Raw genomic sequence first — 111,017 nt, forward strand, 5'->3', positions numbered from 1 at the left:
TGGTCTCGTCGGGCTCATCCTAGCGGCCAACCTGGTGCTGGGCGTGGTCACCGGCCTGGGTCTCTACTCCGGAAACATGCTGGTCAACCTCAACCCGCCCAACCTCTGCCTGCTGCTCCTGGGCGTGTCCCAGGCTGCCGCGCTCCAGCTTTTCCGGCCGGGGCTCGGCTGGGTTTCCGGCGTCCGCTGGGTCCGCGCGGTGGTCATGGTTGCCGGCCGCCGCTCCATGACCGTGTACCTGTGGCACCTGCCGTTGCTCGCGGCGATGTCCGGGCTCCTGCTCCTCACCGACTTCCCCAAACCCGCGGCAGGCACCGCGGAATGGTGGTGGGCCCGCCCGCTCGTCCTCCTGGGAATTGTCACCCTCCTGCTCCCAGTGCTGGCCGTGTTCGGTCACCTTGAGGAACGTCCGACGGCGTCTGTCCACACCCGCGGCCGGCCCGCCGCCGCGGTGGTGACGGCCGCCGTCGTCGTCTTCATTCCGGTGGCGGACGCTGCCCTCAACGGACTGACGCTGGGCCTGCTCGGAGGCGGCGCAGCATGCTTTGTGTTGGGCGTCTTGCTGCTGGGCAGGATGCCGGAACGTGTCCCCGGCGATGTTTCCCGGGAAATTCGGGGCCAGCCTGGCGGGCCATTGCCAGCGGGGCCAAGTAGTGCCAATGTCGAACCATGACTGAGAACATGATTTCCACAGAGGACAAGTTCAGCCCCGACGTCTCGCTGTCCAGGGATGACGAGCATCACCGCTACGAGCTGCGGGTGGGCGGGAAGATCGCCGTCCAGTCCTTCTTCCGGGACCTGCCCGGACACGTGGATTTCCTCCACACCGACACCGCCGAGGACTTCAAGGGCCAGGGCCTGGGCAAGGTATTGGCGCACTTCGCGCTGGACGACGTGGTGGCTTCGGGTAAACGGATCATCCCGCATTGCCCGTTCATTGCCGGTTACCTCCGCGCCCACGAGGGCTACGAACAGCACATCGACTGGCCGGACAACTAGCGCGAACGGTCACTTAAGCCCCTCGCACTGGCGCGAGCGGTCACTTAAGCCCTTCCCGCCAGGCGCGAGCGGTCACTTAGGCCCCCTCGCACTGGCGCGAGCGGTCACTTAAGCCCTTCCCGCCAGGCGCGAGCGGTCACTTAAGCCCCCGGAAACTCTCTCCGGAGGGCCTCAAGTGTCCGTTCGCGCGGAGTATCTTCCACCCGATTTGCGATCGGGGCCAGTCAATGACGCACTCGCGACCTGAAGAACGCCCGTATTCCCGCGGCTTAAGATAAATAAGTCACTAAAGTTTGACGAAAAGGTTCACCTAAGTAAGGCTTACCTTGCTAAAGACACCCCCCGCCGTCGAACTAAGGATGACCACTGTGCCGCTGCTGCCCCGTGTTGATGAGATGTACGTGGATGAAAATCGGGTGAGCGAAACCCTGCCCGGGCAGGATTTCGGCTCCCGCGTGGAGCTGGCCCTCGCTGCCACCAACCATCTGTTCAACACCAGGAACTCCACCCGGTATGTGGCGCAGGTGCTGCAGGGCGTCAATGCGGTGGCCACCAAACTCGACCGGACCACCCGGCCGTTCACCGGCGTCGGGCCTGCCGAAATGAAGGCGCGCATCGGCGCCGTTGACCTGGGCCGGCCGCTCCCGGACACCGCCGCGGCGCTGGAAGAGCTTGAGACCGTCTACCTCCGGGACGCCATCTACTTCCACGATGCCAAGTACGCGGCCCACCTGAACTGCCCGGTGGTGATCCCTGCGCTGGTGGGGGAGGCCATCCTGTCCGCGGTGAACTCCTCGATGGATACCTGGGACCAGAGCGCGGGGGCCACCATGATCGAGCGCCGGCTCATCGACTGGACCGCCGAACGGCTGCAGCTGGGGGCTGCAGCCGACGGCGTGTTCACCTCCGGCGGCAGCCAGTCCAACCTGCAGGCACTGCTGATCGCACGCAACCACGCCGTCGCCGGGCTGCGGCAGGAGCCAGCCAATGCCAGACTCCGGCTGCCCGCGCTGCTGGAAAAACTGCGGATTTTCACGTCGGCAGACAGCCATTTCAGCATCCAGAAGTCCGCGTCCATGCTGGGCATGGGCTTCGACGCCGTCATCTCCGTCCCGTGCGCCGCGGACCACAAGATGGACCCGGCCGCGCTTGCCGAGTCCATGGCGGAAACGCACGACGCCGGGCTGGTGCCGATGGCGGTTGTGGCCACCGCCGGGACCACTGACTTCGGTGCGGTGGACCCGCTCGCGGACCTCGCCGCCCTGGCCCGCGCCTACGGTGCCTGGTTCCATGTTGATGCGGCTTTCGGCGGCGGGCTGATGGTGTCCGGCCGGTACCGCCACCTGCTGGACGGGACCCGCCTCGCGGACTCCGTCACCGTGGACTTCCACAAAACGTTCTTCCAGCCCGTCAGCTCCAGCGCCCTGCTGGTCCGGGACCGCGCCATGCTGCAGCACGTCACCTACTACGCGGACTACCTGAACCCGGAAAGCGCCGCCCTGGCCGAGATCCCCAACCAGGTGGACAAGAGCATCCAGACCACCCGGCGCTTTGATGCGCTCAAGCTGTGGCTGACGCTGCGCATCATGGGCGCGGATGCGATCGGCGCCCTGTTTGACGAAGCGATCGATCTCGCCGCCCGCGTGGGATCCGTGCTGGCCGCCGACGACGACTTTGAGCTCGCCGCCGACCCGCAGCTCAGCACGCTGGTCTTCCGGTACCGGCCGCGGGTGTCGGGCGGCCGGCTTTCGGAGGACGCGGCCGACACCCTCAACCCGGCCATCCGCGCGGCCGTTTTCGCGTCCGGGCAGGCCGTGGTGGCCGGCACCAAGGTGGCCGGCAGGCACTACCTGAAGTTCACCCTCCTCAACGCCGAAGCAACCCTGGAGGACATCAGCGAGATCATCGAGCTGCTGCGCCGCACCGGCGCGCAGCTGCTGGCCAGCGCCAGCACCAGCGAGGTGTCCGCATGAGCACCTCTGGCTTGAGCACCTCCACCGAACCGCGCATTTTCGACTTCGCCGGCATCGGCGTCGGGCCCTTCAACCTGGGCCTCGCCGCCCTCAGCGAGCCGGTGGGCGGGCTCGACGGCGTCTTTCTGGAACAACGGGAATCCTTCGACTGGCACCCCGGCATGATGCTGGAGCCGGCCCACCTCCAGGTGCCGTTCATGGCGGACCTGGTGACACTCGCCGACCCCACCTCGCCCTATTCGTTCCTGAATTTCCTCAAGCAGACCGGCCGCCTCTATCGGTTTTATATCCGCGAAAACTTCTATCCGCTGCGCGCCGAGTACAACCAGTACTGCCAGTGGGTGGCCGGCCAGCTGCGGTCCGTCCGTTTTAGCACAGCTGTGCTGGATGTAACGTACGACGCCGGCGTGCACCGCCTTTCGGTGGTAGGTCCGGACGGGCCTGAGGTGCTGCTGGCGCGGCGTCTGGTGCTGGGTACGGGCACAACGCCGTATGTGCCGGCGTCCTGTGACGGAATAGTCGAGTCGGCCGCGAACGGCGGCGGGGGACTTGTCCTCCACAATGCCGATTACCTGTCGAGGAAGAGTGAGCTGCAGGCCAAGCGCACCATCACCATCGTGGGCAGCGGCCAGAGCGCCGCGGAAATCTACTACGAGCTCCTGCAGGACATCGACACCTACGGTTACCAGCTGAACTGGGTCACCCGGTCCGGGCGATTCTTCCCGCTGGAGTACACCAAGCTCACGCTGGAAATGACCTCGCCGGAGTACGTGGATTACTTCCACGGGCTGCCCCAGGACCAGCGCGACGGCCTCATCAGGAGCCAGAAGAACCTGTACAAGGGCATCAACTCCGAGCTGATCGACGCCATCTACGACCTCTTGTACACCAAGAGCCTGTCCGGCATGGTGGACACCCAGCTCCTCACCCATTCGTCGCTCACCGGCGCCGCGTGGGATCAGGCCGCCGGTTCCCACACGCTGCAGCTCCGGCACGAGGAGCAGGGCTCGGATTATGTGCTGGACAGCGAGGCCGTGGTCCTGGCCACGGGCTACACCTACCGGGAGCCGGGCTTCCTGGCCGGCATCCAGGACCGGATCGCCCGTGACTCCGCTGGCCGGTTCGCCGTGGCGCGCAACTACAGCACCGGCGTCGAACCCGGCGAAATTTTCGTCCAGAACGCCGAGCTGCACACGCACGGCTTTGTCACCCCGGACCTCGGCATGGCTGCCTACCGCAACTCGTGCATCCTGCGTGAGATCACCGGCCGCGAAGTCTACGCCGTGGAGCGGAGCATCGCGTTCCAGCAGTTCGGCGCGCCGGCAGGCCTGCCCGAATCTGCCGAAGTGCTCTCAACTCGAAAAGCGGAGGTGCCCGCGTGAGCTTCACGTTCCGCTGTGTTGACGCCGCTGCCGATGCACCCCTCCTCCACAGCTGGGTTACCCAGCCCTACGCGTCGTTCTGGGGGATGCTGTCCTCAACAGTTGACGGGGTTGTGGAGGAATACTCGAAAATCCAGGCAACGGGGCATCACCATGCCCTGCTGGGGATTAACGACGACGGCGTCCCCGCCTTCTTGATGGAGGAATACCTGCCGTCAGCCTCGCCACTGGCCACGGCCTATGCCGTGCAGGAGGGCGACATCGGCATGCACCTGCTGGTGGCGCCGCCGTCGGGAGATCCCCAGCCGGGGTACACGGCCGCGGTGATGGACGCCGTGCTGGGGCGGTTGTTCGAGAAACCAGGCGTGGAACGCGTGGTGGTGGAACCGGACGCCAGGAACGCCAAGATCCACGTGCTCAACGAGCGGCTGGGCTTCCAGCCGGCGGGCGTTGTCATCCTGCCGGACAAGGAAGCGCTGCTCAGCTTCTGCACACGCCAGGACTACCTCGCCGCCCGCGCAGCCCTGCGCCACCCCCAAGACCATTCCGATGACCTTTCCACTCCGATCCACCAGGGAGCATCACTGTGACCATCATCGAGCTGGACGCCGCCATCGAGCTGGACGCCGCCATCGAGCTGGACGCCGCCGTCGTGCGGGAATCCGCCCCCGTCAGTGCCGCCGCCGCTGCTACTAAGAGCGCCGCCGACAATCCTGACAGCACCGCCAGCACCGCCAGCACCGCCAGCACCGACAGCACCGCCAGCACCGCCAGCACCGCCAGCACCGCCAGCACCGCCAGCACCGCCAACACCGTTCCGCACCTGGCGCCCGAACGCTGGGCTGCGGCCAACCGACACCTGGTCCGCAAGGCGCTCGCCGAATTCCTGCACGAACGCATCCTGGAGCCGCAGCGGCTGGGCTCCGGCGGGGGTGCCACGGGTCCGGAGGAGCCCGCTGTGTACGTCGTCCGCAGCGACGACGGCCGCACGGCATACTCGTTCACGGCCCGCGTGCTGGAGCTGGAGCACTGGTCGGTGGACGCCGCTTCGATCCGCTGCACGCGCAGCGGCGAGGATGCCGCCCCGGATGCCCTGCGCTTCATCACCGAGTTGAGGGACACCCTGGGGATCCGCCAGGAGATGCTCCCGGTATACCTCGAGGAGATCAGCAGCACGCTGGCCGGCCACTCCTACAAGCACTGGCTGGGACAGCCGTCCGCCGACGAACTCGTGGCAGGAGTCACCGGCGGCACCGACCCCGCATCCGACTTCCAGGCCATCGAACACAGCATGACCGAGGGCCACCCGTGTTTTGTGGCCAACAACGGCCGGCTGGGCTTCGGCATCAGCGACTACCGTGCGTTCGCTCCGGAGACCGGGGCTCCTGTCCGCGTGGAGTGGATCGGGGTCCACCGCAGCAAGGCTGTCTTCACTGCCAGCGCCGGGCTGGACTACCGCGGCCACCTGGAGGCGGAGCTCGGCGCCGCAGCACTGCTGTCCTTCGATGCCGAATTCACGGCCCAGGGTGTGGACCCCGCCGAGTACTTCCTGATGCCGGTGCACCCCTGGCAGTGGGAGAACAAGCTCACGGTGACGTTCGCTGCCGAAATCGGCCAGCAGCACATCATCCACCTGGGCACGGGCGAGGACACGTACCAGGCCCAGCAGTCCATCCGCACGTTCTTCAACACGAGCGCGCCCGCCAAGAGTTACGTCAAGACGGCCATGTCCGTCCTGAACATGGGCTTTATGCGGGGACTCTCGCCGCAGTACATGAAGGCAACCCCCGCCATCAATGACTGGCTGCAGGACCTGATCCGGTCAGACGAAACCCTGCAGAAGCGCGGCCTGGCCATGATCAGCGAGATCGCGGCCATCGGGTACCACAACGGCTACTACGAGGCCGGGTCCGCCAAGGGCTCGCCGTACCGGAAGATGCTCTCCGCGCTGTGGAGGGAAAGTCCGCTCCCGCTGCTCGAGGACGGCCAGCAGCTTGCCACCATGGCGTCCCTGCTGCACGTCGATTCGGCCGGCAAGCCGATGGTGTCTGCCCTGATCGAGCGCTCCGGACTGGCACCCGCCGACTGGCTGCGCCGTTACTTCGAGGCGTACCTCGTCCCGCTGGTCCACTGCCTCTACCAGTACGAACTCGCTTTTATGCCGCACGGCGAGAACGTGATCCTGGTGCTGGACAACGGTGTGCCCGTCCGCGCGGTCATGAAGGACATCGCCGAGGAAATCGTGGTGATGGGGAACCGGCTGGACCTGCCCGAGGACGTATCGCGCATCAAGGCGGACATTCCCGACGGCGAAAAGGTGCTGGCCATCTTCACGGATGTGTTCGACTGCATCTTCCGCTTCCTCGGGGCCCTGCTGGTGGAGGACGGGAAACTCAGCGAGGAGGAGTTCTGGGGCACGGCCGCGAGGGCCATCCAGGACTACCAGGCTGAGCACCCGGAGCTGGCGGACCAGTTCGCCCGCCACGACCTGTTCGCCGCGGACTTTGAACTGTCGTGCCTGAACCGGCTGCAGCTGCGGAACAACCAGCAGATGCTTGACCTCACGGACCCGTCCGGCGGGCTGCAGATGGCCGGCCGGCTCGCCAACCCGCTCGCCAGGTTCGCCGCCGGCAGTTGATCCGGCGCCCCTGACACAGCGCGAACGGACACTTGAGGCCCTTCAGGACGGGGCCCCAAGTGTCCTTTCGCGCTGTGCGGCGAGTTCAGCGGCGGGGCCGGTCAGCTGAGCTCGTCGACCTTGCGCTGGAGCACCGCGCGCTCGGCGGCGTTCCCGCACAGCGCCACGGCCTGCTGGAGCGCGTGCTGGGCGTCGTCACGCCTGCCGAGCCGGGTGAGCAGCTCGCCACGGACCGCGGGGAGCAGGTGCGAGCCCGCCAGCTCACCGCGCGAGGCGAGAGCCTCCACCAACTCCAGTCCGTGCGCCGGGCCGGAAGCCATCGCGACGGCGACAGCACGGTTGAGTTCGATGACGGGGGACGGGGTCAGCCGTCCGAGGGCTTCGTAGAGGATGACGATCCGCTGCCAGTCCGTCTCGGCAACCGAATGAGCCACAGCATGGCACTCGGCGATGGACGCCTGAAGACCATAGGCGCCCAACCCGCGTCCGGATCCCGCGGCCCGGGCCAGCGCCGCACGTCCGCGCCGGATCGCGGACTGGTCCCACCGCCGTCGGTCCTGGTCCTCCAGAAGCACCGGGTGGCCCGACGCATCGAGCCGGGCCGGGAACCGCGCAGCGGTAAGTTCCATCAGCGCAATCAGCCCGAACACCTCGGGCTCCGGCGCGATCCGCACCAGCACCCGGGCCAGGCGGCGGGCTTCACCGGCAAGGTCCGTGCGGATCCACTCCGCGCCGCCCGAGGCGAACGAGCCCTCTGTGAAGATCAGGTAGATGACGTTGAGCACCGAGCCGAGACGTTCCGCCCGCTCGTGCGGTTCGGGCACCGCGAAAGGCACCTGGGCGGCGGCCAGCGTCTTCTTGGCGCGGGTGATGCGTGCCTGGATTGTCGCCACCGGCACCAGGAACGCCTTGGCAATCTCGTCGCTGCCCAAACCGCCCACCACTCGTAGCGTCAACGCGATCCGGGCCTCCTTGGCCAGCACCGGATGGCAGGAGATGAACATCAGGGCGAGCACGTCGTCGTCGATCGCATCGGGGTCGAACAACGCGTCCGCCCCGGGCTCCTCCTCCGAGAGCCCGCGGGCCAGCAGCGCGTACTTGTCGTCCCGCGCCGCCCGCCGGCGGAAGGTATCAATCGCACGACGGCGGCCGGTGGTCAGCAGCCAGCCGGCGGGTTCGGCGGGCACGCCGTTGACGGACCAGGAGACGAGTGCCTCGGCGAGGGCCTCCTGGGCGAGATCCTCGGCCAGCGGGAAGTCGCCGGTGTAGCGGGCCAGGGCGCCGACGATGCGGGCGGATTCCATCCGCCACACTGCCTCGACGGCGCCCCGCGCCTCAACTGCGCTCACTGCCGTATCAGAGCTGCCGCATCAGAGCTGTCAGAGCCGCCAGCTCAGAGCTGCCCGGTCAGCTCGCGCCAGGCGCGTTCCTTCTGGATCCATTCGTTGTCCTGCGGGAACTCGTCGATGCCGGTCACACGCCGGATCTCGGTCTTGGTTCCCGCCGTCATGGGGGCCCGCTTGGCCCACTCGACGGCTTCCTGGATTGATGCCACATCCAGGATGTAGTAGCCGCCGAACAGTTCCTTGGTTTCGCCGTAGGGGCCGTCGGTGACAACCGGCGTTTCACCGGTGAAATCGACCACCACCCCGGCCTTCGGGTCGTCGAGGCCTTCGGCCGCCAGCAGGACCCCGGCGCGGATGAGCTCGTCATTGAACTTGCCCATGGCTTCGAGGATTTCGTTGAAATCGATGTCCTCGAACTTCGCGAACGCCTCGTCGTCTGCCCGCATAATCAACATGTACTTAGCCATCACGTACTCCTTGGTTTGTGGAAGGTCGCCCTTCGACCTTCTCATCCATAGGTCGAACGGCGCGAGACCGGATCGACACAAACAGGAGACTTTTTTCTGAACCGCTGAGCGGGCACGCTGACTCTGGACCGGGGTGCCGGGCAGGTCTAGGGTGGGTGTCGACCGAGGGACCCCACGCGACCCACCTCACCCCCACCAGACAAGGAGAAGCCATGGCCGGCGAACCAGCGTTCTTTGAGATCGGCGTAGAAGATCCCGAACGGGGCAGGGCGTTCTACGGCGCTCTCTTCGGCTGGGACTTCAGCCCCGGACCGTCCGATGAGGGTGGGTCAATCATCGGCACCCCCGGCATCCCCGGCGGGCTGCACGGCGGCGACAAGGGCGCGGTGCCCTACCTGTTCTTCCGGGTGGACGACATGGACGCCGCCCTGGCCCGGGTGCGTGAACTTGGCGGCTCGACGGACAGTGCGGAACTGGGCGACGAGGACCCCGCAGAATACGGAAGATTCCAGCTCTGCAAGGACGATCAGGGCTCAACCTTCGGCCTGCACCAGCCGCCGGCGCCGTAACACCGCTAGTCTGGGCGCATGGAGACACCCACCACCGCGCTCGTAACCGGGGCAACCGCAGGGCTGGGAGCGGAGTTCGCCCGCCAGTTGGCGCAGGAAGGCCACCACATGGTGCTGGTGGCCCGCGACGCCGCCCGGCTCCGGCAGATGGCTAACGAACTGGAGCGTGATTACAGCGTTTCCACCGAGGTGCTGCCCGCTGACCTGACGGACGACGCCGGCGTGGCAGCCGTCGTCGGGCGCCTTACGGACGCTGCGCGGCCGGTTGAGGTCCTGGTGAACAATGCGGGGATGGGGCTGCTCCATTCGTTCGAAAAGAATTCCTTAGAGGACGAGAAAAGGCACCTTCGCCTGCACGTGCAGACCCCCTTGGAGCTCTGCCATGCCGCCCTGCAGGGGATGCTGGAACGGCATTCGGGCCGGATCATCAACGTGGCCAGCGTGGCGGCGTTCGCCAACCGCGGCAGCTACTCGGCCGCGAAAGCGTGGCAGGTCAGCTTCAGCCGCTGGGCCAACCTGTCCTATGGGCCGAAAGGCGTGCACGTCACGGCACTGTGCCCCGGATTCACGCACACCGAATTCCATGACCGCATGGGCATGGACAAGTCGGTGGCCCCGCGCTGGCTGTGGCTGCGGGCCGACCAGGTGGTCCGGGAGGGCCTCGCCGACAACGCCCGCGGGAAGGGCGTTTCGATCCCCACCAAACGCTACAAACTGGTCGCCGCCGTCTCGCGCGTCCTGCCGGCGCGTCTTACGTCCGGGCCGCCGCGACGCCCGAAACAGTAGCCTTCCGCGGTGCGCGGACGGCCACCACCACGGCGATACCGATCACGGCGCCCACAAACGTCTCCACCGCGCGTTCGGTGACCAGCAGGCCCGGGTCCATGGGGGCGGCAAGCTGCGTCATAAGCAGGATCACCGGCGTGAAGAAGACCATGGCCCAGCCGTAGTGCCGCGCCATGAACAGCTCGGTGGGGAACTGGAACACGATCACCAGCAGCGCCAGCACGGCGGCGGTGTGGCCGGGGAAATACTGCAGCGGAGACAGAGGCCCCGGGAAAAGTACGACGGCGACCAGCGCCAAACCGACAAACGTCCCCACGATGCGGTGGATCCCGCGGTGGACGCGGCTGGGCAGGTCGGCTCCGGCGAGCGGGACGGCGGCCGCGGCCATGGCCCAGTGCGGGTGGCCGCTGCCGCTCAGGACCCCGCAGGCCCCGGCGGCACCGACGGCCAGGACATAGCGGGCGGCGTGCACCAGCGCGGCCTGCCGGAGTTCACCGCTGGGACGCGGAACGTCACGCAGGGCGCCCGCCTGCCAGGCCCGGACCCGCAGCCAGCCGGCGAAGCCCACCAGGATCGAGAACGCGGCGGAGGCCGCACCGATCAGCACGGCAGTCAGGAACGGCACGTTCGTCGGGACGGAGGCGCAGGCACCCAGTGCCAGGATGCCGAAGAACGGTCCGTTGGGCTTGAGCCGCACCTTGTCGGAGAAGAGGGAACCGGCACCGGCCAGCACGGCCTCCACCAGCACCAGCCACCAGGAGTGGATGTGGTTGACGGACAGGAACACGCCCACCGTGATGCCGCTGACCAGGACCACTGCCGCCTGCGCCTGGTGCTTGAGGCGAAGCTGGTGGGATTCCGAGCGTCCGTACATGCCGGTCAGGGCACCGAATACTGCGTACATGGTGAGCTCGGGGCGGCCGATGGCCAGGAGGACCAGGGAGGGCACGGCCACGCTGAGGGCAACCCGTACGGCCGAGAGCCGGTCGTTGTTCGCCGGGCCAAGCGCATGCAGCGTGCGGGCATGGGCCATGACTCTGCGCACAGCCAACACCACCAATCGATCAGACCCTTGTTCGAAAATTAGCAGAAGCCCGGAATGCTCACCATTAGCTGGGTCACAGGGCGTCGCTTGGGGCCGGCCCGGCGTCGGGCTAGGGCGGGCACGGCTAAGGCCCGCCCTGCGTGCTTCCCCCAAGGAAAGCGCGCGGGACGGGCCTTTGAGCGCGGGCTACAAGACGGCCCGGTCAGGCCGGTTTGTTGTTCCGATGTTTTGCTTAGACTCCGACCGGAACTTTTGTGGCCGCGGCATCGGTGACGTCCTGGGATTCGAACGGCATGTCGTCCAGGTCGATCAGCGGGTTCTCGTCCTGAGTCGCAACCAGTTCCTTGGCCTCCGCCTGGGTGTCCACGCTGGGCATGGAGCCGGGCAGCGGACGCTGGGCTGATTCCTTCAGGAAGTAGATGGCCACGGCTCCGATGGCTGAGGTCGCCATGAGGTAGTAGGCCGGCATCATGTCATCGCCGGTGGCCGTGATCAGCGCGGCGACGATGAACGGCGTGGTGCCGCCGAAGATGGCAACGGCGAAGTTGTAGGCGATACCCATGGCGCTGTACCTGTTGGCTGTCGGGAACTGCGCGGGCAATGCCGAGGCGAGGTTCGCAACATAGAACGTCACAGGGAAGGCGATCAGGGCAAGTCCTGCCAGCGTGGACCAGACCTCACCAATATCGATGAGGAGGAAAGCCGGCGTAGCCAGCACCACGGTGCTGATGGCGCCGATCCACAGGACCGGCCGGCGGCCGATGCGGTCGGACAGCTTGCCCGTCAGGGGGATGCACAACGCCATGATGACCAGCACTGGGATGGTCAGGAGCGTGCCGTGGACCTCGTCGTAGCCCTTGGACTCCGTGAGGTACGTGGGCATGTAGGACGTCAACGCGTAGCCGGCGGTGTTGGCCGCGGCCACAAGGATCATCGCCACGATGAGCGAGCGCCAGTAGGCCTTGACGATTCCGACCGGAGTCTTGGCGGCGTCCACGTCAGCAGCTGCGGCAGCCTGCCCGATGGATTCCTGGGCATCCAGGGTGGCCTGGAACTGAGGGGATTCCTCGATCTTGTTCCGGAAGTAGATGGCGATCAGGCCCAGCGGACCTGCGATCAGGAACGGAATGCGCCAGCCCCACTCCTCCATGGCTGTCTGGCCAAGGGTCAGCTGCAGGACAGAAACCAGCGCCGCACCCAGGGCAAAGCCCAGGTAGCTGCCCATGTCCAGGAAGCTTGCAAAGAATCCACGGCGCTTATCCGGGGCGTATTCGCTCACGAAGGTGGTGGCGCCGGCGTATTCACCGCCGGTGGAGAAGCCCTGTACAAGCTTCAGGATTACCAGCAGCGCAGCGGCCCAGATGCCGATCTGGGCGTATCCGGGCAACAGCCCGACGGCGAACGTGCTCGCAGCCATAATCATCAGTGTTGCTGCGAGTACCTTCTGCCGCCCGATCTTGTCGCCGAGCCAGCCGAACACAACGCCGCCGAGGGGACGGGCAATGAAAGTCGCAGCGAACGTTCCAAGCAGGAACAGCGTCTGGACGGACTTGTCGGCCTCGGGAAGGAAGACAGGTCCCATGGTGGTGATCAGGTAGCCGAATACGCCGACGTCGAACCACTCCATGGTGTTACCCACGATGGTTCCGCCGAGCGCTTTTTTCAGCATGGGCTGGTTTACTACATTCACGTCGGACTCTTTGAGTCGGCGACGCGCAAGGATCTTCGGTTTACGCGCACTTGGTAATGCACTGTTTGGTACTGCAAAGTTAGTTCGGCTGGCGTTGTTCACGCCTGCTGAAGAGTCGGTCGTGCTTCGGTCTGTGGGCATTTGGGCAACTCCTATGGAGGTCATTTGCTTGCGACTTGTAGCTGCCCCGCTCTGGGCAGGCCTTCAATTTTACGCGGTTTCCATGGCAAATAAGAGTTCTGTACCGTAAGATCACGTGTTTCAGGGCGTTTTGAGCCGCTGTCATCAGATTTCTTTTCGCCGGTTTCGCCGCGCCATCACTGGGATGCGGGCGGTGCCGGCCCATCGTTACCGAATCTTTTTGCTTACGACGCGATTTTGGAGCCATTTTTCCCCTGGTTCGCGCGGAAAAGTGACAGCCGCCACAGTATTCCCGGCCGCTGGCCAGACCGCATCACACCCTCCGATCTGGCCAGAAACCGGGGGTTCACAACCGAGCCTGAAACTGCCTATTGTTGAGCCATGGGAACACTGATCTTTGAGTAGGCGGACGCCTGCGGCCTGGTACCACCGGCCCCCGTCCATGCTGATCTCGTCAGACACACTGATTCTCCTCAGAAAGGTTCCACCAAATGACTGAAAAGAACACACCAAGCCAGCCCGCAGCCGCGCAGGACGACGCCGAAGCCAAGGGCATCCGGTCCGGGCTGACCGAGGCGCAGCGGGCCATGCTCGCCAGCAAGTCCCGGGGCGGCGACAACGGCCTGCAGAGCGTCGGCAAGAACCACAAGCCCACGCACGCCAGCGGCAAGCAGGGCCCTGCCGAGAAGAAGGTCCGCTGGTAGCTTCCAGCGCCCGGACAGCACGCCAGACTACCTATTGGTAACCACTTCATTTCATTGCGGAAGGAAGAAAAAATGGCTGAAAAACATGCTGAAAAAAACATCGAACCGGAGGTCGCGGACCATCTCGCGGCAGCCATGGACACCCCGTCCATGCCTGACCCGGCCACCATTGCGGTCACTGCCGCGATGGCCGGCGAAAGCCAGTGGCCGGACGGCAACGGCAAGCGCAGGCACCCCAAAGAACGGGGTACAGCCCACGGCCGCATGGGCCAGGAGGCTGCCGTCACGGCCGTGCACCGCACCGGCCGCCCGCAGATGCCGCACTCGTCCTAAGGGCACTCCCGCTGACGACGCGCATCTGACCTGACGACACACAAAAGGCCTGGCGACACCCGAATTCGGGTGTCGCCAGGCCGTCTCCGTGTCCAAGGAAAATTTGCGCGTCGCTAAGACTCCGGCACCACTTCGTCAGCGTTCTTGTCCAGCCGCCAGCCCCGCCACACCGGATGCCTGAGCTTCCCGGTGCCGGTCCATTGCCCGAACGTCACCTCTCCGACCAACCTTGGCGTCACCCAATGGGCGTCCGAGGCATCCTCGCGGGGAACGTCGTCGAACGGTGACGTCTTCCGGGCCAGATCGTCCACTTTCTGCCGGAGTTCCTCCAGTTCGCGCATGCTGAACCCGCTGCCCACCCGGCCCACGTAACGCAGTTTGTCGCCGTCGGGGATGCCCACCAGCAGCGAACCCACCGAACTCAGCCGCCCGCCCTTGCCGGGCCGCCAGCCACCCACCACCACTTCCTGGGTCTGTTCCAGTTTGATCTTGATCCACGTCCGGGTCCGTTGCCCGCTGACGTAGCGGCTGTCGGTCCGCTTGGCCATCACGCCCTCAAGCCCCAGCTCCTGCGCGCTCTCCAGGATGTGCTCGATCCTCTCGTCCAGCACGGCGGACAGCTCCACGGGACACGCCGACGGGTGATGGAACTCCTCCAGCCGCTGCCGCCGCTTGGCGAAAGGCAACCGGCGAAGGTCCCCGCCGCCGTCGGACAGCAGGTCAAAAAGCATCAGCCGGACAGGGATTGCTGCGCGGGCCTTTGCGACGTCGGCGGGCCGGGTCAGTTTCATCCGCCCCTGGAGCAGCCCGAAATCGGGTCTGCCGGAAGGCCCGACGGCGATAATCTCACCGTCGGCGACGAACGGTCCCGCCGGCCAGCAGGCCCGGTCCGTCAGCTCCGGGTAGGTTGCGGTGACGTCGATGCCGTTGCGGCTGAAGATCCGGACCTTGTTTTCGTCCGCGACCAGTAGCGCACGCACGCCGTCCCACTTCAGCTCAAACTCCCAGTCGCTGCCGTGAAGGTCTGCGGCGGTGCCGGACGTTGCCATCATGGGACCGAAATCTTCGGCACGGATCGCTGGTGCAGCCTCCTCGGCTTCGCGCACTTCGGTTCTCGAGTCGGGTTCGTCATCACCCACCGGAGCCCGCCGCGGATGAAAAGTGTGGTGGTCCTTGTCCATCAGGTGGATGAGCCACTGGCCTTCGACATCCTGGCCGTGCCCCCGGCCCGTGTGGATGAGGGCGAACTTCTTGGTGCCGCACAGGCCACCGCCCTCGGCACCGGTCAGCGTGGCGATGACCTCCCGGCCGTTGATCCATTTCTCCAGTTCATACGTCCCGTGATCCCAGATGGTGACCTCGCCGGCGCCGTACTGGCCTTTGGGAATGGTGCCTTCAAACGTGGCGTAGTCCAGGGGGTGGTCCTCGGTCTGGACGGCCAGGTGGTTGTTCCCGCCGGCTTGCGGAACGCCCTTCGGCAGGGCCCACGACACCAGCACGCCCTCGTGCTCCAGCCGGAAGTCGAAGTGCAGCCTGCTCGCGTGGTGCTCCTGGATCACAAAGGTGTCTCCGGCCCCCGAGACGCCAGAGAACGGTTCCGGCGTCGCATTGGGGTCCCGCATCGAACGGTACCGCTCCAGGCGGGCGTGCGCGCCGCCGTCGTCCGTCTCCCCGTCCAGGGAACCAGCGTGGCCGGCACCGCGGCCGACGGCGGCGAACGGGTCTTTGCCCGCCTTGACCCGGCGCAGCATGGCTTTGTAGTCGAGGTGCTGGAGCTTGGGGGAGCCGATCTCCTGCCAGGTCCGCGGGGCGGCCACGGTGGGGGTGAGGCGGCCGCGCAGGGAGTACGGCACGATGGTGGTTTTGGCGGCGCTGTTCTGGCTCCAGTCCACCAGCACCTTGCCTTTGCGCAGCGTCTTTTTCATGTCGCTTACGGCGAGATCCGGGTGGTCGGCTTCCAGCGCGCGGGCCAGTTCGTGGGCAAAGTCCGAGATCTGATCAGAGGTCTGCGTGCCGTCCAGGCCCGCGTAGAGGTGGATGCCCTTGCTGCCGCTGGTCACCGGCACAGGTTCCAGGCCCACGTCCTGCAGAATGGCGCGTGCCAGCCTGGCAACCTCGGCGCACTCCTCCAGCCCGGCGCCATCGCCGGGATCGAGGTCCAGCACCAGGCGATCCGGGTTCAGCTGTTTGCCGTGGGAGTCCACCTGCCACTGGGGGACATGGATTTCCAGCGAATTGATCTGGCCGAACCAGGTGAGTGTGGCGGGATCGTTCACCATCGGGTAGTAGAGGGTCCGGTCCTTGTGCCTGATGGCGGCGCGGGGGAGCCAGCCGGGCGCTGAATCCTCCAGGTTCTTCTGGAAGAACACCTCGCCGGGCTGCCCTGCGGTGCCCACCCCATTGACCCAGCGCTTTCTCGTGGCGGGCCGGTTGGCTGCCGCGGGGATCAGGACATGGGCCACGGCGGCGTAGTAGGCCAGGACGTCGGCCTTGGTGGTGCCGGTATCCGGGTAGATGACTTTGTCGAGGTTGGTGAGGGTCAGTTCCCGCCCCGCCACCCTGACGCGCTCTTTAGGGCCGGCCATGGGTCTTCACCTCCGGCCCCGCGTGATGTTCACTTGAGGGATGAGAGCCATCTGGAAAGGTGCCATCGCGTTCGGTCTGGTCAACGTGCCCGTGAAGGTCTACAGCGCCACCGAGGACCACGACATCAGCCTCCACCAGGTCCACAACGCCGACGGCGGCCGGATCCGGTACCAGCGCCGATGCGAGGTCTGCAGCAAGATCATCGACTATTCGGACATCGACAAGGCGTTTGAGGACGAGGGCCGGACGGTGGTCCTGTCCAAGGATGAGCTCAAATCCATCCCGGCGGAGAACAGCCACGAGATCGAGGTGGTCCAGTTTGTCCCGTCGGAGCAGCTGGAACCCATGATGTTCGAGAAGAGCTATTACCTGGAGCCGGATTCCAAGTCGCCCAAGGCCTACGTCCTGCTGCGCCGGGCGCTCGAGGATACGGACCGCGTGGCCATCGTCCAGTTCGCCCTGCGCGAGAAGACCCGGCTGGGGGCGCTGCGCATCAAGGAGGAGGTGCTGGTGCTGCAGTCCCTGCTGTGGCCCGACGAGGTCCGGGAGGCCAGCTTCCCCGCCCTGGACACGTCCATCCGGATCTCCGCGCAGGAGCGCGAGATGTCCGCTGCCCTGGTGGAGTCCATGGCCGCCGATTTTGAACCCGAGCACTTCACCGATGACTACCAGGTGCAGCTCCGGAAGCTTATCGAGGCCAAGCTGGAGAAGGGCGATTCGCTCGATACCGACGAAACGTTCGGCGCCGTAGCCAGCGAGGGCGGCAACGGCGAGGTCATCGACCTGATGGAGGCGCTCAAGCGCAGCCTGGAGCGGAAGCGCGGCGGCGGGAAGCCTGCCGCCTCCGAGGATGCGGGCTCTGAGGACGCGGCCTCCGAGGACGCGGACGACGCCGGCACTGACGAAAGTGCCGAGGGTTCCGGCGGGAAGGCTCCCGCCAAAGCCCCTAAGGCGACGGCGACCAAGTCCACTGCTGCGAAGCCTGCGGCGAAGGCCACCCCCACGCGGGCGCGAAAGGGTGCTTGAGTCCGTCTGCGAACAACCTGCGTTGGTGGAGATGGCCGCCGCCTAGGAGTTCCGCAGGGCGGAGATCAGCTCACTCTTCTTTTTGGCTGAGTAGCCGGTGAGACCTATTTCCTTGGCTTTGGCCTTGAGCTGCGGGACGGTCCAGTCGTCGTAGTCGCCGGATTTCCCGCCCTTGCGGCCCACCGCGGAGCGGCCCTTGTTGGCGGCCGCGTTGGAGATGCGGGCGGCCTTCTGCTTGGACGCGCCGTCCTCGCGAAGTTCCTCGTAAAGTTCAGGATCTTTCAGGCTCGGGTTCTTCTTGCCGGGCATGTCGTCCTCCTTCAACCGGGATCCTGGACGCCGCCGCGCCGCATTGGCTGGTCAGGCTTCCACGCTAATTCCGGGGTTGTGGAAACACAAGGAATCCCTAAGTTTGCTTGCTTTCGCGTCGAGCCCCGAGCTCCAGACGCTTTACAGCCAGCCCCGCTGCGGCCACAATGGGTCGCATTACAGCCAGCCTGTCAAAGGAAATGCCTGTCAACGGAGAGGGTCGCCGAAATGAATGACAAAGCCGACGTGGACGAGGCAGACCGGGCGCTGAAGCAAAAGCACCGTGCTATGTGGGCGTCGGGGGATTACCCCGCGCTGGCCAGCGAACTGGTGCAGGATCTCGGGGCCATTCTGGTTGATGCCTGCGGAATCAAGCCGAAGCAGCACATTCTGGACGTGGCTGCCGGCGCCGGTAACGCGGCCATCCCTGCGGCCATGATGGGTGCCCATGTGGTGGCCAGCGACCTCACCCCGGAGTTGTTCGACGCCGGGCGCCGGCAGGCTGCCGATCGCGGCGTCGGGCTTGAATGGGTGGAAGCAGACGCCGAGGCGCTGCCGTTCGAGGACGACGCATTTGACGTGGTGACCTCCTGCCTCGGTGTGATGTTCGCGCCGCACCACCAGGCGGGGGCGGACGAAATTGTCCGGGTGTGCAAACCCGGCGGCACTATCGGCCTGCTCAGTTGGACGCCCGAGGGGTTCATCGGTCAAATGTTTGCCGCGATGAAGCCGTTCTCGCCGCCAGCGCCGCCCGGAGCCCAGCCGCCGCCGCTGTGGGGCAGCGAAGACCACGTGCGGGAACTCTTCGGCGGCAGGATCGCCGATATCCAGGCGAAAAAACGCACGGTGGCCATCCGCAGTTTCCATCAGCCGGAGGACTTCCTGCGGTACTTCAAGTCCCATTACGGTCCCACGATCGCCGTATACAAGTTCATTGGGGACGACCGGGACAAGGCTCAGGCCTTGGACAAAACACTCATCGAACTGGCCGATTCCTTTGGCGAGGCCCACGGTGATGCCGTGTGGCAAATGGAATGGGAATACCTGCTGTTGACTGCCAAAGAGGTCCGTTAATGTCCGGGAACTTCGTGGCAACGTCCACCATCACCATCGACGCCCCACCGGACCGGGTCTGGACCGTTATCACCGAACGCGGCTAACCACCCCGGGGCCGGGTGACTTAAAAGCGAGAGGCCGCCGTCGTGCCTTCCCCAACTCGGGAGAAAGTACGACGGCGGCCGCTGCTGTTAAGCGCGGGGCGCTACTCGGCGTCGTGATCCGTTTCCAGGATCTGGACCAGGCGCTCCAGAGCGTCATCCGCGCCGGTACCGTCGGCGCGGAGGACCACAACGTCGCCGTGGGCGGCACCCAGGCTCATGAGGGACAGGATGCTGGCGGCGTCCATTGCCTCATCGACCGGCTCGCCTTGGCGGGCGATGGTGATGTCCAGGTCGAACTCGCCGGCGGCCTCTGCAAAGATGGCGGCGGGGCGGGCGTGCAGGCCTACGCGGCTGGCGACGGTTGCGGTGCGTTCTGGCATTTTTGCTCCTTTTGTCTTTCGGCTGCCTCTTGGTTCGGCGCCGTTGTTAGGTAGTGGGTGAAGCCGGGTCAGACCGTTGCGGGAACGGACTCCACGCTAGCAGCGGGTTCGCGGACAGCCCAGCGCTTGAGGGCGATGACCGCCAGGGCGGTGACGACGGTACCGACGAGGATCGAGACAACGAACATGACGAAGTTGTCGATGGCGAAGAATACGAACACACCGCCGTGCGGGGCCTTGGATCCAACGCCCGATGCCATCGAGATGGCGCCGGTCACTGCGCCGCCGAGCATGCTGGCCGGGATCACACGGAGCGGGTCGGCCGCGGCGAACGGGATGGCGCCTTCGGAGATGAAGGATGCACCCAGAAGCCAGGCAGCCTTGCCGTTTTCGCGTTCCGCCAAGCTAAAGCGCTTCTTGTCCAGGACGGTGGAGGCGAGTGCCATGGCCAGCGGCGGCACCATGCCCGAAGCCATGACGGCCGCCATGATCTGCCACGGAGCCTGGTTGTCGATGCTTGCCGCGCCGAGGCCGGCGACGGCGAAGGCGTAGGCAACCTTGTTGACGGGGCCGCCGAGGTCGAAGCACATCATCAGGCCCAGAATGATGCCCAGTGCGATGGCGCTGGCGCCGGTGAGCCCGGAGAGGAAGGTGTTCAGGCCATTGGTGATGCCGACGATCGGTGCGCCCAGCACGAGGAACATCAGCCCCGACGCCACGATGGAGGCGAGAAGCGGGATGATCACCACGGGCATCAGGCCGCGCAACCAGCGGGCCACCTGCCAGGTGCCGATCACGTGCGCAATGTAGCCGGCCAGCAGGCCGCCCACGATGCCGCCGAGGAAGCCGGCTCCCATGAACCCCGCAACGGCGCCGGCGACGAAGCCTGGCGCGATGCCCGGCCGGTCGGCGATCGCGTACGCGATGTAACCGGCAAGGGCGGGTACCAGGAAGCCGAGCGACAGGGCACCGATCTTGAACATCACGGCGCCGAGGTAGGCCCCGAAAGGTCCCCAGGCCAGTTCCGGGTACTCGGTGGGCAGGTTACCTAGGTTGTTTTCGGCGAGGATCTTGTCCGCGAAGCCTGTGATGTCGTAACCGCCCAGCAGGAAGCCCAACGCAATCAGCAGGCCACCACCGGCCACAAACGGGATCATGTAGCTGACACCGGTGAGCAGTGCGCGCTTCAGCTTCTGGCCGATGTGCTCGCCCTTTTCGGAGGCTTCCCTTTCGGCCTGCTCCTCGGCACCGAAGTGAGGTACCTTGCGAGCGTGCGGATCCGTCGCTGCGGCGAGTGCTTCCTGGACCATCTTGGCCGGCTCGTCAATGCCGCGCTTGACGGGGGCGTTGATAACGGGCTTGCCGGCGAAACGCTCCTTGCCGCGGACGTCCACGTCAACCGCGAAGATCACGGCTTCGGCGGCGGCAATGACGGCCGGGTCCAGCGGCTTCGCGCCGGAGGAACCCTGGGTCTCCACCTGCAGGTCCACCCCCATTTCCTGGGCCGCGGCCACCAGCGAATCGGCGGCCATGTACGTGTGCGCGATGCCGGTGGGGCAGGCCGTGACGGCGACGAGGCGCCTGGTGGCTGGAGTGGCTGGGGCGGCGTCACCGGCAATGGGGGCCCCGCCCGCTTCGCGGACGCCCGAAGCCGCTCCCGGGCCCCCATTCCCGGCGACGCCGGTCGCGGGTCGGTCACCGATCGCCGCGGTCACCAGCTCGACTATTTCTTGGGAGGAAGACGCCGCACGCAACGCCGCAGTGAAGTCCTTTTTGATCAGGGACCGGGCCAGCTTGGACAGCAGCTTCAGGTGTTCCTGGTCCGCGCCTTCGGGGGCGGCGATGAAGAAGATCAGGTCCGCCGGGCCGTCCTTGGCGCCAAAGTCCACCTTGGGGTTGAGCCGGGCCATGGCCAGCGTGGGTTCGATCACGGCAGCTGAACGGCAGTGCGGGATGGCAATGCCGCCGGGGATGCCCGTGGCGGTCTTCTGCTCGCGGGCGAAGGCATCGGCGAAGAGACCCTCGACTTCTGACGCGCGGCCGGTGGCAGCTACTTTGCTGGCCAAGTGCCGGATCACGTCCTCGGGCGAGGTGCCCAGGTTCTGGTCGAGCTCGACCAGTTCGGTGGTGATGAGCTGAGTCACTGTCAATCCTTTCGAAGGGCCGTGATGGTTACGGCATCCGGGGTGGTTTGGTGGACTGCCGGGACGGTGGAACCCGGCAGCGAGGCGGCGGCGGCACCGTGTGCCACTGCCTGACGGAGGCAATCGGCCGGGGCGGCGCCCTGGCCGTGGGCGAGCAGATAGCCAGCCAGCGATGAATCGCCCGCGCCGACAGTACTGACCGCGGCGACCGGCGGATGCGTGGCCAGCCACGCGCCGTCGGCCGTTACCAGGACAGCTCCCTTGGATCCGAGAGTTGCCAGCACAGCACCCACACCGGAACGCACGACGGCGGCGGCGGCCGCTGCGGCAGCCTCCGGATCCGCTTCAAGTTCGTCTGCGGTGTACGCCGTGGCGAATCCGGCTGCGGCAGCCAGTTCCGCCAGTTCCTCGGCGTTGGGTTTGAGGAGGTCCGGTTTGCCTGGTGCCCCGCCGGAGACGGCGGCGACGAGCGGGCTACCGGAGGAGTCGACGGCGATCAGCGGGGCGCCGCCGTCGGCCCCGATACCAGTCCCCGAACCGGCGCCGTTGCGCAGCCGGCGGGTGACGGTGGCGTAGAAGTCGGCCGGGAAGCCGGGGGGCAGGGAACCTGCCAGGACCACCCAGCTGGCGCCGCGGGCGCGTTCCAGCAGCAGGCCGATCAGGGCTTCCTGCTGGTCTTCGCTCAGCAGCGGGCCGGGCTCGTTGATCTTGGTGGTTACGCCGCCCGGCTCGGTGAGCGCCACGTTGGTACGCAGCGGCTCGTCGATGGGGAGGGCCGCGAACGGCACGCCGTCGTGGAGCAGCCCGGCGAGGACGGGATCGCCATCGGCGCCCGGGAGCACCGCGATGGTCGCCAGGCCGGAGGCGACCAGGGCGCGGGAGACGTTGACGCCCTTGCCGCCGGATTCCTGGCTGACCGAGAGGGCACGCTGGACCTCGCCGCGTTCCAGGGGACCGGGCAGGGCCACCGTGCGGTCCAGGCTGGGGTTGGCCGTGAAGGTGACGATCACGCGATCACCACGTCGACGCCGGCCTCGGTCAGGGCTGCCGCGAGTTCGGGGCTGGGCTCGCTGTCTGTAATCAAGGTGTCCAGATCTTTCAGGGAAGCGAACTGGACCAGGGTTTCTGCGTCCAGCTTGGAGGAATCGGCCAGCACCACGATGCGGCGCGCCGACTGGACGAAGGCTGCCTTGACGGCGGCTTCTTCAGGATCGGGGGTGCTGAGGCCAAAGGTGGGGTGGATGCCGTTGGTGCCGATGAAGGCGATGTCCGGGCGCATCCGGTGCGCAGCCTCCACGGTTGACTGCCCCACGGCGGCCTGGGTGAGGCCGCGCACCCGGCCGCCCAGGATCTGGAGGGCGATTCCGGGAGAGCTGGACAGCTTCGCTGCGATGGGAACGGCGTGGGTGATGACCACCAGTTCGGCGCCGGTTCCGCCGGCGGAAGGTTCGACGGCGGCGCGCCGGGAGAGGAGGTCGGCCAACGCTTCGGTGGTGGAACCGGCGTCGAGCAGGATGCTGCCGGACTTGGCCTGGGGGATCAGGGCCAGGGCCGCCTGCGCGATGCGCATCTTCTGGTCCGGGCGCTGGATGGTCCGTTCGTTGATGCTTTCCTCGGTGGTGCTGAAGCGGTCGGCCGCAACTGCTCCGCCGTGGACCCGGCGCACGGTGCCGGTGGTTTCGAGGGTAGCGAGGTCGCGGCGGACGGTTTCGGTGGTGATGCGGAAGCGCTCCGCCAGCATGGTCACGCTGACCCGGCCGGTGCCGGCAACAAGCTCGGCGATCTTCTGCTGGCGCTCCTCGGCGAACACGTACCCTCCATTGCGTAAAGTGCTGGATCTCAGCGGCTGTGACATTCAGTGACTGGTATCACATGATGTTGAATTACTTGACTTTATCTGTGTCTATGTTGGTTTGTCAACGAAAGCCACAAAAACACAGAAAGCCGGGCCGGGACTCCGCCGGAAATGGAAAAGCCGGGCCGGACCATTGTGGTCCGGCCCGGCTTCCGGGTGGATTGGAGCTTAAATGTTGCCGTCGCGGCTTTCGTTGCGGGTGATGCGCTCGCCGGTGTTGGGATCAACCACCGAACGGGTTTCGCTGACCCGGCGGCCGCGGCCCGGCGAGGCCAGGACCAGTGAAGCGATCAGTCCGATCACGCCCACGGCCATCAGGATGTAGCCCACCATGACCTGGTCTACGAAGGGGATCAGTCCCGGGGCGATGGCCCAGGCCAGGATGGCGCCGAGCGCAATAAGGAAGATGGAGGAACCGATTCTCATGACTTGCTCCTTGTTGTCCGCTAACTGGTGGGCGTGACTTGGTAAGCATGCTGTCCAGTGTCACGCTACAGTCCGGACGCTGCGGATTCAATCAACACACATTGCTTGATCCCTCAGTCTTGGTTTCTATTCGGACGATTTAGGGACCGGTGATAGAGCAACGGGAGTGTCCCATTCGATGTGATGTCCGTAGACCCAGTCGAAGGTTTCGCCCTTCTTGGCCAGCGAGCGGAAGACGGCTTTCAGGACCAGATCGTTAATCACCAGATCGTTAATCACGCGCCTGAGCTGGCCTCTGGCCATGGGCGCTGAGTTGCGGTGGCCCCACTCCACTACTGCCTCAGTGCGTCCGCGGCGCTCGCTTTCATAATCGGCGAACGCCGCTGCAATGCTCGCTGCGTCACCGCCGCCGACGGCGCCTGGGGCGGTGGCACGCAATGCGCGTCCCAGGCTGATGGCGTCTTCGATGGCCATGGATGCGCCCTGCCCCGACGACGGTGAAGCCGCGTGGGCGGCGTCGCCCACCAGTACCAGCCGGTCCCGGTGCCAGCGCGGAATAGAGGGAATGTCGAAAGTGGCGTACGGCCGGCTAATGTCTTCGGTGGCGCCAACGATGGCCGCCATGGGGGTGCGGTCGCCGGCCACCAGGCCGGTCAGCCAAGCCTTGAGGCCGGCCGCATCCAGAAGGGACGGATCCTCGGACTCCCGCTGCGGCAGGTTGGCGAACCACCAGACGCGCCCTTCCGGGTCCTGCATGTAGCAGTAAGAACAGCGTTTGCCGAAGGTCATTTTCATCTGGCCAGGTTCGGCGTCCACCGTGCCTGCCGGCACAATCCCCGCCGGTACCATTCCTTCCGTGTTCAGCAGCGGGATACTCCGTGGTGCCGGAGAATCGGGCTCGATGAGATTCCGGACCGCGGAACGGAGCCCGTCTGCGCCCACCAGCAGATGACCGGAAGCGGCAGTGCCGTCGTCGAACAAGGCGGTAACGCCGTCGGGCGCTTCCTCCACGGCGCTCAGGCGCTTGCCGTATTCAACGCGGATGCCGCGCCGCGCAACTTCGGAGCGGAGAAATCCGTATAGCTCGGAGCGGGTCATCGTGCGGGTGGTGCCGTCCGTCAGAGAACCTCTGTACTCGAAATCGATGAGGTGCCGGCCCGTGCTGCCCAGGTGCATTGACATCCGCGGGGTACTAAAGCCCAGTCCGGAGGCAGCCGTCTTCAGGCCCAGCGTGTCCAGGGCATCAAAGCCGTTGGCGGCGACGGTGAGGAAGCCGCCGATGCCGTCTGATGGTTCTCCATGCGCTTCGAAGACGACGGCGGTGTGGCCCGCCTTATGCAGTGAGAGGGCCGTGGCGAGCCCGCCGATTCCGGATCCGATAACCAAGCAGTTCAACACGGTGCGCTCCTCGGGAAGTGTTTAGGTCGGTCAGGAGAAATATCATTCTGAAAGGGAGTGCAGTCAACCCCTATTCGGTCTGGCGAAAGAGTTTGGGTATGGCGGAGCCGGCCGCGGACCTGGTGCTTGACTGGCTAGGCTGATCCGATGGAGACAGTTGTTTGGTCCAAGCCGGAGGCTGAACGGGACGGCACCCCGCTGCTTGTCATGATGCATGGCTATGGCACCGATGAGTCGCGGATGGTGCGGCTGTTCGAATACCTGCCGGCCGAGTTCACGTGTGTTGCGCTGCGGGCCCCCATGGTGGTCGGCGACCACTATGGCTGGTTCCTCCTGGACTATTTCCTGGCCAATGATTTCGCGGATGTCATCACCGCCAGCAACACTGTCCAGGCGTGGATCAACTCCGTCAGGGGCCAGCACAGCAGCGTGAGCCTGTTGGGTTACTCGCAGGGGATGGCCATGGCCAGCACGCTGCTCCGGCTCCATCCCGCGGATTACAAGGCCACGGTGGGGCTCTCCGGTTTTGTGCTGGAAAACGAACTGCTGTCGCTGACCGAATCCTTCACGGCCCCGCCGCCCTTCTTCTGGGGGCGGGACAAGGCGGACGTGGTGATCAATGAGGACGCCACGGCCTACACCGGAGAATGGCTGAACGAAAACACCCGGCTGACCGCCAGGACGTATCCCGGCATGGGCCACGCCATGAGCAAGACGGAGATGGTGGACGTCAGCGCCTTCCTGCGCCACTACGTGCTCGGCTGACTGGCGCTTTTCCGACGAGAATTCCGTCACAATCCCGGCCGAAGAGTGGGCGGAGCGAAGGCCGGAGAAAAAACAGTTGCGCGCCAAATTTGTAAGCGCTTACACTCAGCGTTGGCCCGAGTTTTACGGCCATCGAAACAGTAGGGAAGGGATGCCGGATGGATGCACGAGTGACAGGCCCCTGCCCGCGGTGTGCCGCCGGTTCAGTTCCGCCGGGTTGTCAGTCCGCGTCAAGGTGCCCATGATGGAAGAAGACGTTTAACAGCAGCCCACCGCACCGCCGTGGTTTCCGCCCACGCCCTGCCGCCGCGCCGCTGATCCGGCGGACACCGTGGACCCACCTCCCAGCTTCCGCTTTTGGCCCCTCTCTGCTCACTGCCCTCGCGATCCCGCCCCTAACGCTGCCCGCCGTCTGAAAGGACACCGCGCATGACTGACGTTCTGAATACCCAAAACTCCGGCTGGACCACCGCTTCCGCCATTCTGTTCGACCTCGACGGCGTGCTGACCCCCACGGCCACTGTCCACGAACAGGCGTGGAAGGAGCTTTTCGAGGGCTTCCTGGCGTCCATTCCGGATGTGCCCGGCTACCGCGAGGGCGACTACTTCGATCACATCGACGGCAAGCCCAGGTTCGACGGCGTCCGGGACTTCCTGGCGTCCCGTGGCATCGTGCTGCCCGAAGGCGCGCCAAGTGACGGCACTGCCGGTCAAGGTTCCACCGGGGACGCCGGGCAGGACGCAGCCAACGCCACCGTCCAGGGGCTGGGCAACCGGAAGAACACGGTCTTCAACGACATCGTGAGCGCCGGCGTCGAACCGTTTGAAGGCTCGGTGCGTTTCCTGGAAGCCGCGCTGGACCGGGGACTCAAGGTCGCCGTCGTCTCTTCATCCCGGAACGCACCGGCTGTCCTGAAGGCCGCTGGCCTGAACGGGCACTTCGAAATAGTGGTCGATGGTGTGGTTGCTGCGGCCGAAGGCCTGCCCGGCAAGCCGAGCCCGGCAACCTACCAGTACGCCGCGGAACTCCTGGGCCTGCCCAGCGAAGAATGCGTGGTGGTTGAGGACGCCGTTTCGGGCGTCCAGGCCGGACACGCGGGACAGTTCCACTCGGTGATCGGCGTGGACCGCGGCGCCGGCCGGCAGACCCTGCTCGACGCCGGAGCCACGAGCGTGGTCAACGACCTCGACGAACTGCTCTAACACCCATCGCCGCCTGAAGCTCCCCGGCCTCAGGCACGAAGCACCTCCCCGCACAACGCCAAAAGGATCCCAACACCATGGCTCTTATCACCGCGGACCGTGAACGGTTCCCCAACACCCCCTGGCAGCTAGTGGAAACACACCACCAGCCGGGCAGCGCAGGCACGCTGGAGACGCTCTTTGCCCTTGGCAACGGGCACCTGGGCATCCGCGGTGCGCACTGGGCGCCCTCGGACGCGGACCTTCCGGGTAGCTTCATCAACGGCCTGCACGAGATCTGGGACATCAAGCATGCGGAGAACGCGTTCGGTTTCGCCCGGACCGGACAGCGGATCATCTACATCCCGGATGCGAACAACTTCACGGTGATCATCGACGGCGAGAGCCTCACCCTCGCCGAATCGGCCGTCCTGGACTACCGCCGCTCCATTGACTTCGCCACCGGTATCTACGAGTGCCGCATCACCTGGCTGTGCCGGTCCGGCGCCACGGTGACCACCACCGAACGCCGCGCCCTGGGCTTCACCTCGCGCGGCATCCTGGGCATCTCGCTCGAAGTAGCTTCGGACCGCGAGGTTTCCGCCGACGTGACGTCGTCTGTCATCAACCGCCAGGACCAGCCTGTGGAGGACCACTCGGCGCATGACCCGCGCCGGGCAGGCCGGCACGCAGGCCGGGTCCTCCTGCCGGTAAGGACCGACGGCGGCGACGGCTCGCTCCGGCTCTCCTGGGAAGCCGCGGTATCCGGGCAGCGCGTGGGAATCGCCGTGGACCACTGGACCTCGGCCGGCCACCAGCCCTTCGAGACCGTGGCAGGCGAGGACGACAGCAGCGTCCGGTACGTCCTTGCCGTCCGCGCCGACGAGCCGTTCCGGCTGGAAAAGAGCGTCAGCTATGCCGCCGGCCGCGGCGTCCAGGATTCGGAACGAGACGCGGCCGAGGCCGCCGAAGCCGGGCTCCGGTCTGTGGAGGACATCTTCACCGAGAGCCGCGAGCACTACCGCGCGTACTGGGCCACCGCGGACATCGTGGTGGGCGGCCAGCCCGAGCTCCAGCAGGCCATCCGTTGGAACCTGTTCCAGCTGGCCCAGGCCACTGCGCGGGCCGACATCGCCGGCATCCCCGCGAAGGGTGTCACGGGATCGGGCTATGAGGGGCACTACTTCTGGGACCAGGAGGTCTACCTCCTGCCCTACCTCACCTACACGAACCCAGACGGCGCCCGCCAGGTCCTGGAGTTCCGGCACGACATGTTGCCGGCCGCCAAGATCCGGGCCAAGGAACTCAGTGTGGAGGGCGCACTGTTCCCGTGGCGCACCATCAACGGCCTCGAAGCCAGCGCCTATTACGCTGCCGGCACGGCGCAGTTCCACATCGCCGCGGCCATCGCCTTCGCCACCAACCGCTACCTGTGGGCCAGCGGCGACGAAACCTTCCGGGAGGGAATGGGTGCCGAACTCCTGATCGAAACCGCCCGCATGTGGGCCGCCTTGGGCTTCTTCGGCAAGGACGGCGCCTTCCACATCCACGGCGTCACCGGCCCTGACGAGTACACGGCCGTTGTGAATGACAACCTCTATACCAACGTGATGGCCCGCTTTAACCTGCGTGCCGCCGCGGCACTGGACCACCCGGCAATCGAGGACGCCGAACGCGAGCTGTGGGAGCAGGCCGCGGCCCGCATCCACCTGCCCTTCGACGAAGACCTGCAGGTCTACTCGCAGGACAACGACTTCATGACCCTGGAGCCGTGGGACTGGACCACCCCCCGGTCCAAGTACCCGCTGCTGCTGAACTTCCACCCGCTGGTGATCTACCGGCACCAGGTGCTGAAGCAGGCCGACACGGTGCTGGCCATGTTCCTGCAGTGGCAGGATTTCTCTGCCGAGGAGAAGCGCCGCGCGTTCGATTTCTACGACCCCATCACCACCGGCGATTCCACCCTGTCCGCCTGCGTGCAGGGGATCATGGCCGCCGAAGTGGGGCACCCCGAAGCTGCCCTGAAGCACTTCACGAACGCCGTTTTCATAGACCTCGACGACACCCACGGGAACACCATCGACGGCGTGCACATCGCCTCGGCCGGGGGAGTCTGGAGCTCGCTGGTCTCCGGCTTTGCCGGGCTCAGGGACCAGGGCCACGTGCCGTTTTTCGATCCGAGGCTTCCGGCGGAGTGGGAGGCACTGTCCTTCCACCTGACGATCCGGGGCAGGCTGCTGCTGGTGGAGCTCGACGCCGGTGCACTCACGCTCAGCGTCCGCGGCGGCGGACCGCTGGACGTGGATGTCCGCGGCCAGGTCCACAGCATCGGTGAAGAAGCGGTCCGGGTTGCCCTGGATCCCTTTGCGGTTCCGGAACGCACTGTCTTCCCCAGCGGGCCCCCGACGGCGAGCCTCCCCATTGTGAGGTGACCCGCTTCAGGCGAGGGGGCGCGTCAGTCTCCTGCCGCCGTCGTGCGTTCCACCACAACTGGCCTGTCCAGCGGGTGCGCCAGTTCGTCGGCGGGCATCCGGGCGGCGATCATGGCGATCACCGCCAGGACTGGGCAGACAACTCCGGCGGCCAGGAAAATTGCCCAGATGGGAAAGACCTGGGCTGCCGGTCCGGCCAGTGCCATGGAGATGGGCATCAGCGCGAGGGACACAAAGAAGTCCAGGCTGGAGACGCGTCCCAGCAGGTGGCTGGGTACGCGTCGCTGCAGCAGCGTGCCCCAGATGACCATGCCCACGCTGCCGGTGGCGCCCCAGATGAACATTGCGGCGGCCACGGTCCAGAAGCTATCCAGAATGCCGACGGCGGCGAGCGGCAGGCTGCCCGCACCCCAGGACACCATCATGACTGTGAGGTAGCGGCGCGGCAGCTTCAGGGACGCGGTCACCAGCGAGCCGACGGCCCCGCCCACGCCCATCACGGCCAACAGGAAGCCGAACATGCTGGAGTCGCCGCCGAGCTGGTCGCGGACCACGAACGGCATCAGCACTTCGATGGGGCCGATCAGGAACAGCACCGAAACGCAGGCCCACAGCAAAGTCCAGAGCAGCCACGGCGTGCGGATGGTGTAGCTGATGCCCTCGCGGAGGTCGTGGAAGAAGGACGATTTTGCGGGGCGCACGGCGTCGTGAGACCCGCCGTGAGACCCGCCGTCGGCCCCGTTCGCGGGCGCCTCCAGGGCATGGCGCCCCAGGAAGTTCAGGACGATGAACGCCAGCAGATGGCAGGTGGCCACTCCGGTCACGGCGTGCGACGGCGAGAGCGCCGCCACCACCACGCCCGCGACGGCGGGTCCGGCCGCCTGCTGGAGGATGGGCCGCATGGTCCCTTCCATGCCGTTCGCGGCCAGCAGGTCTTCGGGCGGCAGGATCCGCGGCAGGATCGCGGAGTAGGCCGGGAAGAAGAACGCGGCGCCCACGCCCAGGACAAAGCTGCCCACAGCGAGGTGCCACAGCTGCAGCCAGCCGGCCATGGCCAGCCCGCTGATCGCCGCGATAACGGCGAGGTTGGCACCTTCGACGGCAATGATGAGGAGCCGCTGCGGCACGCGGTCAGCGGCGATCCCGCCCGCGAGGACAAAGGCCACCAAGCCGGTGCTGCCGGCAGTGGCCACCAGGGACAGCTCCAGCGGGCCGCCGCCGAGGTGGATCACCTGGTAGACCATAGCGACAGCCCACATTCCCGATCCGAAAATGGAGATGGCCAGCGCTGAAATGAGGACCCGGTACTCGCGGTGCGCAAAGGGCCGCAGGGCTTGGAGTGTGGGCATAGGGCAAGTCTAGGCAGTGGCCTAGTGTTAAGCACCCAGAACAGATGCAGAGGTGACCATGGCCAAGCGCAGCAATCCCGCAGTACGAATCGCTCAGGAGACCGCCCACAACGCGGTGTTCGACGCCGACGGCAAACCGAAACCCGGGGTCCACAACATGCTCCTCAGGGCAGTCGAAATCCAGCGGCCCCTGGTGCTCGCCTACGTCCGGCGGCTGCAACGCAAACACCCGCGCGCCAGCGCCGCCAGGCTCGCGGAGATCCTCGAACGTGACTACCTGCGGGCGGTGACCGGCGGCGGTGCGATCGTCGGGGCAACTGCCGTTGTGCCCGGCGTCGGAACCGTGGCCTCCTTGGGACTCTCCGCCGTGGCGACCGTAGGTTTCCTCGAAGCCACGGCACTTTATGCCACTTCGCTGGCGGAACTCCACGGCATCCGGCTGACCAACCCGGAAAAGGCCAGCACCATGGTCATGGCCATCATGCTGGGCGAAGAGGGCACTGCTCTGCTTGGGACCTTGAGCGGCCAGGCCATGGGCAAGGGAGCCAGCGCCACCCAGGCGTGGGGCAACGTGCTGACCAAGTCCATGCCATCGGGGTTCGGTGCCATTCGGAACAAGATCCAGAAGGCCTTCCTCAAGAACCTGCTCAAACGCCAGGGCACTGCGCTGCTTGGCCGGGCGCTTCCGTTCGGCATCGGCGCGGTGGTGGGCGGTGCCGGTAACCTCATAATGGGCCGCGCCGTGGTGGCTAACGCCAAGGAAGCCTTTGGACCCATGCCGGACACCATCCCGGGGGAGCTCAAGGCCTCGGCGGCGGAACCGGACAAACCTACTTTGGGAGGCAACAACCTTGGATCTTAACGCTGACCTCGGCGAATCGTTCGGCTCGTGGAGCATGGGGGACGACGCCGCGATGTTCCGGCTGGTGACCAGCGCGAACGTGGCCTGCGGCTTCCACGCAGGGGACCCCATCACCATGCTGGACAGCTGCCGCGCCGCCTTTGAGCTCGATGTCACCGTCGGTGCGCACGTGGGATACCGGGACCTGGCCGGCTTCGGCCGCCGGTCCCTGGACATGTCCTTCGACGAGCTGTTCGGCGATGTGCTCTACCAGCTGGGGGCGCTCGACGGCGTGGCGCACGCCGTCGGTGCCTCCGTTGACTACGTCAAGCCGCACGGCGCCCTTTACAACCGCCTCGTTCACGATGCCGAACAAGCCTCCGCCGTGGTTGCCGCCATCCAGGCCTACGACCCCGGCCTGCCGATCCTCGGACTGCCGGGCTCGCAGCTGTTGATCCAGGCCAAGGAAGCCGGGCACCCGGTTTTTGTGGAGGCCTTTGTGGACCGCGCCTACCAGGCGGACGGGACCCTGGTGCCGCGCTCCCAGCCGGGTGCTGTCCTGCACGACGTCGGCTCGATCGTTGAGCGCGCCGTGCGCCTCGCGACGAAGGGCGAAGTTGTGGCCGTGGACGGAACGGTGGTTCAGGTCAGGCCCGACTCCCTGTGCATCCATGGCGACACCCCCGGGGCCGTGGAAATGGCCGCCGGTGTTCGTGCCGGGCTCGAAGCGGCCGGCGTACAGCTGGAGTCCTTCGCGTAACCGCAAGCGCGTAGCGGCGCGAGAGGACACTTGGGGCCCTCAGAGCCGAGGGCCCCAAGTGTCCGTTCGCGCCGACGAGTGGGCCCCAAGTGTCCGTTCGCGCCGAGGAGTGGGCCTCAAGTGTCCGTTCGCGGCGAGGGAAGGCGCGGCTAACCGAAGGCCAGGTGCGCCGCGGTGAAGATGGCCAACCCGGCCAGTGAGCCCACCACGGTGCCGTTGATCCGGATGAACTGCAGGTCCTTGCCCACCTGGAGTTCGATTTTCTGCGACGTTTCTTCGGCATCCCAGCGGGCCACGGTATCCGTGATCACCCCGGCGATGTCGGAGCGGTAGGTCCGCACCAGGTAGCCGGCGGCGTCGCCGATCCAGGCGTTGACCTTGCCGGCCAGCTCGGCGTCGTTCACCAGGCGTGAGCCGAAATCGCGCACCGCCGACTTGAACCGGACCGTCAGTTCACTGTCCGGATCGTCCACCGCAGACAGCAGGGCGCTCTTCACGGTTCCCCATGTGCGGGAGGCCAGCTCGCGGACCTCGGGGTCTCCCAGAACCTGTGCTTTGATGTCCTCGGCCCGGGCGATCATCGCGGGATCGTGCTGAAGGTCCTGCGCGAGGTCGTTCAGGTATTTGTCGATCTGCTGCCTGACCTGGTGGTTCGGATCGGACTGCACGGCGCGTGTGAACTTGAGGATCTCCAAGTACACCTTGTCGCCCACGAGCCCGTCCACGAACTGCGGGACCCAGATGGGGGAGCGGTCCGAGACCAGCCGGCTGACGGTTTCGTGATTGTCGTCCACCCAGTCCGCGGCGCGGTCAACCAGCAGGTCCACCAGCTTGTGGTGGTGCCCGTCGGCAAAAATCCGTTCCGCCATCCTGCCCACCGGAGGTCCCCACGGCGGAGCCAGCAGGTGCTTACGCACCATTCCCTCGATGACCGCCTGGACGTCGTCGTCGTTCAACACCTTGAACGCACCGCGGATGACGGCGGCACCCTCCTTCGCCACGCGCTCGGCGCCACCCGGCCCGGCGAGCCATTGGCCGGCCTTCCCGGCGACGTTCACGCTGGCCAGCTTGTCCTGGACCACCTGCTCGGACAGGAAGTTGGTCTCCACAAACTCACCCAGCGACGCCCCGATCTGGTCCTTCCGGCGCGGGATAATGGCGGTGTGCGGGATCTTGATGCCCATGGGGTACTTGAACAGTGCGGTGACGGCGAACCAGTCGGCCAGCGCGCCCACCATGCCGCCTTCGGCCGCCGCGCGGACGTACTGCAGCCACGGATACTCCTTCTGCAGCGCGAACGCGAACACAAAAATGACGCCCATGGCAATGAGGAGTCCCAGCGCCACAAGCTTCATTTTCCGCAGCGCTGCCGCCTTTTCGGCGTCCCCGGCGCTGAGTTGATGACCGACGACGGCGGCCCTCGCCTTGGGCGCCCCCGGCGCGGGTCCTGCGGGCCGGGGCGGGTCCTGCCGGGTAGTTGGCTCAGAGTTCACCTGCATGTGCCCAGCCTAGCCCCGCTCCGCCGGGCCGCGTCCGCTAACGTATCCTCATGACATTCGAGGAGCCTGAGCCGGAACGGCCACTGGTGTTTGCCCACAGGGGCGCCAGCGCGGCATTTGCCGAGCACACGCGCGCCGCCTACCTCCAAGCCATTGCCGACGGCGCGGACGGGGTGGAATGCGACGTCCACCTCACCCGGGACCAGCACGCGGTGCTGCTGCATGACGCCAACCTGGACCGGACCTCGGACGGAACCGGACCCGTTGCGGACCGAACGCTGGCAGAGTTGCGCCTGCTGGACTTTTCGTCCTGGAAAGGCGCCCGGATCCCGGAGAACTTCGGCGCCCGGTCTGAGCAGTTCCTCACGCTGCCGGAACTCCTGGACATACTGCGCGGCGCTGGCCGGCCGATCGGACTGGCCATCGAGCTCAAGCACCCCAGTCCTTACCAGCTGAAACTGGAAGACCGTGTGCTGGACGTGCTCCGGGGCGAAGGCTGGGACGCCGGAACTTCCACGGTGGACAACATCCAAGTGACGTTCATGAGCTTCAGCCCGGATTCGGTGAAGCACCTGCTCCGGAGTGTGCCGGCCGAATTCATCTGCCAGCTGGTGGACGACATCGACGTCGACGAACTCCGCGACGAACTGGGCCTCGGCCCCTTCGCCGGCAGCGCAATCGCCAACGTGATGAAGGCGGCGCAGCTGGAAGGCGAACGAATCCTGGACGAGTGCCAGGTGGGACTCGCAGGGCCCGGAATCATGTACGTCCGCGGACACGCCCGGACCGTGCAGCGCTGGCTGGAGTCCGGCCGCCGCTTCCGCGTGTGGACAGTCGATTCGGAGCGGGATGTGGCGCTCTGCCAGGGGCTGGGGATCCACGAGATCACCACGAACAAACCGGCCAGGGTGCTGGCGCAGCTCCAATCGAGCGGGCAACAGGTCCAGCTGCCGTCCTGAGCCGGTGCTGTTAGTCGCCGGGGCGGCGCTGTGATTGAGTGGACCCATGCCTTTTCGCTGGTCCGCCCGGGCCACCCAAACAGTCTCCGCGGCGGCCATGAGCGCGCTGCTGATGACCAGCGCCATGAAGCACTTCCGCGAACCACGGTTCTTCGAACAGGTGGTTCCTGACTATCTGTGCCGCGAAATACCAACGCCCGACGGCGGCAGGCGGCCCCTGGCCGTGATGTCACGGGAGGAATGGATTGCGGTGAGCGGACTGCTGGAGGCGGGTGCCGCCGTCGGCCTCCTGATCCCGGTGACGCGCCGCGCGACTGCCACCGCGGTGACAGCCATGTTCGCCGTATTCGTGGCCGGCCACGTGGACGCCCTTCGCCGCGCCTACGGCCCCGCCGGATCGCTGGCGCAGCGCAAGGTGCACACCGTCCGGCTGCCGCTTCAGCTGCCGCTGATCCTGTGGGCCTGGAGCCTGCGGAAACCGGGACGACGGCGGTGAAGCTGCTCGCCTCGCCCGCCGTGCGCGTGGGAATCTCGATCAGCATTGCAACAGGGCTTTACGGGATTTCGTTCGGCGCGCTGTCCGTCACCTCAGGACTTGATTTCTGGCAGACCATGGCGCTCAGCCTGCTGCTCTTCAGCGGCGGATCCCAGTTCGCGTTCATCGGTGTGGTGGCGGGCGGCGGCTCCGGTATTGCGGCCATGAGCGCGGCCACATTGCTGGGCATGCGGAACGGCATCTACGGCATGCAACTGAACGCCCTCCTGCATCCGACAGGCTGGCGGCGGTATGTCGCCGCGCAGGTCACTATTGACGAGTCCACCGCCACCAGCAGCGGGCAGACCGATCCCGATGAACAGCGCCGCGGTTTCTGGACGGCCGGCATTGGCATCTACGTACTCTGGAACCTTTTCACCGCCGTGGGTGCCCTCGCGGGGAGCGGATTGGGTGATCCGAAACAGTGGGGCCTGGACGGTGCCGCCGTGGCCGCGTTCCTGGCCCTGCTGTGGCCGCGGCTCAAGGGCCGGGAACCGGCGGCGATTGCCGTGGTGTGCGCCCTGGCCACGGTGGTTGCCGTGCCGTTTGTGCCCGCGGGCGTCCCCATCCTGATTGCCGCCGTGGTGGCTGCGCTGATCGGCTGGTTCAGCCACGGACGCAGTGACGAGGGCCTGGAACCGGACGTGGATCCGTACGACGAGCACCACCGGCGCCGGGACAAACACCGGGACAAACACCGGGACACGCACGGGGACAGCCATGGGGACGGCCACGGGCAGACGGGGCAGGCGGGCACATGAATCTCTGGATCTGGTTGTTGCTGGCGTGCGTCCTTGCCTACGCGTGGAAGCTGGTGGGCTATTTCGTCCCGGCAAAGCTGCTGAAGGACCCCCGGATGTCGCGTATTGCCGGCACCATGACCATCGGCCTGCTGGCGTCCCTGACCATAGTCAACACTGTGGCGACCGGCCAGGCGCTGGCCGCCGACGCGCGGCTGGGAGCCCTGGCCGCCGCCGCCGTCGCACTGGCTTTTCGGGCGCCGTTCCTGCTGGTCGTCGTGGTGGGCGCCGGTGCCGCAGCCCTGCTGCGGCTCATCGGATGGAACTGACCGCTGATCTGGTGAAACCGACGCCGGACCACTGGTGGTGCGGCTCAAATGCGTTATAGCATGGGCCTGGCTATGCAGTTGGCCGTGGACTCTCGCGAGAGCGCTGACCATGGAATTAAGACTGCACCCAGCCGGTGCAAGACCCGGCAAAAGCCGCCGTCCAGGACGTGATGGTTGGCGCGCCGGGCTGCCCGTCAAGCGCTTCTTTAGGCGGTTCCGGTCCCTGGCAGACGTGCCCCCAGAGGACCTGGATGTACTCTCCGAGCGGATAAGGTTGGCTCTGGACGTCACCCAGGAAGCAAACATCACCGCCCTGCATGCGGCGGTACGGGCCGAACTCCAAAACCGGGAACCGGAACCGGACGATTGATGGCCGGCCGGAATATCGGCGCGAGGCGGTCGCTACGGCCTAAAGGAGTCACTTAGATGAACGAACAGCCACAGCCCAACACACCGGATCCGGGTAGCGGAACCGACAACCCCCAAGGCTCGGACCCGAAGCCGCGGCCGGTGCATGACACCACTGTCTCAGAATCGACCCGGGAACTACGGGACACTGCCCGGCGCCGCCGCGACGCGGAGGAGAAGCTGCAGCAGCACTTGTTGGAGGCCAAGGAGCACGTGCCCCATCACTACGATCATGAGCTTCACAAGCACGGCCAGGCGCAAGAATCCCAGCCTCAAGAATCCCGGCCCCAGGAAAAAGTCCCCGAGGGCAACGGCGGCTGACGGGGGTTCATCGACGGGCGTTCGTCACCGTCGGCTCAGTGCCAACCGTCGGCTCAGTGCCACCTCATGCCCGGGGCGTCGGCGCGCAGCCCGGATTCTGGCGTAGGCTGGTCAGGCCGTTTGCTCATCCTCTGGCGACCCGGTCCGGCGGGCGCTTTCTTCGACGGCCAGCTCGTACCACGCCTGCGCACCAAACACCGGGGTGGGAGTGTCGAGGTTTTGGTAGAGGGCGTCCAGCAGATTGGCCAGGTCCTCCGCTGCGAGGGAAGGAAGGATCTCCTCCGGGCCGCGGGCGTCGTGGATGAGCCGGGTCAGGTGCGCTTGGTTCATCGGCGGACGATGGCGTTGGGATGGCTGCGCTGGAGGTGTTTCACTGGTGCTCCTCTGAAGATTCAGAGGCTGGCTGCGTAACCCTACTTGAGTGTAATCCAACGTCTGGACACCAACAATGGGCACCCGTGGCGGTGATCCGGCGGGACCCTGCGCGCTGCCAGGCGCGGTGTCAGGTGAACTGTGGACCCTGCAGCTGCGGGGCGGGAAGCGGCACATGCGCCGGCAACGGGCGGTGGGGCCGTTCGGTGCGGATGGCGTCCTCGATCAGTGCCAGCGGGCGGCGCCAGGCATCGGAACCGGGCTCCATGGTATCCACGACGCCGATCAGCATGGCGAGCAGGCGGAACATGTCGGTCATGGAAATATCGGAACGCAGGGTGCCTTGACCTTGGCCGCGGCCAAGCAGGACGCTCATGGAATCCATCAGTGAGCCGGTGATGCCGGTGAGGAGTTCGCGGCGGCCCGCAACGGCGCCAAGCAGGTTGGCATCATCGCTGGCCGCGGCCATGATGGCCTCGAGGACGCGCAGCAGTCCCGCAGTTGCGTCGATATCCGCCAGCGCGTCCGCCATGACGGGGTCCACGGTCTCGCGGAGCTGCCGGTTGAGGGCGGCCAGGACCAACTCCTCCTTGTCGGCGAAGTTCCGGAACAGGGTGGCCGGGCCAACACCTGCCGTCAGTGCGATGGTCTGGAGGGGAACCTCGGGCCCATGCTCGCGGAAGCATTGGCGCGCGGCCAGGATGATCTTGTCCACGTTCCGGGCAGCGTCTGCGCGTAGTGGCTTGCGGACGACAGCAATGCTCATTCGTTCAGGTTAGCAATGCCGCAGGCAGCCTTCATGGTTACCGCAGGGTAGCTGGCTATGTGACGCTTCGCCGGCCTCGCCAGGCCAGTTTCCTGCGCGCCTGCATGACAGACTTGCCCTATGTTGCTTGCATTTTCTGTCGCCCCGTCCGGTACGCCCGCAGGGGGATCGCGTCCCACCGACGCATCAGTGCACGACGCCGTTGCGGCTGCCGTGCGGATCGTCCGGGAGTCGGGCCTGCCCAACCAGACGGACTCAATGTTCACCACCATCGAGGGCGAATGGGACGAGGTGTTCGACGTCGTAAAGCGCGCCACCGAAGCCGTGGGAGAGTTTGGCAGCCGTGTCTCCCTGGTCATCAAGGCGGACATCCGGCCCGGCTATAAGGACGAGCTCAGCGCCAAGGTGGACCGCCTCGAAGAGGCCCTCGCCGACGGTTCCTGAGCGAGGCCACGGGTTCTTGTGAGCCCCAACGTCCGGCCCAACGTCGCGCCCCCTCACGCCAGGCAGTCTTTTGGTGCCGGCCGGACTGCACGCCCGCGTGAATTCAAGGATGTGATGCCTGGGTCGCGCCAAAAGCCTGCTCCGCGCGACGCCTCCCCGATGGTTGCCGGGCGGGTTCCTGCGCGGTGTCCTAGACCCAATGCCGTTTACTTAGCACAGGTGTGTTAATCTTTCGGCATGGCGCGTAGTGGATGGGTGACCCCGGAGGGTCCGGAGCGGTTGAGTGACCACGTTTCTCTTGGGGTGTTGACTCGGGCTTTCCCTGCAGAGGTGGTCGACGCGGTGATCGGGCGTTCGGGGGCGTTGGAGCAGCGGAACCGGTTGCTGCCCTCGCGGTTGATGGTCTATTACGTGATGGCGTTGGCGTTGTTTTCGTCCGGTTCGTATGAGGAGGTCATGCGGTCGTTGCTGGCCGGAATGGAGTGGCTGACGGGCCGGTTCCGTGAGTGGACGATGCCGACGAAAGCGGCGATTTACAAGGCGAGGACCCGGTTGGGGTCGACGGTGATGGTGGCGTTGTTCGCCGAGGTCGCGAAGCCGATCGCGGCCCCGGGCGGTTCCGGGTTCTACAGGCAATGGCGGCTGGTGTCCGTGGATGGGACCACCCTGGATCTGGCCGACACGCCGGCGAACGAGAAAGCCTACGGGCGGCCGGGGACGAAGACGGACTTCAAGAGCGCGTTCCCGCAGACACGTGTGCTGGGCCTGGTGGAGTGCGGCACGCATGCTGTTTTCTCCGCGGTGGTCTCCGGCTACAACACGTCCGAGCACGACATGTATCCGGCCCTGCTCGCGGACGTGGCCAAGGACATGTTGTTGATGTCCGACCGCGGGTTCTTCTCCTACCCGGCGTGGAAGGACGGTGCCGCCACGGGGGCGGCGCTGTTGTGGCGGATGAAAGCCAACAGCGTCCTGCCCGTTGTTGAGGAGTTCGAGGACGGGTCCTACCGCTCGGCCGTTTATCCGAGCAGCAAGGACCGGGCCAAGGACACCAACGGGATCCCGGTCCGGGTGATCGAATACGAGGTCACCACCGGGGAGGAGGTCAGCAAATTCCTGCTGATCACCACCATCCTGGACCCGGCCGCCGCCCCCGCGGAGGACCTGGCCGGGCTCTATGCCCGCCGCTGGGAAATCGAGTCCAGTTTCGGCGAACTGAAAACCCACCAGCGCGGCCCCGACGTCGTGCTGCGCTCGAAAACACCCGACGGGGTGCTGCAGGAAATCTACGGCTACCTCTGCACGCATTACGCGATCCGGTCCCTGATCGGCACCGTCGCCGCGGAATTCGACGAAGACCCCCTGCACTTTTCCTTCACACGCACCCTCCGGGCCGCGCGGCGATCCCTCGCCGGGCGCCCGGCTTTTTCCCCCTCACAAACTGGCTGAAGCCTTCACCATCTTCTGCCGGGAAATCCTTCACGAACTCCTGCCACCACGCCGGCAACGAACCGTCCCCCGCGCCGTCAAACGAAAAATGTCCAACTGGCCGCTCAAACGAATCCCAAAAATACCTAAGTAAACGGCATTGGTCCTAGACCGGTGGGTGGCCGCGTGTCAGACTGTGGCCATGTTTGAGCACAAGACCCAGCCTGGGTGGGCGGCCGTGGAAGACTTCCTCACAACTACCGTGGTGCATCCCGACCCTGCGCTGAAGCAGGCGGTGCGCTCCGCCGTCGACGCCGGGATGCCGCCCATCGAAGTGACGCCCAACGCCGGCAAGCTGCTCAAGCTCCTGGTCCAACTGTCCGGCGCCCGGCGGGTGCTGGAGATCGGCACGCTCGCAGGGTTCAGCACCATCTGGATGGCGCAGGGACTGCCCGACGGCGGCCGGCTGGTGACGTGCGAATACCTCGCCAAGCACGCGGACATCGCCAAGACGAATGTGGAGGCGGCCGGCTTGGCGGACAAAGTGGAGGTCCGCGTGGGCGCTGCCCTGGACACCCTGGCCGCGCTGGAGTCGGAGGGCCAGGAGCCGTTCGACTTTGTGTTCATCGATGCGGACAAGGAAAACGACGCAGCGTACCTGGAGTGGGCCGTGCGCCTGGGCAGGCAGGGAACCGTGGTGGTCCTGGATAACGCCGTCTGGGAGGGTGCCGTGCTGGATCCTTCCATGGACCAGATCAACGCCCCCGGGATCATCAGTGCCTTGGAACTGCTGGGCCAACATCCTCAGCTCGATGCCACCGTGATCCAGACTGTCGGATCCAAAGGCTGGGACGGGTTCGCACTGGCGCGCGTCCGCTGAACTGGTTACCTGCCATCTGATTCGAGGGGCCGACAGATTAAGGGGGCCGACGACGACTGGGGGGACTGGCCTCGGTCTCAGAAGAGGCCACCTCGCCGCCGACCCCGCCTGCTACCCGGGACACGAAGAGCCCGGGAAAACCTTAAGGAATCTGCTGATATTGATTTTCCTCCAACTGACAGGCCCTGCCTAGTCCCGTCTGGTACTGTCCCGTCTCGCCCGTCCGCCCCGCACCGTCCCACACTGGTCGCAAGATAGTAAGCATGGTTACTATAAGGGGTCGGGTACCTGGGCCAACTGGATTGCAGGCAGGTCCGAATCGCCCGTCACGGTGGCCTCGCAGGGACCCCGTCGCAACGAAGTGGAAAGAGGTGGGCAGCTTTGGACACAACATCGTGGGTTTGGGTGATTGTTGGCATTGTCGCGGTGGTCCTGATTGTGCTGTGGCTGGTGACCGGGCGTCGGCGTCGGGCCATGGAGCTGAAGCGGGAGGAATCGCACCGCGAAAAGGCCGCCGAAATGCGCCGGAAGGCCGAGGACATTGAGCTCGATGCGCGGGAGAACGAGGCCCGGGCCAGCCGCGCCCGTGCCGACGCAGAGCAGGCGCAGGTGGACGCGGCGCGGCTGAAGCAGGAGGCTGAGCAGAAGACCGACAGTGCCAGGTCGCTCCGGGAGGACGTGGCCGAGCGCACGCAGAAGGCGGACGCGTTGGACCCGGACATCAATCAGGACGGGGACGCGCCTACCGACTCCACGCGCACCGACCCCGCCCGGACGGAGGCGCGTCGGCCGGACCCCGACCGCGACACACATCCGGACGGCGAAGCGCTTTCGGACCGCGAGGCGCACACGGACGCCACGCGCGCGGAGGAACTGCGGCGTGACCGGGACCGCCCGCCTTCAACCTAGCCCTGTTCCCCCGGCCTGGACCGCGATCGTGCCGAACAGCTGACGCAGGGCAGTCAATTAGGGTTGATCCATGACTGAAGCGGCACACGGGTAATGGCAAAGCGCGGCAAGTCAGGCGGCCGGAACGGCCAGCGTTCGACGGCGGGTGTCATCGAGGTGCCCAGGGGCACCCGTCCTGATGGCCCCGTTGAGGGTGTCTACTACATCGATACCGGCGACTGCGAGCTCGTTGCTGACCAGGACAACTCCAACGGCTGGCTCCTGAAGATCAACGGCGTCATGAGCTCCCATATCGACCTCGCCGATCCGCTCTTCCTCGATTTTGAGTACATGCGCTGGATGGCGGCGCTGATTGAGTCGCGCTGGCCGCCGAAGCCCGGAAAGGGTGGGTCCAAGGCGGCCGCGCCCGCTACGTCTGGGCCAAGCACCGGCGGGACCGAGCGCCTGCGCGGGCTGCATCTGGGCGGCGGGGCCTGTTCCCTGGCCCGGTACTTCCATGCCGCCTATCCGGACGCCCGGCAGGTGGTGGTGGAACTCGACGGCAAACTGGCTGAGTATGTCCGCGGCTGGTTCGACCTGCCCAAGGCGCCGCTGCTGCGGCTGCGCGTGGGGGAGGCCCGCGAGGTCACGGAGACGCTCACGCCGGACAGCCGCGACTTCATCATCCGCGACGTCTTTGCCGGGTCACTCACGCCCCGGCCGCTCACCACCGCCGAGTTCAACGACCACATCAAGCGGGTCCTGTCGCCGGGCGGCATCTATGTGGTGAACTCGGGCGACGCCCCGGACTTGAAGAATGCGCGGGAAGACGCCGCCACCATCGCGGCCGCGTTCGCCCACACCGTCATCATCGCCGATCCCTCCATGCTCAAGGGTCGCCGCTACGGAAACATGGTGATGGCCGGCAGCGACACCCCGCTGGACGGGGACCCGCAGCTGGCCCGCCGACTCCTGGGCGGTGCCGTCCCGGCCCACATCTGGAACGACGCGCAGGTGCGCGCCTTCGCCGCGAACTCCCCGGTGCGTCACGACCCGCCTGGCGCTGCCTCCGGTCATTGAGCTTGTCGAAATCAGGGGTTCGACAGGCTCAACCACCGTTTCCCCGCCCCAGCAGGGCATCCCGGTGCGCCGCCGTCTGGTCGCGCAGTGCCTGCACAACGGCGGCTACGGCAGGGCGCCGCATCGAATCGGGCCGCAGCACCATCCAATAGGGGAGCAGCTCGGCGAAGTCGTCGGGGAGCAGCCGGACCAGGTCGTTGTGCAGGTTGCCCATGAAGCACGGCAGGAATCCTATGCCCGCGCCGGCGCGGGTGGCCTCCACATGGACAAACACGTTGGTGGACGTCAGCCCTTCGCGCATGGCAGGCACCAGCCGCCGGGGCGCGTCCAGGTCGTCCACCTGCAGCATGGAATCCACAAAGTACACCAGCGGGTGCTCCGTCAGTTCGGCAACGCTCGCCGGCGTCCCGTACTCGGCAAGGTAGGCGCGCGAGGCGTACATCCCCAGCATGTACTCGCCCAGCTGGATGGCTTCGGCCCGGTGGACCTGCGGTTCGCCCACCACCACCTCGATGTCCAGTCCGGAGCGCTGCTGCAGCGCTCGCCGGGTCATGGTCACCACTTCCACGCTCAGTCCCGGGTGTTTCCGGCGCAGCCGCGCCACCGCGGGTGCTGCGATGTAGGCGCTGAAGCCGTCGGTCGCCGTCATGCGTACGACGCCGGCAATGGGGTCCGGTGCCCGGCCTGCAGGTCCCAGCGCACTCACCGCAGCCTCCACCTGTTCGGCGACCCGGACAGCCTCCGTGCCGAGCTTCGTCAGTTCCCAGCCGCCGGCCGCCCGCGCCAGGACGCGGCCGCCGAGCGCCTTCTCCAGAGCGGCTATCCGGCGTGAGACGGTGGTGTGGTTCAGCCCCAACGCTTGCGCCGCCGTCGTAAATTTAGCTGAGCGGGATACCGCAAGCAGGACCAGGAGGTCATCGGGATTCGCCTTCATATCTGCAATTGTGCACACAGTCGGTGCTGGATTGGGCATTGAAGGCGCATGTTTGTGCAGTAATACTCAGTGGAGCCATTAGTGCTGTGGATCCGAAGTGCAGTGGATCACAGCACGTGTCAATGTGGACACTAAGGAGAAACTCATGAGCGTAGAGCAGCGCTCGGCAGACAATGCCGCCGGATCCGCACCCAAGGGATCCGGGCTTAAGAAGATTGTGGCCGCCTCGATGGTGGGCACGGTAGTGGAATGGTACGAATTCTTCCTCTACGCCACCGCCGCCACACTGGTCTTCGGGAAGTACTTCTTCCCGGCCACCGGCAACGAGCTGGACGGCATCATCCAGGCGTTCATCACCTATGCGGTGGGCTTTGTGGCCCGCCCGCTCGGCGGCATCGTCTTCGGCCAGATCGGCGACAAGCTGGGCCGCAAGCCCACGCTGCAGCTGACCATTGTGATCGTTGGCGTGGCCACCTTCCTGATGGGCTGCCTCCCGGGCTTCGCCGAAATCGGCTACCTGGCCCCCACCCTGCTGGTTGCCCTGCGCTTCATCCAGGGCTTCGCGCTCGGCGGTGAATGGGGCGGCGCCGTGCTGCTGGTTGCCGAGCACAGCCCCAACAACGCCCGCGGCTTCTGGTCCAGCTGGCCGCAGGCAGCCGTGCCGGTGGGCAACCTCCTCGCCACGCTGGTGCTGTTTGTGATGTCCACCACCCTGAGCCCCGAGGCGTTCCTCAGCTGGGGCTGGCGCGTCGCGTTCTGGCTCTCCGCCGTGATCGTCTTCGTCGGCTACTACATCCGCACCCACGTCACTGAGGCGCCCATCTTCCTTGAGGCCAAGGCCCTCGTGGAGAAGGAACAGGCTGTCAGCTACGGCGTCTTCGAAGTCGTCCGCAAGTACCCCAAGGGCATCCTCCAGGCCATGGGGCTCCGCTTCGCTGAGAACATCATGTACTACCTGGTGGTCAGCTTCGCGATCGTCTATCTCAAGAGCGTGCACAAGTACGACACCTCTTCGCTGCTGCTTGCCCTCCTGATCGCCCACGTCATCCACTTCCTGGTCATCCCGCAGGTGGGCCGGCTCGTGGACAAGCTGGGACGCAAGCCCGTCTACCTCATCGGCGCCATCTCCGGTGCAGCCTGGCCGTTCTTCGCCTTCCCCATGTTCGATACCCGCAACGCCGTCGTGATCGTCCTCGCCGTGACCATCGGCCTCTGCCTGCACGCGTTTATGTATGCCGGCCAGCCTGCCATCATGGCCGAGCTCTTCCCCACCCGGATGCGGTACTCGGGCGTATCCCTGGGCTCGCAGGTCACCTCGATCTTCGCCGGTTCGCTGGCCCCGCTGCTGGCCACCCAGTGGCTCAAGGACACCGGCTCCTGGGTCCCCACGGCCATCTACCTTGTGGTTGCCTGCGCGATCACTACGGTGGCGGTGCTGAGCCTGAAGGAGACCAAGGGCATCGCGCTGGAGGACGTGGACAAGGCCGACGCCGCCCGCGAGGGACTGCTCCCGGCCGGCTCACGCTGAGCTGCTTGAGCAGTTCACCGCAGGGAAATTGAGCGCGCACACGATGGGAAACAGATCTGCAATGGAAAACACACTGAACGGCCGCAAGGCCGTGGTGACCGGCGGCGCCAGCGGAATCGGCGCTGCCTGTGTCCGGGAACTCGCCGCCCGCGGGGCGAAAGTGGTGGTGGCCGACGTCGACTCCGCCGGCGCGGCCGCCCTCGCCGATGACGTGGGCGGCACCGCCTGGGCCGTTGACCTGCTGGACGTGGACGCGCTTGCCACCCTGAGCCTGGACTGCGACATCCTGGTGAACAACGCCGGGATCCAGAGCATCAGCCCCATCGAAGCGTTCGATCCGGCGGACTTCCGCCGGATCATCGCGCTGATGCTCGAGGCCCCGTTCCTGCTGATCCGGGCCGCGCTGCCGCACATGTATGCCAATGGCTTCGGCCGCGTCATCAATGTGTCATCCGTGCACGGAATCCGTGCCTCCCCGTTCAAAAGCGCGTACGTTTCCGCGAAGCACGGATTGGAAGGGCTGAGCAAGGTGACGGCGCTTGAGGGCGGGGGGCACGGAGTCACGTCCAACTGCATCAACCCGGGCTATGTCCGGACGCCGCTCGTCGAGAAGCAGATCGCGGACCAGGCCAAGGTGCACGGCATCCCCGAGTCCGAGGTCCTGGCCACGGTGATGCTCACTGAGTCCGCCGTGAAACGCCTGGTGGAACCGGAGGAAGTTGCCTCCCTGGTGGCCTGGCTGGCGTCCGATCACGCCGGCATGGTCACCGGGGCCAGCTACGCGATGGACGGCGGCTGGTCCGCGCGCTAGCTCCAAAGAGTTTTTGTCCAGGTATCCTACCCAAAAGGCCCTCGAACCCGGGTTATCTGGACAAAAACTCTACTTCCACGGCCGCTAGTCCTGGGGCCTCAGGTGGCGGTGGTCGTAGAAGAACACTCCAGTCGCGCCGCCGAGTTCTACGGTTGGACCGCGGTGGGACATGATGATCCCTTCGTGCCGGCCGTTGAACGGATCGTCGCCCACCACGGCATCGCCCACGCGATAGGGGCACCGCGGGCGGAACGCGGCGAGGATGCGGTCCCAGGCGCGGGAGACGAGGGTAGAAAGTCTGACGGGCCGCCCCATGCTGGCCAGGTCCTGGACATGTGCTTTCACCATGGGAACCACTCCTTGAAGCGGCGTGGAGCCGCCCACTGCGGTGCGGTAGCCGGAAAGCTCCCAGCAGAGGATGGTCCTCCTATTCCTGGCTGGCACCTTACATGTACGCTAGGCGCTATTCACACCAGTCACACCAGTAACATGTACTCGTCTTTGTGAAGGACCTCTACTTGTCGCTTTCAGGTGGACGCTGGCCGTTGAGGATGTCGTCAGCGTTGTTGTAGGCCCAGGTGACCAGCGGGACGAGCAGGCCGGACAGTTCATAGCCGCGTTCTGTCAGGCTGTAGTCAACGCGCGGCGGGATGACCGGCTGGGCCTTCCGCAGCACAAGGCCGTCGCGCTCCAGGGTCTTGAGGGTCTGCGCCAGCATTTTCTCGCTGATTCCCTCCGCGCGGCGCCGGAGTTCGCTCCAGCGCTGCTCACCTTCCGAGAGTGCCAGCAGGATCAGCACTCCCCACTTGCTGGTGATGTGGTCCAGGACGGTGCGGCTGGGGCATCCGGCCGGGAACACGCCGTCGGCCAATCCTTCCGGCAGGTGTGCCCGGAGATCTTCCGGCAGGCTGGCGGGCCATACAGTTGCGTCCATACTCATAACTTACCAAAAGGTGAGTACCTTACCTCAAAGTGCGTACTGTCTTTCAGGAAGTAATCGGCGGGCTGGCTGGTTGTGGAGGGTGACCCCCTAAGAAATGGTGAAAGGAACCAACCCATGAGCATCGTCATCACCGGAGCAACCGGACAGCTTGGCCGCCACGTCGTCGAGGCCCTCCTGCAGCGCAACGTTCCGGCCGCCGAAATCGTGGCCGCCGGCCGTTCCACCGAAAAGCTGGCCGACTACGCCGCGCGCGGCGTCCAGGTCAAGCCGATGGACTATGCGGACCCCGCCTCGGTGGCGCTGGCCCTGCAAGGCGCCAGCAAGGTCCTCCTGATTTCCGGCAGCGAGGTTGGCCAGCGGGTGGACCAGCACCGCACGGTGATCGAGGCAGCTAAGGCCGAAGGTGTGGAGATGCTCGCCTACACAAGTGTGGCCAACGCCGACACCACCGGCATGAAGCTGGCCGCTGAGCACCAGGCAACCGAGGCCATCCTGAAGGATTCCGGCCTGCCGTACGCCATCCTCCGCAACGGCTGGTACCTCGAAAACTACACAGACCAGCTGCAGGGCACGCTGGCCCAGGGCGCGCTTGCCGGCAGCGCCGGCGAGGGCAAGGTCAGCGCCGCGTCCCGGCTGGACTACGCCGAGGCTGCCGCCGCCGTTCTTGTTGCCGGGGACCAGGCCGGCAAGGTCTACGAACTGGGCGGGGACCACGCCTTCACGCTCTCCGAACTGGCCCAGGAAATCAGCACCGCGGCCAACCAGCCCGTGGTCTATCAGGACCTTCCGGCCAGTGACTACGCAGGACTCCTCGCCGGATTCGGCGTGCCGGAGTTCTTCGCCGACATCCTGGCGGACTCGGACCTCGGCATTGCCCGTGGCGACCTCCTGGTCAGCGGCTCGGACCTCCGCACGCTGATCGGGCGGCCCACGACGCCGATGCCAGCTGCGGTCCGTTCGGCGCTCGCTTCGGCCTAATCAAGCGCGTACTTCCCGACGCTCTCTCACATCCTGCACTGTTTGGGCCAACGCTCTCTCACCTCATGTGAGGGAGCGTTGTGCCAAAACGCCCCAGATGTGAGAGAGCGTTGGGGGGGTGAGCCGGGCTTACTGGCCGCTGCGGGCTGAGGTGACCACCGGCAGCGGTGAGGTTTCGTCCACCAGTTCGGCCCGGCGTCGTCCGTTACCTTTGACCCACAGCCGGTAGGCGAGGACCAAAAGCCCCAGCCACGCCGCGCCCACGTACAGTGCCACGCGGGTGTCCTCGAAGGAGCCCAGGACGGCGATGACCAGCGCCATAAACGCGATGGCCAGGATGGATGCCGCGGGCCACCACGGGGACGGGAATTCCGACGCCGGCAGGCCCTTCCGCGCGATCTCCCGCTTCATCGCGACATGGGACGCCAGGATCATGACCCACACCCAGACGGTGGCGAACGTGGCAATCGAGGCGATCAGGATAAAGACGTCCTCGGGAATGACCGCGTTCAGAACCACGCCCACCAGGAGGATGCCGGCCATCATCACTACCGTCATCCACGGCACGCCATGGCGCGAGACCTTGCCGAAAACTGCCGGCGCATGGCCTTGGCCGGACAGCCCGAACAGGATGCGGCCGGCGCCGAAAATGTCGCTGTTGATGGCGGAGAGTGCGGCGGTGATCACCACGGCGTTGAGGATGTGGGGTGCGGCCGGGATGCCCAGGCCGCTGAAGATCTGGACGAACGGGCTGCCGTTGCTGCCGATTTCGTTCCACGGGAAGAGGCTCATCAGCACGCCGAGGGTCAGGACGTAGAACAGCAGGACGCGGACCGGCACCGTGTTCACGGCCTTGGGGATGACCTTCTTCGGGTCCGCGGCCTCGCCGGCGGTGATGCCGAGCGTCTCGATCCCGCCGAACGCGAACATTACGACGGCGAACGAGGCAAGGAGCCCCTCGAAGCCGTTGGGGAACATCCCGCCGTGCTCCACGAGGTTGCCAAGCCCCGGCGCTACCGTGGAGCCGCCGGCCTGGAAGCCGAACGCGATGATGGCGGCGCCGCCAACGATCATGGCGATGATGGCCACCACCTTGATCAGCGAGAACCAGAATTCGAGCTCGCCGAAGACCTTCACGCTGAGCAGGTTCAGTGCGGCCAGGAAACAGATGATGGCCAGGATCCAGATCCAGCGGTCCACCTGCGGAAACCAGAAGCCCATATAGATGCTGAATGCCGTGACATCCGCGATGGCCACAATCGCCATCTCAAAGACGTAGGTCCAGCCGGTCACGAACCCTGCGAGCGGCCCGAGGTATCGGCTGGCGTACTGGCCGAACGAGCCCGAAACGGGGTGCCGGACGGCCATTTCGCCAAGTGCCCGCATCACCATAAACACCGCCGCACCGCCGATGATGTAGGCGAGCAGGACCGCGGGGCCCGCCTTCTGGATGGCTGAGGCCGAGCCGTAGAACAGGCCGGTTCCGATCGCCGAACCCAGGGCCATAAAGCGGATATGGCGGACGTTCAGTCCCCTGTTCAGGACGTGCGCGACGGCGGATCCTGGCTTGGGCTTTTCGGCTTGGCGTGCGTCCTGGCTGGCGGCGCTTGGTGCTTGCTGCATACAAATACCTTCTCGTCATTGGGAGGGGGATCGCCAACCAGCAGACCACTTTGGTGCCCGAGGTGATGAGACTCACGGGTGGTTGGTGTCTTCGATCTCAGACTGGGGGCTGGCATCTGGGCTGCGCTTGGCTTGTAGTCCAAAACTATTGACATCATGTCTGGTTTTCTTACTTTTGAGATGTCAGCTTTGTTTTACATCTGGTGGGAATGGCAGGAGCCGAAATGTCCTTCGAAGAGAAGAGTGCCTGGATCATGGGGGTGGTGGCCGCGGGCTCATATGGCGTGTATCTGGCCATCGTCCTGGGCCTGGCCGGCACCATGCCCGTTGCCGAGGTTTCGTACGTGGCTCCACTGCTGTGGACCATCGGGGCTTCCATTGCTGCGTCCATCGCCCTGCACATACTCTTGGGCATCCTTTCGCCCAAGGAGGCCGGGAAGAAGGACCAGCGCGACAGGGAAATCTACCGTTTCGGCGAGTACATCGGGCAGTCATTTGTGGTCATCGGGGGTGTCACCACGCTGCTCATGGCCATGGCCGAGGTGGACCACTTCTGGATTGCAAACGTCATCTACCTGACGTTTGTACTGTCCGCGATCCTGGGGTCCGTGGCCAAGATCGTTGCCTACCGCCGGGGGTTCCAGCCGTGGTAAAGCCAACGCGGGTGACAAATTCCATCCGCCGCCTGCGGTTCGAACGCGGCGAGATGACGCAGGCCGAACTCGCCGACCGTGTGGGCGTCACGCGCCAGACAGTCATCGCCATTGAGCAGGGACGGTACTCGCCGTCCCTGGAGATGGCGTTCCAGATCGCCCATGTCCTCAGTGTGCCGCTCGAGGACGTGTTCCAGTACCCGCAATACGAAGGAGACGCATCATGAAAGCTATCGTGCAGGACGTTTTCGGGAATTCCGACGTGCTCCAGCTGCGGGACATTCCGCGGCCAGTACCCGGCAATGGGGAGGTGTTGATCCGGGTCCGTGCGGCCGGCGTCGACCAGGGCGTGTGGCACCTCATGACCGGGCGGCCGTACCTGATCCGGCTCTTTGGGTTCGGCCTGAAGAAGCCCAAGGTGCCGGTCCGCGGACGGGAGGTTGCCGGCGTCGTGGAAGCAGTGGGGGCTGGTGTTACGCGCTTCCAGCCCGGCGATGAAGTGTTCGGCACGTGTGAGGGGTCCTTCGCCGAGTACGTCTGCGCCAAGGAGGGCAGGGTCGCCGCGAAGCCCGCGAACCTCACGTTCGAGGAAGCTGCGGTGGCACCCATTTCGGGTGTTACCGCGTTGCAGGCCGTCCGCGATGCCGGACAGGTCACCACCGGCCAGAAGGTGCTGGTCATCGGTGCTGGCGGGGGAGTCGGTTCCTTTGCGGTGCAAGTGGCGAAGGCATTCGGGGCAGAGGTCACAGGCGTCTGCAGCACAGGAAAAATGGAGCTGGTCAGGTCGCTCGGCGCTGATCACGTCATCGACTACACCCGGGACGATTTTTCCGGCGCCGGAATGCGTTACGACGTCATCCTGGATACCGCCGGCAACCGGCCGCTCTCAATCCTGCGGCGCGTGCTGACCCCGCGGGGGACGCTGGTGATTGTCGGGGGCGAAGGCGGTGGGAAAATTACCGGCGGATTTGAGCGTTCGATGGCTGCGCCGCTGGCGTCGCTCTTCTCCGGCCAGAAATTCAAGGGACTTGTTTCAACCGAGAACTATCGCGATCTCGAGGCGCTGACGATGCTTATTGAAGCTGGCAGTGTGAAGCCCGCCGTGGACAAGATCTACGCGCTCGCCGAGGCGCCAGCCGCCGTCGAATACATGCACGAGGGGCGCGTGCGTGGCAAGGTGGTCGTCAAGGTCTGAGTGATTGTCAGGGTCTGAGTGAGTCATGTTATCCACATAGGCAAGAGGGCACGGTGCTTTTGCAGGACCCCCGCGGAAAGCTGGAGGTATGGAAAGCCGAGAAGCCTGGGAAGCCGAAAATCGAAAAGCCTTGGAGACAATCCGCTCGACGGCTTACGTTGTCGCGAGGAAAATCGTCGCGGCCGCGCCTGACCAGCCGTCACCCTATGGGCAATACGTTGATGCGGTGGCCCGTCAGGGCGTGTTCCTGGCCATTCTCGCCGACATCGCTCGGGTGAAAGCTGAGCTCGCTGCTTTGAAGACCAGGATTGCCGCAGGATACCCAGAGATGCCATCTTCTGCCCTGTTATTGTCAGTGCCTCGCAGGAAGATGTGACTATGGACAACACGGCAGTTGCAGAGGTTCTGGAGGCCATCGCGGCTTCTGCCTTGCAGATGGCCGGTGTGCTCCGTGGGGCAGTCGTAAATCCGGCTGAGGACCTGGCGCCAGGCTCATTGGCGGCTGCGCCGTCGGCCGATTGTCCGGCTGATGCCCTTTCCGCAACGGGCCCGGCTACGGGCTCGGACCTGCTGCGTTGGCAGGCTGAGGCGTGCCTGACCGTTCTGTCCGGAACTGCCGGGATGGAAGCCATGATGGCTGCCGTGAAGGTCCATGCCGTGAAGGGTTTCGATGAGGCGGCCCAAGCCATCGCCGCACCCATCACATCCCCGGAGGACCAGACCGCCCAGGACATGGGCATCCAGGCCGAGGTCGCCTGCGCCATGACGGTCAGCGAACGCGCTGCGGGTGCCCTGCTCGGCGAATCGCACGTCCTGACGACGGCCTTGCCGTTGACGTTGTCGGCGTTGCAGGCGGGGACGATTTCGTGGCAGCACGCGAGGATCGTGGTCGACGAAACGGTGAACCTGGACCCTGCCGGCAAGCAGGCATTGGAGGCGCATTTCCTGGACCCCGACGCCCCCAACGCTGCGCGTGGTGGCCTGGGCGGTGGGCTCGCGCCCGGGAGGTTCCGGCACAAGGCCCGCACCTGGCGGGAACGCCACCATCCGGTCAGCATCGAAAAACGCCATGCCCGCGGGGTTCAGGACCGGCGGGTGGAGTATGCCCGGACCGGGACGGTATGGCCTGGCTCTCCACCTACCTCCCCGCCGACACCGCCGCCGGGATCTGGAACCGGACCACCACCGCCGCGCGGGCCCTGCAGGGCCCCGAGGAATCCCGGACCCTCACCCAGCTGCGGGCGGACGTGGCCGCGGCCTGGCTTCTGGGAGGGGAGGCCGATCTGATCCCGTCACCGAAGGCCCAAGTCCTCGTGACCGTGCCGGTGTTCGCGCTGATGGGCCTGACCGAGGAACCCGCCATGCTCGACGGATACGGCCCGATCCCGCCGTCCATGGCCAGTGCGCTTGTCGCCGACGGCGCCGAATCCTTTCACCGCGTCCTGATCGACCCCCGCGATGGCGCTCCGCTGGAGATCGGGCGGACCAGCTACCGGGTCACCAAAGCCCCACGCCAATGGCTCCGGTTACGGGACGGGAAGTGCCCCTTCCCCGGATGCAGCAACCAATCGTTGGACAACTAAGCGGACCACCTCCTCGCCTGGGCCCACGGCGGCACCACCGGGATCTCGAACCTCGGTTCTCCGTGCCCACGTCACCACAGGCTGAGACACACCACCGGATGGACCCCCACTCCGGCCACCAAGAATGACCCTCCAGGCTGGACATCACCCACCGGACGGCAGTACGCCAGCGAACACCCCGACTGGGAACCACCAACCTGGCCGGAACTGAAAGACCCGGCGTTCTACGCAGGCGCCGTTGTAGATGGAGGCGTCCCGCCCGACGATTCGCTGGATGAGGAGTCCTACCCGGACTGGGCGCTATTTCTGAGCTCCGGGATGCACTCAGTCACCTAGGCAGGAACCCGACTTCAGGGCGCGAAGGTGAGCCCGCGCTCGCGGGCGGCCGCTTCGAGAATCCGCAAGGCCTTCGGGCCAATGCCGTGCATGGCAAGCAGTTCCCTGCGTCCAAGCGAGGCCACGTCCGTCAAGGAAGTGATGCCCGCATGGAGGAGGGCGCCGTTTGCCGGCCGCCCGATCGGGGGCAGATCCCCGATCTGCGCAGGAACGTCGCGGGTGCTCATGCCTGCCTCGCCGCAGTCTCGATGGCGGCCCGGTGCGCGGCCCACTCTTCAGGGCTCCGCGGAGTGAGGTTGGGGTCCCCTGGTCGCTGGCTGGCGTCCTCGTCGAACCATGGGAGGTGCCGGCCGCTGGGCGGCCAAAGACCTCGCCGAAGTAGCCGAGTTCCGTACTTGCCACATGCTTGACCAGGCCCAGCAGATTGGTGCAGGTGGGTGTGAGTGGCCGGCGGGCGTCGTACTCAGTCAGGCCGTCCAGCTTGCCGAGCAGGTTGTCGCGTCGGACGCGGAGGTAGTGAATGCAGGGTGTCTTTTTCGTCCATAGCGGGCACTCTACCGAACGGCCCGCTTTTCTTCGGGAACAGATCCCCGGTCATTCACAGCCGAGGAATAGTCTGGTATCCCGGACACTGACCGCATGTGAACGGCTCAATCGGAGCGGGCCAGGGGCGCAAGGTTAAGTACGGGATCCCGGACATGGCCGGAAGCCCCGCGAGAAATGACGGAGGGCACAGTGGTGTCGAATGCGGAAGCCAGGCCTGAGGCCAGCCGTGAACCAAAGGCGACGTCCAAAGTCCCCGCTGCCGAGAACACCCTTCGTATCCTCAAACTGCTGGCCTCGAAGCGGGGGCCGATGGCGGCGTCGAGCATTGCCACGTCCCTGGGGCTGCCGCGGTCCAGCGTCTACCACTTGCTCGGTGTGATGGAGGCGAACGGTTTTGTCCTCCATCTGCACGAGGAGCAGCGGTACGGACTGGGAATCAGTGCCTTTGAGCTGAGCTCGGCGTATTCGCGGCAGGAACCCCTGTCCCGCCTGGGCAGGCCGCTGCTCGCATCGCTGGTGGACGTGATCGGCGAGAGCGCGCACCTGGCGGTGCTTCATGGCCGCGACGTGCTGTACATCGTGGAGGAACGGGCCAAGAACCGCCCGTCCCTGGTGACCGACGTCGGCGTCCGGCTCCCCAGCCACCTCACCGCCAGCGGCCGCGCCATTCTCGCGGCATTGCCGAAGTCGCAGGTCCGCGCGCTCTACCCGAATGCCGATGCGTTCACCGCCCGGCATGAGGTGGCGGGCGCCATCATGAAGTACTCCGCGCTGTCCTCTCATTTGGACCAGGTGAGGCAGCGCGGCTACGCCACCGAACATGGCGAGGTGACGCCCGGCTTCGGCTCGATCGCCGCCGCTGTCACGGATCACGTGGGATGGCCGACGGCGGCAGTCGCCGTTACGTTCCTTGAGGACAAATTGCCGGCGGACCAATGGCCGGCGCTCGCCGCGCGGGTCCAGAAGGTGGCGGACGAACTGTCTATTCGCATCCACGGACGCCCTGCCAAGTAGTGCTGCCCGCCATCGGTCCGACAGGAACCTGCAGCGGTCTGGAATCCCGGACACTACCCCTCCGAAAGCCCTGTCCGGCCCGGCGCTGAACGGCTTTAGTTGATATAGAACCACTTCCCAACCACGCGAACCTCGTACTCGCCCAGAACACAAAGGAGCCCCCCCATGGCACCCGCCGATTTCACCACCGGTGCCCGCCCGGTCAAAGCAGCCCGCGGCACCGAGCTCACCGCCAAGAGCTGGCAGACCGAAGCCCCGCTGCGCATGCTGATGAACAACCTGGACCCCGAGGTGGCTGAACGCCCCGATGACCTGGTGGTCTACGGCGGCACCGGCCGTGCCGTCCGGTCCTGGGCCGCGTTCGACGCCATCACCCGCACCCTCGAGACCATGGAAAAGGACGAGACCCTCCTGGTCCAGTCCGGCAAGCCGGTGGGCGTGTTCCGTACGAACGAGTGGGCGCCGCGGGTGCTGCTGGCGAACTCCAACCTTGTGGGGGACTGGGCCAACTGGCCCGAATTCCGCCGGCTCGAGGCGGAGGGCCTGATGATGTACGGCCAGATGACCGCCGGATCGTGGATCTACATCGGCACGCAGGGCATCCTGCAGGGCACGTTCGAGACTTTCGCGGCGATCGCCCGCAAGCTCACCGGGGACGAGAACGGCACCCTCGCCGGCACCCTGACCCTCACCGGCGGCTGCGGCGGCATGGGCGGGGCCCAGCCGCTGGCCGTCACCCTGAACGACGGCGCCTGCCTGATCGTTGACGTCGACGAGACCCGCCTGCGCCGCCGCGCCGGCAAACGCTACCTCGACGAGGTCGAAACCGACCTCGACACCGCCATCGCCAAAGTACTCAAAGCCAAGGAAGAGCGCCGCGGCTGGTCCGTGGGCTACGTCGGCAACGCCGCCGAGGTGTTCCCCGAGATCCTGCGCCGCCACAAGGCCGGGGAGCTGACGGTGGATATCGTCACGGACCAGACCTCCGCCCACGATCCGCTGAGCTACCTTCCCGAAGGCATCACGGTCGAGGAATGGCACGCAGAGGCCGCCGCGGACCCGGAAGGCTTCACCAAGAAGGCCCAGGCCTCGATGGCCAGGCACGTCCAGGCGATGGTGGAGTTCCAGGACGCCGGCGCCGAGGTGTTCGACTACGGCAACTCGATCCGCGACGAGGCCCGCAAGGGCGGCTACACCCGCGCCTTCGAATTCCCCGGCTTCGTCCCGGCCTACATCCGGCCGCTGTTCTGCGAGGGCCTCGGACCGTTCCGCTGGGTTGCGCTCTCCGGCGACCCGGAGGACATCCGCGTCACCGATGAGGCCATCAAGGAACTCTTCCCCGAGAACAAGCACCTGCACCGCTGGATCGACGCCGCGCAGGAACGGGTCGAATTCGAAGGCCTGCCGGCCCGGATCTGCTGGCTGGGCTACGGCGAACGCGCCAAGGCCGGCCTGCTGTTCAACCAGCTGGTCAAGGAAGGCAAGGTCAAAGCGCCCATCGTGATCGGCCGCGACCACCTGGACTCCGGCTCGGTCGCCTCCCCGTACCGCGAGACCGAGGCCATGGCCGACGGCTCGGACGCGATCGCCGACTGGCCGCTGCTCAACGCGCTGCTCAACACCGCCTCCGGCGCCACCTGGGTATCCCTCCACCACGGCGGCGGCGTCGGCATCGGCCGCTCCATCCACGCGGGCCAGGTCTCCGTCGCCGACGGCACCGACCTCGCCGCACAGAAGCTCGAACGCCTCCTCACCAACGACCCCGGCATGGGCGTCATCCGCCACGCCGACGCCGGCTACGACCGCGCCCTCGACGTCGCCAAAGAACGCGGCGTCCGCATCCCCATGAACGAGACCCGCTAACCCACGCCCAACCCCACATCGATTGCTCCGTAACCGCCGTTTTGAGCCTCCAAAAGGGCACTTACGGAGCAATCGATCCCCACGAGCCCCCTAACCTCGCAAGCTCGGCCAGGGAACCCTGCTCGCGTGGCCCCAGAGAAGTAGGAATCATGACCATCACCGCTAATGCACCAACCCACTCACCGCTCACCGTCACCCTCGGCTCCAGCGGCGTCACGCCTGAGGACGTCGTCGCCGTCGCCCGTCACAACGCCCAGGTGACCATCGCCCAGGAAGCGCTGGACACTGTGGCCAAAGTCCGCGCGCACATCGACGAACTGGCACACAGCGAGACCCCCGCCTACGGCATCTCCACGGGTTTTGGCGCGCTGGCCAACCGGCATATCCCCAGCGACCTGCGCACCCAGCTGCAGAAGTCACTGATCCGCAGCCACGCCGCCGGCATGGGCCCGGCCGTGGAACGCGAGGTGGTCCGCGGCATCATGTTCCTGCGCGCCAAGACCCTCGCGTCCGGCCGCACCGGCATCCGTCCCGTCGTCCTGCAGACCACGGTGGACGTGCTCAACGCCGGCATTACACCGGTGGTCCGCGAGTTCGGCTCCCTCGGCTGCTCCGGCGACCTCGCCCCGCTGTCCCACTGCGCCCTGGTGCTGATGGGCGAGGGCCAGGCGGAAGGGCCCGACGGCGTGACGTACGGCGGGCGGGGTGAGGCGCCTGTCGCCGAGCTGCTCGCCGCGCACGGCATCGAACCGGTCACCCTCGCCGAGAAGGAAGGCCTGGCGCTGGTCAACGGCACCGAGGGCATGCTGGGCATGCTCCTGATGGCCATCGCGGACTTTCGTCAACTGCTGACGACGGCGGACATCACCGCCGCGCTCAGCGTCGAGGCCCTGCTGGGCACCGATCAGGTGTTCCTGCCCGAGCTGCATGCGGCCCTGCGTCCGCACCCCGGCCAGGCTGCCAGTGCGGACAACATGCTGCGCGTGCTGTCGAACTCCCCGATCGTGGCCTCGCACCGGGTGGGGGATTCCAAGGTCCAGGACGCCTACTCGCTGCGCTGCGCCCCCCAGGTGGCCGGGGCCGCGCGGGACACAGTGGACTATGCCGCCCTCGTGGCGTCCCGCGAGCTCGCCGCGGCCATCGACAACCCGGTGGTTCTGCCGGACGGCCGGGTGTCCTCCAACGGCAACTTCCACGGCGCACCGGTGGCCTACGTCCTCGACTTCCTGGCCATCGCCGTCGCGGATCTCAGCTCCATCGCCGAGCGCCGGACGGACCGGATGCTTGACCCGGCGCGTTCGCACGGGCTGCCGGCGTTCCTGGCCGCGGATCCGGGCGTGGACTCGGGCCTGATGATCGCCCAGTACACACAGGCAGGGCTGGTCTCGGACAACAAGCGCCTGGCCGTGCCGGCGTCGGTGGATTCCATCCCGAGCTCCGCCATGCAGGAGGACCACGTGTCCATGGGCTGGCACGCGGCCCGGAAACTGCGCAAGGCCGTGGAGAACCTTCGCCGTGTCCTGGCCATCGAACTGGTGACGAGCGCCCGCGCCATCGACATGCGGACGCAGCTGTCCGACGGCGAGCTCACCCCAGGCCCTGCAGGCACCGCCGTGATCGGGGTGCTGCGGTCCGTCGTCGAGGGCCCGGGAGCGGACAGGTTCCTGTCCCCGGAACTGGAGGCGGCTGACCTTCTGGTTGCCTCCGGCAAGGTCCGCGCGGCGGCCGAATCCGCCGTCGGAATTCTTGCCTGAGCGAGAATATCCTTCGGTGCTGCCGCCATATTCGTCCAATGTCGAAATATGGTGCGACACGAACATTTGGGCGCCGGGAAGTGTAGTAGAACTGAAGGTGTAGTAAAAGTCACATCAAAGAGGCTGTGGCGCAGGACGTATACAAAGGGGTAGTAGTTCAAATGAAAGCACGTGGGGCTGTTCTGTCGAGGCGCAATGTCCATTCGGCCACCATCTCGGAGTGGGGAACACTCAAAGCTGGGGACCGGGTGGAAATCATCAAACACGCGCACGTGATTGCGGCGGGCGAAGTGGAAGAAGTATCGCAGAGCGGGAACGTGCTGTGGCTCGTGCCGGCCACTCCGTCAGAGAAGGAACTTTTCCTTAAATCCGACGGTGTAGAAGTCCGCAGGACCTAGGAACGCAAGACCAAATACAAAAGAGTCCCTGCCTTCCGTTACCGGAGGGCAGGGACTCTTGCGTGGACCGCGGGCTGGATCGAAGCCCGGATCTAGGGCCGGATCAGCTCAGGCCGCAATGCTTTCGTACGTTTCACCGAAGGGGACCGACTCGTCCAGGGCTACGGTGAAGCGTCCCGGGCGAAGTCGTGTAACAAGGATGCCGCAGGCCGCGTCTTTTGCCGGCTCGATCAGCGTGGCCACAGCCTTGTCCAGGCCTTCGTGCATCTCGTGCGCCGTGGAAAACTGCAGGTCGATGGACAGAGAAGTCGGGGCTTCGACGGCCGCGACGGCGGCCACGGGGCGTTCCAAAATAGCTGTAGTCATATGCCGAACTTTCTGTGTCTCGTGCAAAAGGGCTCGGCCCACTGTACCCGCTACGACACATGGGATGTCAGATGACTGCCATCTCGCGCGCCCAGACGCCAAAAATCCGAAGCTTGTTCGCTGAACCGCACCGTTAAGGCGGGGTCCCGCGAACAAACTTCGGATAGAAGGTGCTGCCCTGATCAGCCTGCCATGCCCGCTTTAACGGCCAGGACGGGACAGTCAGCCTCGAGCAGGATCCGCTGCGATGTGCTGCCCATGATCAGTTTGCCCACGGGGGTGCGGCGGCGCAGGCCGATCACGATGAGCTCGGCGTTGTGCTCCTCCGCGGCATCAAGAACTTCCGCTGCCGCATCATGTCCACGGACCGGCTGCTTGATCACGTGGTCAATCCCGTGGGCCGCCAGGCGCGCCTCGATGCCCTGCATTTCGGGCTCCTGGGCGTACCGGTTGTCCACCAGGGCGTCACCCTTGGAGGAGTTGATGACCAGCAGGGTGGTGTTGCTCTTCCTGGCCTCGGCGATGGCCTGGGTCAGGGCCGCTTCGCCCTCCGGGGTAGGGACATATCCCACCACAATCGTCATGAACGCTCCTTGTTGTCTGTGTGATCTGCGTTTTCAGCGTGGCGCGGTGCGGGATGGTCCGGCGCTGCGTGGTCCGCTGCGGGCACTTCTGCGTTCACTGCTGCCGGGCGGTTCCGGCGGATCAGCTTGAACAGGAGCGGCCACAGCAGGATGAGGGCGATGATGATGTAGATGCCGACGGCGATCGGCTCGCTCAAGAGACCGGCGGGGTCGCCGGCGCTCAGCTGCAGCGTCTGGCGGAGCTGCTTTTCGATGCGCGGTCCGAGGATGACACCGAGGATGAGCGGCAGGACGGGAAGTCCGAAGCGCCGCATCATGAAGCCCAGTGCGCCGAGCGCCAGCAGGAGCACCAGGTCGAACGCCTGCAGGTTCACCGAGTAGGCGCCCAGCGTGGCGAAGAACAGGATGCCGGCATACAGGTAGGGCCGCGGGATCTGCAGGAGCTTGGCCCACAACGGTGCCAGGGGCAGGTTGATGATCAGGAGCAGGAAGTTGCCAATGAAGAGGCTCGCGATGAGGGCCCATACCAGCGGTCCCTGGCTTTCGAACAGCTGCGGACCCGGCTGGATGCCGTACTGCGTGAAGGCTGCCAGCATCACCGCGGCCGTGGCGTTGGTGGGCAGGCCCAGGGCCAGCATGGGGGTCAGTGTGCCGGCGGCGGCAGCGTTGTTGGCTGCTTCCGGACCGGCCACGCCCTCGATGGCGCCCTTGCCGAACTCCTCCGGATGCTTGCTGAGTTTCTTCTCGGTGACATAGGAGAGGAACGTGGGGATCTCGGCGCCGCCGGCCGGAAGGGCGCCGAACGGGAAGCCGAACGCAGTGCCGCGGAGCCAGGGTTTCCAGGACCGCTTCCAGTCCCGTTTGCCCATCCACGGACGTCCCACGGGGATGACCTGCAAGGGTGTGCGGCGCAGGTGTGCGGCAACCCACAGAGCCTCGCCCACGGCGAAGATGGCCACCGCAACCACTACGATGTCCAGGCCATCAGCCAGGAGCGGCACGCCGAACGTGAGCCGGGCCTGGCCCGTGACCACGTCCAGGCCCACCAGTCCGATGGCGAGGCCAAGGCCCAGGGACGCGAAGCCGCGCAGGCGCGAGGAACCCAGGACGGCGGTGACAGCCAGGAGTGCCAGAACCATGATGGCGAAGTAGCTGGGGGCACCCAGGCTGATGGCGAACTCCACCACGATCGGAGCGCAGACTGCCAGGAGGGCGGTGCCGATGGTGCCGGCCACGAACGAGCCGATGGCCGCCGTCGCCAGTGCCTGCGCGGCCCTGCCGGCTTTCGCCATCTTGTTGCCTTCGATGGCCGTGACCACCGACGACGATTCACCCGGCGTATTAAGCAGGATGGAGGTGGTGGAGCCGCCGTACATACCGCCGTAGTAGATGCCGGCGAACATGATGAAGGCACTGGTGGGTTCCAGGGCGTACGTGACCGGAAGCAGCAGTGCCACGGTCATGGCCGGGCCGAGGCCCGGGAGGACGCCGACCGCGGTACCCAGGACGACGCCGATCACGGCATAGAGGAAATTCATGGGGGTCAGGGCGGTGGCAAAGCCGTCCATCAGGGAGGAGAAGACATCCATCAGAGAATCCCTTCCAGGAGACCGGCGGGCAGGGCGATGCCAAGGCCAAGGTAGAAACCGTAAAAGGTCAGGAGGGACATTGCCACGGAAATGAGGCCGTCACGGATGTAGTTCCGGCCGCCCAGTGCCCAGACGCTGCCCCAGAACAGGATGGTTCCGGAGATGACCCAGCCGGCCCAGTCGATCAGCAGGATGTTGGCGACGAAGGCTCCCACCAGCGGCAGTACGGTCTTCCAATCGGCGGGGTGGGAAAGGTCCACGTCCTCGCCGCCTTCGGCTTCGCCCTGGCCGCCGCGGAGCACGTTGACGGCCAGCATGACAGCGCAGACCAGCAGCAGGCCGCCCACGATGAACGGCAGGGTTTTTGGTCCTACGGGATCAGACTGGGAGTAGGGGGTGACGATGCGGGCCGCGTCCGCGATGACCAAGGCCCCGGCCGCCCCGAGCAGGAGGGCAACACCCAGCTCGGAGCGGCCTTTGAGCCGTGAGGCCAGTGTTGGTGAGGAGCTCACGCCAGGCCAAGCTTCGTGAGGACGTCCGCCACCCGCTTGTCCTGCTCGGTCAGGAAGCTTTCGAACTCGGCGCCGGTGATGAAGGCGTCGCTCCAGCTGTTGGTCTTTAGGGCTTCCTTCCACGCGGCTGTCCCGTGCATCTTTTCGAGTGCCGCGATCAGCTTGGCCTTGTCAGCGTCGGTGATGCCCGGAGGGGCCACAACGCCGCGCCAGTTGGTGAAGACCAGATCGATGTTTGATTCCTTCAGGGTGGGAGCATCCACGCCGTCGAGCCGCTTCTCGCCGCTGGTGGCCAGGACACGGACCGCGCCGGATTCGATCTGCTTGAGGTATTCACCGGCACCGGAGGCCGCGAAGCCCACCTTGTTGCCCAGGATGGCAGGGAGAAGGTCCCCGCCGCCGTCGTAGGACACAAAGTTCACCTTGGTGGCGTCGATGCCCAGGGCGCCGGCCAGCTGCATGGGCAGGAGGTGGTCCGGGCCGCCGGGCGAGGAGCCGCCGCCAACGCTGATGGAGCCCGGGTCAGCCTTCCAGGCGGTAACCAGCTCGTCGATGGTCTTGTAGGGCGAATCCTTGCTGACCATGATGGCGCCGGGCTCTTCGATGAGCCGGGCCAGGGGAGTGGTGGCCGTCAGCTTGGACTCGGACTTGTTGGTGTAGCTCGCGCCCACCACGCCCAAGCCCATCAGCATGGTGAGGTCGCCGTTGCCCTTTTCGTTGACGATACGGGCGAGGCCCACGGTGCCACCGGCGCCGGCGAGGTTGAAGACTTCGGGGTTCGTGGCGATTTTCTCGTCTTCGAGGACTTTGGCCGCCACTCGGGCGGTGGTGTCGTAGCCGCCACCCGCAGTATTGGGGACCATGATCTGGAGCCCGGTCAGCGGGCCGGCGGGGGCGCCGGAAGTGGCTCCGTCAGTGGAGCTCTTCCCGGTGGCACCGCAGCCGGTGGCCATCAGGGCGAGGCCGGCGGCGACGGCGGCAATACGCAATGCGCGGATCTGGCGCATGGTGTTCCTCTTCTCTAAAAATGTTCTCTAAGAATGCTCAAGAAACTGACTGATGATCCGATGCTAGGCCGCTACGTGACGGTCATCACTCTTGTGTACGCAGAGAAAGTTAAGTTCATTGCGTTCACGTTTCCGGCGGTCCACCCTGGCTCTGCGGCAGGCATAGTTCAGGTAGCCTGACCACCAGAGGTCCGACAACCAGAGAACCCGCAACCAGAGGAAAGAACCACAGTGACTCGACGAAGAGGCATGTCCCTTGCGGGGCAGTACCTGGTTCTGCAGTTGCTCATCGTTTTCGCCGTCCTGGTGGCCGTGGTGGCCATCTCCCTGGCCCAGTCCGCTGCGGCGTTCGAACGGGTTGAGGGCCGCCGGGCACTGTCCGCTGCCGAAGCCCTGGGTGCCAATCCCACCGTACGGGCACTCCTTCCGGACGCCGGACCCCGTGGCGGCTCGGCCCTCCCCGCCGTTGCCGAGTCGGTGCGGACAGTCTCCGGATCCTCGCACGTCGCGCTGGCCAAGCTCGACCGCATAGTGGTTGCCTCCTCCAATCCCAGCCTGCTGGGCCAGCCCTTGGAACTTGGCGCCAGCCGCGTGCTGGAAGGCCGCGCGTGGACCGGCGTTGTGGACGGATCCGGCACGGAGGAACTGTCCGCGCACGTTCCGGTCCTCGACGACACCGGAAAAATGATCGGCATTGCGGCCATCAGCCGGAACTACCCCTCCACGTTGGAGCGGCTGGGCGATGCCGTGCCCAACCTCCTCACGTATCTCGGCGTGGCCAGTGTGCTGGGTGTTGCCGGCTCGCTGCTGCTCTCCCGCCGGGTCAAGCGGCAGACCCTGGGCATGGAACCGAGCGAAATCACCGGCCTGGTGGAAAACCGCGAGGCCATGCTTCATGGCCTGAAGGAAGGCGTGGTGGCGCTGGACCCGCACGAGCGCATCACCGTGGCCAACGACAGCGCCCGCGCGCTGCTGGGCCTCCCCACCGACTGTGTGGGCAAGCGGCTCGCCGGCCTGTCCGTGGAGCCCGCGCTCAAGGAAGTCCTCACGCGCGAGCAGCCGGAGCCGGACCAGCTGGTGCTCGTGGGCGACCGGCTGGTGGTGCTGAACCGGGTGCCCATCCGTTCGCGCGGCCGGGACATCGGCTCCGTCACCACGCTGCGTGACCGCACGGAACTGTCCGCCCTTGAGCGGGAACTCGGCGCCACCCGGACGGCCACCGACACCCTCCGCGCCCAGGCCCACGAATTCGCGAACCAGCTGCACGTGATCTCCGGCCTCATCCAGATCGGGGAGTACGATTCCGTGGTCCAGTTCGTCAACGGTGCCACGCTGGACAGGACCCGGCTCAACGACGAGGTCACCAGCCGCATCGAGGACCCGGCGCTCGCCGCGCTCCTGATCGCCAAATCGAGCCTGGCCACCGAACGCGGGGTCACCCTGCAGCTTGACCCGGAATCCGGGCTGGAGCGCGTTGACGATGAGCTTTCCAGGGACCTGACCACCGTCGTCGGGAACCTCGTGGATAACGCGTTCGACGCCGTCACCGGGCTTCCGGAGGCAGTGGTCAGGGTGCTCGTGGAGGACACAGCCGACGGCGTGACGGTCACCGTCCGCGATTCCGGCCCCGGCGTCGCCGGGGATCCGGGGGAGATCTTCCGGCAGGGTTTCACCACCAAGGACCCGGGTCCCGGCGGCAGCCGGGGCTTCGGCCTGGCGCTCTCCCGGGTGGTCTGCCGGCGAAGCGGCGGCGACCTCACGGTGACCAACGACAACGGGGCGGTCTTCACCGCCCGGCTGGAAAGAACCACGCTGGAACGAACACGGAGACTGCAGCAATGATCAAAGTCCTGATCGTCGATGACGACTTTATGGTGGCCAAGGTCCACGCAGGGTTCATCCAGCGCACTCCCGGGTTCGCCGTCGTCGGGGTGGCCCACACCGGCGCCCAGGCGGTCATCGAAACCGGTCGGCTCCAGCCGGACCTGGTGCTGCTCGATATCCACCTGCCGGACATCAACGGCCTGGACCTTATGCACAAACTGCGCGAGGTGGCCCCGGAACTGGACGTCCTGGTGATCAGCGCCGCCCGCGAGGTGGACACGGTGCGCAAGGCCCTCCGCGGCGGGATTGTGCACTACCTCATCAAGCCCTTCTCGCAGACTGACCTGCAGGAACGGCTGGAGCACTACCGCAGCGCCTACCATGGCCTCGACTCAGCCAAGGATGTGGCGGAGCAGTCGGACGTGAACCGGGTGTTCGGGCTTGACCGGACCGATCGGCCGCTGCCCAAGGGCTGCAGCATCGAAACGCTGAAGCTCGTGGAAGCTGCCCTGAAGGAGGCCGACGGCGACCTGTCCGCCAACGAAGTGGCCGTCCAGTTGGGCACGTCCCGGGTCAGCGCGCGCCGGTACCTGGAGTACCTCAACGACGAAGGCGTGCTGGAGGTCCGGCTCAAGTACGGCGTCGGCAGGCCCGAGCGGCGCTACGTGCTCAAGGCTTAGCTACACCGGAGCCGGCGCTACGCCATGCCCAGTGCGGCCTCGATCGGACCGACGGCGAAGAACAGCAGGAACGCGCCGGCCACCGCCCACATCAGCGGGTGGACGTCTTTAGCCCGGCCCTGGAATGTCCGGATCAGGACATAGGTGATGAAGCCTGCGCCGAGACCGTTGGCGATGGAATAAGTGAACGGCATCAGGGTCAAGGTCAGGAAGGCCGGGATGGCGATTCCCCAGTCCTGCCAGTCGATCTTGCCCACCTGGGAGACCATCATGAAGCCCACCACCACCAGGGCAGGACCAACAGCCTCGAACGGAACGAGGTTGATCAGCGGAGTGAAGAACATGGCCACCAGGAACAGCAGGCCGGTGACGATGGACGCCACGCCGGTCCGCGCACCCTCGCCGATCCCGGCACCGGCTTCAACGTAGATCTGGTTGGCGGAGACGGACGCGCCGCCACCCACGATGGCGCCGAGGGCGTCCACCTGGAGCACGCGGTCCACGTCCGGGATGTTGCCGTCCTTGTCCACCGTGCCGGCCTCGTTGGCCAGGCCCACCATGGTGCCCATGGCGTCGAAGAAGATGCTGAGCAGGATCACAAAGGCCAGCAGCGTGGCGGCCACGAAGCCCAGGTATTCAAAAGCGCCGAAGGGGTTGGCCTTGCCGATCAGCGACAGGTCCGGGGCGCTCCACTCCGTAAAGGACGGCGCCACCAGGGACCAGCCCTGCGGGTTGAACGGCTTGTCCGGAGCGACGCTGGGACCGATGTGGAGCGTCATTTCCAGGATCACGGAAATGATGGTGGACGTGACGATGCCGATCAGGATGGCGCCCTTGACCTTGCGGACCACCAGGGCGATGGTGAGGATCAGGCCGAACACAAAGACGGCAGTGGGCCAGCCCAGCAGCTTGCCGTCATAGCCCAGGCCCACGGGAACGGTGGTCCCGGCAATATCGGGGATCCGGCGGACGAAGCCGGCGTTGACCAGCCCGATCAGGGCGATGAACAGGCCGATGCCCACCACGATGGCGGTCTTGAGCCCGTCCGGGACGGCCCTGAAGACGGCGGTCCGGAAGCCCGTCAGGACCAGGATCATCATGGTCACGCCGGACAGGACCACCAGGCCCATCATGTCCGGCCACGTCAGGCCCGGGTTCGTGGCGACCGTGACGGCCACAAACGCGTTCACGCCCAGGCCCGCGGCCAGCGCGAAGGGGTGCCTGCCCCAGGCGCCCATCAGGATAGTGAGGATGCCGGCCACAAAAGCCGTCACAGCAGCCACTGCGGTGAAGCCGAGTGTGTTGCCGCTGGAATCCGGGCCGGAGAGGATCAGGGGGTTAAGCACCACGATGTAGCTCATGGCGAAGAACGTGGCAAAGCCGCCGCGGATCTCGCGGGAGAGGTTGGACCCCCGTTCGGAGATCATGAAGTACCGGTCCAAGGCAGAGCCCTGCTTAAGCATTAGTCCTCCGGGATGTGTTGTTGGGGTTACTTGATCCTAGAGGGCGGGGACTGCGCCTAAAATACGCGCCTAGAATGTCTGTCAGGAACCTCACAATGCCTGAGCAAACGTTGGAGACACTTTGACTACTGACACATCGACAGTCCAGCAGCTCCCCGCATCGCACGTCGCCGACACCCACGATCTGATCAGTGTGCAGGGCGCCCGGGAGAACAACCTCAAGGACATCAGCATCGAGATCCCCAAACGGCGCCTGACGGTGTTCACCGGGGTGTCCGGCTCGGGCAAGAGCTCACTGGTGTTCGCGACGATCGCCGCCGAGTCCCAGCGCATGATCAACGAGACCTACAGCGCCTTTGTGCAGGGGTTTATGCCCAATCTGGCCCGGCCCGACGTGGACCACCTTGAGGGCCTGACCACGGCGATCATCGTTGACCAGGAACGGATGGGCGCGAACCCCCGCTCCACGGTGGGTACTGCCACGGACGCCAACGCCATGCTCCGGATCCTTTTCAGCCGGCTCGGCACACCGTACGTCGGGCCGCCCACGGCGTTTTCCTTCAACGTCCCGACGCGGAAGGCCAGCGGTGTGATGAGCACCGAGAAGGCCGGCGGCCGGGTCGAGAAGGCCGTCGTGCAGAACGTTGTCTACCTCGGCGGCATGTGTGCACGCTGCGAGGGCATGGGCTCGGTCTCCGACTTCGACCTCACTGCGCTCTACGAAGACAGCAAGTCGCTCAGCGACGGTGCACTGACCGTCCCCGGGTACAGCATGGACGGCTGGTACGGCCGGCTGTTCGAGGGCATGGGCCTCCCGATGGACAAGCCGATTTCCATGTTCACGAAGAAGCAGCTCGAGACGATGCTGTACTCCGAGCCCACCAAGATCAAGGTTGAGGGCATCAACCTCACGTTCGAGGGCATCATCCCCAAGATCCAGAAGTCCATGCTGTCCAAGGACGTCGAGGCGATGCAGCCACACGTGCGGCGCTTCGTGGAGAGTGCCATCACGTTCCAGGCTTGCCCCGAGTGTGCGGGCACGCGGCTCAGCCCCGAGGCCAGGTCCTCGAAGATCCAGGGCAAGAACATCGCCGATCTCTGCGAGATGCAGATCAGCGACCTGGCCGAGTGGGTCCGCGAGCTCGACGAGCCGTCGGTGGCGCCGCTCCTCAAGGGCCTTCGGCACCTCCTCGACTCGTTCGCCGAGATCGGGCTGGGTTACCTCTCGCTGGACCGCCCGGCCGGCACCCTCTCTGGCGGCGAGGCACAGCGCACCAAGATGATCAGGCACCTCGGCTCGTCCCTCACGGACATCACCTATGTCTTTGACGAGCCCACCATCGGCCTGCACCCGCACGACATCGAGCGGATGAACCAGCTGCTGCTGCAGCTGCGCGACAAGGGCAACACCGTGCTCGTCGTCGAGCACAAGCCCGAGACCATCGCCATCGCCGACCACATCGTTGACCTCGGTCCGGGCGCCGGCACCCAGGGCGGCAGTGTCTGCTTCGAGGGCAGCGTGGAGGGGCTGCGGGCCAGCGATACCATCACCGGCCGCCACCTCGATGACCGGGCCGCGGTCAAGGGATCAGTGCGTAAGCCGTCCGGCGCGCTTGAGGTTCGCGGGGCGTCCACGCACAACCTCCAGGGCGTCGACGTCGACGTTCCGCTTGGGATGCTGTGCGTGGTCACCGGTGTTGCGGGTTCGGGCAAGAGCTCACTGATCCACGGTTCCGTGGCCGGCCGCGACGGCGTGGTGGTGATCGACCAGGGCGCCATCAAGGGCTCGCGCCGCAGCAACCCCGCAACGTACACCGGCCTGCTTGAGCCGATCCGGAAGGCGTTTGCCAAGGCCAACGGCGTGAAGCCCGCGCTGTTCAGCTCCAACTCCGAAGGCGCCTGCCCCACCTGCAACGGCGCGGGTGTCATCTTCACCGAGCTGGGCGTGATGGCCACCGTCGAGTCCACGTGCGAGGACTGCGAGGGCCGCCGGTTCCAGGCGTCGGTGCTGGAATACAGGCTGGGCGGCCGCAACATCTCCGAGGTGCTGGCCATGTCCATGACGGAGGCTGGGGAGTTCTTCAGCGATGGGGAGGCCCGCACGCCGGCCGCGCACAAGATCCTGGACCGACTCGTCGACGTCGGACTCGGGTACCTGACCCTCGGCCAGCCGCTGACCACGCTGTCCGGCGGAGAGCGACAGCGCGTCAAGCTGGCCACGCAGATGGCGGAGAAGGGTGACATCTACGTCCTCGACGAACCGACCACAGGCCTCCACCTCGCCGACGTCGCGAACCTGCTGGGCCTCCTTGACCGCCTGGTTGAGTCCGGCAAATCGGTGATCGTCATCGAGCACCACCAGGCGGTCATGGCGCACGCCGACTGGATCATCGACCTCGGTCCCGGTGCAGGGCACGACGGCGGCAAGGTCGTTTTCGAGGGGACGCCCGCCGAGCTTGTGGCCGCCAAGTCCACGCTCACGGGCAAGCACCTCGCGGCCTACGTGGCTGACAGGCAGGGCTGACAGGCAGGGCGGCTAGGCTGAAAGGAAAGCACCAGTCAACCCAAGGGAGCAGTACACCCATGCGATCCATCCGCCGCCAGTTGCTGAGCGTTGTGCTCGGGACCTTCGTTCTCGCCGCCGCGCTGCTGGGGATTTCAGCCCCGGCGTCGGCACACGATGCCGCCGAGTCCAGCAGCCCCGCGCAGGGCGCCACGGTGGCCACAGCGCCGGAGCAGGTCTCCGTCACGTTCAACAAGAACCCGTTGGGCATCGGCGCGCAGTTTTCCGTCAAGGATTCCGCCGGAGCTGAATGGGCGGACGGGGCTGTTGAGATCGTGGACAGCACTGCTACCCAGAAGCTCAAGCCCGGCGCTCCGGCGGGTGCCTACACGGTGGCCTGGCGGGTGGTCAGCTCGGATTCCCACCCGATCGAGGGGACGTTCGGCTTTACGGCGACCGCGGCTGCGGCGGGAGCGGCGCCCTCGGGAACCTCGCCGGCGGCCACAGCACCGGCGGGAGCATCGCCGTCGGCCGCTGTTCCCACAATGGGAACCGCACAGCCGGGAACCGTGGCAACCCCGGCCCCGGCTGAAAACGCGTCCGAACCGTTCCCCTGGAGCCTGGTGATCTTTGCCGCAGTGGCCGTAGGGCTGCTGGTGGCCATCGGAGTCCTGGCGAAGCGCCGCCTCACCGCAGGCAGCGACGACGACGAAACCGAACAGCCCTAGACTGTGGCGGCGCTCTCCGGGTGGACCGTGGCCGAAATGGCCAGGCCCACGGTCTTCGCCTGACGCAGGACTTCCTTGGGTGAGGGCGTGATGAGTTCGCCCACTCCCACGAGGTAGATGCCGATCTTCCGCATGGCAGCCACCAGGTTGCGGCCCACCGTGATGCCGAAGTCGCTGAGCATGCGCCGCAGCTGGCTGTGCGCGCACCGGGTCAGGACAATGTTGTCTGCCAGCAGGATTCCGTTGGGCGTATGGACTTCCCACTGGCCGGACGGGGAGCCGGCGGCTGTTCCCGTGGAAGTTCCGCCTGGTCCACCGCCCACCATGGTCAGCTGAACCGCCCGGGTGGTGTTGCGGACATCCATATGGTGGCTGGCGGCGTAGTTGCGCAGGTGGCGGAGGATCTCGTTGCGCTCGCGGAGGGAATCGGAGTCTGCTGCGTCGCAGCGCTGCAGTGAAGCAGTGTTGGCCGGTTGTCCGGCGCCGAGGATGTCGAGCCCGTCCACCACGATGGCGTCCACGCCGCGACGGCGCAGTTCTGCGCCAACAGCCAGGCCTGAGAGCCCCGTGCCGATGATCACTGTGGTGGTCCGTTCGGTCCCGCCATTCACAGGCATGCTTGACACTACAGTTTTCCTCCTTCAAAGGCTTTTCGGATGCAGGCAGCGTCGCCCCGCATGCGTTCCGTTACCCCCAAAGTCCGGCCGCAGCACCGGCCCGGGACGCACCTGAATTGGGCGTCGGCGGACCGGCAGTGCCTCGAAGACTACATAACATTCAGGGCCGTGGATAGCCCAAACACAAACATTCTTCTTAACGTTGAATACGGTTGCCATTCCGTTTGCCATGGGCTGTGGATAACCCGTAATCTAGCGGCCATTAACCGGCAGCCGGCCGCTTGCTAAGTGTCCGCGGACCGAGAATAGTGAGAAGCGGAAGCAGGGTTCTCCAACCCGTCGGGGCCCACGTCGCCGCCGGTGCGGGCGGAGCGCGCCGCATCTGGCAGAATAGCCGCAACATAAGGCAGTATCGCGAGGAGGCGGCCCCATGGGCGCACATGAGATGCATCCGGATCCGGACAGGGACAGGGCCGGTAATTCGGCTGCTCCGGTGGGGATTGTTGTGGGCGTGGATGGTTCCGACCACGGCCAGTGCGCCTTGGTGTGGGCAGCCCGGGAAGCCGAGCGCCGCCGTCGGCCGTTGCATATTGTCACCGCGTATTCTGTGCCGATCTTTGCCGCCTCCGGTCTGGACGGCGGGTACGCCACCGTGGATGATTCCGTGATCCGCGAGGGCGCTGAAGCGATCGTCAAGCAGGCGCTGGACAAGGTCTCCGGCTACAACATTGAGGTTGACGGTTCCGTGGAGAACGGGGACGCCTCGGGCGTGCTCCTGGAAATGTCCGAGACAGCCGATCTGCTGGTGTTCGGCACCCGCGGCCGCGGCGGATTTGTGGGACGCCTCCTGGGCTCGGTGAGCAGCGCCCTGCCGGCCCACGCTAAGTGCCCCACGGTCACGGTCCCGCTGGTGTGTTCGGACCGGCTGGGCGAAACCACCGAAGACAAGCGCATCAGGGCCGAGCAGGCCAAACCGGGCCACAAACAGGTTGAAAACGTTGTCGTGGTGGGCGTGGACGGGTCCGAACAGGCACGGATCGCCGTGCTGGAGGCTGCCGACCAGGCTCAACGGCTCGGGGCAACCCTGCGCGTGATCTGTGCCGTGCCGCAGTTCAGCGGATCCTTGGCATGGGTTCCGGCCCCCATGGACCGAAAAGCCCTCTTCGATGACATCCGGATCCAACTTGACGCCGGGATGGCCTGGCTCAAGAGCCACTACCCGACGCTCTCCGTGGAGTCGGAGCTGCTGGACGGCTCGGCAGTGGACGTCCTGGTAGAGGCCAGCCGGCACGTGGAACTCATAGTCGTGGGCACCCGTGGCCGTGGCGGGTTCACCGGTATGCTCCTGGGCTCCACGTCCGGCGGCGTGCTCCACCACGCCAAGAGTCCGGTCCTGGTGGTTCCGGACCGCGACGATCCGCGGCTCGCGGACCGGGCGCAGTTCGGACCGCTCCCCGGCGCAGCCTAACCCCCACCTCGCAGCAGGAGGCGTGAGAATGCCTGACACCGGCAGCCCGCCTCCCATCCTCGGACTGGAGGCGGTTACCGCAGCAATGGTTCCCCTGGTGGGTGGCAAAGCGGCCAACCTGGGGGAGCTGCTCGCCGCTGGCCTGCCCGTGCCGGACGGCTTCTGCCTCACCACGGAGGCATACCTCCAGGCGACCGCCGGCAGTTCCACCGCGGTGGATGCGCACCGAACCGACGGCCCACTCGCCGAGGTCCATAAGGCTCTTCAAGCAACGCCCGACGGCGACCTCCCCGCCTTGGCTGCGCTGGCGTCCCGGGCCCGGGACATTGTCCAAAACGCCCCGGTCCCCACCGAGGTGGCCGCCGCCGTCGAACAGGCCTACGCGGCCCTGGGTGACAACGTTCCGGTAGCCGTCCGGTCCTCGGCCACTGCCGAAGACCTTCCGTCGGCGAGCTTCGCCGGCCAGCAGGACACCTACCTGAACGTGGTGGGGGCTGCTGCCGTTGTGGAAGCCGTGCGCAACTGCTGGGCCTCGCTCTGGACGGACCGGGCAGTCAGCTACCGGGCAAGCCGGGGGATAGACCCGGCTGCGGTAGCCCTCGCCGTGGTGGTCCAGCGGATGGTGGACGCCAGGGCCGCCGGTGTGCTCTTTACCGCCAACGCGCTGACGGGCCGCCGGAAGCAGGCCGTGATCGATGCCAGCCCGGGGCTGGGGGAGGCTGTGGTGTCCGGGGCGGTGAACCCTGACCATTTTGTGGTTGACCCACTCACCGGGCGGGTGCTGGAACGACGGCTGGGCGACAAGCGGATAGCGGTACGGCCGATCCCCGGCGGCGGCATCCGGACGCTGGCACTCAGCAACGGCGGGGCCGCGGCCTGCCTGACGGACAAACAGGCCGCCGAACTGGCAGCCCTGGGCCACCGCGTGGAGGGTCACTTTGGCTCGCCGCAGGACATTGAATGGGCCATCGCCGGCGACGGGCGCCTCTGGCTGACCCAGTCGCGGCCCATCACCACGCTGTTCCCCGTCCCGCAGCGGGCCGGGGGCGCCGCCGGGGTGGGCACTCCCGGCGGGGAGGGCACCCGCGTTTACCTTTGCTTCAGCCTGGCACAGGGCCTGACCCGCCCCATCACGCCCATGGGCCTGGCCGCCTTCCGCCTTATTGCCTCCTCGGTGGCCCGCGCGGCGAAATTCGATGTGCCCGAGCCGCACAAAGGGCCGTCGCCGTATGCGGTGGCGGGCCAGCGCATCTACTTCGACCTGACGGCAGTGGCTCGCAGCACCACCGGCAGGCGGATCGTTCCCCGGGTCTTTGACGTGATGGAAGCACGCTCGGCCACGGTGCTGCGCCGGGTGTTTGAGGACCCGCGGTTTTCGGTGACGCGCAGGACGCCGTTGGGGCTGTTGCGGCACGTCGTCCCCGCGGCCGTGCATTTCCGGGTGCCGGAGACGCTGCTCCGGGCCGTGTTCCGGCCGGATGCAGCTCTTCGGCGGGCCAACCGGAGGGCGCGGGAGTTCGCCGGCTCCCTCGAACCGCCCGCCGGCGTCACCCCGCTGCAGCGCCTCGACCACGCCGAAAACCTGCTGGGCACGCGCATTTTCTCGGTGGTGCCGTCCATCGTGCCGCTCCCGGCGCTGGGATTCGCTGCGCTGGCGTTCGCCGGAAAACTGCTGGGCGGCGGCCGGTGGGATGATTTGCAGATTGTTCTCCGCGGGCTGCCCAACAACGTCACCACCGAGATGGACCTGGAACTGTGGCGCCTCGCCCAAGTGATCAGGAACGACGGCGGTTCCCGCACCGCCCTGACGGACCAGAGACCCGCCTCGCTGGCCGAAGAGTTCCGCACGGGTCAGCTGCCCGCGGTGCTGCAGGCCGGCCTGGCCCGGTTTATGGGCCAGTACGGGCACCGCGCCGTGGCCGAGATCGACGTCGGCATGCCGCGCTGGTCCGATGACCCCACCCACATCCTCGGTGTCCTGGCCAACTACCTCCGGCTGGAGGGTTCCGCGCTGGCGCCGGATGTCCAGTTCAGCAACGCCGCCGACGAAGCGGACGCCTGCGTTGACCGCCTCGTCGCGGAGGCACGGAGCCGCGGCCGGCTGCGTGGGACGGTGGTCCGGGCGGCGCTGCGGCGGGCGCGGCTTTTCGCCGGACTGCGCGAGCTGCCCAAGTACCAGCTGGTGGTGGGCCTCGCCGAAGTGCGCAAGCAGCTGACCTTGGCGGGTGCAGCGCTGGCCGCGTCCGGGGTGGTGGCCGACGCCGATGACATCTTCTTCCTCGACCTGGACGAAGCCCGGGCCGGCCTCAAGTCCGGAACCGCTGACCTCCACGACCTGGTGGCGCAGCGGCGCGCGGACTACGCCCTGGAACTCGAGCGGCGCCACATACCCCGGGTGCTGCTGTCGGACGGCACGGAACCGGAAGCCATACCGTCGGGCGGCGCTGCGGCCGCACCCACGGTTCCGGGGGCACTGACCGGGAGCCCGGCGTCGGCCGGTGTTGTCACGGCGACTGCCCGCGTGATCCTCGACCCCGTGGGCGCACACCTGGAACCGGGAGAAATCCTGGTGGCGCCGTCCACGGACCCCGGCTGGACGCCGTTGTTCCTCACCGCGGGCGGGCTCGTGATGGAGATGGGCGGACCCAATTCCCACGGGGCCGTGGTGGCGCGGGAGTACGGCATCCCGGCGGTGGTGGGTGTCCCCGACGCCACGCTCCGGCTCTCCACCGGCCAGGAAATAACGGTCGACGGCGGTGCCGGAACCGTGGTGCCGTCGTCGGCGAGCCCTCGGCCTGACTTCCAGAAGGGACGTGTGCGCGGCGGTCCCCAGGCGTAACCTGAGGTTATGGGCTCCAAGGATGAAGCGGGGCTGGCATGAACCGCGCATGGCTGCGCTGGGTGCCTGCCGCAGCTGTACCTGCAGTGATCGCCGCCGGTGTGCTGGTGGGATCCATTCCGGCGCGGGCGGGCGATCCGCTGCCGCAAAAGTCTCCCGTGGAGGTCCTGACCCTTCTGGGCCAGCACAGTACCAAGACATTCTCCGGAACAGTAAAACAATCCGCGGAACTGGGCCTGCCCGAGCTGCCGGCCGCCGGTCCCAGTTCCGGACCGGCGTCGGCCGGCGGGGCCGCGTCGGTCCTCGAGTTCCTGACCGGTGAGCACACCGCCCGGATTTTTATGGACGGGCCAACCAAGATGCGGGTCCAGGTGCTGGACCGGCTGGCTGAACGGGACGTCATCCGGCGCGACAACGACGTCTGGTTCTACAACTCCAAGGACAACAGCGCCGCCCACCTGGCCTTGCCGGCGTTCGCCAGCGACCTGCCCCTGCCGGTCCCTGAAGTTCCCCCGCTGCCTGGCCGGGACCTGCCTGGCCGGGACCTGCCCGGTCCGGGCCTGCCGACGCCCGACCTGCCCTTGCCCATCATGCCCGGCAAAGTCCTTCCTGGCCCGCCTGCAGTGCCGACGCCAGAGGACCTGGCCCGGAAGTTCCTCGCCGTCATGGACAGTTCCACCGAGGTGACGGTGGACCAGGACGTCGAAGTCGCCGGCCGGTCCGCCTACAGCCTGGTTCTGGCGCCGAGGACGCAGGGGACGCTGGTTGAGAGAATTGCCATCGCCGTCGACGGCGAGACAGGAATGCCGCTGCGGGTAACCGTGATGGCACGCGGCCAGGCGGAACCGGCTTTCGAGGCCGGCTTCACCAGCCTGTCCCTGGCGGCCCCGGACGACTCGGTGTTTACGTTTGTTGCCCCGCCGGGCGCCACGGTCAAGGAGCTGCAGGTGCCGCCGGTCCCGCTGCCGCATACGTACCCGCCAGTCAGGCCGGCCCTCCCGCCCACTCCCGGCGTAGTCCCTGACCCCGCCCCGGACCAGCCCTCGGCTCCGGACCAGCCCACTAAGCCGGATCAGGTCACACGCCCGGACCGGCTTCCCACCGCGCCGGACCAGCTTCCCGCCCCGGACAAGATTCCCGGCAGCGACGCTAGCCTGCGGCACCGCGACGCACCCCGGCCAACGGTGACCGGCAAGGGCTGGGAAACAGTAATCGGGTTCCCCGCGGCACCCAACGGGCAAGGGGCTGCCTGGACTGAATCCTTGCTGAAGGATCCGCTCCTGTCCCAGGCCGCCGTCGTCGTGCCCGGCGGACGACTCCTGTCCACGGCACTGGTCAACGTCCTGCTGACCGACGACGGCAGGATCTTTGTGGGGATGGTCCCGGCGGAGCGGCTGCAGGCCGCCGCCGGCGCAGCGTGACCGCGGACGGGGGGACGGCGGGCGCCGATGAAGACGCTGCCGGGTCCCGTCCTGCGGCAGGCGCAACTAACGGCCTGACCATCGAGACCCAAGGACTGACCAAGCGTTTCGGCCACCAGGTGGCGGTCGATAACGTGGACCTCGCCGTGCCGCACGGTGCCGTGTTCGGTTTCCTGGGCCCCAACGGATCCGGCAAAACCACCACCATTAGGATGCTGCTGGGCCTCGCCGCGGCGTCGGCCGGAACCGTCAGCGTCCTGGGCCAGCAGATGCCGCAGCGCCTGCACGACGTCCTGCCGCGCGTCGGTGCGCTCGTGGAGGGGCCGGCGTTTTACCCGTTCCTGTCCGGCACCGCCAACCTGCACCGCCTGGACGCCGCCGGCCGGCGTGCGGCGCCCGCCACCCGGACCGCCCGCGTTGCTGCCGCGCTTGAGCGGGTGGGCCTCTCGCACGCCGCAGGCAAGCGGGTCCATGCCTACTCGCTGGGCATGAAGCAGCGGCTGGGGATCGCCAACGCGCTGCTGTCGCCGCGGGAACTGCTGGTCCTCGATGAGCCCACCAACGGACTGGACCCGCAGGGAACGCGGGAAGTGCGGAGCCTGGTCCGGTCGCTGGCCGCCGACGGCGCCACCGTCTTCGTCTCCAGCCACCTCCTGGCAGAAGTGGAACAGATCTGTACGCACGCGGCCATCATGAGCGCCGGCCGGCTCGTGGCCCAGGGGCCGCTGGCGGAGCTCCGGCAGGCCGGCGAGACCCGGATCCGCCTGTTAACGCCCGACGCCGGGACGGCCAGTGAGGTCCTGCTGCGGTTGGGCATGTCCCCGGGAACGGGAACGCCTGAACCGGATGGGGACGTGCTGACCGCCGTCGCGGCCGCGTCCCGGCTGGAGGCTCCGGAGGACATTGTGGCGGAGCTTGTGGCGGCCGGGGTGCGGGTCCGGGGTTTTTCCGTTGAGCGGGAGAGCCTGGAGGAGCGCTTTGTTGCGCTGACCGGGGAGGGGTTCGACATTGCCCAATAGTGCTTCTGACGCCGGCAGGAGGTCCCAGGCCAGCAGTGGTTCGGGTGCTCGCAGCGGCTCTGCGGTCGGCAGTGCTCCAACTGCGCCGTCGAGCCTGTCCCTGCTGGCGTCCGAGCTGAAGACGCTGTTCCGGCGTCGCCGGACCGCGGCCATGCTGCTGGCCCTTGCCGCGATACCGGTGCTGATCGCCGTCGCCGTCCGGCTCTCGTCATCCGTTCCGGCCGGAAGGGGACCGGCCTTCCTGGACCGGATCAGCCAGAACGGGCTGTTTGTGGCGGTCACGGCCATGCTGGTCTCCGTGCCGCTGTTCCTTCCCCTGACCATTGGGGTAGTGGCGGGCGATACCATCGCCGGCGAGGCGAGCCTGGGCACGCTGCGCTACCTGCTGGTGGCGCCCGCCGGGCGGGTGCGCCTGCTGTTGGTGAAGTACGCCGGAGCGCTTGCATTCTGCCTGGCCGCGCCCGTCACCGTAGCCCTGGCCGGGGCGGCGATCGGAGCGTCGCTGTTCCCCGTCGGGCCGGTGACGCTCCTGTCCGGCGATGTCGTCCAGCCGCCTGAGGCCGCGCTGCGGCTGGTCCTGATTGCTGCGTATCTTGCGGTGTCCCTGGCCGGACTCTCGGCGATCGGATTGTTCCTGTCCACCCTGACAGTGGTCCCGGTGGGCGCCATGGCCGCCACGGTGGTGCTGTCAGTGGTCTCGCAGGTCCTGGACCAGTTGCCGCAGCTGGAATGGCTGCACCCTTGGCTGTTTACGCATTACTGGTTCGGCTTCGCGGACATCCTGCGCCAGCCGGTGCTGTGGGACTCCTTTGCCAGCAACGCGGTGCTGCAGGCGGGCTACGTGGCCGTGTTCGGGGCGCTCGCCTATGGCCGGTTCGTCACCAAGGACGTCCTGTCCTGAGGGTCAGGCGTGCTGTTGCGATTCGTGCTCCGAGTGGCTGGCGGGCTCCAGCTGGAACGTGCAGTGCTCGGTGTCAAAGTGGGAGCCCAGGCAGGTGGTGAGCTTGTCCAGCAACTCGTCTGCGCCGCGGGCGTTGAGGACGCCGTCATCCACCACCACGTGGGCCGAAAACACCGGCACGCCGGAGGTGATGGTCCAGATGTGGATGTCATGGACGTCAACCACTCCGTCAACGCTGAGGATGTGTTCGCGGATCATCTGCACCTCCACGCCTTTGGGGGTTGCCTCCAGCAGGACGTCCACCACATCCCGCAGCAGGCTCCAGGCCCGCGGGAGGATCATCAGGGCGATGAGCACGGAGGCGATCGTATCGGCGGCCTGGTAGCCCGTGAACATGATGACCAGAGCAGCTACGATGACGGCGACTGAGCCCAACAGGTCGCCCAGCACCTCAAGGTAGGCGCCCCGGACGTTCAGGCTGTCCTGGTGTGCGCCGCGCAGGATGAGCAGCGAGACCAGGTTGGCCACCGCGCCCAGGATGGCGGCGAAGAGCATGATGCCGGTGTGGACCTCGGGCGCGGAGCCAATCCGTCGGATGGCCTCGCTAAAGATAACCACCGAGATGACAATCAGGATCAGCGCGTTGGCCAGGGCGGCCAGGACCTCGGCGCGCTGGTAGCCGTACGTCCGCTGGTCAGTCGCCGGGCGTCCGGCGATCCAGGCGGCCAGGAGCGCGATCGTTACGCCTGCCGCATCGGAGAGCATGTGACCGGCGTCAGCCAGCAGCGCCAATGATCCGGACAGTGCCGCACCCACCACCTGGACCACCACCACCGCAAGGGTGATGGTCAGGACGGCGATAAGCCGCTTGCGGTGCCGGCCTGTCGCCGTGATCCCGTGCGTGTGGCTGTGGTCGTGTCCCATGCCTACAAGGCTAGTCCCAGCCGAGCTCGTGCAGCCGCCGGTCATCGATGCCGAAGTGGTGGGCGATCTCGTGGACCACCGTTACCGCCACTTCCTGGATCACCTCGTCGCGGGACCCGCAGATGTCCAGGATGGGCTGGCGGAAGATGGTGATCCGGTCCGGCAGCGAACCGGCATCCCACCATGAATCCCGCTCCGTCAAGGGAACACCCTCATAGAGACCCAACAGGACGGTGTCCGGATCCTCGCCCGGTCCGGGCACGTAATCGTCCTCGACAAACACCGCCACGTTGTCCATGGCGGCCGCGAGCTTGGCGGGGATCAGACCCAGGGCATCCGTGACGGCGGCTTCGAAATCGTCAGCGGACATCTCAAACGGACCGGACTCTTGCGGTCCATCCGGGATGATGGGCAGGCCGGGCGGCAGGTTGGCGGGCATAAGCAGACTCTAGCCCGCAGCCGGGTTGGCGCGCATACTGAAACCCGTCCCTGACTGCGCAGTGAGGAGCCGGATGTCCGCCCGCCATCGCCTTTTTGCCGCCACCTACGACACGCTGTCGGCCTCTGTTGAGCGCAGGGAGCTCGCCCCGCGCCGGGCGCTGCTGCTCTCGGGGCTGACGGGAACCGTCGTCGACGTCGGCGCAGGCACCGGGGCCAACCTGCGGCACTTCCGCCATGCTGAGCGGGTCATCCTCGTGGAACCGGACCGCTACATGCGGGCCAGGTTGAGCACACGACTCGGGGAGTCCCCCGTTCCGGTGGAGGTTTCCGACGCCGATGCGGAGCACCTGCCGCTGCCGGACGGCGCGGCGGACGCCGTCGTGTTCACCCTGGTGCTGTGCTCGGTGCCGGACCAGCGGCTTGCCCTGATGGAGGCCCGGAGGGTGCTCAAACCCGGCGGGACCCTCGCGGTGCTGGAGCATGTCCGCGGGCAGGGCCGTGCGGCCCGCTGGCAGGACAGGCTGGACGGTCTTTGGGGCCGCTGCGCGGCGCCCGGGTGCCACCTCAACCGGAACACGGTGGCCGCCATTGGCGAAGCCGGGTTCGAATTCACGGAAATCAGCAGGTTGGAGGCCCCGGCGATTGCCCTGGCCACACCGATCATCGCTGGTACGGCGGTGCCACGGTGAATGGGGCCCTACCGGGACCTGCGACGCGTCAGGCCCACACCCACCAGGCAGACCACACCGCCCACGAGGCCCAGTACGGCGGGGACTTCGCTGAGGACCAGCCAGGAGATCAGGATGGTGGTGCCCGGCACCAGGTAGGTGGTGGCCGCCAGTTTTCCGGCGTCAATCAGGGACAGCGCGTAGGCCCAGGTGGTGAACGCAATGGCGGTGGGGAAGACGCCCAGATACACCAGCCCCAGTGTTGCCGGCAGCGGGGCGGACTGCAGTTCGGACACCAACTGGCCGCTGAAGGGCAGGCAGCAGACGGCCCCCACCATGATGCCGAACCAGGTGGCTTGGCCCGCCGGGAACTTCCGCAACACCGGCTTCTGGATGATGACGCTGACGGCGGCGAGCACGGCGGCAAGGAGGCAGAGCAGCACGCCCGCCACATCCGCCGTCGAACGTTCCCCGGAGCCTGAACCTGATCCGAGCGCGATCAGCGCAACCCCGCCGAACGCCACCAGGCTCCCGATAATCAGCCAGCGCGGGAAGCCCTCCTTCAGGAAGAATCCGGCCATGATGGCAACGAGGATGGGGTTGACGTTGATCAGCAAGGCGGCGGTCCCGGCGTCCAGCAGGTGTTCCGCCGCGTTCAGGGCCACGTTGTAGCCGCCGAACCACATCACGCCGTACCCCAGGATGGGCCACCATTCACGGCCCCGCGGCAGCATCTTGCTCCTGGCCAGCTGCGGCAGCACCAGTGCGCCGAGCACGACGGCGGCAACCGCCAGCCTGCCCAGGGTCAGGGATCCGGGGGAGAAGGTGGGGCCGATGGCCCGGATCCCCACGAACGCCGAAGCCCAGAGCACCACGGTGACCACCACGGCAGCGACGCCGAGCGCGTTGGTCCGGCCAGGTGGTGGGCGAAGCGCCGTTGGCGTTGCTGCGCGGGGAGGGGTGCTTGAAGCCATGCTGCCAATCTATCCCCGCGGCAACGCCGGCAGCTGGCGGGAATCGGTCACGTCTAGTCGAGTTTCTGCCAATCCCGGGCCGACCACTCCAGCAGCCGTTCAAGAGGCCAAGTGGTCACAATGCGCTCCGCGGGAACGTTGTTGTGCGCGGCGCGGGCAGCCCCGTACTGGAGGAAGTCGAGCTGGCCCGGAGCGTGGGCGTCGCTGTCGATCGAGAACAGGCAACCGGCGTCGAGGGCCAGCTGGATCAGGTCATCCGGCGGGTCCTGCCGCTCGGGCCGGGAGTTGATCTCTACCGCCACGTTGGATTCGGCGCACGCGGCGAACACTTGCCGGGCGTCGAAGTCCGACTGCGGCCGCGTGCCGCGGGAGCCCTCCACCAGGCGGCCCGTGCAGTGGCCCAGCACGTTGGTGCGGGGATTCTGGATGCCCTGGAGCATCCGCCGGGTCATGGTGGCGCGGTCCGCCCGAAGCTTCGAATGGACGCTGGCCACCACAATATCCAGCCGTTCCAGCATGTCCGGCGACTGGTCCAGGTCGCCGGACTCCAGGATGTCCACCTCGATGCCGGTCAGGAGCCGGAAGTCGTTCCCGCTGTCAGCGGTGTGGGAAGCGTTGATGGCGGCCACAACGTCGAGCTGTTCGGTCAGGCGCTCGGCGCTGAGCCCGTTGGCGACGGTCAGGTTGGGGGAGTGGTCTGTCAGGGCCAGGTACTCGCGGCCCAGGAGCCGGGCGGCGTCTGCCATGAGCTGGATGGGGGAACCGCCGTCGGACCAGTCGCTGTGGCTGTGGAGGTCGCCGCGGAGTGCCGCGTGGAGCTCGGCCCCGCCGTCCGCGAGAGGCTCCGCGCTGCGTCGGCGAAGGTCCTCAAGGTACTCGGGCACGTCGCCGTCCACTGCCTGCCGGACCACCTGGTAGGTCCTGTCGCCGATGCCCTTCATGCTCTTGAGCCTGCCGTCCCGGGCCCGGGCCGCCACCTCGGATGGGTCTAGCCCGGCGATGATCCCGGCCGCCTTCCGGAAGGCCTGGACCTTGAAGGTGGCAGCCCGTTCCCGTTCCAACCAGAAAGCTATTTCATTGAGCGCGGCCACGGCATCCATCTGTCCATCTTCGCGTGTCCCGGCCGCTTCAGTCAGGTGTCTGCGGGGCCGATTTTGGATTATTCCCACCGAGGCCCTATAGTTTTAGAGTCCAGTTCGGAGCAACTGCAAACGAAAAGACTGAGAGCCTCGGCTCGAAGCCTTTTATTTTGTGCCGAACGGGTTCTGGCCCCCATCGTCTAGCGGCCTAGGACACCGCCCTTTCACGGCGGCGGCACGGGTTCGAATCCCGTTGGGGGTACGCAAGGAAATGGTCTGGCAGGCTGAAAACGTCTGGTAAGCTGGAAGCCTTGAAAAAAGCGGTAGAGATGCCGCGAAGCAAGAAAATCAAGGCCCTGTAGCGCAGTTGGTTAGCGCGCCGCCCTGTCACGGCGGAGGTCGCGGGTTCAAGTCCCGTCAGGGTCGCTCTGATTGCCAGAAGAAATTCCGGCAGTCAAGGTGACATGTCACCTAGGCTCTGTAGCTCAGTTGGTAGAGCGTTCGACTGAAAATCGAAAGGTCACCGGATCGACGCCGGTCGGAGCCACCACTGGGAAGCATCAGTTCTTCGGAACTGGTGCCTTTCTTCTTTTAACGACACTTCTGCCGCGACACCCTCAGCCGGGTGCCACTCCAGGTCCGACGTCGGCCCTCGACGCGCGTATATGGGTGTCGACGGGCCATTTCCGTGTCGGTGGGGAAATTGCGGGACCTCCGTGAGGCTGTCCGCCGTCGGGAACGTGCGCCTGCGGAAGCTCAACGCCTGGCGGATGGAGGACATCTTCGGTGTTCAGCGAAGGCGGAAAGGCCGGATTTACGCTGACCGGCCGCAAGCTCGCCTGACTCGCCGCGGATTCCCGCGCGTTCCCATACGCAGGGGATAGGGTTGGGAACAACAGAAGGGGAAGTGTCTGATGGAATACCAGAACCCACAACCCGATGAGGGCCGGGAGCGCCAGCTTGCTACCAGCCAGCTTGCCACCAGCCAGCATGCCGCCAGCCAGGCGCCCGTGCCCGGTCATGGCCGCACCGTGATCGCTGAGACCGCCGTGGCAAAAGTTGCAGGCATCGCTGCCCGTGCCGTGCCCGGAGTCTATTCCTTGGGCTCGGCTCCGTCCCGTGCGTTGGGAGCCATCCGGGACGCCGTCGGCAGTTCGGACCATGCTGCCGGCGTCCGCGCCGAGGTCGGTGAGACGCAGGTGGCGGTGGACATCAGCCTGGTGGCCTCCTACGGCACGCCCCTGCATTCCCTGGCCGATCAGGTCAGATCAGCCGTTTACCGCGCGGTCGAGGAACTCGTCGGCCTGCAGGTCATTGAAGTGAACGTCGAAATAACCGATGTCTACGTGGCGCCGCCGGCGAAGGCCGGAGCCCCTGCCGTCGCCGAGAGGGAGGCACTGCTGTGAATCTGACCGTTGTGGGCATCGCCATGGGCGCCTTCGTGGCGTTTATGTCCTTCCAGTTCGGGCTGTGGGGCTTCCTGGTCTCGCTCCTCTTTATGGCCATCGGCGCCTTCCTGGGCCGCGCAGCGGAAGGGAAACTGGACCTGCGCGGCGTCCTGGATGCCATCATCGGCCGGCGCTCTTCGTCATGACGCCAGCCGCACCATCCATCCAGGGGCGGGTCCTGAGCGGCCACAACCGCATCAGCACGCAGGCCCTGACCAGCCTTGCCAGGGCAGCCGCCGCGGAAGCCCTCGGTGTGGAACCCCATGATGTCCGGGCGGAATGGACGGACGACGACGGCCTGCTGGCCCTGTCCCTGGTGTCACCTATCAGGATCCCGCCGCTGGCCACCGTGCTCAGGGATGCAGGCCGGGTCGCCTCATTCGGTGGATCCATTTGGGACCGGACGGTTGATGCCAAAACCAGGATCCTTTCGACGGTCACGGCCCTCAGCGGCGCCAGCCTGAGCAGGGTGGATATCCGCATCAGCGGCGTTAAGCCGATCGAGGGAGGCCGGGTCCAGTGAGCGAAGAATCAGTGGACGGGGACCTGGATTCGAGGCAAACAAGCCGCGCCCCAGCCCAGCCGCAACCTGATATGCGCAGGGTTGTGTACCGGGAAACCCATTCCTCTCGGGCAGCAGTGGCCACATTGGCGGCTGTCCTGGTGATGGGCCTGGCCGGCTATGGTCTTCTCGAATCGGGCGTCCATGCCATTGGGCAGCCGGCCTGGCTGATCGAACCACAGCTGGCGGCGGAGCGCATCGTCGCCCTGCCGGAGGGTATCCCGCCGTTGTTGCTCGGAGCCAGCGGCGCCGTGGTCGCCATGGTGGGACTGTTTTTCCTGCTCAATGCCATCCTGCCGGGCAAGCGTGCCCGGCACGTGCTGAACGGGCATTCGCTTAACGGTGCCGTCAGTTCGTACGCCGTGGTGGTGGATGACGAAGTTATTGCCTCCGCCCTGGCGCGCAGCGCACGGCTCGCGGCCAATGTCACACCGGAGCAGGTCATGGTGGTGGTGTCCCGGCGGCAGGTCATCGTCAACGTGCGCCCCACCTCAGGGGTTCCAGTGACGGAAGCGGCGGTGCTTTCCGCGGTGCAGGACGAACTCAGCGGAATGTCACTGGTCCCGGTGCCTGAGGTCCGCGTGAACATTTCCACGGTTGGAGTGATTGGAGCATGACGGCCACACCCTCGCTCCTCAACAGGATCCTGCTCGGCATCCTCGGACTCAAGCTGCTCGCCGTGGGCATCCTGCTTGTTCTGCTTGCCACCGTTCCACCCGTGGGAACCTGGTGGCATGCCTGGTCCGGATCGGTCTGGCGCAGTGTTAGCCAGGCCTTTGACAACACCCGGTTTCCGGGCCGCCCTGAAAGCTGGCTCTGGATAGTGATGGCGTTTGCCCTGCTGGTTCTGATCGGGTTGATGGTTGCCTGGATCGCGCAGCAGGGCAAAGGCCGGAGCAACCTGCTGGTGGCCGAGTACGATCCCGGGACAGTGGCCGGGGACGTCAGGATCAGCGGGGGAGTAGCGGAGCAGGCGTTGAAGCACGCCTTGGCTGAACGGCCTGATCTGGCGGGTGCCACGGTGGCAACCTACGATGTCCAGGGCAGCCCCGCCTTGAAAATCCGGCTCCAGCCGCGCCAGGGCGTGGCGCCGCACCTCCTGGCGGACGAGGTCTCTGCCCTGGTGGAGGCCCTGGACCAAGTGGTGGGAAAACGGACACCCGTGCTGATCCACATCGGAGCAGGGGCCAGGACACGGTTCAGCCGGGCCGAACGCGTCCGTTAGTGTGATGCAGGGGACATCTGATCGTGCCGATGCCGGCGGACGTCGCCTGGTAAAGGGCCACCACCACTGTCCGGATGGAATAACCGGGGACCAAGGAGAACACCATGAGCGAGCAAGCAACTGGCAGCGGAGCGGTAAACGAAGGCGCGGCAGGCGCGGCAGAAAAGGCCAAGGAGTTCGCTGGCGAGGCTGCGGAGAACGTGAAGGAGTTCGCCGGCGAGGCCGCGGAAAACGTGAAGGAGTTCGCTGGCGAAGCTGCTGAGAACGCCAAGGAACTCGCCGGTGACGTCGCTGAAAACGCCAAGGAACTTGCTGGCGATGTTGCTGAGAACGCCAAGGAACTGGCTGGCAACGTGACCGAGAACGTGAAGGGCTTCGGCGCGAAGATCGCCGGGCTGTTCAAGGGCGGCAAGTAGGCCCAATCACGGGGTATGCCCCACGATGCCGAAAAGGCGCCGCGCTCCCTGGGGAGCGCGGCGCCTTTCCGTTGTGCGGCCTGTGGGCATAGCCGCACGTCGAAGGCGTCTCATGGTCCCGGACAGCATCGCTGCGATGCACAAACTCCGGTGGGTAGGGCTAGATATCCTTTCGGACACAACCGCGTGTAAACGCTTGCATTCCTTGCCGGGGCCTGATTAGTGTGTGATTCATACCACGTGAAGATGTCGGTCACCTTAGTCTCACCTGTTGAAGTTCTGTAACTCACCGAGGAGTCCTCAGCATGAAAAACCGCAAATACCTGCTTCCGGTTGCTGCCACCGGAATTTTGGCGCTGTCCCTGACGGCCTGCAGTCCCGGTGGGGGAGGCGGCGGCACCACCGGCAGTGACTGCTCTCCCTACGAGAGTTACGGCAAGCACGACGGCAAGACCGTCTCCGTCTACTCCACCATCGTGGACATCGAAGCTACCAACCTGGAAACCGCCTGGGCAACGTTTGAGGAATGCACCGGGGCAACCATCAAATACGAGGGCAGCAAGGAATTCGAGACCCAGATCGGTGTCCGGGCCAAGGCAGGAAACGCCCCGGACGTCGCCATCTTCCCGCAGCCCGGGCTCCTGGCCGATCAGGCCAAGGCAGGCGGCCTGATGCCGGCTCCGCAGGCAGTCTCGGATCTTGTGGACAAGAACTGGTCCGCTGACTGGAAGAAGTACGGCACGGTGGACGGGGTCTTCTATGCGGCTCCGATGCTGGCGAACGTCAAGGGTTACGTCTGGTACGCCCCGAAGACGTTCAAGGACAAGGGCTGGGAAGTTCCCAAGACCTGGGACGAAATGCTGACCCTATCCACGAAGATCGCCGATGACGGCGCCATGAAGCCATGGTGCGCCGGCTTCGAATCCGGCGAAGCGACCGGCTGGCCGGGCACTGACTGGGTCGAGGATGTTGTCCTCCGCGCCCAAGGCCCCGAGGTCTACGACCAGTGGGTCACGCACGGGATTCCCTTCAACGACCCCAAGATTGTGGATGCGCTGAACCAGACCGGCGAGATCCTCCTGAACTCCGACTATGTCAACGGCGGATTTGGCGACGTTCGTTCAATCCTGACCACCGGCTTCGCGCAGGCAGGTCAGCCCGTCCTCGATGGCCAATGCGCCATGCACCACCAGGCCAACTTCCAGGCAGCCAACTGGCCGGAAGGGACCGCCGTGGCTCCCGATGGCGACGTCTGGGCCTTTATGACGCCGCCCATTGACCCCAGCAAGGGCCAGGCAATCACCGGCGGCGGCGAGATGGTGGGCGCTTACAAGGACACCCCGGAGGCGCAGGCCTTCCTGGCTTACTTGGCCAGCGCCGATTTCGCCAACAACCGCGTCAAGCTCGGTGGCGTTATCAGTGCCAACAAGGGACTGGACCCGGCGAGTGCCCAGACGGAACTCGACAAGCAGTCCATCGCCCTGCTCCAGGATCCGGACACCGTCTTCCGCTTCGACGGCTCTGACCTGATGCCCGGCGCCGTAGGCTCCAACTCCTTCTGGAAGGGCATCGTTGCATGGATCAACGGCACCCCCGCCCAGCAGGTTGCCGACAGCATCGAAGGCAGCTGGCCTAAGAGCTAACCTCCTTCGCATCGCGCCCTTGGGACAACAGGTCCCAAGGGCGCGATGTCGATTCCGAACAAACTGATCCAAGCACACCACGGAGGTTGGGCAATGGAGTTTATTGGAGGAAAGTTCCTTCAAGTTTTTATCGCCTTAGCGGTTTTTGCCGCGCTAATTGGGCTGATCATGCTGATTGTGGACAGGGCTCCCAAATCAGTCAAAGACAAACTGACGATCGTTGGCTTTTTGGCGCCGGCGGCAATCCTGATGCTGGTGGGCCTGGTTTATCCCGCCGTGCAGACATCGTTCCTCGCATTCACGAATGCCGCCGGACAACCCAACGGAGTCGATAACTTCGTCTGGATGTTTACGCAGCCAGAGGCGCTGGCCACTCTCCGCAACACGGTGATCTGGACCGTTCTGGTGCCGTTGCTGTCCACGGTCTTCGGTCTCGCATATGCGGTGTTCATTGACAAGGCGCGCGGCGAAAATGCCCTCAAAGCTTTGGTCTTTATGCCGGTGGGCATCTCGATGGTGGGCGCCGGCATCATCTGGAAGCTGGTGTACGACTACCGCGGCCCCGGCATTGAACAGACTGGCGTCGTTAACGCCGTGCGGGTTGCCCTGGGCATGGACCCCAAGCAATTCCTCCTTGATGCCCCGGAAAACACCATCTTCCTCATCATCGTGATGGTTTGGATCCAAACAGGCTTTGCCATGGTGATCCTCTCCGCTGCCATCAAGGGCGTGCCAGTGGAACTGGTGGAGGCAGCGCGCCTGGACGGTGCCAACCCCTGGCAGCAGTTCCGCAATGTGACGGTTCCCGGCATCCGCGGCGCTTTGGTGGTGGTGCTGACAACCATCACTATCGCCACCCTGAAGGTCTTCGACATTGTCCGCACCATGACGGCGGGCAACTATGACACGTCGGTGATCGCCAACGAGATGTACACACAGGCATTCCGCGCCGGCGAACCGGGCAGGGGTGCGGCGCTGGCCCTAGTCCTGTTCCTTCTCGTCCTGCCCATAGTGGTCTACAACGCCCGCGTACTTCGTCAGCAAAGGGAAATCCGATGACCGTCATGCCAGCGCCGGATGAGGCAGCCAACACGTCCAGGACCCAGTCACGCAAAGACAAGGACCGTCCTGTTGCGCCGGAGGATTCCGCGCCGATCATGCGGCGCGTCAAGACCAAGCTGACGTCACGGTGGGCCACTGCGGCCGCCGTGATCATTGCGACGATCTGGACCGTGCCCACGTTCGGTCTCCTGGTGTCCTCCATCCGTCCGGCGGCCAAGCAGGTGGGCCCGCGTTCGGATGGCTGGTGGAACTTCTTTGCCGACTGGGATTTTACTTTCAAGCACTACGTCGACGTCACGGCAGCCGCCGGATCGCAGTCTGCGAACCTTTCGCAGTACTTCGTCAACTCCCTGGCGATTGTCATCCCGGTGACCGTCTTTGTCCTGGTGCTCGCCTCCATGGCGGCCTACATCTTCGCCTGGGGCAACTTCAGGGGCCGCGAGGCTACGTTCATCTTCGTTTTCGCGTTGCAGATCATTCCCCTGCAGATGGCACTCATCCCGCTGCTGTCATTGTTCACCCAGGTGCTCCAGCTCCCGCCCGGGTCCTATGCCCAGCTGTGGATCGCCCACACGATGTTCGGGCTCCCGTTGGGCATCTTCCTGCTGCACAACTTCATCTCGGAGATCCCGGGCGAAGTTATCGAGGCCGCGAAGGTGGACGGGGCAGGACACACCACCATTTTCTGGCGCATCATCCTGCCGTTGTCCGTGCCGGCTCTGGCATCGCTGGCCATCTTCCAGTTCCTCTGGGTGTGGAATGACCTGCTGGTGGCGTTGGTGTTCTCGGGCGGTACGGCAGACGTAGCGCCCATCACCCAACGGCTCGCCGAGATCTCCGGTACCCGCGGCAACAGGGACTTCCTGAACCCCGCGGCCGCATTTGTGTCGATCATTGTTCCGTTGGCTGTGTTCCTGGGACTGCAGCGCTTCTTTGTCCGGGGTCTCCTGGCCGGCGGGCTCAAGGGCTGACCGGTTCCAGGAGCTGACCAGACGCCAGAGCGCGGGCAGGCAGGTAACACTGTGATGTCGGGCGGCCCGCAACCTAGCATGGCTTGGGGGCAAGTGCATAGCGGATATTAAGTTTGGGCCCATGAGGGGAAACGGTGGCACGCATGGCTGAAAGGTCTCAACGGGGCGGCCACAGCGGCGTCAGTATTGAGGACGTGGCAGCGGCAGCGGGCGTGTCAACTGCCACCGTATCCCGGGCCGTGCGCGGGTTGCCCAGGGTTTCGCCCGCCACCCGAGAGAAGATCCTCGAGGTGGCGGGGGCCCTGGGCTACGTCGCCTCCTCCTCAGCCTCCGGACTGGCCACCGGCCGCACCAAGACCATTGGTGTGCTGGCTCCGTTCGTGAGCCGCTGGTTCTTCTCCAAGGCCATTGAGGGCGCGGACCGCGAACTTCACGCCCGCCATTACAATCTTTCCCTCTTCAACCTGGGCGGACACGGCAGCAACCGCGAACGCCTGTTCAGCAAGACCATGGTGTACAAACAGATTGACGCCCTGCTTGTCCTTTGTATGGCACTCAGCCACGAGGAACTGGACCACCTCCAGAAGATTGATATCCCGCTGATCGTGGTGGGCGGCCATGTGGAGGAGTGCGCGTACATAGGCATCGATGACTACGCCGCCTCATCCACAGCCGTCCGGCACCTGATCCACCTCGGACACCGGGACATTGCCCTGCTGCACGGCGACGACGAAACGGACCTTAATTTCGACGTTCCCCGGGTCCGGATCCTGGCCTTTAAGGACGTGATGGCGGCGGCCGGACTACCGGTCCGCCCCGAATGGGACGAGTGGGGAGACTTTACAGTCCGCAGCGGCCAGGAAGCGTTCCGTCGCCTCTGGGCCGCACCCGGCCCGAAGCCCACCGCAATCTTCTGCGCGTCAGACGAAATGGCCATGGGCGTTATCTTCGAAGCCGCACGGGTGGGCGTACGGGTCCCGGAGGACTTGTCAGTGGTGGGGATCGACAACCACGATTTCGCCGACGCGATGGGCCTGACCACGGTGGGACAGCGGCCCGACGAACAGGCCGAGCTGGCCACGAAGATGCTCCTCGACGAACTGGACGGCATGGCCGGGGCGGTCCGATCCGCCGTCGCGCCCCACGAGCTCATCGTCAGGCGTACGACGGCGCCGCCTCCTTCCTGAGGACGTACGGCGTGGCATCCCGGCCAGGGCGCCGTGGTCAGGACGCGCGGGCGAGCTGCCGGATGGGAATCCAGCGGGAAGCCAGCCTGCGGTAGGCCGCCGCGGCGCCGGTCATGTCGCCCTCTGCGAGGCATTCGATGCCCAGCCGGATGTCCATGGGCGACTCGTCAGGGTAGACCTTGTCCGCCACTGCGCCGTAGTCGAGTTCCACCATGGAATTGACGTGGAACAGCTCCAGCCATTCGGTCAGCTGCGCGAGGTCGTCCAGCATGTCCAGGTCCGGGGCGGCCAGCGCCAGGTGGGCAACGGCGTACCGTGCCCGCTCCATGGCTTCGGTGATGGGAGCCCACACCCTGACGGTGAGGATCCGCCCGCCGGATTCCACCACGTCCTTATGGTCGCCTTCCATAAAGAGCGAGAACCAGCTGAAGGGGATGCCCCACGTGGAGGCGCGGGTATGCACACGGATGGCGCCGTCACGGGCTTTGACCTGGTCAATTCGTTCCTGGTGCTTGTCCCGTTGCTCTTCCGGAATCAGCATTTCGGCCAGCGGGCCGTGGATGCCCTCCATGAGGGCATTGGCGGCGAGCCCGGCGCGCAGGACCAGCTGGCTGGGGCAGTACAGCAGGACGCGCCCCGTCCCGGCGTCCTGCCCGCTGTCGCCCCCAGTATCAGGCCCAAGGCTGGAACCTTCGCTTATCCCGGAATCGGCGCCTGTCCCGGTGCCCAAGCCGGACTCTGCACCCGGACCGGCGGGAGCGCCGGCGTCGGACGTTCTTGTTCGCGGGGCCCGGCCGGGCGGTACGCCGGGAACGCTGGTGACCCGGACCAGGTCCGTCCGTCCTGTGGGGAAGGGGTCTCCGCCGGCGCGGGTAATGCGGCCCAGCGAGGCCAACAGTTCCGCGGTTTCGACGGCGGCGCGGGAGGCTTTGCGGGCACCGGCGGTCCGGATGGCGTCCCGCTGTCCTTCCGGGAACGCCTCCAGCGGTTCGTAGACGCGAAGCGTGGAGGAGAACGGCAGGCCGGCCTGGCCCCGGTAGAGGTTTCCCGTCATTACAGACTCCCTTCCTGGGTCCCGGCCGCAGGCATCAGTCCGCCAAGTCCACCAGGACGGGGGCGTGGTCCGAGGCGCCCTTGCCCTTGCGTTCCTCGCGGTCGATCGAGGCGCCCGTGACGCGTGCTGCCAAGGCGGGGGAGCCAAGGACGAAGTCAATGCGCATGCCCTCCTTCTTGGGGAAGCGCAGCTGGGTGTAGTCCCAGTAGGTGTACACGCCGGGACCGGGCGTGTACTGGCGTGCCACGTCGGTGAAGCCCGCCTCTTCAAAGGCGTGGAAAGCCGCGCGCTCCGGCGGGCTGACGTGGGTGTACCTGTTCGCGACGAACAGGTCGATGTCCCAGACGTCCTCATCCAGCGGCGCGATGTTCCAGTCGCCCATCAGGGCAACCTGGGCGTCCGGGTTCGTGGCGACCAGGCTCTGGGCATGGTCCTTGAGGGATTCGAGCCACTTGATCTTGTACGGCATGTGTTCGTCATCCAGGGAACGGCCGTTGGGCACATAGAGGCTCCAGACCCGGACGCCGCCGCACGTGGCGGCCATGGCGCGGGCCTCCTGCACCGGGTCCTTGCCTTCCTTGCCGAACGGGGGCTGGTCCAGGAAGGTGCGCTCCACGTCCTCCAGGCCAACCCGGGACGCGATGGCCACACCGTTCCACTGGCTGACGCCGAAGTGGGCCACCTCGTAGCCCATGCGCTCGAACAGCTCCCACGGGAAGTTGTCGTCCTTGCATTTGGTCTCCTGGATGGCCAGGACATCGCAGTCGCTGCGCTGCAGCCAAGCCTCCACACGGTCAGCGCGGGCACGGAGGGAGTTCACATTCCAGGTAGCAATCTTCACAGTCCCTAACTTACCGAACTTGGGCGCCGGAGGCGTTGCCGTGGCCGCGGCGGGGCCGGAAGCTGCCAGCAGAAACGGGGCACTATGGCGCGGACACGCCGTCGAATCTGGCTTGTGAAGGCCCAGAGGCAGGTCAAAGTGCCCCAGGACGGGGTGCCGCAGCCGCTCGCGGCGGAAGGCCATGGCCCTATGGAATTTAGTAGGAAGTCCGAGTATATTCGCTTGCAGAGATGACCTGGATCACATGCGAAGGAGCATTCCATCATGGTGCGCGAACTATCCCATTACGTAGATGGCCAACGGGTGGACGGGACATCCGGCCGCTTCAGTGACGTTTTTGACCCCTGCACGGGCCAGGTCCAGGCGCGACTGCCGCTGGCCAGCGCGGAGGAGGTCCGGAACGTGGTGGCCGCCGCGGAGAAAGCGCAGGTCCTGTGGGGCGCCATGAACCCGCAGCGCCGCGGCCGGATCCTGCTGAAGTTCGTTGACCTCGTCAACGAGAACATGGATGAACTTGCCACGCTGCTGTCGTCCGAACACGGGAAGACGTTCGCCGATTCCAAGGGCGATATCCAGCGCGGCATTGAAGTAGTGGAGTTCGCGGCGGGCGCCCCGCACCTGCTCAAAGGGGAGTTCTCCGACGACGCCGGTGCAGGCATCGACGTCCACTCGCTTCGCCAGCCACTTGGGGTGGTCGCGGGCATCACCCCGTTCAACTTCCCGGCCATGATCCCCCTGTGGAAGTCGGGCCCTGCCCTCGCCGCCGGCAACGCCTTCATCCTCAAGCCCTCTGAGCGGGACCCCTCGGTTCCGTTGCGCCTGGCCGAACTGTTCACCGAGGCCGGGCTGCCGGACGGGGTGTTCAACGTGGTCAACGGGGACAAGGAAGCCGTTGACGCGCTGCTGGAGGACCCCCGCGTCAAGGCCATCGGCTTTGTGGGCTCAACGCCCATCGCCCAGTACATCTACGCCACGGCGGCCGCCCACGGGAAGCGCGCCCAGTGCTTCGGCGGGGCCAAGAACCACATGGTGATCATGCCGGACGCGGACCTGGACATGGCCGCCGACGCCCTGATCGGCGCCGGCTTCGGCTCCGCCGGCGAGCGCTGCATGGCCATTTCCGTGGCAGTCCCGGTGGGGGAGAAGACCGCGGACGCGCTGGTATCCAAGCTGGCCGAGCGCGTCAAGCACCTACGGGTGGGCCACAGCCTGGACAGGGACGCGGACTTCGGGCCCGTGGTGGCGGCGAGTGCCAAGGAACGTATCGAAGGCTACATCCAGTCCGGTGTGGACGAGGGTGCCACCCTGCTGGCCGACGGGCGGGGACTCACAGTGGAAGGCTACGACGACGGCTTCTGGGTGGGCCCCACGCTCTTCGACCACGTCACCAAGGACATGAAGATCTACCAGGAGGAAATCTTCGGACCCGTCCTGAGCGTGCTCCGTGCCGCGGACTACGACGAGGCCCTCCGGCTGTGTTCCGAGCATGAGTTCGGCAACGGCGTGGCCATTTACACCCGTGACGGCGACGCCGCCCGGGACTTCGCCAGCCGGGTTGAGGTGGGCATGGTGGGCATCAACGTCCCCATTCCGGTGCCGATCGCCTATTACACGTTCGGCGGCTGGAAGGCGTCCGGTTTCGGCGACCTGAACCAGCACGGCGCCGATGCGTTCCGTTTCTACACCAAGACCAAAACAGTCACCACGCGCTGGCCGTCCGGGATCCGCCAGGGCGCCAGCTTCATAATGCCGGAAGGCAGCTGATGACGGAGGTTCTGTTCGAGAAGCGCGGCCACCTGGGCATCATCACGCTCAACCGGCCCAAGGCAGTCAACGCCCTGAACGCCGGCATGGTGGACGCCATGCTGGTCCAGCTCACCGCCTGGGCGGACGACGACGGCGTGGCCACCGTCCTGGTGCGCGGCGCCGGCGAGCGAGGCCTCTGCGCCGGGGGCGACATTGTGGCGATCTACCGGGACATCCTGGGCGGCGGGACGGAAACGGCTGACTTCTGGCAGGCCGAATACCGGCTGAACTCACTGATTGCCGCGTACCCCAAGCCCTATGTGGCCTTTATGGACGGCCTGGTGCTGGGCGGCGGCGTGGGAATCTCCGCGCACGGCTCGGTGCGAGTGGTCACCGAACGGACCCGGACGGGAATGCCGGAGACCACCATCGGGTTTGTGCCCGACGTCGGCGGGACCTGGTTGCTGGCCAAGTCACCCGGGGAGACCGGCACCCATGCGGCGCTGACAGGTGCCCACCTGACCGGCGCGGATGCGCTGTTCCTGGGCCTCGCGGACCACTTTGTCCCGTCGGGGAGCCTGCCGGAGCTGGCGGCGGCGCTCGAACACGACAGTGCGGAAGCCGCCGTCGTCCGCTTTGCCCGGAACCCGCCGCCCTCCGGGCTGGAGGCGCAGCGCGGCTGGATCGACGCCGCCTATGCCAGTGATGACGCGGAGGAGGTTGTGCGGCGGCTGCGGACTGTGGACGGCGCTCCGGGCGGGGATGGGGCCGAGGAAACCGAGGCTGCCGACACCATCGAGGCGAAATCGCCCACGGCCGTGAAGGTGACCCTGGAGTCCCTCCGCCGGGCCAAGAGACTGACGCTGGACGAGGCGCTGGCGCAGGAATACCGGGTGGGGCTTCGGTTCCTGGTTGCGCCGGACTTCCGCGAAGGAATCCGGGCGCAGGTGGTGGACAAGGACCGCGATCCGCAATGGAAGCCGGCCACCCTGCACGAGGTGCACGCGGCGGACGTGGAACGGTTCTTCGCGCCGCTGGGGGACCGGGAGCTCAATCTGCACACAAAGGAGCCGGACAATGCCTGAACAAACCACCGTCGCTTTCCTGGGCCTGGGCCACATGGGCGGGCCGATGGCAGTGAACCTGGTCCGCGCCGGCTACACCGTGGCCGGCTTCGATGTGGTCCCTGCCGCCCTTGACGCCGCCCAAACGCACGGAGTGCCCACGGCGGCTAGTCCGCTGGACGCTATCGCCGGTGCCGACGTTGTGCTGACCATGTTCCCCAGCGGCCAGCACGTGTTGGACGCCTACCGCGGCGCCGAGGGAAAGCCCGGCCTGCTTGCCGAGGCCAGGCCGGGCACCATGTTCCTGGACTGCTCCACCATCAACGTCGACGAGGCACGGGAAGCCTCCGCGCTCGCCATTGCGGCAGGCCACCGCGCCGTCGATGCCCCGGTCTCCGGCGGTGTGGTGGGTGCGGAGGCCGGCACGCTGACGTTTATGGTGGGCGGCGAGGAGGGTGACTTCGAAGCGGTCCGGCCGCTGCTCGAAGTGATGGGAAAACGCGTGGTCCACTGCGGCGGGCACGGCGGCGGCCAGGCCGCCAAGATCTGCAACAACCTCATCCTGGGCGTCTCCATGATCGCTGTCAGCGAGGCTTTTGTGTTGGGCGAGAAGCTGGGCCTGACGCACCAGGCGCTGTTCGACGTCGCCTCCAACGCCTCCGGGCAATGCTGGGCATTGACCACCAACTGCCCTGTCCCGGGGCCGGTCCCCACCAGTCCCGCCAACCGCGACTACCAGCCGGGCTTCGCGGGGGCGCTGATGGCGAAGGACCTCAGGCTGGCGCTGAATGCGCTGGAAAGTACGGGCGTGGCCGCCCGGCTGGGGCCGCTCGCCTCGGAAATCTACGATACGTTTGCCGCTGAGGGCGGAGCCGGCCGGGACTTCTCCGGAATCATCACCGATATCCGCGACAAATCGCAGCAGTAGCAGCACCGGTCACATCCCCAACAGCTGAAAGGTCACGCATGACGGAGTACACGAACATCCTGGTGGAACAGCGCGGCCGGGTGGGGCTGGTCACACTGAACCGGCCGGAGGCGCTCAACGCCCTGGACAAGGCCACCATGGACCAGCTCGTGGCAGCCGTCACCGCCATGGACGCCGATCCCGGCGTGGGCGCGGTGGTGATCACCGGCTCAGGCAAGGCGTTCGCCGCAGGGGCCGACATCAAGGAAATGGCCTCCCAAGGCTACATGGACATGTACGCCGCAGACTGGTTCCGGGGCTGGGAGGACTTCACGCGGCTGCGGATCCCGGTCATCGCGGCGGTGTCCGGCTTCGCCCTGGGCGGCGGCTGCGAGCTGGCCATGATGTGCGATTTCATCATCGCCGGGGACAACGCCAAGTTCGGCCAGCCGGAGATCAACCTCGGCGTCCTGCCGGGCATGGGCGGTTCTCAGCGGCTCACCCGAGCCGTGGGCAAGGCCAAGGCCATGGACATGATCCTCACCGGGCGCTTCATCGGCGCCGACGAGGCCGAACGCTCCGGACTCGTCTCACGTGTGGTGCCTGCCGAGGACGTGGTGGAAGAGGCGCTGAAGGCCGCGGAGGTCATCGCGTCCAAGTCCAAGCCGGTGGCCATGCTCGCGAAGGAAGCCGTCAACGCGGCCTTTGAAACGGGACTCGCCCAGGGCGTCCTGTTCGAACGCCGGATCTTCCACTCGCTCTTCGCCAGCGAGGACCAGAAGGAAGGCATGTCCGCCTTTACGGAAAAGCGGCAGCCCGAGTTCACCCACCGCTGACCCCCATCGATTGCTCCGTAACCGCCCTTTTCAGCGCCCAAAAGGGCCAGGGCCCACGCCGGCAGGGTTCCCTGGCCGAACTTGTGAGGCGAGGGAGCCGGTGGGGATCACTCGATGGATCAGTCCGTGAAGTCCCCGGCATTCCGGCGGAACGTGCCCAGGATGCGGATCAGCTGGTCCACGTCGGCCGCGTCGAAACCTGACTGGCCAAACACCTCCGTGTTGAGCACCGCCGTCGCGCGTTTGGCAACGATCCGCCCCTCCGCGGTGAGCTCGATCAGGGTGGTGCGGCCGTCCGTAGGATGCGGCGAGCGGGCCACCAGTCCGGAGCCTTCCAAACGGTCGACGGCGTTGGTCACCGAGGTGGGATGGACCTGGAGCAGGGCGCTCGCCTTGTTCATGGGCAGCGCGCCGCTGCGGGCGAAGCTGAGGAGCGCGAGCAGTTCGTAGCGGGCGAAGGTCAGCCCGAACGGTTTCAGGGCGCCCTCGATCCGGGCCAGCAGGATCTGCTGGGTGCGCATGATCGCGGTGATCGCAGCCATGGGAGCGGCGACGTCGGCCCAGCCGTGCTCCTCCCAGTTCCGCTGGGCGTCGGCGATGGGGTCCCGGGGCAGTGGCACGGCCATCCTCAGCCCTTCAGCCCCGGGAAATCCGCCTCGGAGTACTCCACGCCGAAGCCGTCGGGATGGGTGCCCCCGCCATGCCGGAGTTCCTCATGGTGCCGCAGTTCCACACGGCGGATCTTGCCCGAGATGGTCTTGGGCAGTGCCGCGAATTCCAGCCGCCGGATCCGCTTGAACGGTGCCAGGTGTTCGCGGCAGTACCGCAGGATGTCCTCCGCCAGCTCCGGCCCCGGCTCCAGTCCGGACACCAGGACAACATAGGCCTTGGGGACGGAGAGCTTGAGCGCGTCCGGCGACGGAACCACGGCCGCTTCGGCCACGGCCGGGTGTTCCAGCAGCACGCTCTCCAGTTCGAACGGCGAGAGCCGGTAATCGGAGGATTTGAAGACGTCGTCGTCGCGGCCCACGTAAGTGATGACGCCGTGTTCGTCCCGGCTGGCCATGTCGCCCGTGTGGTAGTAACCGCCACGGAACGCCTCCGCGGTGCGTTCCGCGTCCCCGTAGTAACCCTTCATCAGCCCCACCGGCCGGGGGTCCAGGCGGAGGCACAGCTCGCCGTCGTTGGCTTCTTTCCCGGTGTTGGGGTCCAGCAGCACCACGTCATAGCCGGGAAGCGGCCACCCCATGGCGCCGATGGTGACCGGCTGGCTGGGCGTGTTGGCCACCTGGACGGTGGTTTCGGTCTGGCCGAAGCCGTCCCGGATGGTCTGGCCCCAGGCGCGGTGGACCTGCTCGATCACTTCGGCGTTCAAAGGCTCGCCCGCGGAGACCACCTTGGTGGGAGGGGTCTTCAGCACTTTCAGGTCCGCCTGGATCAGCATCCGCCAGACGGTGGGCGGGGCGCAGAAGCTGGTGACGCGCTCGCGGTCCATCTGTTCCATCAGGGCACGGGCGTCGAACCGTTCATAGTTGTAGACAAAAACGCACGCCTCCGCGATCCACGGCGCGAAGAAATTGGACCACGCGTGTTTGCCCCAGCCCGGCGATGCCACATTCAGGTGGACATCCCCAGGTTCCAGGCCAATCCAGTACATCGTGGAGAGGTGCCCCACCGGGTACGACGTGTGGGTGTGCTCCACCAGCTTGGCCTTCGACGTGGTTCCGGACGTGAAGTACAGCAGCAGCGTCTCGTCCGCCTGGGTGGGGGCGTCGGCCGCGAACGTGACTGCCGCCGTCGTCGAGTCCGTGTACTGGAGGGCGCCGGGGGTGCCGGCTGAACCGCCGCCGGCGCCGATTTCGATGAGGCGGTAATCACCGGGGACGCCGGCAAACTTACCGATGTTGGAACGCCCGACGGCGGCCCACCCCGCCTCGCCGCGCTCCACGCGTTCGGCCAGGTCCTCCGGACCCATCAGGGTGGTGGTGGGGATCAGGACAACGCCCAGCTTGATGCCGGCCAGCATCAGCTCCCAGAGCTCCACCTGGTTGCCCAGCATGATGATCATGCGGTCCCCGCGGCGCATGCCCTGGCTTCTCAGCCAGTTGGCCACCTGGCTGGAGCGTGCGGCCAGGTCCGCGAAGCTCCGGCGGGTGGCCGAGCCGTCCTGCTCGACGATGACCAGGGCCGGATTGGTGGCCTTCTCAAGATCTGCGGCGATCTGATCGAACCAGTCGAGGGCAAAGTTGAATTCCGTGAACCGCGGCCACACGAACTCGCGCCTGGCCTGGTGGTAGTCCGAATGCAGGGTCAGCAGGCGGTCGCGTGCCGCGCGGAAGTCATCGGTGACTGACAAGGGGACACCTTTCGTCCAGTGATGCGCATCACTAAAAACCCATCCCTGTGCAATATACTAGGACATCCAAGGGTTTGGAAGACCGAAGGGATATGAAGCGTGCAGCCACAAGGACGTGAGCGTGTTGTGACCGGAGCCCCGCCCTTTCCCGAGGCAGATTTGATGCACATCGTGGACCTCCTGCCCGCGGCGGAGCGCGAGCGCTACCTGGAGATCCGGGCGTTCCTGCAGTCCACCGTGCGGCAGGCCTCCATTGACTATTGGAACCGCGAGGAATTCCCGTTCGGGCTGCTGGCGGAGATGGGCAAGCACGGGCTTGGCATGTTGCAGACGGACGGCACGTCCAAGCTCTTCAAGGGCCTGATGTACGTTGAAGTGGCCAGGGCGGACGTTTCGCTCTCTGCCCTGGTGGGGATCCATAACGAACTGATCGTGGGGATGATCGACGCCCTCGGTTCCGAGGAGCAGAAGCAGCGGTGGCTGCCTGGCCTGACGAACTTTACCCAGCTGGGCGCCTTCGCCCTGACCGAACCGGAGCACGGCTCAGACATCGCCGGCGGGCTGGAAACATCCGCGCGGCTGGAGGGCGGCGAGTGGGTGATCAACGGCGCGAAGCGCTGGATCGGTTCCGGGACCATCGCGGACTTTGCGCTGGTGTGGGCGCGTGACGCAGCGGACGGGCACATCAAGGGCTTCATTGTGGAGACGGACCGCGCTGGCTACCGGGCAACCAAGATTGCCAACAAGATCGGCCTGCGGATCATGCAGAACGCGGACATCGTGCTGGACAACGTCAGGATTCCGGCGTCCAACATGCTTCCGGGCGCCACGGACTTCTCCAAAGCAAACGACCTCCTGCGGGATTCGCGCGCCTGGGTTGGCTGGCAAGGTGCCGGGATCCAGCTGGCCGCGTTCGACGTCGCCCGTTCCTACGCACTGGAACGCAGGCAATTCGGCAAGGAACTTGCGTGCTTCCAGCTGGTCCAGCAGCAGCTGGCGGAGATCCTGGGCAACGCCTCCGCGTCACTGGCGCTGATGGCCCAGCTCGCCCGGATCCAGGCGGACGGCAAGCTGGAGATGGCGCAGGCGGCCATGGCAAAGTCCACGTGCACCCGGCTGGCCCGCGCGTCGGTGGCGATGGGACGCTCGCTGCTGGGCGGCAACGGGATCAGCTCGGACTTTGAAATGGGCAAGCTGTTCGGCGATGCCGAAATCCTCTATACCTATGAGGGCAGCTACGAAATCAATTCGCTGATTGTGGGCCGGGCCGTCACCGGAAAATCGGCCTTCGTGTAGGGACTCGCTCTTAACAAAAAACTGCCCTGGCCATGCTTTGCAGCACGGTCAGGGCAGTTGATCAGAACCTTAGAGCGGGCGAATGTTCTCTGCCTGCGGGCCCTTGGGACCTTGGGTCACATCGAATTCGACTTTCTGGTTCTCGTCCAGCGAGCGGTAGCCGCTGCTGGCGATTGCGGAGTAGTGCGCGAAAACATCGGCGGATCCGTCGTCCGGAGCGATGAAGCCGAAGCCCTTTTCAGCGTTGAACCATTTAACTGTGCCTGTTGCCATTGCTAACTTCCTTTGTAACCCTTTTCTGGTCCTGCTCGGACGGCAGGCAGACGCGGAGTCTGTAGTCCGCTGTCTCAAACCTAGGGGCTGCGCGGTGGGCGTGCAATAGCTGCAGTCATCAAGTGTCACCCCTGTTACAGAAGTGGTATCTGCGAATTGACCGTTCCGGGCTAGCGCATACCCTCCCGGCGGATGGCCGTGGCGATGGCCGCGGCCCTGGTTTCCACCCCGAGCTTGGCGTAAATGTGCGCCAGATGGGTCTTGACCGTGGCCTCGGAGATGAAGAGCCGCTGGCCCAGCTCCCGGTTGCTGAGCCCCTCGGTCAGGAGGCTTAGCAGCTCCGCCTCCCGGGGCGTCAGGACCTCGTCGGGATTGCGCAGCTGCTGGAAGAGCCGCGAGGCCACCGGGGCGCTCATGACGCTTTTTCCCTGGACCGCACCGCGGATGGCGGCGAAGATTTCGTCCGGGGCGGCGTCCTTGAGGAGGTAGCCCATGGCGCCGGCGTCGACCGCCCGGACGATGTCCGCGTCGGAATCGTAGGTGGTGAACACCAGGATGGCCTGCCGGCCGTTGCGCTGCCGCAGCTGCCTGATGGCCTCGATCCCGTCCATTCCGGCGCCCATGGCCAGGTCCATCACCACTACGGCAGGGGAAAGTTGTTCCACCAGCCCCAGCGCTTCCTCGCCCGAGGCTGCCTCGGCCACGACATCAAGGTCAGGCTGCGTACCCAGCAGCGCCCTGAGCCCGCTCCGGACCACCAGGTGGTCGTCCACCAGGAGGATGGTGATGGCTGTCATTCGTCCTCCTGTGTGGTCCGCTGTTCAGGTGGCGCTGACTGCGCGCGGGCCGGCACCTGTGCGGCCACGATGGTCCCTTCGCCGGGGGAACTTTCCACCGAGAATACCCCGCCCAGCTGCTCCACCCGCTGGCGCATGGCCCGCAGCCCGTAGCCTCCGGCGTTCGACGGCGGTGCTGCCGCAGACGGGTCAAAGCCGGTCCCGTCGTCGTAGATGTCAAGGGTGACCGAGTCAGGAAGGAACCCCAGCGTCAGGGTGGTAGTGGCGGCGTTTGCGTGCTGCTGGATGTTCGCGGCCGCACTCTGCACCACCCGCAGGAGGGTGTGCCGGACTTCGGCTGGGACGTCCCTCGGTTCGCCGGTGACCAGGAGCCGGGTGTGCGGGACGTACTGGGCGGCCGCCTGGTGCAGGGCCTCCGCCAGCGGCGACGCGTCGAGTCCCGGGGAGGCGAGCTCGTGGACCAGACGGCGCGTCTCGGAGAGATTCCGGCGCAGCAGTTCCGTGGCCTGGTTGAGCTCCTGGCGCGATGCCTGGCCTGGCCACGAACGGTCAGCGGCCTCCAGGAGGAGCAGGCTGCTGGCCAGGCCCTGCGTTACGGTGTCGTGGATCTCTCGCGATACGCGCTCGCGTTCGGCGATGGTGCCGGCCAGGCGCTCGCTGGCCGCCAGCTGCCCGTGTGCCAGCGATACCTCGGCATGGAGACGGCGCTGCTCCGCGGCGTCATGCTCGATCCGGTCATGGATCAGCGTCAGCATCACGCCGACGGCGAGCGGCCCCAGCAGCATCGCGAGGTCCGTCCCGTCGCTGAGCCGGAACAGCCCGACGGCGGTGGCGGCCGCCGTCGCGCCTGCCGCCACATAGCCCACGGCGCCCGTAAAGGCCGTCCGGCACAGGAAGAAGATCGCAAAGGAACACCAGGCAAAGCTGGGGGCGGCAATGACCAGCGCTGCCCAGACGGCCACAAACACGAGCATCCAGACCGCCCAGGGGCGTCTCTGGCGGGCCAGTACGGCGATCACGGCATACAGGGCGCACACCGCTCCTGCCAGGCCGAGGACCAGGAAGTTGTCCTGCAGGCTGTGCCGCATGGCATAGCGGACGGCCGACGCGACGAGCAGGACCGCGAAGCCAAGGTGGACGACGGTGTCGATCCGGCCGAACCGGCCAGGTTCTGAGGCCGGGCCGGTGGGCAGGGCAGGTCCGGTGGTCGGGGTTTCACGGGGAGTGGCTGGGGAGGGCATACGGTCCGGTTCAGGTCAGGAGTGTTCCTATCCCATGCTATTGCCCGCGCCGTTGCTGGTCTCTCAGCCTTTTGGCTGATGCTGCTGGCCTTCCGGGGGAGCGGGGCGCAGCCAAAGGCCCGATGTTTGTTCCGGCGGGGCTGGAGAGGATGGATGGAGCCGATGCCGTTCAAGGCATTCCATCAACGTGGATCGATCAACGTTGGGTCCATCAAATCAAGGAGAACACCGTGAAGAAGTCCAACAAGATTGCCGCCGCCGCTGCTGCCGGAGCTTTGCTGCTGACGGGAGGGCTGACCGTTGCAGCCAATGCCGGGACCAGCCAGGCGGCCGCTCCCGCCGCTGTGCCCGCCGTCGACATCCCGCAGGCACCGGAAACCGTCGTGGCGCAGAACCGCATCAGTGTTGGCGCCTCGTCCGAAGCCGTCAGTGCGGCCCTCGCGAAATGCCAGGCTGACAAGCTGCCGTTCGTCACGGTGGCCCTGGTGGACAGGTTCGGCACCGTCCAGGCGCTCCTGCGCGGGGACAACGCCGCCGAGCACACGATCGAAGCGGCCAAGCAGAAGGCCTACACCGCGGCCGCCTTCGGTGCACCCACGAGCGAGCTGGCCAAGCGCGTGAACGGCAACGGGCCCAGCATCGCGGACCTCCCCGGCACCCTTTTCCTGCCCGGCGGCGTCCCGCTCAAGGTCAACGGTGTGTCCGTAGCAGGCATCGGCGTGGGCGGCGCCCCCGACGGCAACCTGGACGAAGCCTGCGCCACCGCAGGCGCCGAGGCCATTGCCGCTGCGGCTGCCGGCTCCGGCAAGTAGGCTCGGCTCCATGAGGCGGTTCAGGACGTGGCGGTTGAGGACATCGCGGTTCAGGACCTGGCGCCGGGCACGCAGGGCGGCGGCAATTCTCATGCTCGCGGGCGGTGTGGCAGTGTGCCTGGCCGCCTGCCAGGCGGGTCCCGGTGAGCCGCAGCGGCTGAAGTCGCCGTCGTCGTCCGTCCTGGAGAGCCCGGAGCCTCTGGTTCCGGCCACTGCGGCGCCGAAAACCATTGCACCGGCACCCACCACGCCACCAGCGTTGTCCATCGAGGCCCAGGCCCGGTTGGACCAGGAGCTGATCGCCGCCGCGAAGGCCAACAACGTGGCCTTGGTGGGTGAACTCATCGGCCGCGGCGGCAACGTGAACGCCAAGGACGCCATCGAGGATTCCGCCTTCCTCTACGCCGGGGCCGAGGGATTTAACGATGTCCTCCGGCTGACGCTGGCGGCCGGCGCGGACGTTGCCAGTACCAACCGGTACGGCGGGACGGCGCTGATCCGGCCAGCGAACACGGCCATGTGGAGACGGTCCGCATCCTCCTGACCGCCGGCGTGCCCGTGAACCACGTGAACAACCTGGGCTGGACCGCCATGCAGGAGGCCATCCTGCTGAACAACGGCGGCCCCAGGCAGCAGGACGTGGTGCGGCAACTTCTCGACGCCGGCGGGGACCCCAGCATCCGCGATCCCCAAGGCCGCACGGCGCTGGAGAATGCGGAGCGGCTGGGCTTTGTGGAGATCGCCAACCTGGTCAGGGCCCGCTGACCCAGGGCTAAAGCACGTCCTCGAATAACTCCACGTATTGCCGCGTCATCGCCTCCGCGCTGAACCGGGTTTCGACGGCGGACCGGCAGTCATGCCGGTCCAGGCCGGAGGCACGCTGCAGGCAGCTGGCCAGTTCATCGGTACCCGCGGCTAGGAAACCGGTGACTCCGTGCTCGATGATTTCCGGTGCGGAGCCCCGCGGAGTGGCCACAACGGGGGTGCCGGCGGCCAGCGCCTCGATCATGACCATTCCAAAGGGTTCGTCCCACTGCACAGGGTTGAGCAGCGCGACGGCATTGCCCAGCAGGGCGAACTTTCCGTCGGCGTCCAGTTCTCCGAGGAACTCTTCATCAGGCCCGAGCAAGGGTGCGATCACGGAGCGGAAATAATCCACTTCAGCCGGGTCGCTCATTTTTGCGGCGATCTTGAGCTGGATTCCCGCTCTGCGGGCCACCGCTATGGCCTCAGCGATGCCTTTGCACGGCGCCATTCGGCCCAGAAAACACGCGTAGCCGCCGGCTCCGGCACCGGGTGGAACAGTGGCGGGATCGATGCCGTGGTGGATGACGCGGCGGATTTTCACGTTCGGGGCGCTGTTGGCCTGGTGCTGCGAGATGGCCACCAGTGACACGTCCCGGCTGAAGGCTTCATATACCCGGCAGAGCGCCGGCGTCATGTCCGAATGAATGGTGCTGACCACTGGAATCCCGGGTGGGCGGTGCCGGTACAACGGTCCCGCCAGGGTGTGGTCATGGATGATATCGACGTCGTCCAGTCCGGCGTAGGCCCTGATCACGTGCGGCAACTCCGAGCTTGTGGTGCCCATGGCGGCACGCTCCGCCGGCGCGAAGCCGTCCAGCAGTTCGACCGGGCAAGTGCTGTCCGCCGCGGCCGCCAGCACCACGCTGTGGCCGGCCGCCGCCAGCGTGGTGGCCAGCGCGTGGATGACCGCCTCCGTTCCGCCGTAGCCTAGGGGCGGGACGGGGAGCCATGGTGGAGCTATCAGTCCTATCCGCAAGATGCGCGCTCCTGCTCGGGGTTTTAGCCTGTCTGGTCCAGCTTCTCGGCGAGCTCAACCAGATCGGCAAGGGGGGGACGTGTCCCGCGATGAAACGTCATGCCCGGCGGGAGCCCATCGATCGTGGCCTGGCTGCCGGTCACGTCGATGGTGATCCGGCCGTCGCCTATGGGGCAGTTGGTGATGTGGACCCGGCCCCAGGACTCCGGCAGCACAGGGTCCATCCACATACCGTTCATGGAGACGTGGGGGTCATACCGCAGCAGTGTGCGCAGCAGATGCACCGGGGTGGTGGCAGCCCAGGCCTGGGGCGAGCAAGCCGTCGGGTAAGGCACCGGTTCCGGGAAGTCAGCGCGGTCAAATCCGCAGAACAATTCAGGCAAGCGGTGGTCCGTGAAATCCGCGGCCTCAATAAGCCCGAGGGCAACCCGCCGGGACTCGTCCACAAATCCGTACCTCATCAGGCCAGTGGCAATCATCGCGTTGTCATGCGGCCACACGGATCCGTTGTGGTAGCTCGCAGGGTTGTAGGCGCCCATATCCGTGGCCAGGGTGCGGATCCCCCAGCCGCTGAACATTTCCGGCGACATCAGCCGGGCCGCCACCAGGGGCGCCTTGTCGGCGTCGATAATCCCGTTCCACAGGCAGTGCCCCATGTTGGAGGCACAGGCATCCACCGGTCTCTTGTCCCGGTCCAGTGCGATGGCGTAGTAGCCACGGTCCGGCAGCCAGAACTGTTCGTTGAACTGCTTCTTAAGCCGCGCCGCGCGTTCCCGCAACTCCCGCGCCAAAGCCAGGTCCCCGGCGTCGTACGCCATCCACGCCCGGGCGATATAGGCGCCGTACACGTACCCCTGCACTTCGCAGAGGGCAATCGGCGGTTCCGCCATGCGGCCGTCCGCGAAATTTACGCCGTCCCAGGAATCCTTCCAGCCCTGGTTGATCAGCCCCTGGTCGTTAAGCCGCTGATACTCCACAAAGCCGTCGCCGTCGCGGTCGCCGTAATCCCTGATCCAGTCCAGCGCCCTGTCCGCGTTGGGCAGCAGCGCGGCCACGTGGTCAGCGGCGAGGCCCCAGCGGCTGACTTCGCCGAGCAGCGTGACGAACAACGGCGTGGCATCGGCCGTGCCGTAGTAGGCGGACTTGCCGCCGAGTGCCAGGCCCGTGCTGACGCCCAGCCGGACCTCATGGAGAATCCGGCCGGGCTGCTCTTCGGTCAGCGCGTCCACCACGGTGCCCTGCCTTTCGGCCAGCGTCTGCAGGGTGTCAAGGGCCAGCGTCGGGTCCACCGGCAGCGCCATGTAGGACGAGAGAAGCGAATCGCGGCCGAAGAGGGCCATGAACCATGGGGCACCCGCCGCGACGACGGTCCGGTCCGGATGCAGCGGGTCCTCGATCTGGAGGGCGCCGATGTCATCGTGGCTGCGCTGCAGGGTGCGGGCAAACGACACGTTGCTGATGTGCGGCGCGGGGATCTTCCGCATCCACTCCTGGCGCCGTAGTTCCGCAGGCGAGGTGCCGGTTGCCTGGCGCTGGAAGGGCGCGGGCGTTTCGGCTGCATCCAGTAGAGGCGACACCGTCACCCGTGTGCTCCACTGGCCGTGCGGCGGCACCACGGTCTGGTAGCCCAGGCCTTCGTGACTGAACGTCGCGTCGGGAGCCTGCAGGACAACCCCCTTGTGCGTTCCCCGCCAGACGCCCTTGATGGTGAGGGAGTCGCGTTCCAGGTGCCGGGACTGGTCCCAGTGCCGGATGATCCGGGCGTCCTTCACCTCAAAGAGGTCCGCGAAGTCCGCGTCCATCGCCAGTTCCACCACGCACACGGCAGGCTCGCGGGAATGGTTCCGGACGGTGATCTCCTCCAGGATGCCCGCGCCCACCTCGCGGTTTCGTTCCACGATCAAAGGGCTGTCCGCATGGCCGGCTGCCCGGGCCGGACGGCCGATGAAGACGGCCCGGTACGGTTCGAGGGCACGGGCGGCCAGCGGCTCCAGAGTCACATCATTGACAGTCAGTCTCCAGCGGGAGACGATGCGGGTGTCCTCATGGAACACACCGTGGGGGCGGTCGGAGTACATGTCGCCGGCAAGACCGGAAATGCAGAAGTTCGAGCCATCCACCAGTGTGACGCCAGCCCCCAGGGGGCCAGCCGCGGTGTCAGCATTCCATCCAGCCATCCCTGGCTCCTTTGACGCTCATCCTGTAAGCAACGCTGCGGGGCCCCGTTCCTGTGGATCCCGCGGTGGATCAGAATGGCTGCCGCCGCGGGTCAATCAGTCGTGGGATCCTCGTCCTCATCGGCCTCCGACGGAGCCTGATGGGCAACGAATCTGTGATGGCCGACCTCCATCAGGAGCACGTTGGTTCTATGACCCTACGCTTGTGGTTATGTGGACGCTAGGTGCGGGACCCCACCTCGTATCCCTAGACCGCTTCGAGGACGCTGACGTAATTGGCGATGCCTACGCCGCCCATGTTCTGGACGGCGGCACGGCGCGGATTCTCCAGCTGCATGTCGCCGGCGGTCCCGGTGAGCTGCATCGCGGCGATGACGTGCTGGGATACGCCGGTGGCGCCGACGGGGTGGCCCTTGGCCTTGAGCCCGCCGGACACGTTGATGGGCAGCTTCCCGTCCTTGAAGACCCAGCCTTCCTGCACAGCGCGGGCGCCCTGTCCGGGTTCGGTCAGTCCCATCGCCTCGTACATCAGCAGCTCGGCGATGGTGAAGCAATCGTGGACTTCGGCGAAGTCCAGGTCCTCAAGCCCGACGCCGGCCATCGCCAGCGCGCGCTGCCAGGACACCCGGGTGGCTTCGAAAGCCGTGGGGTCCCGGCGCTCGGCGGGGAAGTAGTCGTTCGCGTGGCCGAAACCGGCGAGCCGCACCGGCGCAGTTGCCCCACCGGTTGGTGAGACGGACAGTACGGCGGCGGCGGCGCCGTCGGACACGGGGGAGCAGTCGGTGCGGCGCAGCGGATCGGCCACCATGGGGTTCTTGTCCGAAACGGTGCGGCAGAACTCCTCGCCGAGGTCCTTCCGCAGCTGGGCGTACGGGTTGTCCACGCCGTTGCGGTGGTTCTTCGCGGCGATGGTGCCCAGGACGTCGCCCAGCTTTCCGTCGCCGCGTCCGTAGCGCTTTTCGTAGTGCTTGGCGACGTCGGCGAACAGGCCCGTGAAACCGGTGGTGGAGGTCTGGCCGGCCATGTCGTAGTCAGCGCCCAGCAGGGCGGCGCCCACCACGTCCGCGCCGGCATGGGTCATCTTCTCGGCACCGATGACCAGCACGGTCTTCGCCGTCCCGGCCAGCAGCGACTTGGTTCCCTGCTGGAACGCGGCCGACCCTGAGGCGCAGGCGTTCTCCACGCGGGTCGCGGGGACATTGGCCAGGTGGTCCGAGACCTGTAGGGCCAGCGACGACGGGAAGGCCAAGGGCATCATGCCGGAGTTGAACTGGCCCAGGTAGATCTCATCGATCTGGCCGGGCTCGATTCCCGCATTGCTGATCGCCTCCGTGGCCACTTGGACGATCAGCGACTCGAGGGTCTCGTCGGTCAGTTTGCCGAACCGGCTGTGGCCCCAGCCGGTGAGCAGGACATCCTTGCCGAACTGTTCCTTGAGGCTCATGCTGTGGCTCCTTCCAGAGCGGTTTCTTCGATGTCGGTTTCGTCCAGGGACACCGTGAACGCGGCTTCAGTCTTTTCGCGGATTTCCGCCACGGTGACCCCCGGCGCGAGGCGGGTCAGCGAGAGCTGCCGCCCGCCGCCGTCGTCCGTTTTTTGTTCATGCTTCACGATGTCAAAAACCGCGAGGTCGCTGATGATCCGGTCCACACAGCGCAGGCCCGTGAGTGGCAGGGTGCACTCGGTGACGATCTTTGCGGTGCCGTCTTTGGCGTTGTGTTCGGTCAGGACCACCACGCGCGGCGTGCCGGCCACGAGGTCCATGGCGCCGCCCATGCCCTTGACCATCTTGCCGGGGATGGTCCAGTTGGCGAGGTCGCCGTTGCCGGAGACCTGCATGGCGCCGAGGATGGCCACCTTCACGTGGCCGCCACGGATCATGCCGAAGGACGTGGCGGAGTCGAAGATGCTGCCGCCGGGCAGGACCGTGACGGTCTGCTTGCCGGCGTTGATGAGGTCGGCGTCTTCCTCGCCCTCATAGGGGAACGGGCCCATGCCGAGCAGGCCGTTTTCGCTCTGCAGGACCACGCGGACGCCGTCGGGCAGGTTGTTGGCCACCAGCGTGGGGATGCCGATGCCCAGGTTCACGTAGTCGCCGTCGTTCAGTTCCTCGGCCGCGATGGCAGCCATTTCATCCCTGGTCCAGGCCATGGGGTTCTCCTTGGGGTTCAAAGTTTGCGGGGGCTTAAGTGTTCGTTCGCGCTGTGGGGTGGGGGTTT

At 66.3% G+C, this 111,017-nt stretch carries 107 protein-coding genes, 3 tRNA genes and 3 pseudogenes (1 of these 113 cut by a window edge); 69 read left to right on the plus strand and 44 right to left on the minus strand.

The genetic code is table 11. The annotated features are described in order from the left end of the window. The 6 genes from AC3IT0_RS02210 to AC3IT0_RS02235 form a co-directional block, all read left to right on the plus strand. On the plus strand, positions 1–673 hold the end of the coding sequence (locus AC3IT0_RS02210) for an acyltransferase family protein (RefSeq protein ID WP_489322193.1). The gene continues 680 nt to the left of window position 1, outside the view; only the last 673 of its 1,353 coding nucleotides appear in the window; the start codon falls outside the window, past its left edge; it ends in the stop codon at positions 671–673. Then, entirely contained in the window at positions 670–999 is a 330-nt protein-coding gene (locus AC3IT0_RS02215) for a GNAT family N-acetyltransferase (RefSeq protein WP_354250032.1), read from the plus strand. Before AC3IT0_RS02210 ends, AC3IT0_RS02215 begins: the two co-directional genes overlap by 4 nt. 395 nt (positions 1,000–1,394) lie before the next feature. Then, positions 1,395–2,972 (plus strand): pyridoxal phosphate-dependent decarboxylase family protein, encoded by a 1,578-nt coding sequence (locus AC3IT0_RS02220; protein ID WP_489323886.1) that lies wholly within the window; start codon positions 1,395–1,397, stop codon positions 2,970–2,972. Beyond that, positions 2,969–4,354 (plus strand): lysine N(6)-hydroxylase/L-ornithine N(5)-oxygenase family protein, encoded by a 1,386-nt coding sequence (locus AC3IT0_RS02225; RefSeq protein ID WP_489322194.1) that lies wholly within the window; start codon positions 2,969–2,971, stop codon positions 4,352–4,354. Before AC3IT0_RS02220 ends, AC3IT0_RS02225 begins: the two co-directional genes overlap by 4 nt. Next, positions 4,351–4,944, plus strand: coding sequence for a GNAT family N-acetyltransferase (locus AC3IT0_RS02230; protein WP_489322195.1), 594 nt, complete (start codon positions 4,351–4,353; stop codon positions 4,942–4,944). Before AC3IT0_RS02225 ends, AC3IT0_RS02230 begins: the two co-directional genes overlap by 4 nt. 233 nt (positions 4,945–5,177) lie before the next feature. Further along, positions 5,178–6,992, plus strand: a complete 1,815-nt coding sequence (locus AC3IT0_RS02235) for an IucA/IucC family protein (protein ID WP_489323887.1) — start codon at positions 5,178–5,180, stop codon at positions 6,990–6,992. A 101-nt stretch (positions 6,993–7,093) separates the two neighbouring features. Here AC3IT0_RS02235 and AC3IT0_RS02240 read toward each other — a convergent pair whose 3' ends face one another. Then, positions 7,094–8,341: an RNA polymerase sigma factor gene (locus AC3IT0_RS02240; protein ID WP_489322196.1), complete on the minus strand. Its 1,248-nt coding sequence runs from the start codon at positions 8,339–8,341 to the stop codon at positions 7,094–7,096. A 44-nt stretch (positions 8,342–8,385) separates the two neighbouring features. Then, positions 8,386–8,805, minus strand: a complete 420-nt coding sequence (locus tag AC3IT0_RS02245; protein WP_489322197.1) for a YciI family protein — start codon at positions 8,803–8,805, stop codon at positions 8,386–8,388. Positions 8,806–9,017: 212 nt separating this feature from the next. Between AC3IT0_RS02245 and AC3IT0_RS02250 the strand changes: the two genes are divergently transcribed. Beyond that, on the plus strand, positions 9,018–9,374 hold the full coding sequence (locus AC3IT0_RS02250) for a VOC family protein (protein ID WP_489322198.1): 357 nt from the start codon (positions 9,018–9,020) through the stop codon (positions 9,372–9,374). Between the two features lie 18 nt (positions 9,375–9,392). Then, positions 9,393–10,160 (plus strand): SDR family NAD(P)-dependent oxidoreductase, encoded by a 768-nt coding sequence (locus tag AC3IT0_RS02255; protein WP_489322199.1) that lies wholly within the window; start codon positions 9,393–9,395, stop codon positions 10,158–10,160. Here AC3IT0_RS02255 and AC3IT0_RS02260 read toward each other — a convergent pair. Further along, the gene (locus AC3IT0_RS02260; RefSeq protein WP_489322200.1) at positions 10,126–11,205 is read right to left on the minus strand and encodes an FUSC family protein; all 1,080 of its coding nucleotides are present in this window, start codon (positions 11,203–11,205) and stop codon (positions 10,126–10,128) included. The two genes, AC3IT0_RS02255 and AC3IT0_RS02260, sit on opposite strands and share 35 nt — an antisense overlap. A 232-nt stretch (positions 11,206–11,437) precedes the next feature. Next, positions 11,438–13,036, minus strand: a complete 1,599-nt coding sequence (locus AC3IT0_RS02265) for an MFS transporter (protein ID WP_489322201.1) — start codon at positions 13,034–13,036, stop codon at positions 11,438–11,440. 491 nt (positions 13,037–13,527) lie between these two features. On the opposite strand from AC3IT0_RS02265, the gene AC3IT0_RS02270 reads away from it, so the two are divergent. Next, positions 13,528–13,740 (plus strand): hypothetical protein, encoded by a 213-nt coding sequence (locus tag AC3IT0_RS02270; RefSeq protein ID WP_489322202.1) that lies wholly within the window; start codon positions 13,528–13,530, stop codon positions 13,738–13,740. A 72-nt stretch (positions 13,741–13,812) separates the two neighbouring features. Continuing rightward, the gene (locus tag AC3IT0_RS02275) at positions 13,813–14,073 is read left to right on the plus strand and encodes a hypothetical protein (RefSeq protein ID WP_489322203.1); all 261 of its coding nucleotides are present in this window, start codon (positions 13,813–13,815) and stop codon (positions 14,071–14,073) included. A 113-nt stretch (positions 14,074–14,186) separates the two neighbouring features. On the opposite strand, the gene AC3IT0_RS02280 is transcribed toward AC3IT0_RS02275, so the two are convergent. Then, positions 14,187–16,658: an ATP-dependent DNA ligase gene (locus AC3IT0_RS02280; RefSeq protein ID WP_489322204.1), complete on the minus strand. Its 2,472-nt coding sequence runs from the start codon at positions 16,656–16,658 to the stop codon at positions 14,187–14,189. A 40-nt stretch (positions 16,659–16,698) separates the two neighbouring features. On the opposite strand from AC3IT0_RS02280, the gene ku reads away from it, so the two are divergent. Next, positions 16,699–17,685, plus strand: a complete 987-nt coding sequence (gene ku, locus AC3IT0_RS02285) for a non-homologous end joining protein Ku (RefSeq protein WP_489322205.1) — start codon at positions 16,699–16,701, stop codon at positions 17,683–17,685. Between the two features lie 42 nt (positions 17,686–17,727). Here the strand turns inward: ku and AC3IT0_RS02290 are convergent, their stop codons facing one another. Beyond that, positions 17,728–17,994: a DUF7218 family protein gene (locus AC3IT0_RS02290; protein ID WP_489322206.1), complete on the minus strand. Its 267-nt coding sequence runs from the start codon at positions 17,992–17,994 to the stop codon at positions 17,728–17,730. Between the two features lie 228 nt (positions 17,995–18,222). On the opposite strand from AC3IT0_RS02290, the gene AC3IT0_RS02295 reads away from it, so the two are divergent. After that, positions 18,223–19,068 (plus strand): class I SAM-dependent methyltransferase, encoded by an 846-nt coding sequence (locus AC3IT0_RS02295; RefSeq protein ID WP_489322207.1) that lies wholly within the window; start codon positions 18,223–18,225, stop codon positions 19,066–19,068. 187 nt (positions 19,069–19,255) lie between these two features. On the opposite strand, the gene AC3IT0_RS02300 is transcribed toward AC3IT0_RS02295, so the two are convergent. The 6 genes from AC3IT0_RS02300 to AC3IT0_RS02325 all read right to left on the minus strand — a co-directional run bounded on the left by AC3IT0_RS02300 (position 19,256) and on the right by AC3IT0_RS02325 (position 25,357). After that, entirely contained in the window at positions 19,256–19,534 is a 279-nt protein-coding gene (locus tag AC3IT0_RS02300) for an HPr family phosphocarrier protein (protein WP_489322208.1), read from the minus strand. Positions 19,535–19,602: 68 nt separating this feature from the next. Next, positions 19,603–21,678, minus strand: a complete 2,076-nt coding sequence (locus AC3IT0_RS02305; RefSeq protein WP_489322209.1) for a PTS fructose transporter subunit IIABC — start codon at positions 21,676–21,678, stop codon at positions 19,603–19,605. Between the two features lie 2 nt (positions 21,679–21,680). Next, positions 21,681–22,688: a 1-phosphofructokinase family hexose kinase gene (locus tag AC3IT0_RS02310; RefSeq protein ID WP_489322210.1), complete on the minus strand. Its 1,008-nt coding sequence runs from the start codon at positions 22,686–22,688 to the stop codon at positions 21,681–21,683. Further along, positions 22,685–23,488, minus strand: coding sequence for a DeoR/GlpR family DNA-binding transcription regulator (locus AC3IT0_RS02315; RefSeq protein WP_489322211.1), 804 nt, complete (start codon positions 23,486–23,488; stop codon positions 22,685–22,687). The genes AC3IT0_RS02310 and AC3IT0_RS02315 overlap by 4 nt, the downstream gene beginning before the upstream one ends. 213 nt (positions 23,489–23,701) lie before the next feature. After that, positions 23,702–23,959, minus strand: coding sequence for a DUF6458 family protein (locus AC3IT0_RS02320; RefSeq protein WP_489322212.1), 258 nt, complete (start codon positions 23,957–23,959; stop codon positions 23,702–23,704). Positions 23,960–24,085: 126 nt separating this feature from the next. Further along, a complete protein-coding gene (locus tag AC3IT0_RS02325; RefSeq protein WP_489322213.1) occupies positions 24,086–25,357 on the minus strand; it encodes an FAD-dependent oxidoreductase in 1,272 nt (423 codons plus the stop codon). A gap of 147 nt (positions 25,358–25,504) precedes the next feature. Between AC3IT0_RS02325 and AC3IT0_RS02330 the strand changes: the two genes are divergently transcribed. The 3 genes from AC3IT0_RS02330 to AC3IT0_RS02340 all read left to right on the plus strand — a co-directional run bounded on the left by AC3IT0_RS02330 (position 25,505) and on the right by AC3IT0_RS02340 (position 29,736). Further along, positions 25,505–26,122 (plus strand): alpha/beta hydrolase, encoded by a 618-nt coding sequence (locus AC3IT0_RS02330; protein ID WP_489322214.1) that lies wholly within the window; start codon positions 25,505–25,507, stop codon positions 26,120–26,122. A gap of 429 nt (positions 26,123–26,551) precedes the next feature. After that, positions 26,552–27,325: an HAD family hydrolase gene (locus AC3IT0_RS02335; RefSeq protein ID WP_489322215.1), complete on the plus strand. Its 774-nt coding sequence runs from the start codon at positions 26,552–26,554 to the stop codon at positions 27,323–27,325. A gap of 77 nt (positions 27,326–27,402) precedes the next feature. After that, positions 27,403–29,736 carry a glycoside hydrolase family 65 protein gene (locus tag AC3IT0_RS02340; RefSeq protein ID WP_489322216.1) on the plus strand — a complete coding sequence of 778 codons (2,334 nt, stop codon included), beginning with the start codon at positions 27,403–27,405 and terminating at the stop codon, positions 29,734–29,736. 23 nt (positions 29,737–29,759) lie between these two features. On the opposite strand, the gene AC3IT0_RS02345 is transcribed toward AC3IT0_RS02340, so the two are convergent. Beyond that, the gene (locus AC3IT0_RS02345; RefSeq protein WP_489322217.1) at positions 29,760–31,085 is read right to left on the minus strand and encodes an MFS transporter; all 1,326 of its coding nucleotides are present in this window, start codon (positions 31,083–31,085) and stop codon (positions 29,760–29,762) included. A gap of 58 nt (positions 31,086–31,143) precedes the next feature. Here AC3IT0_RS02345 and AC3IT0_RS02350 point away from each other — a divergent pair, with 58 nt between their 5' ends. Together AC3IT0_RS02350 and AC3IT0_RS02355 are read left to right on the plus strand one after the other, a co-directional pair. Further along, positions 31,144–31,947 (plus strand): hypothetical protein, encoded by an 804-nt coding sequence (locus AC3IT0_RS02350; RefSeq protein ID WP_489322218.1) that lies wholly within the window; start codon positions 31,144–31,146, stop codon positions 31,945–31,947. Further along, on the plus strand, positions 31,937–32,686 hold the full coding sequence (locus AC3IT0_RS02355) for a LamB/YcsF family protein (protein ID WP_489322219.1): 750 nt from the start codon (positions 31,937–31,939) through the stop codon (positions 32,684–32,686). Before AC3IT0_RS02350 ends, AC3IT0_RS02355 begins: the two co-directional genes overlap by 11 nt. A 149-nt stretch (positions 32,687–32,835) precedes the next feature. Here AC3IT0_RS02355 and AC3IT0_RS02360 read toward each other — a convergent pair whose 3' ends face one another. Next, positions 32,836–34,185, minus strand: a complete 1,350-nt coding sequence (locus AC3IT0_RS02360) for a DUF445 domain-containing protein (protein ID WP_489322220.1) — start codon at positions 34,183–34,185, stop codon at positions 32,836–32,838. A gap of 50 nt (positions 34,186–34,235) precedes the next feature. On the opposite strand from AC3IT0_RS02360, the gene AC3IT0_RS02365 reads away from it, so the two are divergent. The 5 genes from AC3IT0_RS02365 to AC3IT0_RS02385 all read left to right on the plus strand — a co-directional run bounded on the left by AC3IT0_RS02365 (position 34,236) and on the right by AC3IT0_RS02385 (position 37,477). Further along, on the plus strand, positions 34,236–35,144 hold the full coding sequence (locus tag AC3IT0_RS02365; RefSeq protein ID WP_489322221.1) for a glycerophosphodiester phosphodiesterase: 909 nt from the start codon (positions 34,236–34,238) through the stop codon (positions 35,142–35,144). Positions 35,145–35,190: 46 nt separating this feature from the next. Continuing rightward, positions 35,191–35,640, plus strand: a complete 450-nt coding sequence (locus tag AC3IT0_RS02370; RefSeq protein ID WP_489322222.1) for a DoxX family protein — start codon at positions 35,191–35,193, stop codon at positions 35,638–35,640. Further along, positions 35,601–36,440 (plus strand): AzlC family ABC transporter permease, encoded by an 840-nt coding sequence (locus tag AC3IT0_RS02375; protein WP_489322223.1) that lies wholly within the window; start codon positions 35,601–35,603, stop codon positions 36,438–36,440. Before AC3IT0_RS02370 ends, AC3IT0_RS02375 begins: the two co-directional genes overlap by 40 nt. Continuing rightward, entirely contained in the window at positions 36,437–36,748 is a 312-nt protein-coding gene (locus AC3IT0_RS02380; RefSeq protein WP_489322224.1) for an AzlD domain-containing protein, read from the plus strand. Before AC3IT0_RS02375 ends, AC3IT0_RS02380 begins: the two co-directional genes overlap by 4 nt. Positions 36,749–37,174: 426 nt before the next feature. Further along, positions 37,175–37,477, plus strand: a complete 303-nt coding sequence (locus AC3IT0_RS02385; RefSeq protein WP_489322226.1) for a hypothetical protein — start codon at positions 37,175–37,177, stop codon at positions 37,475–37,477. A gap of 111 nt (positions 37,478–37,588) precedes the next feature. Here the strand turns inward: AC3IT0_RS02385 and AC3IT0_RS02390 are convergent, their stop codons facing one another. Together AC3IT0_RS02390 and AC3IT0_RS02395 are read right to left on the minus strand one after the other, a co-directional pair. Beyond that, entirely contained in the window at positions 37,589–37,807 is a 219-nt protein-coding gene (locus tag AC3IT0_RS02390) for a hypothetical protein (protein ID WP_489322227.1), read from the minus strand. A gap of 172 nt (positions 37,808–37,979) precedes the next feature. Then, the gene (locus AC3IT0_RS02395) at positions 37,980–38,615 is read right to left on the minus strand and encodes a TetR/AcrR family transcriptional regulator (protein ID WP_489322228.1); all 636 of its coding nucleotides are present in this window, start codon (positions 38,613–38,615) and stop codon (positions 37,980–37,982) included. 120 nt (positions 38,616–38,735) lie between these two features. On the opposite strand from AC3IT0_RS02395, the gene AC3IT0_RS02400 reads away from it, so the two are divergent. The 5 genes from AC3IT0_RS02400 (at position 38,736) to AC3IT0_RS02420 (ending at position 43,335) form a co-directional block, all read left to right on the plus strand. Next, positions 38,736–39,059, plus strand: a complete 324-nt coding sequence (locus AC3IT0_RS02400) for a thiamine-binding protein (RefSeq protein ID WP_489322229.1) — start codon at positions 38,736–38,738, stop codon at positions 39,057–39,059. A gap of 237 nt (positions 39,060–39,296) precedes the next feature. Next, positions 39,297–40,508 carry an IS4 family transposase gene (locus tag AC3IT0_RS02405; protein ID WP_489322230.1) on the plus strand — a complete coding sequence of 404 codons (1,212 nt, stop codon included), beginning with the start codon at positions 39,297–39,299 and terminating at the stop codon, positions 40,506–40,508. A 181-nt stretch (positions 40,509–40,689) separates the two neighbouring features. Further along, positions 40,690–41,367 carry an O-methyltransferase gene (locus AC3IT0_RS02410; protein ID WP_489322231.1) on the plus strand — a complete coding sequence of 226 codons (678 nt, stop codon included), beginning with the start codon at positions 40,690–40,692 and terminating at the stop codon, positions 41,365–41,367. A gap of 381 nt (positions 41,368–41,748) precedes the next feature. Next, the gene (locus AC3IT0_RS02415; protein WP_489322232.1) at positions 41,749–42,276 is read left to right on the plus strand and encodes a heme exporter protein CcmD; all 528 of its coding nucleotides are present in this window, start codon (positions 41,749–41,751) and stop codon (positions 42,274–42,276) included. A gap of 93 nt (positions 42,277–42,369) precedes the next feature. Further along, positions 42,370–43,335, plus strand: a complete 966-nt coding sequence (locus tag AC3IT0_RS02420; protein ID WP_489322233.1) for a spermidine synthase — start codon at positions 42,370–42,372, stop codon at positions 43,333–43,335. A 28-nt stretch (positions 43,336–43,363) separates the two neighbouring features. Here the strand turns inward: AC3IT0_RS02420 and AC3IT0_RS02425 are convergent, their stop codons facing one another. After that, complete coding sequence (locus AC3IT0_RS02425; protein ID WP_489322234.1) at positions 43,364–44,269, minus strand: LysR family transcriptional regulator; 906 nt, start codon at positions 44,267–44,269, stop codon at positions 43,364–43,366. Between the two features lie 145 nt (positions 44,270–44,414). Between AC3IT0_RS02425 and AC3IT0_RS02430 the strand changes: the two genes are divergently transcribed. Both AC3IT0_RS02430 and AC3IT0_RS02435 read left to right on the plus strand, forming a co-directional pair. Continuing rightward, positions 44,415–45,797 (plus strand): MFS transporter, encoded by a 1,383-nt coding sequence (locus AC3IT0_RS02430; protein ID WP_489322235.1) that lies wholly within the window; start codon positions 44,415–44,417, stop codon positions 45,795–45,797. A gap of 61 nt (positions 45,798–45,858) precedes the next feature. Then, positions 45,859–46,608 (plus strand): 3-hydroxybutyrate dehydrogenase, encoded by a 750-nt coding sequence (locus AC3IT0_RS02435; protein WP_489322236.1) that lies wholly within the window; start codon positions 45,859–45,861, stop codon positions 46,606–46,608. 84 nt (positions 46,609–46,692) lie between these two features. Here AC3IT0_RS02435 and AC3IT0_RS02440 read toward each other — a convergent pair whose 3' ends face one another. Beyond that, positions 46,693–46,956, minus strand: a complete 264-nt coding sequence (locus AC3IT0_RS02440) for a hypothetical protein (RefSeq protein ID WP_489322237.1) — start codon at positions 46,954–46,956, stop codon at positions 46,693–46,695. 166 nt (positions 46,957–47,122) lie between these two features. Further along, on the minus strand, positions 47,123–47,542 hold the full coding sequence (locus AC3IT0_RS02445) for a winged helix-turn-helix transcriptional regulator (protein ID WP_489322238.1): 420 nt from the start codon (positions 47,540–47,542) through the stop codon (positions 47,123–47,125). A 123-nt stretch (positions 47,543–47,665) separates the two neighbouring features. Between AC3IT0_RS02445 and AC3IT0_RS02450 the strand changes: the two genes are divergently transcribed. Further along, positions 47,666–48,529 carry an SDR family oxidoreductase gene (locus AC3IT0_RS02450; RefSeq protein ID WP_489322239.1) on the plus strand — a complete coding sequence of 288 codons (864 nt, stop codon included), beginning with the start codon at positions 47,666–47,668 and terminating at the stop codon, positions 48,527–48,529. Positions 48,530–48,658: 129 nt separating this feature from the next. Here AC3IT0_RS02450 and AC3IT0_RS02455 read toward each other — a convergent pair whose 3' ends face one another. Further along, entirely contained in the window at positions 48,659–50,152 is a 1,494-nt protein-coding gene (locus AC3IT0_RS02455) for an amino acid permease (protein ID WP_489322240.1), read from the minus strand. Between the two features lie 224 nt (positions 50,153–50,376). Here AC3IT0_RS02455 and AC3IT0_RS02460 point away from each other — a divergent pair, with 224 nt between their 5' ends. From AC3IT0_RS02460 to AC3IT0_RS02480, 5 genes and pseudogenes are all read left to right on the plus strand, one after another. Further along, the gene (locus tag AC3IT0_RS02460) at positions 50,377–50,805 is read left to right on the plus strand and encodes a hypothetical protein (protein ID WP_489322241.1); all 429 of its coding nucleotides are present in this window, start codon (positions 50,377–50,379) and stop codon (positions 50,803–50,805) included. Next, the gene (locus AC3IT0_RS02465) at positions 50,799–51,032 is read left to right on the plus strand and encodes a helix-turn-helix transcriptional regulator (RefSeq protein WP_104062950.1); all 234 of its coding nucleotides are present in this window, start codon (positions 50,799–50,801) and stop codon (positions 51,030–51,032) included. The genes AC3IT0_RS02460 and AC3IT0_RS02465 overlap by 7 nt, the downstream gene beginning before the upstream one ends. Beyond that, the gene (locus AC3IT0_RS02470; protein WP_489322242.1) at positions 51,029–52,000 is read left to right on the plus strand and encodes an NAD(P)-dependent alcohol dehydrogenase; all 972 of its coding nucleotides are present in this window, start codon (positions 51,029–51,031) and stop codon (positions 51,998–52,000) included. Before AC3IT0_RS02465 ends, AC3IT0_RS02470 begins: the two co-directional genes overlap by 4 nt. 88 nt (positions 52,001–52,088) lie before the next feature. Then, a complete protein-coding gene (locus tag AC3IT0_RS02475; RefSeq protein ID WP_489322243.1) occupies positions 52,089–52,376 on the plus strand; it encodes a hypothetical protein in 288 nt (95 codons plus the stop codon). 59 nt (positions 52,377–52,435) lie between these two features. Then, positions 52,436–53,919 (plus strand): annotated as a pseudogene (locus tag AC3IT0_RS02480) (HNH endonuclease signature motif containing protein). Between the two features lie 14 nt (positions 53,920–53,933). Here AC3IT0_RS02480 and AC3IT0_RS02485 read toward each other — a convergent pair. Both AC3IT0_RS02485 and AC3IT0_RS02490 read right to left on the minus strand, forming a co-directional pair. After that, on the minus strand, positions 53,934–54,146 hold the full coding sequence (locus AC3IT0_RS02485) for a helix-hairpin-helix domain-containing protein (protein ID WP_489322244.1): 213 nt from the start codon (positions 54,144–54,146) through the stop codon (positions 53,934–53,936). 157 nt (positions 54,147–54,303) lie between these two features. Then, positions 54,304–54,507, minus strand: a pseudogene (locus AC3IT0_RS02490) (mycothiol transferase); the annotation flags it as partial. A gap of 132 nt (positions 54,508–54,639) precedes the next feature. On the opposite strand from AC3IT0_RS02490, the gene AC3IT0_RS02495 reads away from it, so the two are divergent. From AC3IT0_RS02495 to AC3IT0_RS02510, 4 genes are all read left to right on the plus strand, one after another. After that, positions 54,640–55,479 carry an IclR family transcriptional regulator gene (locus AC3IT0_RS02495; RefSeq protein ID WP_489322245.1) on the plus strand — a complete coding sequence of 280 codons (840 nt, stop codon included), beginning with the start codon at positions 54,640–54,642 and terminating at the stop codon, positions 55,477–55,479. A 165-nt stretch (positions 55,480–55,644) separates the two neighbouring features. Next, a complete protein-coding gene (gene hutU, locus AC3IT0_RS02500; RefSeq protein WP_489322246.1) occupies positions 55,645–57,342 on the plus strand; it encodes a urocanate hydratase in 1,698 nt (565 codons plus the stop codon). A gap of 149 nt (positions 57,343–57,491) precedes the next feature. After that, positions 57,492–59,096, plus strand: coding sequence for a histidine ammonia-lyase (gene hutH / locus AC3IT0_RS02505; RefSeq protein ID WP_489322247.1), 1,605 nt, complete (start codon positions 57,492–57,494; stop codon positions 59,094–59,096). Positions 59,097–59,257: 161 nt separating this feature from the next. Next, on the plus strand, positions 59,258–59,494 hold the full coding sequence (locus tag AC3IT0_RS02510; protein WP_489322248.1) for a hypothetical protein: 237 nt from the start codon (positions 59,258–59,260) through the stop codon (positions 59,492–59,494). 108 nt (positions 59,495–59,602) lie between these two features. Here AC3IT0_RS02510 and AC3IT0_RS02515 read toward each other — a convergent pair whose 3' ends face one another. The 5 genes from AC3IT0_RS02515 to AC3IT0_RS02535 all read right to left on the minus strand — a co-directional run bounded on the left by AC3IT0_RS02515 (position 59,603) and on the right by AC3IT0_RS02535 (position 63,552). Continuing rightward, positions 59,603–59,860, minus strand: a complete 258-nt coding sequence (locus AC3IT0_RS02515; RefSeq protein WP_489322249.1) for a hypothetical protein — start codon at positions 59,858–59,860, stop codon at positions 59,603–59,605. 182 nt (positions 59,861–60,042) lie between these two features. Then, the gene (locus AC3IT0_RS02520) at positions 60,043–60,444 is read right to left on the minus strand and encodes a universal stress protein (protein WP_489322250.1); all 402 of its coding nucleotides are present in this window, start codon (positions 60,442–60,444) and stop codon (positions 60,043–60,045) included. Next, positions 60,441–62,033, minus strand: coding sequence for a tripartite tricarboxylate transporter permease (locus tag AC3IT0_RS02525; RefSeq protein WP_489322251.1), 1,593 nt, complete (start codon positions 62,031–62,033; stop codon positions 60,441–60,443). The genes AC3IT0_RS02520 and AC3IT0_RS02525 overlap by 4 nt, the downstream gene beginning before the upstream one ends. Beyond that, complete coding sequence (locus tag AC3IT0_RS02530; RefSeq protein ID WP_489322252.1) at positions 62,033–62,545, minus strand: tripartite tricarboxylate transporter TctB family protein; 513 nt, start codon at positions 62,543–62,545, stop codon at positions 62,033–62,035. Before AC3IT0_RS02530 ends, AC3IT0_RS02525 begins: the two co-directional genes overlap by 1 nt. After that, entirely contained in the window at positions 62,542–63,552 is a 1,011-nt protein-coding gene (locus AC3IT0_RS02535) for a Bug family tripartite tricarboxylate transporter substrate binding protein (RefSeq protein ID WP_489322253.1), read from the minus strand. Before AC3IT0_RS02535 ends, AC3IT0_RS02530 begins: the two co-directional genes overlap by 4 nt. Before the next feature lie 249 nt (positions 63,553–63,801). Between AC3IT0_RS02535 and AC3IT0_RS02540 the strand changes: the two genes are divergently transcribed. Together AC3IT0_RS02540 and AC3IT0_RS02545 are read left to right on the plus strand one after the other, a co-directional pair. Then, the gene (locus tag AC3IT0_RS02540) at positions 63,802–65,394 is read left to right on the plus strand and encodes a sensor histidine kinase (RefSeq protein WP_489323888.1); all 1,593 of its coding nucleotides are present in this window, start codon (positions 63,802–63,804) and stop codon (positions 65,392–65,394) included. Beyond that, entirely contained in the window at positions 65,391–66,056 is a 666-nt protein-coding gene (locus AC3IT0_RS02545; RefSeq protein ID WP_489322254.1) for a response regulator, read from the plus strand. The genes AC3IT0_RS02540 and AC3IT0_RS02545 overlap by 4 nt, the downstream gene beginning before the upstream one ends. Positions 66,057–66,073: 17 nt before the next feature. Here AC3IT0_RS02545 and AC3IT0_RS02550 read toward each other — a convergent pair whose 3' ends face one another. Beyond that, positions 66,074–67,519, minus strand: coding sequence for an NCS2 family permease (locus tag AC3IT0_RS02550; RefSeq protein WP_489322255.1), 1,446 nt, complete (start codon positions 67,517–67,519; stop codon positions 66,074–66,076). Positions 67,520–67,640: 121 nt separating this feature from the next. Here AC3IT0_RS02550 and AC3IT0_RS02555 point away from each other — a divergent pair, with 121 nt between their 5' ends. Then, positions 67,641–70,043, plus strand: a complete 2,403-nt coding sequence (locus AC3IT0_RS02555) for an ATP-binding cassette domain-containing protein (protein WP_489322256.1) — start codon at positions 67,641–67,643, stop codon at positions 70,041–70,043. Positions 70,044–70,102: 59 nt separating this feature from the next. Then, positions 70,103–70,750, plus strand: coding sequence for a copper resistance CopC family protein (locus AC3IT0_RS02560; RefSeq protein WP_489322257.1), 648 nt, complete (start codon positions 70,103–70,105; stop codon positions 70,748–70,750). On the opposite strand, the gene AC3IT0_RS02565 is transcribed toward AC3IT0_RS02560, so the two are convergent. Beyond that, positions 70,747–71,367, minus strand: coding sequence for an FAD-binding protein (locus tag AC3IT0_RS02565; RefSeq protein WP_489323889.1), 621 nt, complete (start codon positions 71,365–71,367; stop codon positions 70,747–70,749). The genes AC3IT0_RS02560 and AC3IT0_RS02565 overlap by 4 nt on opposite strands. Before the next feature lie 430 nt (positions 71,368–71,797). Between AC3IT0_RS02565 and AC3IT0_RS02570 the strand changes: the two genes are divergently transcribed. The 5 genes from AC3IT0_RS02570 to AC3IT0_RS02590 all read left to right on the plus strand — a co-directional run bounded on the left by AC3IT0_RS02570 (position 71,798) and on the right by AC3IT0_RS02590 (position 79,015). Continuing rightward, positions 71,798–72,835 carry a universal stress protein gene (locus AC3IT0_RS02570; RefSeq protein ID WP_489322258.1) on the plus strand — a complete coding sequence of 346 codons (1,038 nt, stop codon included), beginning with the start codon at positions 71,798–71,800 and terminating at the stop codon, positions 72,833–72,835. A 28-nt stretch (positions 72,836–72,863) separates the two neighbouring features. Beyond that, positions 72,864–75,674, plus strand: a complete 2,811-nt coding sequence (locus AC3IT0_RS02575) for a PEP/pyruvate-binding domain-containing protein (RefSeq protein ID WP_489322259.1) — start codon at positions 72,864–72,866, stop codon at positions 75,672–75,674. Positions 75,675–75,712: 38 nt separating this feature from the next. Then, entirely contained in the window at positions 75,713–77,095 is a 1,383-nt protein-coding gene (locus AC3IT0_RS02580; protein ID WP_489322260.1) for a LolA family protein, read from the plus strand. Between the two features lie 74 nt (positions 77,096–77,169). Beyond that, positions 77,170–78,114, plus strand: coding sequence for an ABC transporter ATP-binding protein (locus AC3IT0_RS02585; RefSeq protein WP_489323890.1), 945 nt, complete (start codon positions 77,170–77,172; stop codon positions 78,112–78,114). Positions 78,115–78,217: 103 nt separating this feature from the next. Next, positions 78,218–79,015, plus strand: a complete 798-nt coding sequence (locus tag AC3IT0_RS02590) for an ABC transporter permease (protein WP_489323891.1) — start codon at positions 78,218–78,220, stop codon at positions 79,013–79,015. Positions 79,016–79,018: 3 nt separating this feature from the next. Here AC3IT0_RS02590 and AC3IT0_RS02595 read toward each other — a convergent pair whose 3' ends face one another. Both AC3IT0_RS02595 and AC3IT0_RS02600 read right to left on the minus strand, forming a co-directional pair. Further along, entirely contained in the window at positions 79,019–79,939 is a 921-nt protein-coding gene (locus AC3IT0_RS02595) for a cation diffusion facilitator family transporter (RefSeq protein WP_489322261.1), read from the minus strand. Positions 79,940–79,949: 10 nt separating this feature from the next. Beyond that, the gene (locus AC3IT0_RS02600) at positions 79,950–80,378 is read right to left on the minus strand and encodes a metallopeptidase family protein (RefSeq protein WP_160677193.1); all 429 of its coding nucleotides are present in this window, start codon (positions 80,376–80,378) and stop codon (positions 79,950–79,952) included. Positions 80,379–80,451: 73 nt separating this feature from the next. Here AC3IT0_RS02600 and AC3IT0_RS02605 point away from each other — a divergent pair, with 73 nt between their 5' ends. Further along, complete coding sequence (locus AC3IT0_RS02605; RefSeq protein ID WP_489322262.1) at positions 80,452–81,069, plus strand: class I SAM-dependent methyltransferase; 618 nt, start codon at positions 80,452–80,454, stop codon at positions 81,067–81,069. Positions 81,070–81,077: 8 nt separating this feature from the next. On the opposite strand, the gene AC3IT0_RS02610 is transcribed toward AC3IT0_RS02605, so the two are convergent. Both AC3IT0_RS02610 and AC3IT0_RS02615 read right to left on the minus strand, forming a co-directional pair. After that, positions 81,078–82,022, minus strand: a complete 945-nt coding sequence (locus AC3IT0_RS02610; protein WP_489322263.1) for a DMT family transporter — start codon at positions 82,020–82,022, stop codon at positions 81,078–81,080. Positions 82,023–82,075: 53 nt separating this feature from the next. Beyond that, on the minus strand, positions 82,076–83,122 hold the full coding sequence (locus tag AC3IT0_RS02615; RefSeq protein ID WP_489322264.1) for a PHP domain-containing protein: 1,047 nt from the start codon (positions 83,120–83,122) through the stop codon (positions 82,076–82,078). Positions 83,123–83,290: 168 nt separating this feature from the next. On the opposite strand from AC3IT0_RS02615, the gene AC3IT0_RS02620 reads away from it, so the two are divergent. The 13 genes from AC3IT0_RS02620 (at position 83,291) to AC3IT0_RS02680 (ending at position 91,615) form a co-directional block, all read left to right on the plus strand. After that, a tRNA-Glu gene (locus AC3IT0_RS02620) sits at positions 83,291–83,363 on the plus strand. Between the two features lie 90 nt (positions 83,364–83,453). Further along, positions 83,454–83,527 (plus strand) — tRNA-Asp (locus AC3IT0_RS02625). Positions 83,528–83,575: 48 nt separating this feature from the next. Further along, positions 83,576–83,651 (plus strand) — tRNA-Phe (locus AC3IT0_RS02630). A 364-nt stretch (positions 83,652–84,015) separates the two neighbouring features. Further along, on the plus strand, positions 84,016–84,507 hold the full coding sequence (locus tag AC3IT0_RS02635) for an Asp23/Gls24 family envelope stress response protein (RefSeq protein WP_489322265.1): 492 nt from the start codon (positions 84,016–84,018) through the stop codon (positions 84,505–84,507). Then, positions 84,504–84,695 carry a hypothetical protein gene (locus AC3IT0_RS02640; RefSeq protein WP_354249958.1) on the plus strand — a complete coding sequence of 64 codons (192 nt, stop codon included), beginning with the start codon at positions 84,504–84,506 and terminating at the stop codon, positions 84,693–84,695. The genes AC3IT0_RS02635 and AC3IT0_RS02640 overlap by 4 nt, the downstream gene beginning before the upstream one ends. Further along, positions 84,692–85,072, plus strand: a complete 381-nt coding sequence (locus AC3IT0_RS02645) for a hypothetical protein (RefSeq protein WP_489322266.1) — start codon at positions 84,692–84,694, stop codon at positions 85,070–85,072. The genes AC3IT0_RS02640 and AC3IT0_RS02645 overlap by 4 nt, the downstream gene beginning before the upstream one ends. Before the next feature lie 71 nt (positions 85,073–85,143). After that, a complete protein-coding gene (locus tag AC3IT0_RS02650; protein ID WP_489323892.1) occupies positions 85,144–85,728 on the plus strand; it encodes a hypothetical protein in 585 nt (194 codons plus the stop codon). Beyond that, positions 85,725–86,336: a hypothetical protein gene (locus AC3IT0_RS02655; protein ID WP_489322267.1), complete on the plus strand. Its 612-nt coding sequence runs from the start codon at positions 85,725–85,727 to the stop codon at positions 86,334–86,336. The genes AC3IT0_RS02650 and AC3IT0_RS02655 overlap by 4 nt, the downstream gene beginning before the upstream one ends. A 104-nt stretch (positions 86,337–86,440) precedes the next feature. Further along, complete coding sequence (locus AC3IT0_RS02660) at positions 86,441–86,752, plus strand: hypothetical protein (RefSeq protein ID WP_489322268.1); 312 nt, start codon at positions 86,441–86,443, stop codon at positions 86,750–86,752. Between the two features lie 305 nt (positions 86,753–87,057). Then, a complete protein-coding gene (locus tag AC3IT0_RS02665) occupies positions 87,058–88,395 on the plus strand; it encodes an ABC transporter substrate-binding protein (protein ID WP_489322269.1) in 1,338 nt (445 codons plus the stop codon). Positions 88,396–88,488: 93 nt separating this feature from the next. Then, the gene (locus AC3IT0_RS02670; RefSeq protein WP_489323893.1) at positions 88,489–89,454 is read left to right on the plus strand and encodes a carbohydrate ABC transporter permease; all 966 of its coding nucleotides are present in this window, start codon (positions 88,489–88,491) and stop codon (positions 89,452–89,454) included. Next, positions 89,451–90,428 carry a carbohydrate ABC transporter permease gene (locus AC3IT0_RS02675; protein WP_489322270.1) on the plus strand — a complete coding sequence of 326 codons (978 nt, stop codon included), beginning with the start codon at positions 89,451–89,453 and terminating at the stop codon, positions 90,426–90,428. The genes AC3IT0_RS02670 and AC3IT0_RS02675 overlap by 4 nt, the downstream gene beginning before the upstream one ends. Positions 90,429–90,562: 134 nt before the next feature. After that, on the plus strand, positions 90,563–91,615 hold the full coding sequence (locus AC3IT0_RS02680; protein ID WP_489322271.1) for a LacI family DNA-binding transcriptional regulator: 1,053 nt from the start codon (positions 90,563–90,565) through the stop codon (positions 91,613–91,615). A gap of 37 nt (positions 91,616–91,652) precedes the next feature. Here the strand turns inward: AC3IT0_RS02680 and AC3IT0_RS02685 are convergent, their stop codons facing one another. Further along, entirely contained in the window at positions 91,653–92,669 is a 1,017-nt protein-coding gene (locus AC3IT0_RS02685) for a DUF8083 family protein (protein ID WP_489322272.1), read from the minus strand. A 34-nt stretch (positions 92,670–92,703) separates the two neighbouring features. Next, on the minus strand, positions 92,704–93,510 hold the full coding sequence (locus AC3IT0_RS02690; protein WP_489322273.1) for an exodeoxyribonuclease III: 807 nt from the start codon (positions 93,508–93,510) through the stop codon (positions 92,704–92,706). 264 nt (positions 93,511–93,774) lie between these two features. Here AC3IT0_RS02690 and AC3IT0_RS02695 point away from each other — a divergent pair, with 264 nt between their 5' ends. Genes AC3IT0_RS02695 through AC3IT0_RS02710 form a run of 4 tightly spaced genes read left to right on the plus strand, consistent with a single transcriptional unit; the run spans position 93,775 to position 98,063 of the window. Further along, the gene (locus tag AC3IT0_RS02695; RefSeq protein WP_489322274.1) at positions 93,775–95,274 is read left to right on the plus strand and encodes a CoA-acylating methylmalonate-semialdehyde dehydrogenase; all 1,500 of its coding nucleotides are present in this window, start codon (positions 93,775–93,777) and stop codon (positions 95,272–95,274) included. After that, entirely contained in the window at positions 95,274–96,341 is a 1,068-nt protein-coding gene (locus AC3IT0_RS02700) for an enoyl-CoA hydratase/isomerase family protein (protein WP_489322275.1), read from the plus strand. Before AC3IT0_RS02695 ends, AC3IT0_RS02700 begins: the two co-directional genes overlap by 1 nt. Next, positions 96,334–97,248 carry a 3-hydroxyisobutyrate dehydrogenase gene (mmsB, locus tag AC3IT0_RS02705; protein ID WP_489322276.1) on the plus strand — a complete coding sequence of 305 codons (915 nt, stop codon included), beginning with the start codon at positions 96,334–96,336 and terminating at the stop codon, positions 97,246–97,248. Before AC3IT0_RS02700 ends, mmsB begins: the two co-directional genes overlap by 8 nt. 38 nt (positions 97,249–97,286) lie before the next feature. Next, positions 97,287–98,063, plus strand: a complete 777-nt coding sequence (locus tag AC3IT0_RS02710) for an enoyl-CoA hydratase (protein ID WP_489322277.1) — start codon at positions 97,287–97,289, stop codon at positions 98,061–98,063. A 119-nt stretch (positions 98,064–98,182) separates the two neighbouring features. Here AC3IT0_RS02710 and AC3IT0_RS02715 read toward each other — a convergent pair whose 3' ends face one another. Further along, on the minus strand, positions 98,183–98,689 hold the full coding sequence (locus AC3IT0_RS02715) for a MarR family winged helix-turn-helix transcriptional regulator (protein WP_252614002.1): 507 nt from the start codon (positions 98,687–98,689) through the stop codon (positions 98,183–98,185). Positions 98,690–98,691: 2 nt separating this feature from the next. Further along, the gene (locus AC3IT0_RS02720; RefSeq protein WP_489322278.1) at positions 98,692–100,419 is read right to left on the minus strand and encodes an AMP-binding protein; all 1,728 of its coding nucleotides are present in this window, start codon (positions 100,417–100,419) and stop codon (positions 98,692–98,694) included. Positions 100,420–100,581: 162 nt separating this feature from the next. Here AC3IT0_RS02720 and AC3IT0_RS02725 point away from each other — a divergent pair, with 162 nt between their 5' ends. Further along, entirely contained in the window at positions 100,582–101,715 is a 1,134-nt protein-coding gene (locus tag AC3IT0_RS02725; RefSeq protein ID WP_489322279.1) for an acyl-CoA dehydrogenase family protein, read from the plus strand. 69 nt (positions 101,716–101,784) lie between these two features. Here AC3IT0_RS02725 and AC3IT0_RS02730 read toward each other — a convergent pair whose 3' ends face one another. The 3 genes from AC3IT0_RS02730 to AC3IT0_RS02740 all read right to left on the minus strand — a co-directional run bounded on the left by AC3IT0_RS02730 (position 101,785) and on the right by AC3IT0_RS02740 (position 104,026). Then, positions 101,785–101,988 (minus strand): cold-shock protein, encoded by a 204-nt coding sequence (locus AC3IT0_RS02730; protein WP_013599688.1) that lies wholly within the window; start codon positions 101,986–101,988, stop codon positions 101,785–101,787. Positions 101,989–102,158: 170 nt separating this feature from the next. Next, complete coding sequence (locus tag AC3IT0_RS02735) at positions 102,159–102,785, minus strand: response regulator (protein ID WP_489322280.1); 627 nt, start codon at positions 102,783–102,785, stop codon at positions 102,159–102,161. Beyond that, positions 102,782–104,026, minus strand: coding sequence for a sensor histidine kinase (locus AC3IT0_RS02740; protein WP_489322281.1), 1,245 nt, complete (start codon positions 104,024–104,026; stop codon positions 102,782–102,784). Before AC3IT0_RS02740 ends, AC3IT0_RS02735 begins: the two co-directional genes overlap by 4 nt. Positions 104,027–104,256: 230 nt before the next feature. On the opposite strand from AC3IT0_RS02740, the gene AC3IT0_RS02745 reads away from it, so the two are divergent. After that, the gene (locus AC3IT0_RS02745) at positions 104,257–104,838 is read left to right on the plus strand and encodes a GlcG/HbpS family heme-binding protein (RefSeq protein WP_489322282.1); all 582 of its coding nucleotides are present in this window, start codon (positions 104,257–104,259) and stop codon (positions 104,836–104,838) included. Positions 104,839–104,929: 91 nt separating this feature from the next. Next, a pseudogene (locus tag AC3IT0_RS02750) lies at positions 104,930–105,603 on the plus strand (ankyrin repeat domain-containing protein). Between the two features lie 7 nt (positions 105,604–105,610). Here the strand turns inward: AC3IT0_RS02750 and AC3IT0_RS02755 are convergent. The 4 genes from AC3IT0_RS02755 to AC3IT0_RS02770 all read right to left on the minus strand — a co-directional run bounded on the left by AC3IT0_RS02755 (position 105,611) and on the right by AC3IT0_RS02770 (position 110,949). Next, the gene (locus AC3IT0_RS02755; protein ID WP_489322283.1) at positions 105,611–106,621 is read right to left on the minus strand and encodes a glycosyltransferase family 4 protein; all 1,011 of its coding nucleotides are present in this window, start codon (positions 106,619–106,621) and stop codon (positions 105,611–105,613) included. Positions 106,622–106,644: 23 nt separating this feature from the next. Further along, positions 106,645–108,798, minus strand: coding sequence for an amylo-alpha-1,6-glucosidase (locus AC3IT0_RS02760; protein ID WP_489322284.1), 2,154 nt, complete (start codon positions 108,796–108,798; stop codon positions 106,645–106,647). A gap of 247 nt (positions 108,799–109,045) precedes the next feature. Continuing rightward, entirely contained in the window at positions 109,046–110,242 is a 1,197-nt protein-coding gene (locus tag AC3IT0_RS02765) for an acetyl-CoA acetyltransferase (RefSeq protein ID WP_489322285.1), read from the minus strand. Then, positions 110,239–110,949, minus strand: coding sequence for a CoA transferase subunit B (locus AC3IT0_RS02770; protein ID WP_489322286.1), 711 nt, complete (start codon positions 110,947–110,949; stop codon positions 110,239–110,241). Before AC3IT0_RS02770 ends, AC3IT0_RS02765 begins: the two co-directional genes overlap by 4 nt. Between the last annotated feature and the right edge of the window lie 68 nt (positions 110,950–111,017).

The organism is Pseudarthrobacter sp. KH_020_B (genome assembly GCF_057840185.1).

Bases quoted from the DNA above. Each gene is read 5' to 3' on its own strand.
- AC3IT0_RS02295 (WP_489322207.1), top strand. From the start codon at position 18,223: ATGAATGACAAAGCCGACGTGGACGAGGCAGACCGGGCGCTGAAGCAA.
- AC3IT0_RS02440 (WP_489322237.1), bottom strand. From the start codon at position 46,956: ATGGTGAAAGCACATGTCCAGGACCTGGCCAGCATGGGGCGGCCCGTC.
- AC3IT0_RS02410 (WP_489322231.1), top strand. From the start codon at position 40,690: ATGTTTGAGCACAAGACCCAGCCTGGGTGGGCGGCCGTGGAAGACTTC.
- AC3IT0_RS02495 (WP_489322245.1), top strand. From the start codon at position 54,640: ATGACGGAGGGCACAGTGGTGTCGAATGCGGAAGCCAGGCCTGAGGCC.
- AC3IT0_RS02605 (WP_489322262.1), top strand. From the start codon at position 80,452: ATGTCCGCCCGCCATCGCCTTTTTGCCGCCACCTACGACACGCTGTCG.
- AC3IT0_RS02710 (WP_489322277.1), top strand. From the start codon at position 97,287: ATGACGGAGTACACGAACATCCTGGTGGAACAGCGCGGCCGGGTGGGG.
- AC3IT0_RS02225 (WP_489322194.1), top strand. From the start codon at position 2,969: ATGAGCACCTCTGGCTTGAGCACCTCCACCGAACCGCGCATTTTCGAC.
- AC3IT0_RS02740 (WP_489322281.1), bottom strand. From the start codon at position 104,026: ATGCCCTCCCCAGCCACTCCCCGTGAAACCCCGACCACCGGACCTGCC.
- AC3IT0_RS02450 (WP_489322239.1), top strand. From the start codon at position 47,666: ATGAGCATCGTCATCACCGGAGCAACCGGACAGCTTGGCCGCCACGTC.
- AC3IT0_RS02655 (WP_489322267.1), top strand. From the start codon at position 85,725: ATGACGGCCACACCCTCGCTCCTCAACAGGATCCTGCTCGGCATCCTC.
- ku (WP_489322205.1), top strand. From the start codon at position 16,699: ATGAGAGCCATCTGGAAAGGTGCCATCGCGTTCGGTCTGGTCAACGTG.
- AC3IT0_RS02435 (WP_489322236.1), top strand. From the start codon at position 45,859: ATGGAAAACACACTGAACGGCCGCAAGGCCGTGGTGACCGGCGGCGCC.
- AC3IT0_RS02270 (WP_489322202.1), top strand. From the start codon at position 13,528: ATGACTGAAAAGAACACACCAAGCCAGCCCGCAGCCGCGCAGGACGAC.
- AC3IT0_RS02565 (WP_489323889.1), bottom strand. From the start codon at position 71,367: ATGCCTGTGAATGGCGGGACCGAACGGACCACCACAGTGATCATCGGC.
- AC3IT0_RS02385 (WP_489322226.1), top strand. From the start codon at position 37,175: ATGAACGAACAGCCACAGCCCAACACACCGGATCCGGGTAGCGGAACC.
- AC3IT0_RS02595 (WP_489322261.1), bottom strand. From the start codon at position 79,939: ATGGGACACGACCACAGCCACACGCACGGGATCACGGCGACAGGCCGG.
- AC3IT0_RS02645 (WP_489322266.1), top strand. From the start codon at position 84,692: ATGACGCCAGCCGCACCATCCATCCAGGGGCGGGTCCTGAGCGGCCAC.
- AC3IT0_RS02350 (WP_489322218.1), top strand. From the start codon at position 31,144: ATGGCCAAGCGCAGCAATCCCGCAGTACGAATCGCTCAGGAGACCGCC.
- AC3IT0_RS02430 (WP_489322235.1), top strand. From the start codon at position 44,415: ATGAGCGTAGAGCAGCGCTCGGCAGACAATGCCGCCGGATCCGCACCC.
- AC3IT0_RS02515 (WP_489322249.1), bottom strand. From the start codon at position 59,860: ATGACTACAGCTATTTTGGAACGCCCCGTGGCCGCCGTCGCGGCCGTC.
- AC3IT0_RS02370 (WP_489322222.1), top strand. From the start codon at position 35,191: ATGCCTTTTCGCTGGTCCGCCCGGGCCACCCAAACAGTCTCCGCGGCG.
- AC3IT0_RS02535 (WP_489322253.1), bottom strand. From the start codon at position 63,552: ATGCGCCAGATCCGCGCATTGCGTATTGCCGCCGTCGCCGCCGGCCTC.
- AC3IT0_RS02280 (WP_489322204.1), bottom strand. From the start codon at position 16,658: ATGGCCGGCCCTAAAGAGCGCGTCAGGGTGGCGGGGCGGGAACTGACC.
- AC3IT0_RS02445 (WP_489322238.1), bottom strand. From the start codon at position 47,542: ATGGACGCAACTGTATGGCCCGCCAGCCTGCCGGAAGATCTCCGGGCA.
- AC3IT0_RS02540 (WP_489323888.1), top strand. From the start codon at position 63,802: ATGTCCCTTGCGGGGCAGTACCTGGTTCTGCAGTTGCTCATCGTTTTC.
- AC3IT0_RS02560 (WP_489322257.1), top strand. From the start codon at position 70,103: ATGCGATCCATCCGCCGCCAGTTGCTGAGCGTTGTGCTCGGGACCTTC.
- AC3IT0_RS02550 (WP_489322255.1), bottom strand. From the start codon at position 67,519: ATGCTTAAGCAGGGCTCTGCCTTGGACCGGTACTTCATGATCTCCGAA.
- AC3IT0_RS02470 (WP_489322242.1), top strand. From the start codon at position 51,029: ATGAAAGCTATCGTGCAGGACGTTTTCGGGAATTCCGACGTGCTCCAG.
- AC3IT0_RS02575 (WP_489322259.1), top strand. From the start codon at position 72,864: ATGCCTGACACCGGCAGCCCGCCTCCCATCCTCGGACTGGAGGCGGTT.
- AC3IT0_RS02660 (WP_489322268.1), top strand. From the start codon at position 86,441: ATGAGCGAGCAAGCAACTGGCAGCGGAGCGGTAAACGAAGGCGCGGCA.
- AC3IT0_RS02245 (WP_489322197.1), bottom strand. From the start codon at position 8,805: ATGGCTAAGTACATGTTGATTATGCGGGCAGACGACGAGGCGTTCGCG.
- hutH (WP_489322247.1), top strand. From the start codon at position 57,492: ATGACCATCACCGCTAATGCACCAACCCACTCACCGCTCACCGTCACC.
- AC3IT0_RS02335 (WP_489322215.1), top strand. From the start codon at position 26,552: ATGACTGACGTTCTGAATACCCAAAACTCCGGCTGGACCACCGCTTCC.
- AC3IT0_RS02765 (WP_489322285.1), bottom strand. From the start codon at position 110,242: ATGAGCCTCAAGGAACAGTTCGGCAAGGATGTCCTGCTCACCGGCTGG.
- AC3IT0_RS02250 (WP_489322198.1), top strand. From the start codon at position 9,018: ATGGCCGGCGAACCAGCGTTCTTTGAGATCGGCGTAGAAGATCCCGAA.
- AC3IT0_RS02420 (WP_489322233.1), top strand. From the start codon at position 42,370: ATGGCAAAGCGCGGCAAGTCAGGCGGCCGGAACGGCCAGCGTTCGACG.
- AC3IT0_RS02510 (WP_489322248.1), top strand. From the start codon at position 59,258: ATGAAAGCACGTGGGGCTGTTCTGTCGAGGCGCAATGTCCATTCGGCC.
- AC3IT0_RS02215 (WP_354250032.1), top strand. From the start codon at position 670: ATGACTGAGAACATGATTTCCACAGAGGACAAGTTCAGCCCCGACGTC.
- hutU (WP_489322246.1), top strand. From the start codon at position 55,645: ATGGCACCCGCCGATTTCACCACCGGTGCCCGCCCGGTCAAAGCAGCC.
- AC3IT0_RS02525 (WP_489322251.1), bottom strand. From the start codon at position 62,033: ATGGATGTCTTCTCCTCCCTGATGGACGGCTTTGCCACCGCCCTGACC.
- AC3IT0_RS02405 (WP_489322230.1), top strand. From the start codon at position 39,297: ATGGCGCGTAGTGGATGGGTGACCCCGGAGGGTCCGGAGCGGTTGAGT.
- AC3IT0_RS02770 (WP_489322286.1), bottom strand. From the start codon at position 110,949: ATGGCCTGGACCAGGGATGAAATGGCTGCCATCGCGGCCGAGGAACTG.
- AC3IT0_RS02290 (WP_489322206.1), bottom strand. From the start codon at position 17,994: ATGCCCGGCAAGAAGAACCCGAGCCTGAAAGATCCTGAACTTTACGAG.
- AC3IT0_RS02670 (WP_489323893.1), top strand. From the start codon at position 88,489: ATGGAGTTTATTGGAGGAAAGTTCCTTCAAGTTTTTATCGCCTTAGCG.
- AC3IT0_RS02320 (WP_489322212.1), bottom strand. From the start codon at position 23,959: ATGAGAATCGGTTCCTCCATCTTCCTTATTGCGCTCGGCGCCATCCTG.
- AC3IT0_RS02545 (WP_489322254.1), top strand. From the start codon at position 65,391: ATGATCAAAGTCCTGATCGTCGATGACGACTTTATGGTGGCCAAGGTC.
- AC3IT0_RS02635 (WP_489322265.1), top strand. From the start codon at position 84,016: ATGGAATACCAGAACCCACAACCCGATGAGGGCCGGGAGCGCCAGCTT.
- AC3IT0_RS02300 (WP_489322208.1), bottom strand. From the start codon at position 19,534: ATGCCAGAACGCACCGCAACCGTCGCCAGCCGCGTAGGCCTGCACGCC.
- AC3IT0_RS02650 (WP_489323892.1), top strand. From the start codon at position 85,144: ATGCGCAGGGTTGTGTACCGGGAAACCCATTCCTCTCGGGCAGCAGTG.
- AC3IT0_RS02600 (WP_160677193.1), bottom strand. From the start codon at position 80,378: ATGCCCGCCAACCTGCCGCCCGGCCTGCCCATCATCCCGGATGGACCG.
- AC3IT0_RS02715 (WP_252614002.1), bottom strand. From the start codon at position 98,689: ATGGCCGTGCCACTGCCCCGGGACCCCATCGCCGACGCCCAGCGGAAC.
- AC3IT0_RS02725 (WP_489322279.1), top strand. From the start codon at position 100,582: ATGCACATCGTGGACCTCCTGCCCGCGGCGGAGCGCGAGCGCTACCTG.
- AC3IT0_RS02485 (WP_489322244.1), bottom strand. From the start codon at position 54,146: ATGAGCACCCGCGACGTTCCTGCGCAGATCGGGGATCTGCCCCCGATC.
- AC3IT0_RS02460 (WP_489322241.1), top strand. From the start codon at position 50,377: ATGTCCTTCGAAGAGAAGAGTGCCTGGATCATGGGGGTGGTGGCCGCG.
- AC3IT0_RS02570 (WP_489322258.1), top strand. From the start codon at position 71,798: ATGGGCGCACATGAGATGCATCCGGATCCGGACAGGGACAGGGCCGGT.
- AC3IT0_RS02340 (WP_489322216.1), top strand. From the start codon at position 27,403: ATGGCTCTTATCACCGCGGACCGTGAACGGTTCCCCAACACCCCCTGG.
- AC3IT0_RS02390 (WP_489322227.1), bottom strand. From the start codon at position 37,807: ATGAACCAAGCGCACCTGACCCGGCTCATCCACGACGCCCGCGGCCCG.
- AC3IT0_RS02275 (WP_489322203.1), top strand. From the start codon at position 13,813: ATGGCTGAAAAACATGCTGAAAAAAACATCGAACCGGAGGTCGCGGAC.
- AC3IT0_RS02265 (WP_489322201.1), bottom strand. From the start codon at position 13,036: ATGCCCACAGACCGAAGCACGACCGACTCTTCAGCAGGCGTGAACAAC.
- AC3IT0_RS02255 (WP_489322199.1), top strand. From the start codon at position 9,393: ATGGAGACACCCACCACCGCGCTCGTAACCGGGGCAACCGCAGGGCTG.
- AC3IT0_RS02730 (WP_013599688.1), bottom strand. From the start codon at position 101,988: ATGGCAACAGGCACAGTTAAATGGTTCAACGCTGAAAAGGGCTTCGGC.
- AC3IT0_RS02675 (WP_489322270.1), top strand. From the start codon at position 89,451: ATGACCGTCATGCCAGCGCCGGATGAGGCAGCCAACACGTCCAGGACC.
- AC3IT0_RS02425 (WP_489322234.1), bottom strand. From the start codon at position 44,269: ATGAAGGCGAATCCCGATGACCTCCTGGTCCTGCTTGCGGTATCCCGC.
- AC3IT0_RS02695 (WP_489322274.1), top strand. From the start codon at position 93,775: ATGGTGCGCGAACTATCCCATTACGTAGATGGCCAACGGGTGGACGGG.
- AC3IT0_RS02615 (WP_489322264.1), bottom strand. From the start codon at position 83,122: ATGGATGCCGTGGCCGCGCTCAATGAAATAGCTTTCTGGTTGGAACGG.
- AC3IT0_RS02610 (WP_489322263.1), bottom strand. From the start codon at position 82,022: ATGGCTTCAAGCACCCCTCCCCGCGCAGCAACGCCAACGGCGCTTCGC.
- AC3IT0_RS02700 (WP_489322275.1), top strand. From the start codon at position 95,274: ATGACGGAGGTTCTGTTCGAGAAGCGCGGCCACCTGGGCATCATCACG.
- AC3IT0_RS02455 (WP_489322240.1), bottom strand. From the start codon at position 50,152: ATGCAGCAAGCACCAAGCGCCGCCAGCCAGGACGCACGCCAAGCCGAA.
- AC3IT0_RS02365 (WP_489322221.1), top strand. From the start codon at position 34,236: ATGACATTCGAGGAGCCTGAGCCGGAACGGCCACTGGTGTTTGCCCAC.
- AC3IT0_RS02220 (WP_489323886.1), top strand. From the start codon at position 1,395: ATGTACGTGGATGAAAATCGGGTGAGCGAAACCCTGCCCGGGCAGGAT.
- AC3IT0_RS02475 (WP_489322243.1), top strand. From the start codon at position 52,089: ATGGAAAGCCGAGAAGCCTGGGAAGCCGAAAATCGAAAAGCCTTGGAG.
- AC3IT0_RS02400 (WP_489322229.1), top strand. From the start codon at position 38,736: ATGTTGCTTGCATTTTCTGTCGCCCCGTCCGGTACGCCCGCAGGGGGA.
- AC3IT0_RS02330 (WP_489322214.1), top strand. From the start codon at position 25,505: ATGGAGACAGTTGTTTGGTCCAAGCCGGAGGCTGAACGGGACGGCACC.
- AC3IT0_RS02685 (WP_489322272.1), bottom strand. From the start codon at position 92,669: ATGACGGGAAACCTCTACCGGGGCCAGGCCGGCCTGCCGTTCTCCTCC.
- AC3IT0_RS02665 (WP_489322269.1), top strand. From the start codon at position 87,058: ATGAAAAACCGCAAATACCTGCTTCCGGTTGCTGCCACCGGAATTTTG.
- AC3IT0_RS02395 (WP_489322228.1), bottom strand. From the start codon at position 38,615: ATGAGCATTGCTGTCGTCCGCAAGCCACTACGCGCAGACGCTGCCCGG.
- AC3IT0_RS02345 (WP_489322217.1), bottom strand. From the start codon at position 31,085: ATGCCCACACTCCAAGCCCTGCGGCCCTTTGCGCACCGCGAGTACCGG.
- AC3IT0_RS02520 (WP_489322250.1), bottom strand. From the start codon at position 60,444: ATGACGATTGTGGTGGGATATGTCCCTACCCCGGAGGGCGAAGCGGCC.
- AC3IT0_RS02580 (WP_489322260.1), top strand. From the start codon at position 75,713: ATGAACCGCGCATGGCTGCGCTGGGTGCCTGCCGCAGCTGTACCTGCA.
- mmsB (WP_489322276.1), top strand. From the start codon at position 96,334: ATGCCTGAACAAACCACCGTCGCTTTCCTGGGCCTGGGCCACATGGGC.
- AC3IT0_RS02380 (WP_489322224.1), top strand. From the start codon at position 36,437: ATGAATCTCTGGATCTGGTTGTTGCTGGCGTGCGTCCTTGCCTACGCG.
- AC3IT0_RS02735 (WP_489322280.1), bottom strand. From the start codon at position 102,785: ATGACAGCCATCACCATCCTCCTGGTGGACGACCACCTGGTGGTCCGG.
- AC3IT0_RS02360 (WP_489322220.1), bottom strand. From the start codon at position 34,185: ATGCAGGTGAACTCTGAGCCAACTACCCGGCAGGACCCGCCCCGGCCC.
- AC3IT0_RS02760 (WP_489322284.1), bottom strand. From the start codon at position 108,798: ATGGCTGGATGGAATGCTGACACCGCGGCTGGCCCCCTGGGGGCTGGC.